At 29.3% G+C, this 115,343-nt stretch carries 122 protein-coding genes and 2 tRNA genes (2 of these 124 running past the window's edge); 58 read left to right on the top strand and 66 right to left on the bottom strand.

Going from position 1 to position 115,343, the window contains the following annotated elements; genetic code table 11:
* The 3 genes in view from topA to METVI_RS0106860 are tightly spaced (at most 44 nt apart) and all read right to left on the bottom strand, a layout consistent with a single transcriptional unit that may run on beyond the window.
* Window positions 1-1,426: the 5' portion of a DNA topoisomerase I gene (gene topA / locus METVI_RS0106870; RefSeq protein WP_017981150.1), read on the bottom strand. It extends 1,094 nt beyond the left edge of the window; the window shows 1,426 of its 2,520 coding nt (coding positions 1-1,426); it begins with the start codon at window positions 1,424-1,426; its stop codon lies beyond the left edge, outside the window.
* Window positions 1,426-1,983: a pyridoxal 5'-phosphate synthase glutaminase subunit PdxT gene (pdxT, locus tag METVI_RS0106865; protein ID WP_004591278.1), complete on the bottom strand. Its 558-nt coding sequence runs from the start codon at window positions 1,981-1,983 to the stop codon at window positions 1,426-1,428. The genes topA and pdxT overlap by 1 nt, the downstream gene beginning before the upstream one ends.
* 44 nt (window positions 1,984-2,027) lie before the next feature.
* On the bottom strand, window positions 2,028-2,945 hold the full coding sequence (locus METVI_RS0106860; RefSeq protein WP_004591280.1) for a nucleoside recognition domain-containing protein: 918 nt from the start codon (window positions 2,943-2,945) through the stop codon (window positions 2,028-2,030).
* Between the two features lie 19 nt (window positions 2,946-2,964).
* On the opposite strand from METVI_RS0106860, the gene METVI_RS0106855 reads away from it, so the two are divergent.
* On the top strand, window positions 2,965-3,666 hold the full coding sequence (locus tag METVI_RS0106855) for an HDIG domain-containing metalloprotein (RefSeq protein WP_004591282.1): 702 nt from the start codon (window positions 2,965-2,967) through the stop codon (window positions 3,664-3,666).
* Between the two features lies 1 nt (window position 3,667).
* Here METVI_RS0106855 and lonB read toward each other — a convergent pair whose 3' ends face one another.
* Window positions 3,668-5,575, bottom strand: coding sequence for an ATP-dependent protease LonB (gene lonB, locus METVI_RS0106850; RefSeq protein WP_004591283.1), 1,908 nt, complete (start codon window positions 5,573-5,575; stop codon window positions 3,668-3,670).
* Between the two features lie 109 nt (window positions 5,576-5,684).
* Here lonB and METVI_RS0106845 point away from each other — a divergent pair, with 109 nt between their 5' ends.
* Window positions 5,685-7,091: an aspartate kinase gene (locus METVI_RS0106845; RefSeq protein WP_004591285.1), complete on the top strand. Its 1,407-nt coding sequence runs from the start codon at window positions 5,685-5,687 to the stop codon at window positions 7,089-7,091.
* Here the strand turns inward: METVI_RS0106845 and hisH are convergent.
* The 4 genes from hisH to METVI_RS0106825 are packed head-to-tail and all read right to left on the bottom strand — an operon-like array spanning window position 7,075 to window position 10,471.
* Window positions 7,075-7,662, bottom strand: a complete 588-nt coding sequence (hisH, locus tag METVI_RS0106840; RefSeq protein ID WP_004591287.1) for an imidazole glycerol phosphate synthase subunit HisH — start codon at window positions 7,660-7,662, stop codon at window positions 7,075-7,077. The two genes, METVI_RS0106845 and hisH, sit on opposite strands and share 17 nt — an antisense overlap.
* Window positions 7,659-8,201, bottom strand: a complete 543-nt coding sequence (locus METVI_RS0106835; RefSeq protein WP_004591289.1) for a TATA-box-binding protein — start codon at window positions 8,199-8,201, stop codon at window positions 7,659-7,661. The genes hisH and METVI_RS0106835 overlap by 4 nt, the downstream gene beginning before the upstream one ends.
* A gap of 46 nt (window positions 8,202-8,247) precedes the next feature.
* Complete coding sequence (locus METVI_RS0106830; RefSeq protein ID WP_017981149.1) at window positions 8,248-9,399, bottom strand: class I SAM-dependent rRNA methyltransferase; 1,152 nt, start codon at window positions 9,397-9,399, stop codon at window positions 8,248-8,250.
* A complete protein-coding gene (locus METVI_RS0106825) occupies window positions 9,386-10,471 on the bottom strand; it encodes a 60S ribosomal export protein NMD3 (RefSeq protein WP_004593985.1) in 1,086 nt (361 codons plus the stop codon). The genes METVI_RS0106830 and METVI_RS0106825 overlap by 14 nt, the downstream gene beginning before the upstream one ends.
* Window positions 10,472-10,528: 57 nt before the next feature.
* Between METVI_RS0106825 and METVI_RS0106820 the strand changes: the two genes are divergently transcribed.
* Window positions 10,529-11,329 carry a DUF4013 domain-containing protein gene (locus METVI_RS0106820; RefSeq protein WP_004593987.1) on the top strand — a complete coding sequence of 267 codons (801 nt, stop codon included), beginning with the start codon at window positions 10,529-10,531 and terminating at the stop codon, window positions 11,327-11,329.
* Window positions 11,329-12,513 carry an NAD(P)-binding protein gene (locus METVI_RS0106815; RefSeq protein WP_004593989.1) on the top strand — a complete coding sequence of 395 codons (1,185 nt, stop codon included), beginning with the start codon at window positions 11,329-11,331 and terminating at the stop codon, window positions 12,511-12,513. The genes METVI_RS0106820 and METVI_RS0106815 overlap by 1 nt, the downstream gene beginning before the upstream one ends.
* Here the strand turns inward: METVI_RS0106815 and pyrF are convergent.
* The 4 genes from pyrF to METVI_RS0106795 form a co-directional block, all read right to left on the bottom strand.
* On the bottom strand, window positions 12,494-13,126 hold the full coding sequence (gene pyrF, locus METVI_RS0106810) for an orotidine-5'-phosphate decarboxylase (protein ID WP_004593991.1): 633 nt from the start codon (window positions 13,124-13,126) through the stop codon (window positions 12,494-12,496). The genes METVI_RS0106815 and pyrF overlap by 20 nt on opposite strands.
* 27 nt (window positions 13,127-13,153) lie before the next feature.
* Window positions 13,154-14,983 carry a methyl-accepting chemotaxis protein gene (locus METVI_RS0106805; RefSeq protein WP_017981148.1) on the bottom strand — a complete coding sequence of 610 codons (1,830 nt, stop codon included), beginning with the start codon at window positions 14,981-14,983 and terminating at the stop codon, window positions 13,154-13,156.
* 97 nt (window positions 14,984-15,080) lie between these two features.
* A complete protein-coding gene (locus tag METVI_RS0106800; RefSeq protein WP_004591612.1) occupies window positions 15,081-15,935 on the bottom strand; it encodes a topoisomerase DNA-binding C4 zinc finger domain-containing protein in 855 nt (284 codons plus the stop codon).
* A 4-nt stretch (window positions 15,936-15,939) separates the two neighbouring features.
* Complete coding sequence (locus METVI_RS0106795; RefSeq protein WP_004591614.1) at window positions 15,940-17,376, bottom strand: thiamine pyrophosphate-binding protein; 1,437 nt, start codon at window positions 17,374-17,376, stop codon at window positions 15,940-15,942.
* 22 nt (window positions 17,377-17,398) lie between these two features.
* Here METVI_RS0106795 and METVI_RS0106790 point away from each other — a divergent pair, with 22 nt between their 5' ends.
* On the top strand, window positions 17,399-18,412 hold the full coding sequence (locus tag METVI_RS0106790; RefSeq protein ID WP_004591616.1) for an NOG1 family protein: 1,014 nt from the start codon (window positions 17,399-17,401) through the stop codon (window positions 18,410-18,412).
* Here the strand turns inward: METVI_RS0106790 and aspS are convergent.
* The 5 genes from aspS to METVI_RS0106765 are packed head-to-tail and all read right to left on the bottom strand — an operon-like array spanning window position 18,401 to window position 22,591.
* Window positions 18,401-19,687, bottom strand: a complete 1,287-nt coding sequence (gene aspS / locus METVI_RS0106785) for an aspartate--tRNA(Asn) ligase (RefSeq protein WP_004591618.1) — start codon at window positions 19,685-19,687, stop codon at window positions 18,401-18,403. The two genes, METVI_RS0106790 and aspS, sit on opposite strands and share 12 nt — an antisense overlap.
* Window positions 19,684-20,841 carry a hypothetical protein gene (locus METVI_RS0106780; protein WP_004591621.1) on the bottom strand — a complete coding sequence of 386 codons (1,158 nt, stop codon included), beginning with the start codon at window positions 20,839-20,841 and terminating at the stop codon, window positions 19,684-19,686. The genes aspS and METVI_RS0106780 overlap by 4 nt, the downstream gene beginning before the upstream one ends.
* A 10-nt stretch (window positions 20,842-20,851) precedes the next feature.
* On the bottom strand, window positions 20,852-21,244 hold the full coding sequence (locus tag METVI_RS0106775; RefSeq protein WP_004591623.1) for a Zn-ribbon domain-containing OB-fold protein: 393 nt from the start codon (window positions 21,242-21,244) through the stop codon (window positions 20,852-20,854).
* 5 nt (window positions 21,245-21,249) lie between these two features.
* Complete coding sequence (locus tag METVI_RS07300) at window positions 21,250-21,420, bottom strand: CooT family nickel-binding protein (RefSeq protein WP_004591626.1); 171 nt, start codon at window positions 21,418-21,420, stop codon at window positions 21,250-21,252.
* Window positions 21,421-21,424: 4 nt separating this feature from the next.
* The gene (locus METVI_RS0106765) at window positions 21,425-22,591 is read right to left on the bottom strand and encodes a thiolase domain-containing protein (protein ID WP_004591628.1); all 1,167 of its coding nucleotides are present in this window, start codon (window positions 22,589-22,591) and stop codon (window positions 21,425-21,427) included.
* A 76-nt stretch (window positions 22,592-22,667) separates the two neighbouring features.
* Here METVI_RS0106765 and METVI_RS0106760 point away from each other — a divergent pair, with 76 nt between their 5' ends.
* From METVI_RS0106760 to METVI_RS0106745, 3 genes are all read left to right on the top strand, one after another.
* A complete protein-coding gene (locus tag METVI_RS0106760) occupies window positions 22,668-23,057 on the top strand; it encodes a DUF61 family protein (protein ID WP_017981147.1) in 390 nt (129 codons plus the stop codon).
* Between the two features lie 168 nt (window positions 23,058-23,225).
* The gene (locus METVI_RS0106750; protein WP_004591635.1) at window positions 23,226-23,489 is read left to right on the top strand and encodes a hypothetical protein; all 264 of its coding nucleotides are present in this window, start codon (window positions 23,226-23,228) and stop codon (window positions 23,487-23,489) included.
* Window positions 23,479-24,162: a glycosyltransferase family 2 protein gene (locus METVI_RS0106745; protein WP_004591637.1), complete on the top strand. Its 684-nt coding sequence runs from the start codon at window positions 23,479-23,481 to the stop codon at window positions 24,160-24,162. The genes METVI_RS0106750 and METVI_RS0106745 overlap by 11 nt, the downstream gene beginning before the upstream one ends.
* An 8-nt stretch (window positions 24,163-24,170) precedes the next feature.
* Here METVI_RS0106745 and METVI_RS0106740 read toward each other — a convergent pair whose 3' ends face one another.
* The 17 genes from METVI_RS0106740 to METVI_RS0106655 all read right to left on the bottom strand — a co-directional run bounded on the left by METVI_RS0106740 (window position 24,171) and on the right by METVI_RS0106655 (window position 43,976).
* Window positions 24,171-25,562 carry a PGF-pre-PGF domain-containing protein gene (locus METVI_RS0106740; RefSeq protein WP_004591639.1) on the bottom strand — a complete coding sequence of 464 codons (1,392 nt, stop codon included), beginning with the start codon at window positions 25,560-25,562 and terminating at the stop codon, window positions 24,171-24,173.
* A gap of 49 nt (window positions 25,563-25,611) precedes the next feature.
* Window positions 25,612-26,187, bottom strand: a complete 576-nt coding sequence (locus tag METVI_RS0106735) for a hypothetical protein (protein WP_017981146.1) — start codon at window positions 26,185-26,187, stop codon at window positions 25,612-25,614.
* Window positions 26,177-28,150, bottom strand: coding sequence for a hypothetical protein (locus tag METVI_RS0106730; RefSeq protein ID WP_236610562.1), 1,974 nt, complete (start codon window positions 28,148-28,150; stop codon window positions 26,177-26,179). The genes METVI_RS0106735 and METVI_RS0106730 overlap by 11 nt, the downstream gene beginning before the upstream one ends.
* Complete coding sequence (locus METVI_RS0106720) at window positions 28,147-29,358, bottom strand: oligosaccharide flippase family protein (protein WP_004591138.1); 1,212 nt, start codon at window positions 29,356-29,358, stop codon at window positions 28,147-28,149. Before METVI_RS0106720 ends, METVI_RS0106730 begins: the two co-directional genes overlap by 4 nt.
* Before the next feature lie 3 nt (window positions 29,359-29,361).
* A complete protein-coding gene (locus tag METVI_RS0106715; protein WP_004591141.1) occupies window positions 29,362-32,589 on the bottom strand; it encodes a hypothetical protein in 3,228 nt (1,075 codons plus the stop codon).
* The gene (locus METVI_RS0106710; RefSeq protein WP_004591144.1) at window positions 32,573-33,697 is read right to left on the bottom strand and encodes a polysaccharide pyruvyl transferase family protein; all 1,125 of its coding nucleotides are present in this window, start codon (window positions 33,695-33,697) and stop codon (window positions 32,573-32,575) included. Before METVI_RS0106710 ends, METVI_RS0106715 begins: the two co-directional genes overlap by 17 nt.
* Window positions 33,697-34,425 carry a class I SAM-dependent methyltransferase gene (locus METVI_RS0106705; RefSeq protein ID WP_004591146.1) on the bottom strand — a complete coding sequence of 243 codons (729 nt, stop codon included), beginning with the start codon at window positions 34,423-34,425 and terminating at the stop codon, window positions 33,697-33,699. The genes METVI_RS0106710 and METVI_RS0106705 overlap by 1 nt, the downstream gene beginning before the upstream one ends.
* A 5-nt stretch (window positions 34,426-34,430) precedes the next feature.
* Window positions 34,431-35,246 (bottom strand): polysaccharide deacetylase family protein, encoded by an 816-nt coding sequence (locus METVI_RS0106700; protein WP_004591148.1) that lies wholly within the window; start codon window positions 35,244-35,246, stop codon window positions 34,431-34,433.
* Between the two features lie 12 nt (window positions 35,247-35,258).
* On the bottom strand, window positions 35,259-36,122 hold the full coding sequence (locus METVI_RS0106695; protein WP_004591150.1) for a glycosyltransferase: 864 nt from the start codon (window positions 36,120-36,122) through the stop codon (window positions 35,259-35,261).
* On the bottom strand, window positions 36,109-37,212 hold the full coding sequence (locus METVI_RS0106690) for a glycosyltransferase family 4 protein (RefSeq protein ID WP_004591151.1): 1,104 nt from the start codon (window positions 37,210-37,212) through the stop codon (window positions 36,109-36,111). The genes METVI_RS0106695 and METVI_RS0106690 overlap by 14 nt, the downstream gene beginning before the upstream one ends.
* 1 nt (window position 37,213) lies before the next feature.
* Window positions 37,214-37,939 carry a glycosyltransferase gene (locus METVI_RS0106685; RefSeq protein ID WP_004591153.1) on the bottom strand — a complete coding sequence of 242 codons (726 nt, stop codon included), beginning with the start codon at window positions 37,937-37,939 and terminating at the stop codon, window positions 37,214-37,216.
* 157 nt (window positions 37,940-38,096) lie between these two features.
* Window positions 38,097-39,446, bottom strand: a complete 1,350-nt coding sequence (locus METVI_RS0106680; protein WP_004591154.1) for a mannose-1-phosphate guanylyltransferase/mannose-6-phosphate isomerase — start codon at window positions 39,444-39,446, stop codon at window positions 38,097-38,099.
* Between the two features lie 13 nt (window positions 39,447-39,459).
* Window positions 39,460-40,842 carry an anthranilate synthase component I gene (gene trpE / locus METVI_RS0106675; protein ID WP_017981144.1) on the bottom strand — a complete coding sequence of 461 codons (1,383 nt, stop codon included), beginning with the start codon at window positions 40,840-40,842 and terminating at the stop codon, window positions 39,460-39,462.
* 9 nt (window positions 40,843-40,851) lie between these two features.
* Window positions 40,852-41,385, bottom strand: a complete 534-nt coding sequence (locus METVI_RS0106670; protein ID WP_017981143.1) for a tRNA (cytidine(56)-2'-O)-methyltransferase — start codon at window positions 41,383-41,385, stop codon at window positions 40,852-40,854.
* A gap of 1 nt (window position 41,386) precedes the next feature.
* Window positions 41,387-41,824 carry a DUF2124 family protein gene (locus tag METVI_RS0106665; RefSeq protein ID WP_017981142.1) on the bottom strand — a complete coding sequence of 146 codons (438 nt, stop codon included), beginning with the start codon at window positions 41,822-41,824 and terminating at the stop codon, window positions 41,387-41,389.
* A complete protein-coding gene (locus tag METVI_RS0106660; protein ID WP_004592372.1) occupies window positions 41,821-43,170 on the bottom strand; it encodes a radical SAM/SPASM domain-containing protein in 1,350 nt (449 codons plus the stop codon). The genes METVI_RS0106665 and METVI_RS0106660 overlap by 4 nt, the downstream gene beginning before the upstream one ends.
* An 8-nt stretch (window positions 43,171-43,178) precedes the next feature.
* Window positions 43,179-43,976: a sugar phosphate isomerase/epimerase family protein gene (locus tag METVI_RS0106655; protein ID WP_004592373.1), complete on the bottom strand. Its 798-nt coding sequence runs from the start codon at window positions 43,974-43,976 to the stop codon at window positions 43,179-43,181.
* Between the two features lie 185 nt (window positions 43,977-44,161).
* Here METVI_RS0106655 and METVI_RS0106650 point away from each other — a divergent pair, with 185 nt between their 5' ends.
* Both METVI_RS0106650 and METVI_RS0106645 read left to right on the top strand, forming a co-directional pair.
* A complete protein-coding gene (locus METVI_RS0106650) occupies window positions 44,162-44,908 on the top strand; it encodes a sugar phosphate isomerase/epimerase family protein (protein ID WP_004592374.1) in 747 nt (248 codons plus the stop codon).
* 11 nt (window positions 44,909-44,919) lie between these two features.
* Window positions 44,920-45,672 (top strand): TatD family hydrolase, encoded by a 753-nt coding sequence (locus tag METVI_RS0106645; RefSeq protein WP_004592375.1) that lies wholly within the window; start codon window positions 44,920-44,922, stop codon window positions 45,670-45,672.
* On the opposite strand, the gene METVI_RS0106640 is transcribed toward METVI_RS0106645, so the two are convergent.
* The 4 genes from METVI_RS0106640 to METVI_RS0106625 form a co-directional block, all read right to left on the bottom strand.
* Window positions 45,664-46,581, bottom strand: a complete 918-nt coding sequence (locus METVI_RS0106640) for a tyrosine--tRNA ligase (protein ID WP_004592376.1) — start codon at window positions 46,579-46,581, stop codon at window positions 45,664-45,666. The two genes, METVI_RS0106645 and METVI_RS0106640, sit on opposite strands and share 9 nt — an antisense overlap.
* Entirely contained in the window at window positions 46,566-47,288 is a 723-nt protein-coding gene (locus tag METVI_RS0106635; RefSeq protein WP_004592377.1) for a DUF166 domain-containing protein, read from the bottom strand. Before METVI_RS0106635 ends, METVI_RS0106640 begins: the two co-directional genes overlap by 16 nt.
* Window positions 47,289-47,300: 12 nt before the next feature.
* Window positions 47,301-48,326, bottom strand: coding sequence for a Clp1/GlmU family protein (locus METVI_RS0106630; protein ID WP_004592378.1), 1,026 nt, complete (start codon window positions 48,324-48,326; stop codon window positions 47,301-47,303).
* Between the two features lie 118 nt (window positions 48,327-48,444).
* On the bottom strand, window positions 48,445-49,017 hold the full coding sequence (locus tag METVI_RS0106625) for a pyruvate kinase alpha/beta domain-containing protein (RefSeq protein WP_004592379.1): 573 nt from the start codon (window positions 49,015-49,017) through the stop codon (window positions 48,445-48,447).
* 53 nt (window positions 49,018-49,070) lie between these two features.
* Between METVI_RS0106625 and METVI_RS0106620 the strand changes: the two genes are divergently transcribed.
* From METVI_RS0106620 to METVI_RS0106600, 5 genes are read left to right on the top strand one after another with little or no spacing between them, the layout of a single operon-like run.
* Complete coding sequence (locus tag METVI_RS0106620; protein WP_004592380.1) at window positions 49,071-50,258, top strand: redox-regulated ATPase YchF; 1,188 nt, start codon at window positions 49,071-49,073, stop codon at window positions 50,256-50,258.
* 4 nt (window positions 50,259-50,262) lie between these two features.
* Window positions 50,263-51,201: a malate dehydrogenase gene (locus tag METVI_RS0106615; RefSeq protein ID WP_004592381.1), complete on the top strand. Its 939-nt coding sequence runs from the start codon at window positions 50,263-50,265 to the stop codon at window positions 51,199-51,201.
* A gap of 9 nt (window positions 51,202-51,210) precedes the next feature.
* Complete coding sequence (locus METVI_RS0106610) at window positions 51,211-51,633, top strand: DUF2120 family protein (protein ID WP_004592382.1); 423 nt, start codon at window positions 51,211-51,213, stop codon at window positions 51,631-51,633.
* On the top strand, window positions 51,624-52,586 hold the full coding sequence (gene hemB, locus METVI_RS0106605; RefSeq protein WP_004592384.1) for a porphobilinogen synthase: 963 nt from the start codon (window positions 51,624-51,626) through the stop codon (window positions 52,584-52,586). Before METVI_RS0106610 ends, hemB begins: the two co-directional genes overlap by 10 nt.
* 2 nt (window positions 52,587-52,588) lie before the next feature.
* Window positions 52,589-53,356, top strand: a complete 768-nt coding sequence (locus METVI_RS0106600; RefSeq protein WP_004592386.1) for an HD domain-containing protein — start codon at window positions 52,589-52,591, stop codon at window positions 53,354-53,356.
* Here METVI_RS0106600 and METVI_RS0106595 read toward each other — a convergent pair.
* The 5 genes from METVI_RS0106595 to METVI_RS0106575 form a co-directional block, all read right to left on the bottom strand.
* Window positions 53,337-53,720, bottom strand: coding sequence for a coiled-coil domain-containing protein (locus METVI_RS0106595; protein WP_004592388.1), 384 nt, complete (start codon window positions 53,718-53,720; stop codon window positions 53,337-53,339). The genes METVI_RS0106600 and METVI_RS0106595 overlap by 20 nt on opposite strands.
* On the bottom strand, window positions 53,720-55,270 hold the full coding sequence (locus METVI_RS0106590; protein ID WP_004592390.1) for a DUF5591 domain-containing protein: 1,551 nt from the start codon (window positions 55,268-55,270) through the stop codon (window positions 53,720-53,722). The genes METVI_RS0106595 and METVI_RS0106590 overlap by 1 nt, the downstream gene beginning before the upstream one ends.
* A 7-nt stretch (window positions 55,271-55,277) precedes the next feature.
* Window positions 55,278-55,526 (bottom strand): DUF2097 family protein, encoded by a 249-nt coding sequence (locus METVI_RS0106585; RefSeq protein WP_004592392.1) that lies wholly within the window; start codon window positions 55,524-55,526, stop codon window positions 55,278-55,280.
* Window positions 55,510-56,031, bottom strand: a complete 522-nt coding sequence (locus METVI_RS0106580) for a nicotinamide-nucleotide adenylyltransferase (RefSeq protein WP_004592394.1) — start codon at window positions 56,029-56,031, stop codon at window positions 55,510-55,512. Before METVI_RS0106580 ends, METVI_RS0106585 begins: the two co-directional genes overlap by 17 nt.
* Before the next feature lie 69 nt (window positions 56,032-56,100).
* Window positions 56,101-56,178, bottom strand: a tRNA-Thr gene (locus METVI_RS0106575).
* A 102-nt stretch (window positions 56,179-56,280) separates the two neighbouring features.
* Between METVI_RS0106575 and METVI_RS0106570 the strand changes: the two genes are divergently transcribed.
* Window positions 56,281-56,356 (top strand) — tRNA-Gln (locus tag METVI_RS0106570).
* Between the two features lie 39 nt (window positions 56,357-56,395).
* The gene (locus tag METVI_RS0106565; RefSeq protein ID WP_004593500.1) at window positions 56,396-57,022 is read left to right on the top strand and encodes a DUF166 family protein; all 627 of its coding nucleotides are present in this window, start codon (window positions 56,396-56,398) and stop codon (window positions 57,020-57,022) included.
* Here METVI_RS0106565 and priS read toward each other — a convergent pair.
* Window positions 57,003-57,992, bottom strand: a complete 990-nt coding sequence (gene priS, locus METVI_RS0106560) for a DNA primase catalytic subunit PriS (RefSeq protein ID WP_004593502.1) — start codon at window positions 57,990-57,992, stop codon at window positions 57,003-57,005. The two genes, METVI_RS0106565 and priS, sit on opposite strands and share 20 nt — an antisense overlap.
* Before the next feature lie 80 nt (window positions 57,993-58,072).
* Between priS and comA the strand changes: the two genes are divergently transcribed.
* Window positions 58,073-58,834 carry a phosphosulfolactate synthase gene (comA, locus tag METVI_RS0106555; protein ID WP_004593504.1) on the top strand — a complete coding sequence of 254 codons (762 nt, stop codon included), beginning with the start codon at window positions 58,073-58,075 and terminating at the stop codon, window positions 58,832-58,834.
* On the opposite strand, the gene aroA is transcribed toward comA, so the two are convergent.
* From aroA to METVI_RS0106530, 5 genes are read right to left on the bottom strand one after another with little or no spacing between them, the layout of a single operon-like run.
* Entirely contained in the window at window positions 58,815-60,092 is a 1,278-nt protein-coding gene (gene aroA, locus METVI_RS0106550) for a 3-phosphoshikimate 1-carboxyvinyltransferase (RefSeq protein ID WP_004593506.1), read from the bottom strand. The genes comA and aroA overlap by 20 nt on opposite strands.
* 9 nt (window positions 60,093-60,101) lie before the next feature.
* Window positions 60,102-61,607 carry an AMP phosphorylase gene (locus METVI_RS0106545; RefSeq protein WP_004593508.1) on the bottom strand — a complete coding sequence of 502 codons (1,506 nt, stop codon included), beginning with the start codon at window positions 61,605-61,607 and terminating at the stop codon, window positions 60,102-60,104.
* A 14-nt stretch (window positions 61,608-61,621) separates the two neighbouring features.
* Window positions 61,622-62,554 carry a 2-phosphoglycerate kinase gene (locus METVI_RS0106540; protein ID WP_004593510.1) on the bottom strand — a complete coding sequence of 311 codons (933 nt, stop codon included), beginning with the start codon at window positions 62,552-62,554 and terminating at the stop codon, window positions 61,622-61,624.
* 12 nt (window positions 62,555-62,566) lie between these two features.
* The gene (locus tag METVI_RS0106535; protein WP_017981140.1) at window positions 62,567-63,172 is read right to left on the bottom strand and encodes a DUF2100 domain-containing protein; all 606 of its coding nucleotides are present in this window, start codon (window positions 63,170-63,172) and stop codon (window positions 62,567-62,569) included.
* Window positions 63,111-64,412 carry an ornithine cyclodeaminase gene (locus METVI_RS0106530; RefSeq protein WP_004593514.1) on the bottom strand — a complete coding sequence of 434 codons (1,302 nt, stop codon included), beginning with the start codon at window positions 64,410-64,412 and terminating at the stop codon, window positions 63,111-63,113. The genes METVI_RS0106535 and METVI_RS0106530 overlap by 62 nt, the downstream gene beginning before the upstream one ends.
* Window positions 64,413-64,487: 75 nt before the next feature.
* On the opposite strand from METVI_RS0106530, the gene METVI_RS0106525 reads away from it, so the two are divergent.
* Genes METVI_RS0106525 through cgi121 form a run of 6 tightly spaced genes read left to right on the top strand, consistent with a single transcriptional unit; the run spans window position 64,488 to window position 69,191 of the window.
* Complete coding sequence (locus METVI_RS0106525) at window positions 64,488-65,564, top strand: tryptophan--tRNA ligase (RefSeq protein ID WP_004593516.1); 1,077 nt, start codon at window positions 64,488-64,490, stop codon at window positions 65,562-65,564.
* Window positions 65,552-66,337 carry an RlmF-related methyltransferase gene (locus tag METVI_RS0106520; protein ID WP_004593518.1) on the top strand — a complete coding sequence of 262 codons (786 nt, stop codon included), beginning with the start codon at window positions 65,552-65,554 and terminating at the stop codon, window positions 66,335-66,337. Before METVI_RS0106525 ends, METVI_RS0106520 begins: the two co-directional genes overlap by 13 nt.
* On the top strand, window positions 66,330-67,046 hold the full coding sequence (locus METVI_RS0106515) for a dihydroorotate dehydrogenase electron transfer subunit (protein WP_004593520.1): 717 nt from the start codon (window positions 66,330-66,332) through the stop codon (window positions 67,044-67,046). Before METVI_RS0106520 ends, METVI_RS0106515 begins: the two co-directional genes overlap by 8 nt.
* Before the next feature lie 44 nt (window positions 67,047-67,090).
* On the top strand, window positions 67,091-68,185 hold the full coding sequence (gene ftsZ / locus METVI_RS0106510) for a cell division protein FtsZ (protein WP_017981139.1): 1,095 nt from the start codon (window positions 67,091-67,093) through the stop codon (window positions 68,183-68,185).
* Between the two features lie 46 nt (window positions 68,186-68,231).
* Window positions 68,232-68,744, top strand: coding sequence for a helix-turn-helix domain-containing protein (locus METVI_RS0106505; RefSeq protein ID WP_004593522.1), 513 nt, complete (start codon window positions 68,232-68,234; stop codon window positions 68,742-68,744).
* A 9-nt stretch (window positions 68,745-68,753) separates the two neighbouring features.
* Window positions 68,754-69,191 carry a KEOPS complex subunit Cgi121 gene (gene cgi121 / locus METVI_RS0106500; protein ID WP_004593524.1) on the top strand — a complete coding sequence of 146 codons (438 nt, stop codon included), beginning with the start codon at window positions 68,754-68,756 and terminating at the stop codon, window positions 69,189-69,191.
* Here cgi121 and METVI_RS0106495 read toward each other — a convergent pair.
* Window positions 69,184-69,510, bottom strand: coding sequence for a YraN family protein (locus tag METVI_RS0106495; RefSeq protein ID WP_004593525.1), 327 nt, complete (start codon window positions 69,508-69,510; stop codon window positions 69,184-69,186). The two genes, cgi121 and METVI_RS0106495, sit on opposite strands and share 8 nt — an antisense overlap.
* 73 nt (window positions 69,511-69,583) lie before the next feature.
* On the opposite strand from METVI_RS0106495, the gene argJ reads away from it, so the two are divergent.
* The 13 genes from argJ to METVI_RS0106430 all read left to right on the top strand — a co-directional run bounded on the left by argJ (window position 69,584) and on the right by METVI_RS0106430 (window position 81,778).
* On the top strand, window positions 69,584-70,750 hold the full coding sequence (argJ, locus tag METVI_RS0106490; RefSeq protein WP_004593527.1) for a bifunctional ornithine acetyltransferase/N-acetylglutamate synthase: 1,167 nt from the start codon (window positions 69,584-69,586) through the stop codon (window positions 70,748-70,750).
* A 56-nt stretch (window positions 70,751-70,806) separates the two neighbouring features.
* Window positions 70,807-71,895 carry a class II glutamine amidotransferase gene (locus METVI_RS0106485; RefSeq protein WP_004593529.1) on the top strand — a complete coding sequence of 363 codons (1,089 nt, stop codon included), beginning with the start codon at window positions 70,807-70,809 and terminating at the stop codon, window positions 71,893-71,895.
* 10 nt (window positions 71,896-71,905) lie between these two features.
* Window positions 71,906-73,417 carry a glutamate synthase-related protein gene (locus METVI_RS0106480; RefSeq protein ID WP_004593531.1) on the top strand — a complete coding sequence of 504 codons (1,512 nt, stop codon included), beginning with the start codon at window positions 71,906-71,908 and terminating at the stop codon, window positions 73,415-73,417.
* A gap of 2 nt (window positions 73,418-73,419) precedes the next feature.
* Window positions 73,420-74,193 carry a GltB/FmdC/FwdC-like GXGXG domain-containing protein gene (locus METVI_RS0106475; RefSeq protein WP_004593533.1) on the top strand — a complete coding sequence of 258 codons (774 nt, stop codon included), beginning with the start codon at window positions 73,420-73,422 and terminating at the stop codon, window positions 74,191-74,193.
* A gap of 13 nt (window positions 74,194-74,206) precedes the next feature.
* A complete protein-coding gene (locus METVI_RS0106470) occupies window positions 74,207-75,271 on the top strand; it encodes a Coenzyme F420 hydrogenase/dehydrogenase, beta subunit C-terminal domain (protein ID WP_004593535.1) in 1,065 nt (354 codons plus the stop codon).
* 65 nt (window positions 75,272-75,336) lie between these two features.
* A complete protein-coding gene (locus tag METVI_RS0106465) occupies window positions 75,337-76,206 on the top strand; it encodes a CBS domain-containing protein (RefSeq protein ID WP_017981138.1) in 870 nt (289 codons plus the stop codon).
* Window positions 76,203-76,982: a 50S ribosomal protein L11 methyltransferase gene (locus tag METVI_RS0106460; protein ID WP_004593537.1), complete on the top strand. Its 780-nt coding sequence runs from the start codon at window positions 76,203-76,205 to the stop codon at window positions 76,980-76,982. The genes METVI_RS0106465 and METVI_RS0106460 overlap by 4 nt, the downstream gene beginning before the upstream one ends.
* On the top strand, window positions 76,972-77,523 hold the full coding sequence (locus METVI_RS0106455) for a DUF447 domain-containing protein (RefSeq protein ID WP_004593539.1): 552 nt from the start codon (window positions 76,972-76,974) through the stop codon (window positions 77,521-77,523). The genes METVI_RS0106460 and METVI_RS0106455 overlap by 11 nt, the downstream gene beginning before the upstream one ends.
* Window positions 77,524-77,550: 27 nt before the next feature.
* A complete protein-coding gene (locus tag METVI_RS0106450) occupies window positions 77,551-78,585 on the top strand; it encodes a potassium channel family protein (protein WP_004593541.1) in 1,035 nt (344 codons plus the stop codon).
* Window positions 78,566-79,315 carry an NAD+ synthase gene (locus METVI_RS0106445; protein ID WP_004593544.1) on the top strand — a complete coding sequence of 250 codons (750 nt, stop codon included), beginning with the start codon at window positions 78,566-78,568 and terminating at the stop codon, window positions 79,313-79,315. The genes METVI_RS0106450 and METVI_RS0106445 overlap by 20 nt, the downstream gene beginning before the upstream one ends.
* Window positions 79,312-80,313 carry an anthranilate phosphoribosyltransferase gene (gene trpD, locus METVI_RS0106440; protein ID WP_004593546.1) on the top strand — a complete coding sequence of 334 codons (1,002 nt, stop codon included), beginning with the start codon at window positions 79,312-79,314 and terminating at the stop codon, window positions 80,311-80,313. The genes METVI_RS0106445 and trpD overlap by 4 nt, the downstream gene beginning before the upstream one ends.
* 3 nt (window positions 80,314-80,316) lie before the next feature.
* Window positions 80,317-80,562, top strand: a complete 246-nt coding sequence (locus METVI_RS0106435) for a hypothetical protein (RefSeq protein WP_004593548.1) — start codon at window positions 80,317-80,319, stop codon at window positions 80,560-80,562.
* 4 nt (window positions 80,563-80,566) lie between these two features.
* Window positions 80,567-81,778: a thiamine-phosphate synthase family protein gene (locus tag METVI_RS0106430; protein WP_004593550.1), complete on the top strand. Its 1,212-nt coding sequence runs from the start codon at window positions 80,567-80,569 to the stop codon at window positions 81,776-81,778.
* Here the strand turns inward: METVI_RS0106430 and METVI_RS0106425 are convergent.
* A complete protein-coding gene (locus tag METVI_RS0106425; protein ID WP_004593552.1) occupies window positions 81,775-82,170 on the bottom strand; it encodes a 4Fe-4S binding protein in 396 nt (131 codons plus the stop codon). The two genes, METVI_RS0106430 and METVI_RS0106425, sit on opposite strands and share 4 nt — an antisense overlap.
* Complete coding sequence (locus METVI_RS0106420; protein ID WP_004593554.1) at window positions 82,167-83,690, bottom strand: homocysteine biosynthesis protein; 1,524 nt, start codon at window positions 83,688-83,690, stop codon at window positions 82,167-82,169. Before METVI_RS0106420 ends, METVI_RS0106425 begins: the two co-directional genes overlap by 4 nt.
* Before the next feature lie 179 nt (window positions 83,691-83,869).
* Between METVI_RS0106420 and METVI_RS0106415 the strand changes: the two genes are divergently transcribed.
* The 5 genes from METVI_RS0106415 to METVI_RS0106395 are packed head-to-tail and all read left to right on the top strand — an operon-like array spanning window position 83,870 to window position 88,513.
* Complete coding sequence (locus METVI_RS0106415; RefSeq protein ID WP_004593555.1) at window positions 83,870-84,076, top strand: Gar1/Naf1 family protein; 207 nt, start codon at window positions 83,870-83,872, stop codon at window positions 84,074-84,076.
* A 10-nt stretch (window positions 84,077-84,086) separates the two neighbouring features.
* The gene (locus METVI_RS0106410; protein WP_004593556.1) at window positions 84,087-85,043 is read left to right on the top strand and encodes a transcription initiation factor IIB; all 957 of its coding nucleotides are present in this window, start codon (window positions 84,087-84,089) and stop codon (window positions 85,041-85,043) included.
* A 24-nt stretch (window positions 85,044-85,067) separates the two neighbouring features.
* Entirely contained in the window at window positions 85,068-86,606 is a 1,539-nt protein-coding gene (locus METVI_RS0106405; RefSeq protein WP_004593557.1) for a type II/IV secretion system ATPase subunit, read from the top strand.
* Window position 86,607: 1 nt separating this feature from the next.
* Window positions 86,608-87,609, top strand: a complete 1,002-nt coding sequence (locus METVI_RS0106400; RefSeq protein WP_004593559.1) for a type II secretion system F family protein — start codon at window positions 86,608-86,610, stop codon at window positions 87,607-87,609.
* A gap of 4 nt (window positions 87,610-87,613) precedes the next feature.
* Window positions 87,614-88,513, top strand: coding sequence for a type II secretion system F family protein (locus tag METVI_RS0106395; RefSeq protein ID WP_004593561.1), 900 nt, complete (start codon window positions 87,614-87,616; stop codon window positions 88,511-88,513).
* On the opposite strand, the gene METVI_RS0106390 is transcribed toward METVI_RS0106395, so the two are convergent.
* From METVI_RS0106390 to METVI_RS0106370, 5 genes are read right to left on the bottom strand one after another with little or no spacing between them, the layout of a single operon-like run.
* Window positions 88,502-89,005 (bottom strand): TIGR00295 family protein, encoded by a 504-nt coding sequence (locus METVI_RS0106390; RefSeq protein WP_017981137.1) that lies wholly within the window; start codon window positions 89,003-89,005, stop codon window positions 88,502-88,504. The two genes, METVI_RS0106395 and METVI_RS0106390, sit on opposite strands and share 12 nt — an antisense overlap.
* Window positions 89,006-89,009: 4 nt before the next feature.
* Window positions 89,010-89,549: a transcription factor E gene (gene tfe / locus METVI_RS0106385; RefSeq protein ID WP_004593434.1), complete on the bottom strand. Its 540-nt coding sequence runs from the start codon at window positions 89,547-89,549 to the stop codon at window positions 89,010-89,012.
* Entirely contained in the window at window positions 89,536-90,585 is a 1,050-nt protein-coding gene (locus METVI_RS0106380) for an ATP-grasp domain-containing protein (protein ID WP_004593435.1), read from the bottom strand. The genes tfe and METVI_RS0106380 overlap by 14 nt, the downstream gene beginning before the upstream one ends.
* Complete coding sequence (locus tag METVI_RS0106375; protein ID WP_004593437.1) at window positions 90,551-92,533, bottom strand: ATP-binding protein; 1,983 nt, start codon at window positions 92,531-92,533, stop codon at window positions 90,551-90,553. The genes METVI_RS0106380 and METVI_RS0106375 overlap by 35 nt, the downstream gene beginning before the upstream one ends.
* Complete coding sequence (locus tag METVI_RS0106370; protein WP_017981135.1) at window positions 92,530-93,687, bottom strand: class I SAM-dependent rRNA methyltransferase; 1,158 nt, start codon at window positions 93,685-93,687, stop codon at window positions 92,530-92,532. The genes METVI_RS0106375 and METVI_RS0106370 overlap by 4 nt, the downstream gene beginning before the upstream one ends.
* 22 nt (window positions 93,688-93,709) lie before the next feature.
* Here METVI_RS0106370 and METVI_RS0106365 point away from each other — a divergent pair, with 22 nt between their 5' ends.
* Window positions 93,710-94,345, top strand: a complete 636-nt coding sequence (locus METVI_RS0106365; RefSeq protein WP_004592782.1) for a 2-phosphosulfolactate phosphatase — start codon at window positions 93,710-93,712, stop codon at window positions 94,343-94,345.
* Window positions 94,335-95,018 (top strand): ribonuclease P protein component 3, encoded by a 684-nt coding sequence (gene rnp3 / locus METVI_RS0106360; RefSeq protein ID WP_004592784.1) that lies wholly within the window; start codon window positions 94,335-94,337, stop codon window positions 95,016-95,018. The genes METVI_RS0106365 and rnp3 overlap by 11 nt, the downstream gene beginning before the upstream one ends.
* A 4-nt stretch (window positions 95,019-95,022) precedes the next feature.
* Here the strand turns inward: rnp3 and METVI_RS0106355 are convergent, their stop codons facing one another.
* Complete coding sequence (locus METVI_RS0106355) at window positions 95,023-96,942, bottom strand: IGHMBP2 family helicase (protein WP_004592786.1); 1,920 nt, start codon at window positions 96,940-96,942, stop codon at window positions 95,023-95,025.
* Window positions 96,943-96,960: 18 nt separating this feature from the next.
* On the opposite strand from METVI_RS0106355, the gene METVI_RS0106350 reads away from it, so the two are divergent.
* Together METVI_RS0106350 and METVI_RS0106345 are read left to right on the top strand one after the other, a co-directional pair.
* Entirely contained in the window at window positions 96,961-97,521 is a 561-nt protein-coding gene (locus METVI_RS0106350) for an RraA family protein (protein ID WP_004592788.1), read from the top strand.
* Window positions 97,522-97,560: 39 nt separating this feature from the next.
* Window positions 97,561-98,079 carry a TIGR00267 family protein gene (locus METVI_RS0106345; RefSeq protein ID WP_394296183.1) on the top strand — a complete coding sequence of 173 codons (519 nt, stop codon included), beginning with the start codon at window positions 97,561-97,563 and terminating at the stop codon, window positions 98,077-98,079.
* Here METVI_RS0106345 and eif5A read toward each other — a convergent pair.
* Window positions 98,072-98,461: a translation initiation factor IF-5A gene (gene eif5A, locus METVI_RS0106340; RefSeq protein WP_004592791.1), complete on the bottom strand. Its 390-nt coding sequence runs from the start codon at window positions 98,459-98,461 to the stop codon at window positions 98,072-98,074. The two genes, METVI_RS0106345 and eif5A, sit on opposite strands and share 8 nt — an antisense overlap.
* A gap of 69 nt (window positions 98,462-98,530) precedes the next feature.
* Between eif5A and aroE the strand changes: the two genes are divergently transcribed.
* Window positions 98,531-99,370, top strand: coding sequence for a shikimate dehydrogenase (gene aroE, locus METVI_RS0106335; RefSeq protein WP_004592793.1), 840 nt, complete (start codon window positions 98,531-98,533; stop codon window positions 99,368-99,370).
* On the opposite strand, the gene METVI_RS0106330 is transcribed toward aroE, so the two are convergent.
* The 6 genes from METVI_RS0106330 to tes form a co-directional block, all read right to left on the bottom strand.
* Window positions 99,353-100,441: a 2-oxoacid:acceptor oxidoreductase subunit alpha gene (locus METVI_RS0106330; protein ID WP_004592795.1), complete on the bottom strand. Its 1,089-nt coding sequence runs from the start codon at window positions 100,439-100,441 to the stop codon at window positions 99,353-99,355. The genes aroE and METVI_RS0106330 overlap by 18 nt on opposite strands.
* A complete protein-coding gene (locus tag METVI_RS0106325) occupies window positions 100,438-102,201 on the bottom strand; it encodes an acetolactate synthase large subunit (RefSeq protein ID WP_017981134.1) in 1,764 nt (587 codons plus the stop codon). The genes METVI_RS0106330 and METVI_RS0106325 overlap by 4 nt, the downstream gene beginning before the upstream one ends.
* Window positions 102,202-102,205: 4 nt before the next feature.
* Entirely contained in the window at window positions 102,206-102,973 is a 768-nt protein-coding gene (locus tag METVI_RS0106320) for an ABC transporter ATP-binding protein (protein WP_004592796.1), read from the bottom strand.
* A 6-nt stretch (window positions 102,974-102,979) separates the two neighbouring features.
* Complete coding sequence (locus METVI_RS0106315) at window positions 102,980-103,732, bottom strand: ABC transporter permease (RefSeq protein ID WP_004592798.1); 753 nt, start codon at window positions 103,730-103,732, stop codon at window positions 102,980-102,982.
* A gap of 128 nt (window positions 103,733-103,860) precedes the next feature.
* Entirely contained in the window at window positions 103,861-105,009 is a 1,149-nt protein-coding gene (locus METVI_RS0106310; protein ID WP_004592800.1) for an inositol-3-phosphate synthase, read from the bottom strand.
* Between the two features lie 41 nt (window positions 105,010-105,050).
* On the bottom strand, window positions 105,051-106,514 hold the full coding sequence (gene tes / locus METVI_RS0106305) for a tetraether lipid synthase Tes (protein ID WP_236610571.1): 1,464 nt from the start codon (window positions 106,512-106,514) through the stop codon (window positions 105,051-105,053).
* Between the two features lie 95 nt (window positions 106,515-106,609).
* Between tes and mptN the strand changes: the two genes are divergently transcribed.
* The 11 genes from mptN to METVI_RS0106250 all read left to right on the top strand — a co-directional run bounded on the left by mptN (window position 106,610) and on the right by METVI_RS0106250 (window position 114,338).
* Window positions 106,610-107,479, top strand: coding sequence for a tetrahydromethanopterin:alpha-L-glutamate ligase (gene mptN / locus METVI_RS0106300; protein ID WP_004592804.1), 870 nt, complete (start codon window positions 106,610-106,612; stop codon window positions 107,477-107,479).
* Window positions 107,473-108,618: a coenzyme F430 synthase gene (cfbE, locus tag METVI_RS0106295; RefSeq protein WP_004592806.1), complete on the top strand. Its 1,146-nt coding sequence runs from the start codon at window positions 107,473-107,475 to the stop codon at window positions 108,616-108,618. The genes mptN and cfbE overlap by 7 nt, the downstream gene beginning before the upstream one ends.
* A gap of 101 nt (window positions 108,619-108,719) precedes the next feature.
* A complete protein-coding gene (locus tag METVI_RS0106290) occupies window positions 108,720-109,517 on the top strand; it encodes a DUF2400 family protein (protein WP_004592808.1) in 798 nt (265 codons plus the stop codon).
* Between the two features lie 4 nt (window positions 109,518-109,521).
* Window positions 109,522-109,758, top strand: a complete 237-nt coding sequence (locus METVI_RS0106285) for a hypothetical protein (protein ID WP_004592809.1) — start codon at window positions 109,522-109,524, stop codon at window positions 109,756-109,758.
* A 10-nt stretch (window positions 109,759-109,768) separates the two neighbouring features.
* Entirely contained in the window at window positions 109,769-110,074 is a 306-nt protein-coding gene (locus METVI_RS0106280; RefSeq protein WP_004592812.1) for an energy-converting hydrogenase subunit EhaL family protein, read from the top strand.
* Window positions 110,050-110,466, top strand: a complete 417-nt coding sequence (locus METVI_RS0106275) for a DUF1959 family protein (RefSeq protein WP_004592813.1) — start codon at window positions 110,050-110,052, stop codon at window positions 110,464-110,466. Before METVI_RS0106280 ends, METVI_RS0106275 begins: the two co-directional genes overlap by 25 nt.
* The gene (locus METVI_RS0106270) at window positions 110,450-110,878 is read left to right on the top strand and encodes an NADH-quinone oxidoreductase subunit B family protein (RefSeq protein ID WP_004592815.1); all 429 of its coding nucleotides are present in this window, start codon (window positions 110,450-110,452) and stop codon (window positions 110,876-110,878) included. Before METVI_RS0106275 ends, METVI_RS0106270 begins: the two co-directional genes overlap by 17 nt.
* A gap of 2 nt (window positions 110,879-110,880) precedes the next feature.
* On the top strand, window positions 110,881-111,981 hold the full coding sequence (locus METVI_RS0106265) for an NADH-quinone oxidoreductase subunit D-related protein (protein WP_026152919.1): 1,101 nt from the start codon (window positions 110,881-110,883) through the stop codon (window positions 111,979-111,981).
* Window positions 111,981-113,174 (top strand): 4Fe-4S binding protein, encoded by a 1,194-nt coding sequence (locus METVI_RS0106260; RefSeq protein ID WP_004592819.1) that lies wholly within the window; start codon window positions 111,981-111,983, stop codon window positions 113,172-113,174. Before METVI_RS0106265 ends, METVI_RS0106260 begins: the two co-directional genes overlap by 1 nt.
* Window positions 113,161-113,604: a 4Fe-4S binding protein gene (locus tag METVI_RS0106255; RefSeq protein ID WP_017981132.1), complete on the top strand. Its 444-nt coding sequence runs from the start codon at window positions 113,161-113,163 to the stop codon at window positions 113,602-113,604. Before METVI_RS0106260 ends, METVI_RS0106255 begins: the two co-directional genes overlap by 14 nt.
* Window positions 113,574-114,338, top strand: a complete 765-nt coding sequence (locus METVI_RS0106250) for a 4Fe-4S binding protein (RefSeq protein WP_004592823.1) — start codon at window positions 113,574-113,576, stop codon at window positions 114,336-114,338. Before METVI_RS0106255 ends, METVI_RS0106250 begins: the two co-directional genes overlap by 31 nt.
* On the opposite strand, the gene METVI_RS0106245 is transcribed toward METVI_RS0106250, so the two are convergent.
* Window positions 114,319-115,343: the 3' portion of a class I SAM-dependent DNA methyltransferase gene (locus tag METVI_RS0106245; RefSeq protein WP_004592825.1), read on the bottom strand. Its footprint extends 67 nt past the window's final position; 1,025 of the gene's 1,092 nt are visible here — the last part of the coding sequence; the start codon falls outside the window, past its right edge; it ends in the stop codon at window positions 114,319-114,321. The two genes, METVI_RS0106250 and METVI_RS0106245, sit on opposite strands and share 20 nt — an antisense overlap.

Here is a 115,343-nt window from a genome sequence, read left to right as displayed (position 1 = left end):
CTAGCTTTCTTTTTTCCAACTCTTTAATTAAACTTGCTAATGTATATCTTTTTGGAGGTTCTGTTTTTTTCTCCTCAATTAAAATTTTATCTAATTTAACCTTATCTTTTATCTCCATATAGTTCTCTTCATAATTTGAAAAATTATAAATGGAGTGCCAACCTTCTTTAATAGTTCTCGCTAAAGATAATTTAAATTTCTCTCCTTTTATGTCAAGAACTACTTTTAAATACTCCCTTTCCATTTCTGGCCAAAAAGCTGCTAATGTTCTTCTAGCAATTAAATCATAGATCTTATATTCTTTATCTGATAAAGGTTCCTTTGGAATATCAACTATATGTATAGCAGGATGTGCTGAATCTTCCTTTTTTCCTTCAACAGGTCTTAAATTTCTTTTTAAAATTTCTATAGCAAACTTATTATATGTTGGATGTTGGCTAATGGTATTAAGTATGTTTCTTAAATAACCCTCATCTCTAGGTAATTTTTGGCTAGAAGTTCTTGGGTATGAGCATAATCCTTTCTCATAAAGAGACTGAGCTATATCTTGTGTCTCCTTAGGTGATAATTTAAAATAGCTATAAGCTTCTCTTTGAAGCTCAGTTAAATCAAATGGAGGAGGAGGGGGAATTTTTCTTATAACTCTCTCCACATTAATTACTTTAGCAAATTTTTCATCTTTTATTTTATTATAAATATTCTCTGCCTCTTCTTTATCCCAAAATTTCTCTTTTTCATGAATAGCCTTTAAATTTTTTATTACTGCAGATATGACCCAATACGGTTTTGGTTTAAATAAACTTATCTCTTTTTCTCTATTACACAATATAGCTAAAGTTGGAGCTTGAACCCTCCCAACACTTAAAACTTTCCATCTGTTTAAGGATTTTATAGCATGCATTAGTGCTCTTGATAAATTTATACCAAAATACCAATCTACTATATGCCTTGACTCTCCAGCATCAACAAGACCATAGTCAATACTATCAGGATTTTCAAAAGCTTTTATAATTTCACTTTTTGTTAATGCAGAAAATCTCATTCTCTTAGCTTTATCTCTACCACAACAAAATTTTAAAGCATGATATCCTATCAACTCTCCTTCTATATCCCAATCTGTAGCTATATAAATATCTTCAGCTTCCTTAGAGAGTTTTTTTAGAAGTTTAATATAATTATTAACATAACTCTTGCCTTTCTCTACACTTGCAGGAACCCATTTTACATCAAAAACAGGATAGGTGTAGGTTTTAACTTTTTCATCTAAGGTAAATAAGTGCCCTACAGCAGAGGCAACAACAATCTTTTTTCCATTCCTTTCAAGTTCATAATATGGAACATTATATAACATCTTCTTTCTAGCTTTTCCTAATGCATTAGCTATCTTCTTAGCTACACTAGGCTTTTCAGCTATTATTAGAATCATTATTTCACACAGTGCTTAACAAAATATTTATAAACTTTATATCCATCCTCTGATAACTCAGGATGGAATGAAAGTGCCATATATCTATCTTGCATAACTCCCACTATTTTATCATCATCCTTAGCTATAACTTCAACATCATCTGAGAGTATTTTATCAACTACAGGGGCTCTAATAAATACACCATAGATTTTTCCTATATCCTTGAAATATATCTCTTTTTCAAAACTTTCTCTCTGTCTTCCATAAGCATTTCTTTTAACAGTTATATCCATCAATCCTAAAAGATCTTGCTTATAACCAGAGTCTTTAGATAACAGCACCATTCCTGCACAAGTTCCTAATATTGGTAGAGAAGAGTTTTTTATACTTTCAAATAAACCATATTTTTTCATAAGTTTTCCAATTGTAGTGCTCTCTCCTCCAGGGATTATGAGAGCATCTATATCTTTTAAATCTTCTTTATTTCTAACCTTTTTAGCTTCATAACCAGCCTTTTTTAAAGCTTCTTCATGCTCTTCTATAGCTCCTTGGATAGCTAAGACTCCAAATATCATATATAACCACCTAAAGATTAAAAGTCAGAAGTTTTATATAAATTTTATATGGTTAATAAGATGATAATGATAAATATATCTAATATTAAGGTTATTACAGCATTAATCAACACTATCTTTGATCCTAACTTCACTCCAAATAATGAGATGTGTAATGGAAGAGAGTGTTTAACATATCTTGTAGAAAATGTTACAACATTTCCAATAATTAAACCAATTAAAATCTCTTTCTGAGTTAGAATATTATTTTTTAAAAACTCTCCAGCTAAAATTATAGCTGATTGTGCATTTATAAATTCTGACAGGGCCAAGACAATAACATTAGGATTTAAATTTAAAAATTTAGTTATTGGATAAAGAAGATTTTTAATTATGTCAAAAAATTTTATCTCATTAAGATAAAGCACTATTGTTAATGTTATAAACATAATAGGAACAAACCTTTTAGTAAATTTTAATGTTCTATTTATAGCCAAATTAAAACATTCACCTCTATTTAATTTTTTATATTCTACATTTTCATTAAAATCAATTTTTACTTTAGTTAAATATATAAATCCTATTATACTTTTTACCAAAGATACAAATATCCTAATTAAAATAAATATTAACCCAGTAAATCCCAATATTGGAATCACAATTGGTATAAAGAAGGTTAATGTATGAGATAAAATTGATGGAAATGAGTTAGCTAAGGAAGTGGCTATAATAACATTTTCATCAATCTTTCTTTCTCTATAAGCCTCAGCTAATATAGAGTATCCAACAGTTGGGCTAAAAAAGCATGATAATATGGAAGATATGGATATAGGGTTTACATTTAAATATCTTAATATGGGATGTAGTATTTTTGAAAGCTTATCTAACATGCCTGCATTAATTAGATAGCTAAATATAAAAACTGTTGGTATTGATACGGAAGAAATTTTTATAGTATATAGTAAAGATTCTACAATTACCATACTATCACGGTGATTAATTATGGTAGAGAGATTAATTGAATTAGCCAATCTAATAAAAGATGAGGAGTTAAGAAAGAAGGTAATAGATTTTATAATGAATCCTAAAGCTACACATCCTGAAATTAAAGATACAGGAGTTAGTTTAGAAGAATCTCCAGCAAGTATAAATTGGCATCATAAGTATGAGGGAGGGCTGATTGAACATACAGTTTCTGTCACAAAGTTGGCAATAAAGATTGCAGAAGTTTTAGAAGAAGTATATAAAGTTGAAATTAATAAAGATTATGTTATTGCTGGGGCTTTATTACATGATATTATGAAACCATATAATTATATTAAAACTGATGAAGGTTTTGATCATTATGACTTATTTAATTTAGATCACTTAACCTTAGCAGTAGCTGAGCTTTATAAAAGAAATTTTCCTCTGAAGGTTATAAAAATTGTAGCTTCTCATCATGGAGAATTCTCTCCTACAAAACCAAGTTCAATAGAGGAATATATTGTTCATTATGCTGATGAGTTAGATGCTAAAATAAATGATGCTGCTATAAGGGTTTGTTCTGCAAGAAGTAGAGATTTAGGAATTGATGAGAGTGAAATTTATAAGGTTATAACTCCTTTAAAAGTCTATGAAATCAGAAGTAAAGAAGGTAGGGAAAAATGTATAAAGTTTATAAAAGAGCTATTAAGTTTAGATTTTAACTTTGATGATGAGTAATTCACATTTCAAAAACTAATGGAATTATTTCATCTAAAGTTTTTACAGGTATTATTTCAATTCCTTCACCTTCAATAACATCTATCATGTTACTCTCTGGAATAATAACTCTCTTAAATCCATATCTCTTAGCAGCTTCTATTTTCTCATTGATTCCTCCAACTGCTAGAACATTTCCACTAAGATCCAAACTTCCTGTAATAGCAAAATCCTGTTTTAGAGGAATTTCTAATAATGCTGATAATATAGCCAAACACACTGCCGCTGTAGCGCTGTCTCCATCTATCTTACTGTATGATTGACTAAATTGGATATATATCTCTTTGTTAGTAAGATCTATATCTTTTTTGGGTAGAGGTAATTTATGATTAGCTATTAGTTTCTTAGAAAGTGCTGAAGCTAATGTTATTGAATGTTTAGCTATATCTCCAGAGATGTTTAATAGGTGTGTTGCAGGATTTTTTGAATCTAATATTTGCACAATAATTTTTGTTACATCTCCAATTCCTCCTTCCCCTAAAACAGCTAATCCATAAATTACCCCTATCTTTGGACTGTCATTTGGGGTTATTAGCTTATATCTCTTGAAGTTTTTAATATAGTTAATAGCCACCTGTTTCTCCATACTATATATACCCCTTTCAAAAACTTCCCTTATATGTTTAGCTTCAATTAAGACTTTTCCTTTTCCTGTTAATGGCTTGTAGTCTTTACCATCAAAGTTTCCTAAAATCTCTTCAATTTCTTTACCCATTGCCAAATCATTAGCCATTTTTAATATATTTGCTAATAACCTTAACCTCAAAGTAAGTTTATCTTTTGAACCTGCTAAGTGTTGTGCTACTCTAACAACTTCACAACAAGCTTCATATGTTAAATGATTTAAATTATTGTTTTTAATCTCTTGAACTATAAATTGTAAGAGCTTATTTCTATTTTCTAATGTATTGTCCATTTTATTTCTCAACACTATTTTATAGTCTATCCTATCTAAGAGTGGAGCTCTTAAGTTATAAACATCATCCATATTTCCTGACATAATTAAAATAAAGTCACATGGAATAGGATTTGTTTCAACTGTAGCTCCACTAGAATTTGGATTTCTACCACTTATTGGTAATTTTTTATCTTGTAAAGCAGTTAATATATAATCTTGAACTTCTAATGGCATTGTCTTTATTTCATCAACATACAAAATTCCCCTATGAGCTTCATGTATTGCACCAAGTATTATTCTCTTATGTGGTGGAGTTCCCAAAGGAGGTCGTCCTCCTAAAGGACAGTGTTTTACATCACCCAACAATCTTGTCACATTATAAGCTGAAGCTCTTACAAGAGGCATTTTTTTACATTCATATAAAACTACAGGTTTTAAATCAGCAGGACTGTATGTATTTCCCATTCCTGATCTTGATGATCCAATAATTGCTGATAAGATAATAACAAATCCAAAAATTAAAACTATTAGAGAAGTTATGGATATTGCTGCTAATAAATATTTTTCAGGAACAAATCTTAAAAGGTATTCTGATAATAAAATAGCAGCAATCATTACCAATATTAAATAGAAAGTATTTGGAGATTTAAAATCTACTTTTGGTATTTCTATTTTCTCCTCTTTGTATTCTCCATCTATAACTTCAACTATTGGCCTCTCCATATTCTTTAAATTTGGTTTTGCAATTACATAGTATGGTTTAAAATCAACTATATCTTGTAAGATTTCCCCAACAGCTTTGACAATCATTGATTTTCCTACACCGGGATCGCCTAATAGAATTACATTTCTTTTATTTTTTACAGCTGATAAAACTATCCTTACAGCCTCATCTTGTCCAATAACTTGATCAATTAATCTTGGAGATGGTTCAGGAAGTTCTTCTGTAGTTTTAAATTTTACTGAAAACATATAAATACACCTTAAATATTTATTAACTCCAAAAGAGTATTTACTATAAAAATTATTATACTTTAAAAAATTTTCTAAAATTTTATATTTTTATATTTTGGTGGTTATAATGGTTGTAGTGATGAAGTTTGGTGGAACATCTGTTGGAGATGGAAAGAAAATAAGAAAAGTGGCTGAGATTGTAAGAGATAGAAAAAAAGATGATAAGGTTGTTGTGGTAGTTTCAGCTATGAGTGAAGTTACAAATGCTTTAATTGATATCTCACAGCAAGCATTGGATGTTAGAGATTTAGAAAAAATTAGTGATTTTATTAGTTTTATTAAAGATAAACACTATTCTGCTATTGAAGATGCTATAAAAGATGAAAATATAAAAAAACATGTGAAAAAGATTATAGAAAGTAGAATAGAAGAGTTAGAAAAAGTTTTAATTGGTGTGGCATATTTAGGAGAATTAACAAAGAGGTCTAAAGATTATATACTTTCATTTGGGGAAAGATTATCAGCTCCTATATTAGCAGGGGCTTTAAATGATTTAGGAGAAAAGAGTATTGCATTAGAGGGAGGAGAGGCTGGAATAATAACAGATAATAACTTTGGTAATGCAAGAGTAGTAAAATTAAAAGTAAAAGAAATGCTTACACCTTTAATAGAAAGAGATATAATTCCTGTAGTTACAGGATTTATAGGATTGTCAGAGGATGGGTATATAACAACTCTTGGTAGAGGAGGTAGTGATTACTCAGCTGCATTAATTGGTTATGGCTTAGATGCTAGCATAATTGAGATATGGACAGATGTTTCAGGAGTTTATACTGCTGATCCAAAATTGGTTCCAAATGCTAGAAGAATACCTAAGTTAAGTTATATAGAAGCCATGGAATTAGCTTATTTTGGAGCAAAAGTTTTACATCCAAGAACTATAGAACCTGCCATGGAAAAGCATATCCCTATATTGGTTAAAAACACTTTCAAACCAGAAGATGAAGGAACATTAATAACAAATAATATAGAATATTCTGATAGAGTTGTTAAGGCTATAACTACTATAAAAGATGTAGCTTTAATAAATATCTTTGGAGCAGGGATGGTAGGAGTTAGTGGAACAGCAGCAAGAATATTTAAAGCTTTAGAAGATGTTAATGTTATCCTAATAAGTCAAGGATCTTCTGAAACAAATATATCAATAGTGGTTAGTAAAGAAGATGCTGATAGAGCAGTTAAATCTTTAAAGAATGAATTTGGAGTTTTCTATAAAAAGAGCTTTTTAAATAATAGTGTTATAAGAGGGGTTGATGTTGATAAAGATGTTTCAGTAGTGTCTGTCGTAGGAGCAGGAATGAGAGGTGCTAAAGGAATAGCAGGGAAGATCTTCACAACAGTAGCTGAGAGTGGAGCAAATATAAAGATGATAGCTCAAGGTTCTTCAGAAGTAAATATCTCTTTTGTTATTGATAAAAAAGATCTTATAAACTGTGTTAGGAAGCTACATGAAAAGTTTATAGAAGCTCAATAAAGTTCTCAATAACCTTTAATCCTAATTTTCCACTTTTTTCAGGATGAAATTGTGTAGCAAAAATATTATTTTTGTTAATAACACTTGGAAAAACTACTCCATATTCTGTTTCTCCAACTACCACATCTTCATAAGGTTTGACGTAGTAAGAATGAACAAAGTAGAAATAACTATTATCCTTAATATTTTCAAATAATATGCAATCTTTAACAATCTTAACTGTGTTCCACCCCATATGTGGAATTTTAACATTTCTAAATTTTACTACATCTCCCTTTATTATCCCAAAACCTTTAGCATCTTTTTTTTCTTCGCTTCTTTCAAACAGAATTTGCATACCCAAACATATGCCTAAAAATGGAATTCCATCATCAATAATTTTATATATTGCATCTTTTAATGGTTCTAAATGATTAACAGCACTACCAAAGTTGCCCACACCTGGTAAGATAACTTTATCAGCTGATAAAATATCTTCTTTTTTATTTGTAATTATAGCTTTATCAAACATTTCAACAGCTTTTTGTATGCTTCTTAAATTTCCTGCATTGTAATCAATAATTGCAATCATCTGTATCCCTGAACCTCTTTAATAGTTTCTAAAATCTTATCTAAAGCTCTTTTAGCATCTTCCTCTTTTTTTAAACCTGTAATAACTACTTTTCCACTACCAAATATTAATACTACAACTTTAGGATCATCTAACCTATAAACAAGACCTGGGAATTGTTCTGGTTCATATTCAGTATCATCAACATACATTGCTATTTCATCCAAATTAGGTTCCACTCCTAAATCAGCTGTTGCTACCATGTTTTGTATCTTAACTTCAGGGTTTTCATAAACATCAAACCCTGCATCTTTTAATTCATTGATAATTTTATTTATAGCAATTTCAGCTTCTTTCTTACTTTTTGCTCCAGTACAATTAACTTTTCCACTTCTGAATAATAAAAGTGCTACTTTTGGAACAGATAATCTACAAACAAGACCTGGGAATTGTTCTGGTTCATATTCAGCATTTTCTAAAACTAAAGCAGCTTCTTCTAAGTCAATACTATCAGCAATTTTTGTTGAGACCACAACATTGACTATCTTTATATCAGGCATTCTTTCACCAAATTAGTGCCAATTATTTATATTATTGTTTAAATACTTAATTAAATATTTTATTAATATATGCAAACAAACATTTTAGATATTCCAAGTGTTTATTACCAACAGTTACAGGATGGTCAGGAGCTTGCCCTCTATAATCAATAATAAACAGCTCCTTTCCAGCTCTATATGCTGAAGAAAATACTGTTTTTTTAAATAGCTCTCTATCTATATGATGTGAGCATGAACATGTTACAAACAGTTTTTCAGCTAATTTCATCCCTAAATAGTTTAATGCAGAATAGCCTTTTAATGCTCTTTTAACATCTTCCTCTTTCTGTGCAAAAGCAGGAGGATCAAGGATAACAACATCAAATTTTTCTCCATCTTCTATTAGCTCTTCCATAACTTTAAATGCGTTTCCTTCTATAAACTCATATCTATCTTTTGGAATATTATTAATTTCCATATTCTCTTCAGCGACCTCTAAGGCCTTTTTAGATAAATCTACGCCCACAACATAAGCTCCTTTTAAAGCTGCATGAACCGAGAAACCTCCAGTGTAGCAGCATATGTCTAAAACCCTATAACCTTCTTTAATAAACCTCTCTAACAACAGCCTATTCTCCCTCTGATCTAAGAAAAATCCTGTTTTATGACCTTTGGCATTAACAATAAATTTTGCCTCTCCTTCATATATTATAGTCTCAAACTTCTCTCTGTTCCCAAAAACTTTATGTTTAATTCTTTCTCCTTTTTTTCCCCTTTTAACATATATAGTTTTTAAATCAGAGAGATTAAAGAAAATATCAATAATATCTTTTAAATATTCCCTCTCAATAAGTTTAGATGTAAGTTGCATTACACCAATATCATTATATTTATCAAATATAATTCCTGCTATATCAGCTTCAGCATAAATCCACCTGTATGTGTTTTTATAATTTAAAATATCTTCTCTGTAAATTTTTGCTTTTTTTATTCTCTTATAAAAAAAGTCATAGTCAATATCCTCATTCTCAGTAGTTAGTATTCTAATTATAGCTGATTTTGGGTTATATAGGGCTTTAGCAACAAATTTATTTTTGTAGGTTAAAGTTATTATTTCTTCCTTATTTGGAAGATCTTTCTTATTTACAATAGCTTTTTTATAAATTATTTTTGAAAATTTCTCTTTTATTGACTTATAAGCTCTTTTATCTATCTCCATTTTCTCCCTCTTTTTCAACAAAATAGACTATATCCTTCTTCAATAACCTTACCTTATCTCCCTCTTTTATTCCTTCTTTTTTATCAAACTCATATATTTCATAATTTTCATCATCCATAACCATTAAATTTGGTGTTGTAGCTATAACTGTTCCTCTACTAAGCTCTTCCCATTTTTTCTCCAATTTTGTTTCTTTCTCAGCTACATGCCAAGATAATCCTAATTTATCATCTTTATCTAAAGATTTTAAATAAACTTTATGTTCTGTAATTGAAGAAACTTTATAATACTTATCTCTATATTTAACAACATCTCCCACTCTATATTCAGGAATTCTAACAGATATAGTTAATCTATGCAATTCTTTTCCTGTGCTATCAACACCTACAAGTGTTGAACTTTCAGTTATTTTACCTCCATATTTCTCTTTTATTCTATGTGCTAAATATCTTGCAGCTCCTATTGAACCTAGCTGATAATCTAATCCCTCCTTCTGTGGTATAAACTTTGATATGAATGCCATCCTATCCTTTTTTAATCTTTTATAAACTTCCTCCCTAACAAATTTATCAAGCTCTTCCTTTTCCTTTTCTGTTAAATATCTATTCATAGCCCTAACTTGCAGTGTTGCTTCATAATAGTTTGACATGTATCTTGAACATCTTGGACACTGAACCATATTTAAATGAACTTCAACTTCTTTTCTATATTCTCTCTTTTCCTTTTCCTTTGGTAACTTTCCATAAGCAATAATTTCTACTGGAATGATCAACTTACTTCTTTTACCTCCTGGAAGTTGAGAAATTTTTGGAATTATCTCTAACTCTATCTCCCCCTTCTTCTTTATATTATCTTTAATTGCATAATAAACTATCTCTTCTACTATTTCATAAGGATCCTCACTTTTTGGAGTTTGCCAAACCTTTCTTTTGTAAGAACCACACATGTGGCAGACTTCTATCTGTATAATATTATCTATTTCAAATAGAGGATGCTCTTGAGCATAACATAATGGGCATAAACCTTCAATTAATTCATCCTCAGCCCCACATCTATAACATATTCCTCTCATAATCCCACCATAAAATAAATATTCTACAAAAGATAAAATAACATTATAGGTGAAAAAATGATTGGAGATTATATAAAAGATAGCTATAATTATATAAAAAATAATTTTAGCAAATTTTTAATTGGAGGTATCCTATCTTTAATTTCTGGAATTTTTTTAGGAGTTATGACATTTTTTATTAGTTATTTGGGAAATTTATATGATATAAGCAGAGTAGTTTTTTTAATACCAATATTTATTATAATGTTTATCATTTTATTAACAATCATCTTTATTATATCAGGTTATTATGTTAGAGTTATGAAAAACACTGTTGAGAATAAAGAAGCTCCTGATTGGGATAACATTTGGGAATTGTTTGTTAGTGGGTTGTTATACACTGTTGGAATGCTGATATTGTCAATAATTTTCTTAATAATTCCATTTATAATTATATTAATGGCAATATTATTTATAAATATTAATACAAAATTATCAGTATTAACAATTATTTTAGGGCTTTTATTATTTATTCCATTTATTTTATGCCTAACCCTATATCAACCTTTAGCATCTGTAAATTTCTCTGTTAATGGGTTCTTTGGATTTTTTGAGTTTAGAAAAATATTTAAACTAATGTCTTTAAAGTATGTATTGCTATTAATAGTAGTATTTATTATATCTTTTATAGTTAATCTTATTATAAGCATACCATTTATAATCCTGAAAATTGTTTTTCTCATTGCCAATAGCGATATTTCTTTTATGATAGCAGATATTTTAGAATCAACAGTTTCATTATTTGTAAGCTTTTTCTTAGGGATATTCTCATATAGATGTTATAGCCTTTATTATAAAGATAAAATTGGTGAAAGATGATGGAGATAGGTATTGTAGGAGCTGGGTTGGGGGGATTGTTAGCTGGAGCTATATTATCTTATAATCATAAAATAACCATTTTTGAAAAACTACCTTTTTTGGGAGGTAGGTTTACAAATTTAAATTATGATGGATTTCAACTAACTACTGGAGCTTTGCATATGATACCACATGGTAGTAGGGGATATTTAGCAAAAGCTTTAAAGATGGCAAAAGCTGATGTTAAGATAGTTAATTCTAAACCTGATGGAACATTTTTAATCAATGGAAGAGAATATTTATACAAAGATTTGTTTGATTTACTAGGGGTTAAGGATAAAATAAAAGCCTTAAAAAAAGCTACAAATCTAAAATTAGGTATAGTTGATTATAACCAACCTTTTGGAGAATTTTTGGAAGATGTTGATTTGGCATTAATGATAGGAAAGGCATTTACTGGATGGGCTTTAAGCTTAGATGTTTATGAAGTTACAATGAAAGAAATTATAAACATTGCTAATAACTATTATAAATTTAAAGGTCCTGGAGTTCCCATAGGTGGGTGTAAAGCTGTTATAGATGAGCTGGTTAAAATAATTGAAAGAAATGGGGGGAATATTATAAAAGAGTATGAAGTTAAAAAAATAGAGGTGGAAGATAAGGCATATATTGATGATAGGGAGTTTGACATAGTTATTAGTAATATATCTCCAAAAGAAACTCAGAAGATGTGTAATATAAAATTTTTAGATAAAAAAATAGAGCCATCTAAGGGGATAAAGATAAGTATTGCTTCAAAAAAAGGGATAATTAAACATAATGGTGTCCTATTTACACCAGAATGTGAAAGAATAAATGGGTTAAATCAGGTTACTAATGTAGATAAAAGCTTAGCTCCTGAAGGATATCATTTAATAATGACTCATCAAGCTCAGATTTCAAACAATGTTAAAAAAGAGATTGATTTAGGTTTAGAGGATATAGATAAATTGTTTAAAAATATAGATTATAAGATATTACATATACAGAGTTATAGGGATGATTTTCCAGTAAATCATGCTAAAAATGGACATGATGTGGGGAATATTATAAATGATAGATTATATCTAGTTGGTGATGGAGCAAAAGGAGGAGATATGGAAGTTGAGGGAATAGCTATTGGGGTTTTGAAGGTTGTTAATCATATTAACCAATTAAATCTTTAATCTGTTTTGCAGATTCTTTTGGATTGTTAGCTTGATATATAGCTCTTCCAACAATAATATAATCTTTCTCATCTAATATATCTTTTATTTCTTCTATTTTTCCCCCTTGGGTTATAATGCCAGGAGTCATAACAGGAAGAGATGAGATCTCTTTCAACTTCTTTAATCTTTTTGGTCTTGTAGATGGGGCTACTATATAATCAGCTTTAAGATTTTTAGCCAATAATGCCAAATCTTCAGCAATTGGTTGCATGTATCTAACAGCTCCAGGATGACTCATTTCAACTACAACAGCAGTCTTTTTTCCCATATTTTTAGCTATTTCAATAACAGCTTTTAAGCTATCTTCTCCAACAAATCCATGAGCTATTATTCCATCAGCATATTTAAGGGAAATTTTTGCTATTTTTTCATTTGTAGCTGGAATATCAGCCAGTTTAAAATCACATATAATCTCTTTATTGTACCTCTTTATTTCCTTCAATATCTTTATCCCATATGGTAAAACTAAAGGATATCCCACTTTAATAGCATCTATGTAATCAATAACATTATCTAAAATTCTTATAGCTGTCTCCTTATCTTCTACATCCAATGCTAGCATTAGCTTCATTTTATCACAAATAGAAAAATTAAAGTTTTAAATAATAAACTTTTCAGCTTCTTTAGAAACTCTTGATGATATCTCTGATATCTCTTCAGTAGCTTTTGAAATTTCTTCAACAATTCTGCTCATCTCTTCTGCTGAAGCTGTTAACTCTTCAGCAGTTGCAGCAAACTCTTCTGATATGGAAGCGATGTCTTGAATATGCCTTAAAGCTGTTTCAACGTTCTCTTTTGAATTCTTAGCACTCTCTTGAATTCTAACTATAGTTTCATTAGCTTTATCGATAGCCTCTTTTATCTTTAAGAATGCATTATTAACTTCATCTATAACAATAACTCCTCTATCAACAGCCTCTTTTCCAGTTAAACCAAGATCAATAGTTTTCTCGATAGCTGATCTTATCTCTTCTACAGTTTTATTTATATCATCAACAGACTTTCCTATCTCTTCAGCTAATCCTTTTATCTCACTAGCGACAACTGCGAAACCTCTTCCTGCCTCTCCAGCCCTTGCAGCTTCAATAGATGCGTTTAATGCTAATAATCCTGTTTGTTCAGCGATATCTTTAATTAAAGCTGTTATTTCATTTATCTTCTCACTCTTCTTACCAAGCTCCTCTAAAGCCTTTCCAAGCTCATCAATAATATTCGCTATTCTCTGCATAGCCTCAATAGCATTTTCAACGTTCTTAACCCCTTCATTAGCTTTCTCATCAACTACAGCCATCGCTTCTACTCCTTCCTCAGCAGCTTTAAGTGTATCTTCAGCCATCTTAGCTGTTTCTTCAACCTCCTGTGTTAAATCTTGCAACTTATTAGATTGATCTGTCGCTGCAACAGCTACTTGGTTAGCTGCATCTGCAACCTGTTCAGCAGTTTCTTTAGCTCTCTGAGTCTCTTCTCTTAATGCGTTTATCTCTTTATTTAGATTAATTATTTCCTGTCTTAATGATTTAATAAGATTTTGCATGCTTTCAACAGCCCTATTAAATGCCTCCTGAGCTTTACTTCTTTTATCTTTTACCTCTAATCTAACAGTTAAATCTCCTTTTGCTAACCTATCCATAGCTTCTCTAAGCTCCTTAAATGTCTTTCTAATAGCTTTTCTATCACTGTCTATAGTTTCTATTAACTCTTTAATCTTATTAATCATATGTAAAAAGCATTTTTCTAAATCTCCTAACTCATCATTACCAAACTTTATCTTTGGTTTAACATCATAATTTCCATTAACAACCTCCATCAACATTCTTTTTAAATCCATTATTGGGGCTATTATTGCTACTTTCACTACATAGTAAGATAGTGCTCCAATAATTATAGCTATTACCATCATAATAATAACTATAGTTTTAACAAGTTCTATTTTCTCTTCACTATTCTTTTGATATATCATAACAGCTTTATTTTGCTCATTAAACAAAACTTTGGAATTATTGCGAATGTAATTAACTGCTTCTAAGAAATTTGGATCTCCAGGAGAGCTTTCTAATACAACATTAATATTCTCCTTATATTCTTTCCATAACTTTTTAACCTTTAAAAGCTGATCTTTAAATTCACCAGAAGCTTCTGGAATTCCTCTCTCTTTATCACCATATAATAAAGTATTGAGATTTTTTTCAAACATGTCAGATTTTTCTTTTAAAACATTCTTAACATCTTCACCATAACTTATCATGGTTGTGTATTTACTCATATCTTTAATTAAACTTCTTTCCATACTGGCAATATTCATTATCTCAGCATCTTTTTTCATACAATCAATTACACATAGTACTAAACCTCCTGTAATGAGATTAATTATAACCAATGCTAAAACAATGCCTAAAAGCTTATACTTTATGGGAATATTTTTTAGCAAAATACCACCCATTTAAAATTATATACCCCCATTAGAAATATTTACTTTAAAAAAATATATTAAGTTTTTGGAATTTATTAAAATGAATAAAAAAGAATTATTCATCTTTATTAGGAAATCTTCTATATAAACACTTTGGATAATTGCTACATCCCAAAAATTCCCCTTTTTTTGTTTTAACTACTCTTAATTTAGCTCCACACCATGGACATGTATTTTCATCAATTTTACTCATTATCTCTTCTAATATAGGTTTTTTATTACACAATCTATTTCTATTAAAGAATATCTTATTATTAACAGTATCTACATATATTATATAGTGTTTAAACAAATTAGCATTTTCAAGATCAATGATAAGCTTATTATCATTTACATTTAATCCTTCAGTTATTTGCATGTTTGTTTTTACTGGCAATAAATAATACCCCTGCCCAGAGCTTTTCAATAATCCCATATTATATTTTATTCTACCTATAAGCCAATTATAATCTCTATTAGCCACAAACCTAATTGTTTCATCTAAATCATCAAATAGGTTTATGCTATCTAAGGTATCTTTAACAAACTCATCTTTCTTATAAACATGTTTTAATAATTTTGTGGCATTTTCAATAAATTCTTCTTTATCTATCTTTATCAACAATAACAATCCAGTAAAGGCATTAGCTACAACATATTTTTCTTTTTCAATAATATCTCTTCTATCAAACTGATAATACAATCTAACAAAAATCTGCTTTCCTTTAGGAGTTTCTACTTTTTTTATATCATAATATTTTTCATAATTATTTGTAATCCCATAATAATAAACAGGTAACTTTGCATTTTCAAGTCCAATTATTGATATAAATCCTTCAGGAACTTTCCAATTTTGATTAAATGTTTCATCACTTAATTTAGTTATATTAATATGTATATCTTTTGATAAAATGTTAAATAACTCTATCATCCTCTCACCTATTTGGTGTTGGTAAATCCTCATCTTCTGTTTTTATTGATAGTAATAAGGGTTTATTTCCTCTCAAATATCCTTTTACAACATCTTCTATTTCTTCATAATTTTCAGTTTTATAAGCATCAATATTAAAGCTTTCAGCAATTTTAACAAAGTTTGGATTATTTATTGTTTTAAATCTTCCCAATTTATGATTTTCAAAGATAACAATAAGAATTTTTAAATTATTTTCAGAAATAACTTTTAACTCCTGTAGATTCATTATAAAGCTACCATCACCATTTATAGATACAACCTCTCTATCTATTCCATAATCAAGACAGGCTAACTTAACCCCAATAGCTGTTGGTAGTGAAAATCCCATACATCCAAATGAATGAGAGGCTATTAAGCTCTTTGGAAGATAACATTTTTTTAATAAACATGTGAAAACAGTGTGCTTTCCTGCATCATTAACAATAATTGCATCATCAGGTAGTGAAGATATTAGAGTATAAATTTTCTTAGAGTAATCTCCTTTTGGAGTAAAGTATAATTCTTTTTCAAACCATAAATTATCTAAGCTGATGTTATTAAATAGCTCTTTTACTTCTTTAATATCATTTGGATAAAAATTTATATTTATAGTCTTTTTTAAAAGTTCATTTCTTACACTCTCTACATATGTGTTATAAGACAGTGAAGATCCAATATTTATAATTTTATCAGCTTCTAATAAAGATTTTATATCTCCTCTCCTCCCTACTAAGCCTATACAATTATCAGAATTCTCAGATATCACCCCTCTAGCAGGAAAAGTTGTAGATATAGGAATTTGAACAGATTTTAAGATTTTATTTATTTTTATAATATCTTTATATGGCATTAAACCATATATTCCTTGACCAATTAATAATAGAGGTTTCCTACTCTCTATATCTATATTAAAATTATAATTATATTTATATTTTATATAATCTCTAACTTCCACTTCTTTATCATAACAGTCCAGGGATATATTTATATGTATAGGTCTTCTACTATATAAACATTCATAAAATGCTTTCACAAAATCTTCATATTTTGGATCAAAATAACCTTTATAAATATTTAAAAAATTCATATCTATTTCTTGAAAATAATTTTCCCCTCTGTATTTCTTATAATTTCTACCTGTTATTAATAAGATTGAGGAATTATCTTTATAAGCATTCAATGCAGGGGTTACTAAATTTCCTGCGCCAGGTGTTGAAGATATTGCAACTCCAATATAATTTGTTATCCTTGCATATCCCTCAGCCATAAACCCTGCTCCCCTCTCATCTCCAGCTAAAATATTGTTTATCTTACTATTTTCTACTTCTTCACATAGTGGTAAAACTTGCTCTCCTGGGTAGTAGAAAAGGGTTTTTATATTCCTTTCTAAGAAATCTACAATAGCTTCTAAAAATTTCATAAACTCACCTCAAAGTGATACTATGGAAAACCCTTTTAAAAAAATTCCTACTATACTTATGCCTGATGAGCTTATGGAAAAAGCTCTAAGAAGAGGAGAAAAAGTTGCTAATGAAATGAGACAAAAACCATTACCATCTTTAATAAAAAGTAAAATGGTAGAAGAGCATAAAGTTAGGACTATTGGTTCTGTTGTAGCTGACAATTTACAGAAAGTTATTGATAAAGCCCCTGCAGTTAGAAAACTACCAAAATTTTATCAAGAGATGGTGGAAATTCTTGTGGGGATAGATGAGTTTAAAAAATCTCTTGGAGCATTTAAATGGGCTTCAGATTTGGTTAAGAAGCTTACAAATGAATATGCAAAAAAGATTAGAAGATCAAGGACTCCACAACAGGCTGCTAAATTTAGAAAAGAATTTGTTGGTAGAGTAAAATCTATACTAAAACAGATCCACCCTGAAATGGCATTTATTGCTGTTGCAAGGGAGAAATTAAAGGATTTACCAACTTTTAAAGATTTACCAACTATAGCTATAGCAGGTTATCCAAATGTTGGAAAGTCTACAATATTAAAGGCTTTAACTGGAGCAGATGTTGAGATTAATAATTATCCATTTACTACAAAGGGAATAAATGTAGGTTATATGGACAATATTCAAATGCTTGATACCCCAGGTCTTTTAGATAGACCACTATATGAGAGAAATGATATTGAGCTTCAGGCAATATTGGCATTAAACTATTTAGCTGATATAATACTCTTTGTTATAGATGCTTCAGAGTATTGTGGGTATAGCTTAGATGAGCAAATCAGTTTATTAAAAGAGATTTCTGAATTATTTAAATTACCTATAATTTTAGCTATTAATAAGATAGATCTTATTGATAAAGAGAGATTAAATAAAATTAGGGATATGTTAAAAAATTATGAAGTGATAGAGATATCAGCTGATAAAGGAATTAACTTAGATAAACTTAAAGAGATTTTAAAGAAGAGAGCTATTGAAAGTTATAAATCAAAATTAAGGTGTTAGTCTATGCCTATCTCTTGGAAAGAGGGCACACTCTCTTATGTTCTCTCTCCCTGTCAGAACCATAGTAAATCTCTCCGCCCCTAACCCCCAACCTGCATGTGGGGGCATCCCATATTTAAATGCCTCTAAATAATAAGTAAATGCATCAGGGTTTAAACCTTTTTTCTTAATATTCTCTACTAAGAGATCATAAAGATGTATTCTTTGAGCTCCTGAAGCTAATTCAAGATCTTTATACATCAAATCAAAAGCTTTACAATATCTATCATCTTTAGGCATTGTATAAAATGGCCTAATATCTGATGGCCAATCAACTATAAAATAAAATCCACCCATTTCTTCTCCAATGGCCTTTTCAGCTTCTCTACTTAGATCCTCTCCCCAATCTATTTCTACTCCTTTTTTCTTAGCAATTTCTATAGCTTCATCATAGGTTATCTTATCAAATTTCTTTGGTAATTCTAACTCCACTCCAAGCAACTCTAACTCCTTTTCTCTATTTTTTAAAACATCTTTTATAGCATTATGTACCACTTTCTCTAACATTTTAATAGCTTCTACATCATCTGCAAATGCCATTTCAACATCTATAGAAATTGCCTCATTTAAATGTCTTCTTGTATTATGCTCTTCTGCTCTAAATATAGGAGCTATTTCAAAAACCCTATCTAATCCTGTAGCCATTAACATCTGTTTATACAACTGAGGACTTTGGCTTAGAAAAGCTTCTTTTTCAAAATAAGATATTGGAAAAAGTTCAGTACCTCCTTCTGTACATGAAGCTACAAGTTTTGGTGTATGAACTTCTATAAAACCCTCTTCATAGAATGTATTTCTTACAGATTTTAACATTTCATGCCTAATTTTAAATATAGCTTGAATTTTAGGCTTTCTCAAATCTAAAAACCTATTTTCTAATCTTGTATCTAACTCTGCAGGAACTTTTTCTGCAGGATCTAATGGAAGAGGTCGTTTAGCTGTGTTTAACACATCCACTTCTAAAGGTAGGATTTCGAAACCGTTAGGAGCTTTTTCATTTGCAACAACTTTACCCTTAACAGATATAACATCCTCTACTCCCAAACTCTTTATCTTCTTAAACAAATCTTCTCCAACTTTCTGTTTTGGCACAACAATCTGAATAAACCCTTCTCTATCTCTAAGGATAACAAATATCAATTTTCCTAAAGCTCTTATAGAATGAACCCATCCTGCCACTTTAACAATTTCCCCATCCATATTAGCTGACAATTCAGAAGAATAATGAGTTCTCATTGTTTCCCACCTATAATAGCTATATCTCTTAAAGCTTTAGCTTTCCAAAATGTATCTTCTATTTTTTCAACTATTTCTAAAGCTTTTTTCTCATCACCAATTTTAGCAATTTTGCAACTTATGTTATATAACACTATAGACTTATGGACAGGATTATCAATCATATCAGCAATCTTTAAAACTTTATTTAATACTTCATCATAAGATTTCCCTAACATCCCTAAATCTCTAACAATACAAGAAAGTGCTAATGCTTTCCAAAAGTTTGATTTTATTTCTTTAGCTAATTCTAATGCATTATTAAACATCTCATTTTTTGACATACCACAAACTACACTTTTTAATGCTTTATCACTTTTTATAGCTTTTGATATTTCTATTGCTTGATCATAATCCCCTGTTTTTACTAAACATATAGCTATTTTTGTCAATGCAGTGTCTCTCCAAAACTCATCTTTTATATTCATTGCTGATTCAACAGCCATATTTATATAGTTTTTATATTGTTTTTTTGATTTATAAAGATAATATGCAATATAAATATAAGCCTCTGTTTTCCAAAAATGATCCTTTATTCTCTTGGAAAGTTCAATAGCTTTCTCTATATTCCCAATTTTTAAAAGATCCAATATTACTGTAGATAAAACTCCATCTCTTTCCTTTTCATCTAACTTTTCAACTATTTTTAAAACTTCTTTAACAACCTCTCTACTTTCATCTAAATCTTTTATAATTCCTAAAATATCAGATAAAACTTTAGCTTTTTCATCTATCTTTAATAATGAAGTATTTTTTAGTGCTTCACTTATCACATTTTTATATGACTCATGAACTTCTGCTAAGGTATTAGCTATTTTAGCTAAAGTTATAATATATTCTTCCATCTTACCATACTTCTTAGCCAATTTAAAAGATCTTTTTAATAATTCTTTACAAGCTTCCCTATCCTTAGCTAATTTTATTGCTAAGCTGTTCAAAGCTTCTAATCTTATTGACTCCTCATCAATTTCATTAACTATTTCTAAAGCTTTTTTAAATTCATTTAATTCACAGTAACCTTCAGCTATATCTTTTAGTAAATTACCTCTAACATAAGGATCTCTAATATTTTTTGCCAATTCATAAGACTTCTCTAAAAGTTCAAAATTCTGCATATTTATCACTTTATTCTATGGGTCTAAATTTATATCCATAAACTATAACCCCATCTTCACCTTCTTCTTTTATTTTTCTAAAAACAGTTTCTACTGGTAAGCCAATTTTAATTTTATCTAAAGGACAGTCAACAATTTGCCCAGTTACCTTTACCCCCTCTTCTAATTCAACTATAGCAATTATATAAGGAGCCTCCTTTTCAAACTCTTTTGGAGCTGTGTGTATAATAGAATAGCTATAAACCTTTCCTCTTCCACTAAGCTTTATTTCTTCAAACTTTGTTTTCCTTCTACATTTTGGACATAACTCTCTTGTTGGGAAATATACTGTGTTACAATTTAAACATTTAACTCCTATTAAATTATATCTCTCCTTTATATGTCTCCAACTTCTAACAACCATAGTTATCACTCTATGTATATTTTATTATTATTTAAATCAACAATCTTTATGTCCCCTTCAAACTCTTTTTTTTCACCAAATAAGTCATAGGCTATAATTTTATTATTCTCTTTCTTTACAAAAATCACATCCTCCATAACTAACTCATTTTTAAAATATAAATTACAGCTACACATATTTTCACCTTTTATCTGAAAGGATATGAACACAAACTGTCCCACCTGTACCTCCAACATTAACAGCTAAACCATAACCATTCTTTATTTCAACCTGTCTATCTTTAACCTCTTTATCTCTCTTTAACTGCCAATAAATCTCTCCTACTTGCCTAATTCCTGTAGCTCCTAATGCATGTCCTGCTGCTTTTAAACCACCACTGGGGTTTACTGGCTTTTTTCCATCTATCCTTATATCATCCAATAAATATTTAGCTTCCCCTTTCTTACAGAATCCAATATCTTCAAGTAATATTAAACCATTTATAGCAAAACAGTCATGAACTTCAGAAACATCAATATCCTTAGCCTCAATTTTAGCCATCTTATAAGCTTTCTCTGAAGCTATCTTAGCAGCTTTTAGTTCAGTTATTTTTTCTCTACTGTGTAAAGCTATTGTATCACTAGCTTGAGCTGAAGCTTTAATATATATGATATCATCACTATTTACAAACTCTTTAGCCTTTTCAGCTTCGCATATAACTAAAGCTGCTGCTCCATCTGAAATTGGTGAGCAATGTAATAATCTTAATGGATCAGCTATAATTGGAGAATTCATAACTTGTTCTAAAGTAACTTTATTTCTGAACTGTGCATACTTATTCTTAGATCCATGTTCATGCATTATTACACTCCACATTGATAACTCTTCTAATGTTAAACCATACTCATACATATATCTTCTAGCCATCATAGCATATAAAGATGGAAAGGTAGCTCCAAAAATAGCTTCCCATTCTTGATCTGCTGCTGATGATATGGCTTTTGTAGGATCAACAACATCAGTCATCTTTTCTACTCCACCTACTAAAATAATATCACTTGCTCCACTAGCAACATTTAATATAGCCTGCCTCAAAGCTAAACTTCCTGATGCACATGCTGCTTCAACTCTGGTGGCAGCTATAGGATTAAGTCCAGCGTGATCAGCTATTAAGCTTGCAACATGCTCTTGCCCAACAAATAAACCAGAACTCATATTTCCAATATATATTTCATCAATGTCCTTTCCATCTATACCAGCAGCTTCTACAGCTTTTACTCCTGCCTCTACTATTAAACTTCTAAAACTTCTTTCCCATAATTCTCCAAATGCTGTTTGCCCATAACCTATAATAGCAACATCTCTCATATAATCACCATAATAATATTATGATGATAAAACCTATATATAATTGTCGAAATTTTATAAGTTAATTGGTGAATATATGGAAGTGGAGAAGATTATAAAATCAGTTATTAAAGACTTAAATCCTAGATTTAAGAAAAAAAGTTTAAAAGAGTTATTAAATGAAGATAGGCCATATATATTAGTTAATGGGAAAAGGCATAGAATAAAAAGGAGAGAGTTAGAGTTATTAAAAGAGATAGCTAGTGAAGATTTAAAGCTGCCTATAGTTTTAGAAGTAGATCCATCAATAAATGCTATTGTTGTGAAAGGTAAAGAGGAGGTTAAAGTTGTAGCAAAGATCTTAGGAAAAGAGATAAATATATTCTCTGAAGAAAATATTCTTTATATCTATAAGCCAGAATTAAGAATTGTTAGGAGAGAATTACCTACAGCAACTCAGCTAATATTTAAATTACCTTTGGATTGAGAGGATGAAAAAATATTATGGTAAAGACCCAATAAAGAAAATATTTTATAATAAGAAAAATAGGGAGAAGATATTTAAAATATTTTTTATTGTAAATATATGGGTATGGTTTTCCATCTTTTTAGGAGCTTTAATATTTATTTTTTTAGTTGTTAAGAGGGTGATACTATGAACTACTTTATTTGGCTATTTGCTATTATATCATTAACCTTCTCTGCTTTAGCTGGATTAAGATTAGCATTTAAAAAAGGTACAGCAAATGTTTTAATTGGGGAATCTATTATAACTGTTGTTATAGGAACAATGATAGTAGTTATCTCTGAACAGTACAATATAGCTTTTGCTGATACTATAGCTTTATCTCTTTTTATTTCTGGGATTGTTGGGGCATTAGCTTTTGCTAAAATCATAGGTGGAGATAATGGAAAATAATGTTTTTATTGTAGTCCCAGCATACAATGAGGAAAAGATGATAACTAAAACATTAAAAGCTTTAAAAAATGAAGGATACAAAAATATTATTGTTGTTGATGATGGTTCTGAAGACAACACTTATGAGCTTGCAAAGAGAGAAGGTGTTATTGTTTGTAGGCATTTGATTAATAGAGGTTTAGGAGGGGCATTAGGGACAGGAATAAAGTGTGCTTTATTATATAAACCAAAGTATATAATAACCTTTGATGCTGATGGACAGCATGATGTTAAAGATATTAAAAAAATAATTGAAGCTTTAAAAGAGAATGATTTTGTCATTGGTAGTAGGTTATTAGATAAGAATGAAATAAAAAATATGCCAATTATTAAGAGAATTGGAAATTTTATTTTAAATCTATTAACTTTTTTGATGGGAGGATATTATGTCTCAGATAGTCAGTCTGGATTGAGGGGTTTTACATATGATGCAGCTAAAAAGATTATAAAAGAGTTAAAAAGTGATAGATATGAAGTTTCTTCAGAGTTTATAATTATAGCTAAACAGTTAAAATTAAAGGTAAAAGAAGTGCCAATAAAAACAATATATACTGATTATTCAATAAAAAAAGGGACAAATGTTTTAACTGGAATAAAAATATTAATTAAGTTGATTTGTCAAAAAATATTATAAAAAATTTTTTACTGTTTTTTCATGAATATTAGATAGGCAGCTACTAATATTATAATTGCTAATATTACTGCTATTATTAACATATTATTAGCTCCTTTAGCTGGTTTTTCTGTGGAAGGTTGTTTTTCAACACTTGTAGTTTTATTCTCCTCTTTTATTTCTGTTTTATTTTCTGTTTCTTCTTTTATTTCTTTTGTTGTTGTAGTTTTATTCTCCTCTTTTATTTCTTTTTCTGTTGTTGTAGCAGCTTTAGCAACTACTGATAAGATACAGAATCTCTCTAATTTAGCTTTATATTTGTAACCATCTCCAGTCTCACTTACTAGTTCAGTTGGTAAGTCTTCCCATTTGTCTTCAATATCATCCCATCTCTCTAATACAACTTCATCTTTTCCAAATCCTTTCTCTTTTAACCATGATTTTGGAACTTTAAACTCAACTTCTCCTTTTGGTTCTACAAGTTCTCCAGTGTCTTTGTCAACAAATACAATTTCAAATATTGAGTAAGGAGTTCCTGATGGAGGAGCTGTAACTTTTGAAGGTAATGATTTGACAATAGCTACTATAACTTGTAAGTTCATTTCTTTATTTAGCTCAATAATCAGTTTTTCTAATCCTGCTAAACTTGATATCTCTTTATCTATACTTATTTCAACTTTTTTACCAGGTTCAACTTTTATTTCTTTAACAATGTATTTTTCTGGTTTTGATTCTAATAAGCTTTTTACTCTCTCTTCACTAGTTTCTTCACCAGTTGTTGTTCTTTTTCCTCCACCACCAGTGGTTGTTTCTTCTATACCTTTAACTGTAACTTCACAACTTGAGGCAAACATTTCCCCACTTTTCAAAGAAACAATTAATGTAAACTTGTAAGTCCCAGCTTCATTAGGTTTCCATTTTATATTATATTTTATTATAGCATTTGATGGAGAGTTTAAAACATTATAACCATATCCACTATAGCCATAACCATATCCATAACCATAATGCCAATTTAGATATCCATAACTACTATCATTTACATAACTATAACCATACCCATAACCATAAACTGCAGTGGTGTTTAGTAATTTAACTTCAATTACTTCACTATTTGTATTTGATAGGGATTTATTGGATAATACAGTTTTTCCAGGTTCTAATGTTAATGGAATTGGAACAGTGTCAACTTTTCCATCCTTTTCAACTTTGAGGGTTATATTTTTTATATTTGCCCATTCCCCTTTACTACTGAGTATTGTTACAGTAGCATCTATATTAACTACATCTCCAACATCACATTCTTGTGTTGAAGGAACTAAGCTAACTGAAACTGCAGCAGTTTGGGTAAGAACTAACATTGATGCTAGGATTGCTGTTATAAAAAAACTTACTATAGTTTTATTCTTAATTTTTATCATAACTTACACCCATTAATTTCAATATTTTATGTATATTTTAATTTCATTGTTATATATAAAATTTTCTTAAAAACTGATAGACTAAAAATAGGATAAGAATAATAATGGGAAGATAATAAGCTTTAGGGTATATTTTGGTAACTTCTGGAGTGTAATATATTAATACACTTAGCAAAATTAAACTAACAATTATTCTTAATTTTTGAAAAGATTCATTCCAATACTCAAAAAGTAAATTTAAAACTCCTATAACTAAAAAATAGTATGCTATTATGGCATCTACATTTGCTATATGTTCTCCTCTTAATATAAGATCAATTGCAGAGATTATTAAAAAAATTATAGCCAATAAAACAAATTTTTGCCCCACAGATAGTGAAATTATGGGTTTAAAGATTTTGTTTAATGTATTTATTATGAAGTTCAATAATTTGTTTAATTTTTGGATATAGGATATAATCACTATAACCCCCAATATTATCAAAAGATACAAAAATCTCTTTTCTACCCCTGGTAGGGCGTAGGGGTTGTAATGTTTATATATAAGAATAAAGACATAAATAATAAATAGCATTAAAAAAGTTTGTAAAACTATTTCCCTATATTCTGAGATTTTATCTTCCATGATTTAACACCTTATCTTTAACTAAATAGCCCATACACAAAATAAAGGCAAGTAATGAAATTATATAAGATGGTAAGCATATTTTATAAAATCTTTCATAAACTATTTTCATTTCTTTTTCATCATCATATTTATAGGCATTAACAACACCATAAGCCTTTAAAGGTTCTTTCCCATTAAATTTCCAATCTTTTGAATACTCTTCTGTAAATATTATATATCTTAGTGGTTTGTCTTTAATTATATACTCAACTGGGCTAACTTTTGTATAATTTAGTTTTTTATAATCCCTCTCATCTATTTTTTCATTTGTTAAATTCCAATTTGATGAGTTTACAGAATAAATTAAACCTTTAAATGCCTCATTTTTGAATACATAGAAGTTTTTGGTTTCCATTATTAATTTTAAATCACTTTGGTTGAAGAGGAAGAAGTAATTTTTATAATCTGCCTCTTTAGTTAATAATATATATTTAATTCCTAATGGAGTCACCAAATGTCCAAAGTTTTTTATTTTATCTTTTTTAGATAATAGATTATCAATATACACTTGGTAAGGTGTATATACTTGCCTATATATCCCAGGAACTTCGATGTTTTTAGCGGAGATAACTTCCTTATCGAAAAAATATGGAGCTGGGTTGGCTATACGCTTATCTTTATTAGGAACCCAATGAAAGTCCATGTAGAGATGCCAAGGGAAGAACAATACTCTAAAGTCATCTTTATCCTTGTTTAAAAATTCATTAACTTCATACCAATCTTTTGGAAAATCTGTTGGCTTTATTTGATGAGCAAATCCGTTGAAGAATGTAAAAGAATAGATTAGAGGAATAAGTAAAATTGCTAAAATTAAAGCATTTTTTATTATTGGTTTTTTATTTTTTAAGCTTTTTTCTATTTCTGCTAAACCTAAAGCACCTAGAAATGAATAAGATAGGCATAACATTGTCACGAACTTGTGTGTATCTCTCATTCCTTTAAATAGAAGTATGTGGTTAAATAAAAATTCAAATATTTCTGAAAATGGGCTTAATATTCCAGAGGCCAATATTAAACCTATAAACCAAATTAATGTAAAAGCTTTAACATAAATTCCAAGTTTTTTATTGTTACAATATGAGGTAAATCCATGCACTGCTAAGAATAGGATGAAGATAAATAATATTGGCCAAAATGGTAAGAAATCTTTTGCATAAATATATGCAGGTCTCCAAAATCCATGCATGCTTGCTAAGGTGAATAGGGCTGAGAAGGATTCTATGTGAGGAGCAAAAACATAGAGATCAGCTTTTGATATGTTGACAACAATACTTTGTTTTTCAGCAGTTATTGTAGGGATTAGCCAATAAGTATTTAGTATTAAAAATATTATTGATGAAAGGATAATTGGTTTTAGAATTTCTAAAGATTTGTTTTTATATATATAAAATGCTAAAACTATTAAAAAGATTAGAAATGCTATAAAAAGTGTATGGGCATTGAAAGCTACTAAAGTTGTTATTAATGAAAACTTTATAATGCTTTTTAACTTTTTTTTGTTTAATAGTTCTATAAAGTATTTTATTGCCAATGGTAAGATGGCATAAGCAAATAGTATTAGCCAGTGACCAACAACTATTCTTATGTAGGTGTAGGGATTTATCATATATAATAAACCAGCATATAACTGAGCTATTTTTGAGTCTGTGAAAGTTTCCATTAATTTGTTCATGGAACAACCACTAAGGAAAAGAATTAAGAATATTAGAAGTTTTTGGAAAATATCTGTTGGGATAAAAAGTTTGAGAATTTTTATTGGTAGTGAACCTCCATAAACTGGGACTGAAAAGCCATAAAATAAGGCTGTGAAATCTTCATTGTTTGGAGTGGGAATGCTGTCTAAGGTAAATATGTATTTACCAAAAAGAAATGGAGAGACTATTATTATTGACAAAATTAGATAAATTATTGTATTTCTCATTTAATTTTCCCTCCTTTTATTATATAAGGAACTTGCACTACAATTGAAAGTAACGAAGTTAAAATTAGAATATTTATAAAATTATCAATTGTTTTTGGAAATATAATAAAGGCTAAGATCTCAAAGATCAATACAAGAATTAATGGATAAGCAATTCTATTTACATTTAGAGAGATTAGATAATTCATAATTAAACCTGAGATTGAGAATAAAAGCATAGCCAAACCATACTTCCCTATGTACAGTTTAGCCAATAAGTATTTTTTTGAGAATAAAACTTTAATTACCAACTCTGGAAAGAAGATGTATGAAGTTAAGATAGGCAAGGTTAATAGGATTAGAAATATTATTGATTTTTTTAATAAATTTAAATGATTTAGGTTTTTTTCTTTGTACTCTATTGCCTTAGATAGGATTATGGCTTGTATTCCTCCTGGGAGAAAGAAGATGATCTTTCCTAATGTAGACACTGAGGAGTAGATCCCTGCTAAGTACTTTGATAAATAATGTTTGGCTAAGATAACATCTACTGTGGTTATTGTTGTGTAGGAAAATATTATGAGGAATATTAACTTAGATGTTTTGTAGAAGTTTTTTATGAAGTACTCTTTTGGTTTTAATTTAAGGATGTCCCTTATGAAGTAGAGAGATACTAAGTAGGAAATAATGCTTGAGAGTAAAATAGCTATTAAAGCCCCAAAAACTCCAAAAGTTAGGTAAACCAATAAAATTCCAAATAAGAACTTTGCTAAGGATGTTAAAGTATTTGTAAATCCCAATTTGGTAAATCTTTGCAAGCCTTGTAAGATTGCCAAATTTATTGGGTTGATAAAGATAAATGGGAGGTTTAGAAGGATTATTATGGTGTAAATATTTTTAATGTGTAGGAAGTTTGAGATTAGTGGAGATAGTATTAGAAAAATGATGGTTATTATTACTCCTAATATTAGGAATCTTTTGGTATAGTGGAGGAAGATATAATTTATTTCATTTAATCTATTCTTTGCCTTTAATTTTGAAATTTGAGGAGTTAGGGATGAGTTTATTACTCTTGGAAATATTCCTAAGATGAGAAATATAGAAAGTAGAGAAGCAACTACTCCATACTCTTCTGGAGTTAAGAGTTTCCCCATGAACAGTTGGTAGAGGTAATTAAAAAATCCTGAGGAAAAGTTGAAAAATGTTAGTATTAAAGATTCTAAGAGCATAACTTACCTCCTAAATTTTATGAGATTTTTAATTTTACCCTCTAAGTTCTTAGCCCATTTATCTTCTCTTCTCCAGTCATAGAAGAGGTAAGCTAAGCAACAGAAGAATGTTATTCCTGAAATTGCTAAACCAATATCAAACCAATCTTGAGGGGTATACCTTATTACTATATCTAAGTTTCCAGTTTCATTTATCCAGAATCCATTTATAACTGAATATAATGGGATAGATTTAACTTTTTCCACTAATTTACCATCTTTGTAAACTCTTGCTTCCCATAGTGGATCGTATGCCTCAGCAAATGAGAGCATAAACGGTTTTGTAGCGTTTACTTTAACTTTCCAGAGAGTTGGGTTGATTTTTTCGTATGAGATTATTTTAGCTGGTTTTTCTTTGACTTCGAAGAGATCTTTTAGTGTTTTATTGCTTGAATATAACCAAATAACATCTAACTTTGATTTTTCTTTTAGTGGAATTATTTCTAACTTGTATTTTCCTTCTGTAAGGTTAAATGGTGGTGTGTATATGAAATTGTTATTTGGTTTTGATATAAATTCTTTAGTTCCTATTTTTACTTTAAATATTCCTTCCCCCCTTAAAGCTATTCTATAAGTTCCATTCTTCACTATTTCTACATCTTGCCAGGCTTTTCCATTTTTGTTAAATAATAACTCTTCTCCGTTGCTTGTATTATAGTCTTTGATTATTTTGGCATTAGAATAATAAAGATCACTCTCTCCTTCAAATACATAGATAATAGTTTTGTTTTGAAGTAATTTTTCTACTTCCTTTTTAGCTTTGTAGTATTCTTTCTCTGGAATCAAAGCAAATAGATTTACGGCATTGAAACCTTCAATGTTTTCAAGAACTATTTTATGCTCTCCTTTTTCAAGATAAAGCGTTCCAAGATCTTCCCAAACGAACTTGTTTAATTGATCTTTTGTTTTAATTGTAATTGGTTTTCCATCCAAATAAACTGCTATTTTACCACCTTTTTGGTTTTTAAAATATCTTATGAAGAGTTTATACTTATCTGGTTTATCGGCTTTGAACGATATAGTCAATTTTGTATTTTTAGCCCATGTAAACACTAAGCCATAGCCGTAATCAGATTGCCAACTCCACTCATATATACTACTCTTTTTAATATATGTTTGAAACTTATAACGTGGATTTGGACTAAATATCCAATTTTTAGAGGGATCTTCTAATCTCTTATCAGTTTGAATTTTTATTATACTAGGAGTATAATATGAAAATATTGCTTTTAGAAGATTACTATTAACTACTATAGAATTAACTTTAGAAATATTTAAGGTACTGTGAAAGGGATTATAAAAGACCATTGAAGATATATTTAATGTTTTAAAATCTAATACATTGACAATTGATCCATAAATCTTGAGGCTATCATCTAACAAAATAGGGGTTGTAATCCTTACTTTAGAAACCTTCTCGTCGAATACCTTATATACTGCTAAATAGTTTCCTTCATAGATCTTGTTAAGCTCTTGATTTATCTTCAGTAATTTATTTTTGATAATATGGTTAATATTGCTAACGTAAGGATTATCTAAATCATAGTGGACAACTATAAATCTTATATTAAGAGGATAAAAAATTTTATCCCAATCTAATCCCTTGTATCCATCTAAAGCGCGTACAAAAGGAAAAGAATGTAAGGGATTATAATAGTCAAAGAAATACATCTCTCTATATGAGTATACAGGTAATTCTGAATTTCTCCAGTCAAAAATCCCTGCAGGGGTGTCAGAAACATTAGACCATATAGGTTTACTACAAGAAAAAGGAGGCATCCATAGGGCATAATTTTCGTCTTCTGAAAAATTACTTAGGATTTTATTTGCAATGTAATAATCTTTTGGTATTTTTGCAGGTTCCCAATAGTTATTCATATTTCCCGTGAAAATAGGCCATGCAGATATCGAAGAGAAGATTATTATCATTAATGTAAGAGAATACAAAAGTACTTTTTGTAATTTTTTATTTCTTATTAACAATAATGTTTTACTGAAAGAGAATAATGTAAGTAGCGTAGATATAGATAATGCCAGCAATATTGGCATAGCATTTATCCTACCAGATCTTAAAAGACGTAGAATATCGTCAGAAAAAGGTATTTTCCATATAAAATCTAGTGAGAATAAACTAATTTCTTTTACACACAATGGAATATAAGTTATAAAGATTATTATTGGTAAAAAATATATCCAATTTTGTTTGGTTATTTTTTTTCTCCATATAAGCAGATATAAAAATGATACGATAGTTACTGGTAAAAAAAGATATATGTAATTGTCACAATAAACTAAAAAAATTGAAAGATACGTTTCCATTTTTAGTGAGAAAACATTAATTAATGGAAATAAGTGTAAATAAGAAGCAGTGAATTCTTCCGCCCATTTAACCTTTTGAGTATACAAGGCATGTAATACAGGCGTAATAACCTTTCCTAACATCGTCATATATGCAAAAAATGTATAGGCTGAAATTTTAATAAATAGCTTTTTTATTGACTTTTTATTTAGAATTAGATAAACACAAATTGTTAGAATAAACAAAGGTAATATTACTATTGTATATCTATAACTTGCTACCAAACTAAGTAGAAATGCTCCAATTATAGAATTTTTAATTGTATTTTTCTCTTCTTGGATAGTTTTAAGAAAATATAAAAATATTAATGGTAGTAGCGCATGTTGAAATTTTAAACTTATGTTGTGTTGATACGATGCTACCCAAGGGTTTATTACATATATAAGAGACGCTACAATAAGCATTAAAATTTCTAACGAGTTTATCTGAATGTTTAATATTTTTCTAACGATATATCTATTTAATATATATGCTGAAATAAATCCAAGAGGAAACTGTAGGCCTAGCAAAAGAATTTCAAAGTATTTAAAGTTTAAATGAATAGATTTTCCAATAAATACTAACAAACTATATAGATAATACTTTGGAAATTCCGCAAATGGAAAAATTCCTATTTGATAATCCCAACTATATTTAAAGATTGACTCAAATTTTTCGTAGGATATAGCCTCTAAATGTTCCGACAAAATTATGTAACCATCTTTAATGAAAAGTTTAAAAGTAGGCACCAAAAATAGTATCATGAAAACTAAAAAAACTACTAAAAACTCCTTTAACTCCTTTTTTTTAAAAAGAGTAACGCACATCCTTAAAATATTATTTAGTCCTTTCATATTTTAATCCCCCGAGTATTCTACTAATTTCACCTTTTAAAGTTTTAGCGTCTAAACTTTCGATATTTATGAGTGGTTTTCTAATCTCTGATAAAAAAGCTGAACACTTCTCTTCATAGCTTATCCCAACAAAAGGAGTTCCTACTTTGTACGCAAATACCATAGAATGAAATCTACTACCGATTACTAAATCCAAATTCATAAATATCGACATAACCTCTTCAGGTAAATAGTAACTCAAGATATGACACTTCTTTTTATATTTATTACCTAATTCCCCATATATTTTTTTAAATAAGAATGTGTCAGAAATCTTACTAACAAATGCTGGACAAAAAGTAAAAAATAGAATTTCTGCATTATATTTGTCTATCAACCAAGGTATGATTTCTTTAAAAATAGCTATTATTTTCTCATCTTTTTCTTTTTTACCTGAAAAATTTAGTGCTAACCCTACTAGTCTTTTTCCTTTATCAATCTTTATACCTTCTTTCTCCAATATTTTTTTTCCTAACTTTTTATCAAAAGGTTGAATAAAAGATGAAAAAACTAAATCCTTAGAAACAATTATTTTCTTTTTGATTCCTAAATTTCTTATATTTTTAAACGATATACTATCCCTTACATAAATGAAGTTACAAATTTTAAACAAGTATTTACATATAAACTTCAATAATAAAGGAGTAGAACTAGAAAATCCTATGCCAAGTATCAATATTTTTTTGTTGAGAAGTAACCTTATAAATATTGATAGTAAACTTGCTATATAAACACCCAACCCACTGTATCTAGAATATATAGATCCCCCTCCTATTATTATTGTATCACAAACTAAAAAAGCTTTTAAGACAGCTAATAGATTAGTAGCTAATACTGGTTGAAACCTCGAATTTTTTATATATCTCTGATAAAAAGCTGGATTTTTTGTTATTACATATATTAAATTTACTCCATTACTAATTAAATAATTGTACAAAACTTTAAGCATTGCTTCATCTCCTAAATTTCCATCTCCATAATTACCAATTATAAGGATCTTTTTACCATAAATAAAATCTTTTGGCACAAGCGATAAGGCTTTATCTACATCACTGTAAAACTTATACATTATTTCTTCACCTCAGCAACAACCTCAATACTTTTATAGCCAATCACTTTCAACTTTAATTTTTTCAATTTTGAAATTAGTTTATACTTTTGATAGAAGGCAGGATCTGGTTTAATAATATTGAGTTTTATTAAACCTCTTAAAATTAAGTCCATGATAGGATATCTTATTGGACTCGTTTTAAATTCCTTCACCATAAAACCGTTATTCTCTAAAAGGTTTAAAAATTCTTCTTCAGACATATACTCTCTTACGTGAGTTGGATCTAACTTAAACCCATTTTTCCAATAAATCCAAAAACCATACCATTTCTTAATTACAGTTGAAATATATAACAATCCATTTGGCTTAAGGATTTTTCTAATTTCTTTGAGCATTTTGGAATCATCGGGAACGTGTTCTATCACTTGATTAGATATTGCTACATCGAACGAGTTATCTGGTATTTGACTTAGATCGGTTACATCTGCAACAATACCTTCAGCGAATGGACAAAGTTTCTTTAATCTTCTTATCCTTTCTTCAGAAATATCAACCCCAACAACTCGGGTAGCATTCTTCAATAATCCTTGCTTATACAAGGCATAAAGAAATCTTCCATCTCCACATCCCAAATCGATTAGAGAATATGTTCTTCTCTTATTTAACTCCTTTAGTAGATTTTTCAGCATATCTGGAATCGACAAGTCGAGAAAATATGGAACCTTCTTTGCGTAACATTCCCACATAATCCTCACTTCTTTAAGGTTCTAAATGTTGTTAGTTCACCTATATTTCTGAGCTTATTATAGTGTTGCTTAAAAACATTGAAATTGATTTGATACAATCTTCTCGGCATCTTATACGTAAAATCATGATAAGTTTCAATAACAATTATTTCCTCCGCTCGTTCTTCATTTTTCATCTTTTCATATCTTTTTTCGAGTTTAAGAAAGTTGGTATATCGACTTATGGAAATACTTTTAAGTAGAAATTTATTTGGTTCTTTGTACAGATCACCTATAACATTCCATCCTTCGTCAGTTGTTCTTGCGAAATTATAGTACTTACTGACGAGAGAGATAAGTTCCTCTGTGTAGTTTCCACCGGGATAAATATAGGTTATAATTCGTGTACCAAATAATTCCTCAAGCAACTTTTTGGATGTAACTATTTCATCTATAGGATTAAACTTTTGTAAGTATTCTGTAGTACTACCTTCATTAGTGTTTTTGCCTATTTCACTTCTAGCGAAACAAAGAGATCTAATTAGATACTCTTTCTTGTCTAAAGATAAAATCATGTTTTTTAGAAACTTTTTGAGTAGAAATAGCTTTGTGCGACAGCTCGGCGGTGGAATATGATAATATCCGTGAGATGCCAGCTCAATTGTTGAGTTATTCATAATCAAATCCCTAATTAAATCGATCGAAGCAATGTTTCTATCTCCTAAGCTCTTTCCTAGTAATCCTACAGGTACACCGATGACTACTGGAATATCTATATTTTCTCTTAGCAAAATATTCATAGTTTCCTTTTCGGCATCATCGATGGTTATAATGAACTTCATAATTTTCTTCACCTAATCAACATTATTTGCTCTGTTGAAAAATATAAATTTCATCTTTCCAACAATATATCCAATCCCTGCTGCACCATACCTAGAGATCTGATAAATTATAAACCCTAAAGTTAAAACAGGATGCTTAACAAATTTTTTCCAATGCTTTAAATATGCTGGTCTTATCGGACTCAGTTGCTTTATACCTCTACCCTTATTTTTCTCCACAAACTTTGGTAATGTTTTACCGTAATAATAATGTTTCTTTATAATTTCCCACAGACTTTTTGGTTCTCCTATATGTATTTCTTTTGATTTAATTCTACCTATTTTATATCCAGCCCTCAGTAGTCTATTATGTAAGTCATAATCTTCTGCTGCAACTAAATTTTCATCAAACCCTCCAACATTTTCAAATGCATCTTTTCTAATAAATCTAGCCGCCACATTCAATTTATCATCTTCATAGCAGTCCCTCTCAAGTTTTCTAACTTTAGCCCAAAAGCTTATAGTAGGATCAGAAGTATTATGAATACAAACGGCATCATATCCCTCTTCTTCACACTTTTTTACAGCCTCCTCAATAACTGTTGGTTCTAAGACGAAATCCGAGTCAACTCTGTAAATGTACTTACCTTTAGCCATCTTTACCCCAAAATTTAATTGTTCACTTCTTTCTTTTGCATTAATAACAAAGACTTTATCAGTATATTTTTTAGCAATTTTAACAGTATTATCGTCAGAAAATTTATCAACAACAATTATTTCAATATTTTTATAAGTTTGATTTTTTATAGATTCTAAACATATGCCAATAGTTTTTTCTGAATTGTAAGTAGGGATTACCACTGAAACCAAAGGACATTCTTCCTTACTCAACGACATTCTTAATCACTCCTTCAAACTCCTCAGCACTCTTATCCCAACTAAACTGCTTAGCCCACTCTATAGAGTTTTTACTTAACTTCTTTAATAAATTTTTATCATCTAATATATTAATAACTTTCTCAGCCATTTCCTTTACATTTCCATCTTTAACTAAAAACCCATTATAGCCATCTTTAATAGAATCTACCAAGCCATTAACTCTATAACCTACAGCAGGAACCCCTAATGCATTACCTTCAATAACATTTAACCCCCATCCTTCTTTAACAGAAGTTACAATCTGTATCAAACTTTTCCTTAGAATTTCATTTCTTTCTTTAAAAGGAAGATACCCTAAAAATATTACATTATTTTTTAAATCCAACATATTAGCTAAATTTTTTAACTTACATAAATATTTTTCTTTTTTAGCCCTGCCTACAACATAAAACTTTACATCATTAATTTCCTCTTTAACTAAGCTAACAACTTTTATAGCATGTTCTAACCTCTTCATAGCAGTAACTCTCCCAACAAAGCATAAACTATTTTCTTCTTTAATACTAAAATCTAATTTATCCAAGGGCTTAACATTACATCCATTATAAACAACATTAATATTCTTAAACCCTAAATCTTCCAAATCTTTTTTAGTAGATGGAGAGACACAAACTGTAGGGATATTTTTGTATAATCTTAAAACCATCTTTTCAGAATATTTGCCAATTTTACTCAATGGAAAAGGCATTTCATAGTCCCAACAAACATCACCAACATGGTGTATATACATAATGACGGGCTCCTTAACATAAAGAGGGGTAAAAAAAGGAATTCCATTAACTTGGTCTATTACAACATCAAATTTTCCTTTAAATTCCTCTACATATTTTCTCCAAGCATTAAAATATATTGTATAAATATTAAAATCTCTTATAATTTTAATTCCTTCAATTTCTTCCTCTTTCAAACAACCTTTAAATTTTGGAGCAAACCAAACACACTCATAACCCTTCTCAGACAATCTTTTTAGAATTTCATAGGTAGCAAATTCAGCCCCTCCTTTCCAAGGATGTTTTATGCATTTCCAAGACATCATTAATATTTTCATATTACCCCAAAATTCTCTTTAATTGAATAACATCTTTACCCATTTTATAAATTACTTTTAATAAATTAACTCCACTGATGTTTTGAGCATCTTCTTTTTTAACTATGCATGGCATCTCTTTAATTTTATACCCTTTTTTTCTGGCTAATACTAAAATAGCTATGTCAAAGGTATATCCATCAATACTATTAAAATTTGGTAAATTTGAAAATATATCTTTTATCACTTCCCTTTTAAACATTTTAATTCCTGTTTGTGTATCATTAAGCCTCAATTCAGGAAATATAATGTTAACATAAATATTAAAGCAATAACTTAAAAATTTCCTTAGTTTTGGATATTCCCATACACTATTCTTATCCCTCCTATTTCCAATAACCATATCCACATTTTCTTTTTTCATGGTTTCAAAATAATATTTCAAAGAACTGGGGCATATATCTAAATCACTGTCTAAGAAAGCTATATACTCCCCCTCTGCAAACTTCAACCCATATCTTATAGCAAAACCCTTTCCTCTATTCTTTTCATAACCAACAACCTTTAAATTTTTAAACTCCTTTTCTAAGTTTTTGGCTATTCTATAACTGTTATCTACAAATCCATCCACAACTACAATAATTTCAAAATCTTTACAAAATTCAGAAACTATTTTTTCAGTAGTTCTAATAGAATTCTCTATGAACTTCTCTCCTTTATAACAAGGCATTATTATAGATAGCTCCATACTATCCCAAATTTAAAGAATAAAAAACCCAAAAATGAATTTTAATCCAAATATCCTAATACTCTTAATCTTTCTTTTACTTTTTCTTCTAACTAGATATAAGTTCTCAAAATATAAAAAACTTGCTATTATATTATTCTAAAAAACTAGTTTATTATTATAATCTATTATAATCATCATCAAATCTAACAATATCATCTTCCTCTAAATATTCTCCCACTTGTATCTCTATAACCTCCAATGGTATCTTTCCTGGATTCTCTAATCTATGCTTTAAACCACTTTTTACAAATATACTCTCTCCTGCCCTAATTAGATATTCTTTTCCTTCTATAACAACTTTGGCTGTTCCTTTAACAACAATCCAATGCTCACTTCTATGGTAGTGCATTTGGTAACTTAACCTTTTACCAGGAAGGACTGTAATTCTTTTAATTTTAAATCTTTCACCCTCTTCTAAAACCTTATAATACCCCCATGGCCTAAATACCTTCTTATGAATTATAGCTCTTTCATCATTAATCTCTTTGAGTTTTTTAACAACTTCTTTAACTTTTTGTGAAGAACCTTTTTTACAAATTAATAAAGCATCTCTTGTATCTACAACAATTAAGTCATTTATGTCAATTAAAGCTATTAATTTTTTATTTATAGATAGATTATTTTTACTGTCTAAAATAATATTATCCCCTAAAATTACATTTCCATTCTTGTCTTTAGAAAACTCATCATATAAGGCATCAAAACTACCAAGATCATTCCATTTAATTTCTAATGGTATGACAGCAACCTTTTTTGATTTTTCAATAACCCCATAATCTATTGATATATCAGGGACAGTTTTGTATGCCTCTTTTATATCATCTAATAAAAAAGCTTCATAAACTTCTTTACAGTGGTTTTTAACTTCTTCAACAAATACATCTTTTTTAAATAAAAACATACCACTATTCCATAAATATCCTTTTTTTAAATATTCTTTAGCTTTTTCTATATTGGGTTTTTCCTTAAATTCATCAACTTTATAACCCACTTCTAATTTTTCTCCAGGTTTTATATAACCATATCCTGTATGTGGTTTGTTTGGTTTAACTCCAAAAATAACAATATAGTTATTAGCTATTTTTTTAGCTTTCTCTATATACTCTTTCAGATCACCTTTGATAATATGATCAGATGGGAATACACCAACTATTTCATCATTATTTAAATCTTTTATAGCATAGTATATAGCAGGTAGGGTATTTTTACTCTCTGGTTCTAAAAGAATATTTTCTTCTTTGAAATTGTATCCAAGCTCTTCTAATTGGTTCAATACAATGAATTTATATTTTTCATTAGTAACTACAAAAATATCATTTAATCCACTAAATTCTAAACATCTTTCAACTGTCATTTGAAAAAGACTTTTTCCAAAACCAAAATCCAAAAATTGCTTAGAGAAATACTCCCTACTTAAAGGCCATAATCTTGTCCCTTTACCACCAGCTAAAATAATTGATATCATTACATCACCAAAATTACATTTTTAAGGAAAAACTCTCTAATGCCTTAATATTAGCCATACCCTTTCTCTCTGTCTCTTCCCATTCTTTTTCTGGAATTGAATCAGCCACTATACCTGCTCCCACTTGAATATAGGCATTATCTTTTTTTACAACATATGTCCTTATTGTTATAGCCATATCCATTACATCATCCCAACTGAAATAACCCACACCTCCACCATATGGCCCTCTGTAAGACTTTTCAAGCTCATCTATAATTTCCATAGCTCTAACCTTAGGAGCTCCACTTAAAGTTCCTGCAGGAAATGTAGCCTTAACGGCTAAAAATGAATCATACTTATCTTTAAGCTTCCCTATAACATTACTAACTATATGCTGAACATGAGAGTATTTTTCAATTTTCATGAACTCTGTTACTTTAACTGACCCATATTTGGAGATTTTCCCAATATCATTTCTTGCTAAATCTACAAGCATAACATGTTCAGCTCTTTCCTTTTCATCATTTAACAATATTCTCTCTAACTCTTTATCTTCTTTCTCATCTTTTCCCCTTCTAATAGTTCCTGCTATAGGTCTTGTAATAACCTCCCTATTCTCATTAGTCTTAACCAATATCTCTGGAGATGAGCCTATAATTTTTCTCTCTCCAAAATCAAGATAGTACATATAAGGAGAAGGGTTTATTTCCCTAACTTTTTTATAAATTAAGAAGGTATCTAAACCATCAATATTTACCTTAATTCTCCTAGATAGCACCACTTGAAATATGTCCCCTGCAAATATGTATTCCTTAGCCCTTTCAACAGCTGAAATAAATTCATCTTTACTCATATTTGATTCAATGTTTAACTTAATATTTGGAGTATTTTCTTTAACCTCTCTTTCTTCTTCTAAAATTTTTTTAAGCTCATTAAGTTTCTCTAAGTCTTCAGCTATTAAATAAATTTTCTCCTCTTTTAAGTCAAATGCTATAAAATTTTTTACAATAAAAAATTCAACATCTGGGAATTTTAAATCATTTACAGTATTTCCTTTTAAATCTATCCAATATCTAACAATATCATATCCCAAATATCCCACTAAACCTCCTTTAAACTTTAAAACTTTTGGCAACTCAATGTGTTCTCTTAACTCATTTCTAACCTCTCTTAAAGCTTCTAGAGGACAATTATATTTCCCTTCTAAATCTTTGGCATAATCAGATAATTCAGAAAAGCTTTCAACTTTTAAACGTCCTTTTTCAAATGTTATCTTTCCTTCAGCTGTTCCTAATATTGTATATCTATTTTCTTTATTAACTTCAGCAGATTCTAATAAAAAACTGTTTTCTCCTTTAATGTTGTTATAAACTTCTAATGGAGTTTTTTTCATTTTTAATACTTCTACCAACATAATTTCCCTTTAATGTTTATTTTCTTTTAAAACAATTTTTTCTTTTAAGGAAGGAATTATTTTCATTTTAGCATTGTCAAATTCCCTATAAAGAGTTTTTCCTTCAAATAATCTATCTAAAAAAATAGCTAAAGCTGCTACTTCTGAATGTGGCTGGTTACCGATAGATATGTTATAATCAGCTAGCTCATAAACATCTCTTGGAACTTTTTCAGCTCCTACAATTATTAAAATATCTCTATTTAGCTTTTTTATTTCAGGCATAATTTCATTAACATTTGCTCCATACATTGTCAAATGCACAACAATACCTCCTTTCTTTTTAAATTCTTTTATATAGTTTCTCCAATTTTTAATAACTGTAAATTTAAAATTACCTCCCCATGTTTTTACAACCTTCTCTACACTCTCTCTAACATGATCATCTTCAACAGTAAAAACTATCTTTTCAGCCCCTAACGCCCTTGCTGTTAAAGCAACATGTGTAGAAATCCTCTTATCCCTCTCTCCTCTATGTCCCAATCTCAATACTTCAACATGCATATTAATCCAACTCATATGTTATATGTATATTAAATAGATAATCAAACTTTATTTTCCAATTTACCTTTTTAAATATGTCCATAAACCCTACCCCAATTGTAATCTTTGGAGATAATTTTAATATTAATTCTCTCACCTCTTCTTCAGAAACATTAAATTTTGGCATAGCCAATCCTCCAAATATTACCAATGCATCAACATAATCAATCTTTCCAAAATCTTCCATTTGCATACCTATATTTTCTTTTAAAGTCAAAATTTTAACATTATTTAAATCAGTATAAGGTATAAAGTAATTTTCCTTATTTTTAATAACATAAGCAAATAATTCAGCAAAAGGCTGACAAAATCCTGGAATTCCAGCATATGCAATTGACATTATATTATTTTCCTCAACAACTCTTCTAAAATCTCTTAATAATTGGGAAATACCTTTCATTTTTTCACCAAGATACAGCCTATATCTGGTTTCATATAATCTTTATAATATGCATAAGCTCTAGCCCTACAGCCTCCACACACATATCTATATTTACATTTACCACAAATTTCAATATTGTCTCTATTTCTTAAATCATTTAAAACCTTATTTTCCCTCCAAAATTTTAAAAAGTCTTCACAACTTCTAAAATCTTTAATATTTGCAAGTTTTAAAGGAAAGAAAACACATGGTTCTATATCACCATTAGCTTTAATTGCTAAGTAAAATCTACCACACCCACACCCTCCTATAAAATCAGCAAGAGTTTTTAATTTACCTTCAAGTTTTGGGTTATAAAAGTGAGTAGGGATTATATTACTATTATTTTGGATTGCTATTCTTGCATAATATGGGGCTGTTGACATAAAATTTACATTACTACTTTTTAATCTATTCCACAATTCTTTTAAAAGCTCCTCCTTTTCCTCAGCAGATAAATCAATTTCAAAACTTCCTCTACCAACAGGAATAAAATTATAAAGCATAAACCATTCTACTCCCAGTTCCTCAGCAATATCCATAATTGCAGGAATATCATGCACATTCAATTTTGTTGCTGTTGTAGATATACAAGTTATTAAACCAGCCTCTTTTGCATTCAATATCCCTTCAATAACTTTTTCATAAATTCCATTAATTCCTCTAAACTTTTCATGTGTTTCTTTCCTACCATCAAGACTTATTTGCACATACCCCACACCGCACTCTTTCATTTTTCTTGCCACATCTTTTGTTATCATTGTTCCATTTGTAGCTACTGCAACAAATAATCCTTTTTCTGCTGCATATTTAGTTAGAGTGAAGAAATCTTTTCTAATTAATGGTTCCCCTCCACTAAATGCTAATGCTGTGACCCCAGCATCAGCTAATATGTCAATAACTCTAATAGCTTCTTCTGTGTTTAACTCATCTTTCCATGGTTTTCCTGCAGTAGAATAGCAGTGTTTGCATCTTAAATTACAAGCATATGTTAAATCCCAAACAACAAGAAAAGGAGCTCCAGGGACAAAAGGTTTTCTAATACCAAAATCTACCAAACCCCTTAAAACACTAACAAAACCTCTACGCCAATAAGCATCTTTTAACCTTTCTTTTAATTCTTCTTCATTTTCTCCAAATGCTTTTAAACCAGTTTTAATTATTTTATAAATAATATTAAATTCATCATCAACCTCATAACCATATGCATAAGCCTCTAATAACTTCTCTATTTTTGTAACATTTCCATCTTTTTCAATCAATTTTTTAATAACTTTTTTGGATATAGGGTTTGATACTAATAAACTAAGTAATGTAATAGCCATAGAAATCCCTATTGAATCTTATTAACCATTGAAATATATTCTTCCAATATCTCCTTACTTTTCATGGCATCTCTCAAATTTTTATTTTCTATTGTTATATATCCATCATATCTCATCTCATGCAACTTCTTTATCACTGAGAAATAATCAATATTTCCTTCACCAATCTTTAGATGATCATCACTGTATCCATTATTGTCATGAGCATGAATATGGATAATATTTAGTTTAGCAAAATCCTCTAAGAGTTTTATAGGATCAGAAACTGTATTAGCATGGCCTACATCAAAAGTAATTCCTAAAACTTTAGAATCTATATCTTTTATTATCCCTAACATTTCTCCTGGAGTTTTTCCCAAAACTCCTGTAAAATTGGGCATATTTTCTAAACCAATTTTTATATTATAATCTTCAGCAATTTCAACAATTTTTAATAGTGTTGAGAAATTGTTATCTAATATCTCATCTTTATACTCCTTCCAAAGTTCAGGAACATATCCGGGATGAACAACAACTAATTCTGCATCAAGTTCAAAAGCTCCTTCTATAGCATCTCTTACACATTCAACAGTTAGCTCTCTAACCTTTGCATTCATAGATGCAGGATTTAGGTCAGAGAATGGAGCATGAACTAGTAGAGAGATGTCATAACTATCTTTAATTTCTAACAGATATTTTATGTTCTTAGAATTTAAATAATGGGTTCCTTCACAGACTATTTCCCATGCTTCAAAACTTTCTATTTTTTCTAATACTGATTCTAAACTTTCTGGCAAAAAAACTAATGATGACACTGCTATCTTCATAATCCCACCTATAAAAATTATTTAGTCTCTCTTCTTATTTTAAATATTTGCTATATGAAAGATTTAAATTTATAAATAGAAAGGTTTTTATACTTAAATTTTTACTAAATAATGATTGATGATTTCATGAAATGTGATATTTATTATACTAATATTTAAATAAAATTCATAAAAGGTGAATAATATTGAAAATTGGTATATCTAACAGCCTGTTTATAGACAATGGAGCAGATCTACAAAAGACATTGGAATTCATAGAGAAAAAGACAAAAATTGCTGAACTTGTTTGTGATGGAAAAATTAATGCTTTAGAAAATAAAGATGTTTTAGATAATTATAAATTAAAATACACACTTCATGCACCAATGGAAGATTTAAATATATCATGCCATAGAGAAAAAATAAGAAAGGCGAGTATTGAATATATAGAGGAGATATTAAAAATTATAGCAGATAAAATAGGTGTAATTGTTATCCATCCTGGAGAAGTGTTCTGTAAAGATGATTATGAAAAGAGTTTAAAAGCTATAATAAAAAGTATAGGTGAGTTAAATAAGTTACAAAATGAATATGGAGTTAAAATAGCTATTGAAAATATGCCAAACTTAGATAGAAAAATGTTCAAAAGGCCTGAAAAAGAGATAATAAATAATTTAAATGAGGTAGGTATTTGCTTAGATATGGGTCATGCTCATTTAAATAATGCTATAGAAGAGTTTTTAAATTATAAAGAGAAAATAGTTCATGTTCATATTCATGACAATCTTGGGATTAATGATGATCACCTACCTATAGGATTTGGAAAGATAGATTTTGAAAAATATAAAAAAGATTTAAAAAAGTTAAAAGCAATATTTATATTAGAGCATAAATATAGAGATATTGAATATATTGATTCCTCTTTAAACTCTGTTAAAAGTATCCTATCATAAATGGGATGAGTATGATCATTGACACCCATACCCATCTTGACACTAGAGGTTATGAAGATCTTGAACTTCTAGCTATGACATTAGATAAAGCTATAACCTTAGCCCATGACCCATTTCCAATGAGAACTGTTGAGGTCTTTATAACCCATATAGAAAAGGTAATTAATGAAATTGAAAGAGCTAAAAAGGCAGGATTGATGGTTTATTGTGCCCTTGGAATGCATCCCAGAGCTTTAACTAAAAATATTGATGAAGCTTTAGAGAGATTAAAAAGTTATCTTGACAAAGCAATAGCTATAGGAGAAATTGGATTAGAAAAAGCTACAAAAGAAGAAAAAGAAGCTTTTGAAAAACAGTTATTGTTAGCTAATGATATAGAAAAACCTGCTATTATCCATACTCCAAGAAGAGATAAGAGGGAAGTGACTAAAGAGATTATAGATATCTTATCCTCTATTGATTTAAAAGTCCCTGTTATAGTAGATCATTGTAATAAAGATATTATAAATATAGTATTAGATAACAATTATTATGCAGGCTTGACAGTTCAGCCAGGTAAGCTTACTCCAATGGAGGCAGTTGAGATAATAAAAGAGTATAAAGATTTTTCAGATAGAATTGTACTAAATAGTGATCTATCTTCAAATCCTTCTGATGTTTTAGCAGTCCCAAGAACTGTATTAAAGTTAAAAATAAATAATATAGAAAAAGAGATAATAGAGAAAGTTTCATATAAAAATGCTCAGTCAATATTTTCATTTTAATCTTTTTCTTATTGGTTCTAATAATGATATAAGCTCATTAGCAACAGTATTTTTTAAATCTAATGGATGGATCTCTTTATTTTTAAACTTTTCTTCTAACTCAACATAACTTCCTACCTCAATATCTCCACCAAACTTTTCTGGCCTTTTAATTATCAATGGATAATTTAAGAAATATTTTGCTATTTCCAATATTGGGTTATTTTCTACAACACCAATTGGACAGTAGGCTTTCTTTACCTTCTCTTTTATGACCTCTGGTTCATCATCAACAGCTATATAATTACCCTTAGAAGAACTCATTTTTCCTATTCCATCTAAACCTGTTAGAACAGGATTATGAATACATATTGGCTTTTTTTCTAATAACTCTCTTGCTAACATATGTATTTTTCTCTGCTCTAAACCTCCAACAGCTACATCTACATCTAAATATTTAATATCATTAACTTGCATTATTGGATATATTACTTCAGCAACTTTAGGATTTTCTTCTTCTCTTGCAATCATTTCCATACTTCTTCTTGCCCTTTTTAATGTAGTCTTTAAAGCTAATTTATAGACATCTAATGTGTAATCTTTCTCTAACTGGAACTCACTACCATATATATACTCAGCATCTAAACCCATTGCTTTAAAAACCTTTTTATTGTATTCTCCAATCTTTCTTATGTCTTCTAAATCTCCTTTTTCATTTAGATATGCATGAAGATCAGCTAAAAGAATAATAATATCGAAACCTGCCTCTTTTAAATCCTGCATCTTTCTTATTTGTAAATAGTGCCCCAAATGAATTTTCCCACTAGGTTCAAAACCAATATATGCTTTTTTCTCATCTTTCTCTAATACTTTCTTCAACTCCTCTTCAGTAATAATTTCAACTGTGTTTCTTTTTATTCTTTCAAACATTTTATCTCCTTCATAATACTCTCTAATGCAATATATCCAGCTTTATGTAGTATAGTATCATTTAACTCTTTATCTATTTCCATACTAGCCAAGCATGGGTAGTTATGATGTGCATTAGCAATCTCTTCTTTAATCTCATTTATATCCTTACCTAATAATCTCTTAGCAATATAATAACTTTCCCCACATGGGGAAGATATTAACACCTTTATATCCTTTATCTTATTTCCATCGATAGTAATCTTAAATTTTGGATAACCAATCCTGAAATATTCTATAAATTCTTTTGGTTCTTTTAAAGAACAGAAAGGTTTTGGATTATAAAAAGAAATATTAAATTTAGAGCATATTTCTTTTAACTTTTTCCTCATAGCTAAAGATAAATCATTAGGCCTTTCAGATGGAATTATGAAATATCTATAACCAAGATCTTTTAAAATGTAAGGTAACTCATATAATAGATCTTCATGTAACTGGACTATACATACATCAGCTTTTGGTAATTGAGGAATATAATCTTCAGGATCTTCTATAAACTCTTCTTCTGGCTGTCTTATTACAATTGCCTCTACATCATCCTTATAACTCCAATCTCCCCTACAGTTATCACATTCTTCACAAACATTACAGAAATTCTCATTTATCAGATTCTTATAAAATCTCTCCATTATCACATTTCCCTCATGATATAAAAAAAGAGCTTTCATAATAAACCCTCTCTATATATAATCTTTATCTATTAATCTCTCTCCATTTTCTAATTTAACTCTCCCCAATCTTATCTCTCTAACATTTTTTAATGAAGATGGAGTTATCAACTTTAGGCTCTCATTTTTAAAATCAATTTCTTTTATAATAGCAAGGCCTGAACAAAATCCTTCATTGTCTATTAAACCTACTACCAGATTATTAAATCTCTCAGGTTCCATATAAAATATTAAGTTTTTATCAACACTTCTTTTAACTACTTTAACATCCTTTTTAACAATAAAAAATTTGCCTTCACATTTTGAACCATATAAAATTTCCCATTTATAAATATTCTCTAATAATAGTTTCTCATCATCAGTTATCCTCTCCCCTTGAAAAGCTTTTGAACCAGAAATAATATAATCTTCAAAGTTAATCTCAATCTCTTTAGCATTATTAAAATATGTTTTCCATTTATTTTCCCTTATATCTTTCCTTTCTTCCCTGCTATATTTTTTACCTATGTAGGGTTTTATATAAAAAATATCTACCTTGTCTATAAATGGTTTTAATATGTGACTAAGCTCATTACTTTTCTGTAGTGCTACTATAAGATCTGGCTCAACAAGCTCAATCTTCATCTTTTTTAAATATTCCCCTGCACCATTTATTAATCCTGTGGTATCAATAATAAAATATTCTTTTGCATAATCTGCTAATTTCTTAACTCCTGTAAGCATTTCACCAATAAATTGTGTAGGATTTGTAGAGCCAATAAAATAACTTTTTTCCTCTTTTATTTCAGATAAGCATAAGAAACCTTCTTTATAATTTCCTAAACTTACAGTTGCTGGTGGCAATATAGATTTTTGCCCAACATCTGCATCTATTAAGTTATATTTCAAATTCTTGATTAAAAAGGTAGCTAAGGTAGTTTTTCCTGTATCTACACCACCAACTAATATGATCTTCCTTTTATCATGTTCTTTAATATAATCTAACAATTCAAACCTATCTTCCAATACACTCTCAGGATAAGAGGCTTTATTTATCATAACCATCAATATTTTATAAAAGTTTTATAAAATATATAACATACCCCAGGTGGGTTAGCCCCTTTGACTTAGCTCTGCTATAGGATGATAAGGGGTGTTAAACCTGGGGGACACTTTTTTATAATTTCTTTACTCTTGGCATACATAGAATTTCTCTTGCTTCTATATCAAAGAAATTGTTCATATTTGCTGGCTTTATTACCATTGCAGTATCAGCTCCCCTACTTGTTCCCCCAATTGCAATAACTTCTTCCTTAGATTTTATTAACCCCGCATCACAGGCCATAACTGTTATCTCATAACAAACTTTCACTCCCTGACCAAATGTTCTTAATGTTTCAGCTATCACTTGAACAGGCCCGTAACCTCCAAGCTTATTTGATATTCCCCTTTCAACACCACTTAGAGCATGAGTCCCTCTAAAAACTTTTGCCCCTCTCTTTATCAATTCTTCTTCAACATCTTTTGGCATAGAAATTATATCTTCCCCATGAAAACCTTGATGGTAGGTTACAACAACAACATTCAATTTTAAACCTTCTTTCTCTAAAAGATCTAAAAGTTTTTTAGCAGTGTCTCCCCTAGATGAAGCTACAACTATACTTTTTATATCTCCTCTCTTTGCTCTTTCTACAGATATCTTCAGAGTTTCATCTGTATTTTCTTTTCCTGGTTTTTCAAAGAGTTTCATAATCTCACCATTTAAGATTTTATATAAAAAGTGATTAATAATCTTTAAGGTGAATGAGCATGATAGGTTTAGTGGGAAAACCAAATGTAGGAAAATCTACAATGTTCACAGCTTTAACTGAAAAAGATGCAGAAATTGGAAATTATCCCTTTACCACTATTGAACCAAATAAGGGAGTAGCTTATCTAACTAAAGAATGTCCTTGTAAAGAACTTGGAGTAAAGTGTAATCCTAGGAACTCTAAGTGTATTGATGGGATAAGATATATCCCTGTTGAGGTTATTGATGTTGCTGGTTTAGTTCCAAAAGCTTATGAAGGTAGAGGTATGGGAAATAAGTTTTTAGATGATCTTAGGAAGGCTGATGCATTAATTCTAGTTGTTGATGCATCAGGAAGAACTGATAAAGAAGGAAATATAGGAGAAGGAGACCCTATTGAAGATGTTAAATTTTTGTTAAATGAAATTGACATGTGGATATATAAAATATTAACAAGAAATTGGGATAGATTATCAAGAAGGGCTCAACAGGAGAAGAATATTGTTAAAGTCTTAAAAGAGCAATTGAGTGGGTTAAATATAAAAGAAGAGGATATAAAAGAGGCTATAAGAGATTTTGATGAAAGTCCTATAAAGTGGAAAGATGAAGATCTATTATTATTAGCAAAAAGACTAAGATTGATCTCAAAACCAATTATAATAGCTGCAAATAAGGCAGATCTTCCCGAAGCTAAGAAAAATATAGAAAGAATGAAAAAGGAGTTTAAAGAATATATAATTGTTCCAACATCAGCTGAAATAGAATTAGCTTTAAAGAGGGCTGAAAAAGCAGGATTGATAAAGAGAATATTTAGAGAGGGAAAAGAGGATTTTATTATATTAGATGAAAGTAAATTAACAAATGAAATGAGAAAGGCTTTTGAATATATAAAAAATTTTTTAGAGAAATATGGCTCTACAGGAGTTAGAGAAGTATTAAATAGAGCTTATTTTGATTTATTAAATATGATAGTTGTCTATCCTGTTGAAGATGAAAATAGATTCTCTGATAAGCAAGGTAATGTATTACCTGATGCTTATCTAATGAAAAAAGGTTCAACAGCTAGAGATCTAGCTTATAAAATACATACTGATTTAGGAGAAGGGTTTATTTATGCTATAGATGCTAGGAGGAAGATTAGAGTTGGTGCTGATTATGAGCTGAAAGATAATGATATTATTAAAATAGTTTCTGCAAGGTGAGATCTTGAAAATATCTATTATTGGAGCTTCTGGGAGAGTTGGTGGAACTACAGCTATGCTATTAGCTAAAGAACCATATATGAAAGATCTTGTATTGATTGGTAGAGAAAAATCATTAAATAAATTGAATGGATTAAAAGCTGATATATACGATGCCTTAGCAGGGGCGAGGAGTGATGCTAATATCTATGTTTCTGATGATAACAATCTATCAATCTTAGATGGTTCAGATATTGTAATAATAACTGCAGGAGCTCCAAGAGAGGATGGAATGAGTAGATTAGATTTAGCTAAAATAAATGCTAAAATTGTAGGAAAATATGCTAGGAAGATATCTGAAATATGTGACACAATGCTCTTTATCATTACAAATCCTGTAGATGTTATGACATATAAGGCATATGTATCATCTAACTTTATAAGAGAACATGTATTTGGATTAGGAACCCATTTAGATTCATTGAGATTTAAAGTAGCTATTGCTAAGTTCTTTAAAGTCCATATAGATGAGGTTAGAACAAGAATTATTGGAGAGCATGGAGAAACAATGGTTCCTCTAATTAGTGCTACTTCAATAGGAGGAATACCAATAGATAAATTTAAAGAATTTAAAAATTTACCATTAGAGAAAATAATAGAGGATGTCAAAACTAAAGGGGATAAGATTATTAGATTAAAAGGAGGTTCTGAGTTTGGTCCTGCTTCAGCTATTGTTAATGTTGTTAGGTGTATAGCAAATAATGAGAAGAGGTTGTTAACACTTTCAACATATTTAGATGGTGAATTTGGATTAAAAGATTTATGTATTGGAGTTCCTGTTAAAATAGGAAAAAATGGAATAGAAGAAATTGTAGATATAGAGATGAGTAAAGAAGAGTATGAAGCTTTTAAAAGATCTGCTGAAATTATTAAAAAATACTGTGAAGAAGTAAAAGATTTGTAAGGTGATGATTTGATTTGGAAGGCAAATATTGGAAAGCTTATGCATGCATTCAAAGCTTTTAGAGGATCTAAACCAATATTTGAAAATGACAAGTTGTTGATAGTAAAAAGTGTTTGTAAAGATGAGGAAATAGACAATTATGAAAACTTGAAGGATTATATAATTAAAAAATTAAAAAATGAAGGTTATGATATTATAGAAAATCCTGAGGAGATTGATGAATTTGTAGACAAAATTAATGAAAATTTTATGAAGGAGAAAGATATCACTCCTTTTGGATTTGAAAAAATGAAAGAGAGTTTTAAGATTATTGGTTGTGAATGTGATTATGCTATTGGAAAGAAAAATAATATTATGGTTGGTGTAACTATTTACTATGATAAAAATATGAAAAAACCAAAATTTATTGAGGTTGTTGGATTATGCTTATAAGACCAAGAAGATTAAGAAAAAATAAAAAAATAAGGGATCTTGTTAGGGAGAGTAAATTAAGTAAAGATGATTTAATAATGCCAATTTTTGTTGATGAGAATATAAAAGATAAAAAAGAAATTACTTCCATGCCAAACCAGTATAGGTTTAGTATAGAAAAAGCTATTGAAGAAGCTATAGAAATAGCTGATTTAAAAATTCCAGCTGTAATACTCTTTGGCATACCAAAATATAAAGATCCTATAGGAAGTTCAGCATTCAAAAAAGATGGGGTGATTCAGAGGACAATTAGGGGGATAAAAAAAGAGTTAGGAGATGAGTTATTAGTTATTGCAGACTGCTGTTTGTGTGAATATACATCACATGGACACTGTGGAATAGTTAAGGATGGTAAGGTTTTAAATGATGAAACATTGGATATATTGACAAGAATAGCTCTTTCATACGCTGAAGCAGGAGCAGATATTATAGCTCCTTCAGATATGATGGATGGTAGAGTTAGGGCTATAAGAGAAGCATTAGAGAGAGAAGGTTTTGAAGATACATTAATAATGAGTTATTCAGCTAAATATGCATCTTCTTTTTATGGACCTTTTAGAGATGCAGCAGATAGCAAACCAAAGTTTGGAGATAGGAAGAGTTATCAAATGGATATTGGAAATGCTAAAGAAGCTATGAAAGAAATTGAGTTAGATATTAAAGAAGGTGCAGATCTTATATTAATTAAACCAGCTTTAGCTTATTTAGATATAATAAAAATGGCTTCTGAGAAATTTTATGTACCTATTGGAGGATATTCTGTTAGTGGAGAGTATGCTATGGTAGAAGCTGCAGCAAAGTTAGGATATATAAATAGAGAAGAAGTTATTTATGAGATACTTTTAAGTATTAAAAGGGCTGGAGCAGATTTTATTATAACCTATTGGGCTAAAGAAATGGCAGAAAGGTTATGAATATGGTATATAATGAGTTAGAGAATTTAAATGGGGTTGCTAAGAAAGTTTATAATGATTTATTATCTAATAAGAAAGTTAATACTTTCTTAAAAATGTCAAATATTATGGCTGTTGGTAGACTAGGGTATAATGATCATGGAAAAACACATGCTAAAATTGTAGCAAATAATGCCATAAAGATGCTAAAAATATTATACAAGAGAGGAATAAAACCCAGTTTTATGGAGGATTGTAAAGGAAGTTTTGAGGATTCTGTGGTTATAACCCTTTTAGGGGCTTATTTACATGATATAGGTAATGCTATACATAGAGATGTGCATCACCTACATTCATCATATTTAGCTAAGGACATTATTGAAGAGATTTTAATGAAATATTACAGTGAAGAGAAAGTTTATCAAATGTTAACTGAGATTTTACATATAATCTACTCCCACAGTGAGACTATAATGAGTTTAACTTTAGAGGCAGGAGTAGTAGCTGTAGCTGATGGAACGGATATGACAAAGGGTAGATCAAGAGTGCCTATTAATAAGGGATGTTATGATATCCACTCTATTTCCTCAGCCTCTGTTGAGAAAGTTATTATAAAAGAAGGAAAAGAAAAACCAATAAAAATAGAAGTTATCTTATCAAATGAAGCAGGAATTTTCCAAATACAAGAAGTTCTTGGGGAAAAAATAAAATGGAGTGGTATTAAACAATATATATCTGTGTATGCAAAAGTTATGAAAGAAAAACCAGTTTTCAGAGAAATTTCTCTCTAAGTCTTATATTAATTTCTTTTTCTAACATACTTAATTTCTCTTCTAACTCCTCTATATCTTTATTTATTTTCCATCTTAATGCTTCTATCTCAGAAGTTTCAACACTATCAACATAATCTATCATTTTAATTAAATCATTAAACATTGGAATATTTGTATATTTACTTAACTTTGGAATTATGGCTTTTATAGCTGTTGTATCTCTCTTAATATGCTCTATACTCTCTATAAGCATTTCAACATCTTCCAAAACATCATTTAAATAACTTATTTCATCTTTTATTTTTATATATTCCTTTAGAAGATCTTTCAATTCATCATCTTTTATTTCATTAAGCTTCTCTATAACATTAGCTATCTCCATTAAACCACCTTTCTTATATTAACCAAAGCACCATGCTTAGCCTTTTTCATTTCAGCTCCACTCATTAAAGCTCTACCTACACCTACAAACTCATCATCTTTTATTAAAACCACCTCATCCCTATATCCAATATTTTCATTACAATCTACAAATCCTGGAGGGAAAAGAGATCCAGGTTTTATGTTATAAGAAACTTCAACATAATTACTCCTCCTTCCCAAAATCTCCCATAACCTCTTTCCACCATGTAATGTTAAAACTAAAAGGCTATTTCTACCTATAGAACATAGTTGTATATTTTTATAAAATATTTGCCCCCTATTATTTACTCTTATTTCATCAGGTAAAAAGTTATATCCAAATTGGAATTTACAGAGTTCTTTTAAATAATGTATTTTTCTTCCCTTATATGATAAATCTTTTGTCATATCTTTATATTTTTTAAGAGTTTCAGTAAGTTCATTTAATTTATTACTCTCTATTTTTATACAATCTATATCTAATATCTCTAAATAATGCTCTGGAAGAAAAGCTATAATGATATATTCATTAAATTTTTCTTCAACAGTATTTATAAAATTTTTTAAGTATTTATTTATCCCCTCTATTTCCTCATAACTCCACTTCCCTGTAACAGGGATGTCATAATTAACTAAATTCTCTAAGGCTCTTGGAACAAGAAAGAATGGGGAGGTTATTATTATCTCATCAACTACAGCTTTAGATCTTTTAATAGCTTCTATAAACCTTCTATGTGATTTAGATTTTGAATAAGGTTTTTTAGCAGAGCAAGGTAATAAAACAATAACATTTGAATATGGTTCATAATTTAATCTTTCCAAATATTTTTCAACCTCAGGAACTTTTATATTTGCTGTTATGATTATTTTATTGTCTTTAACTAATGGGATATTCCTATTATCAGGTTTATATCTCAAATAATTAGCCCAAAGGTATGGATGGGAAATTGAAGTTTCTTCAACTAAATTCCTTAAATATCCATTCTTTATAGCTAATCTAACTTCAGATAAGATTTCTTTATAGACTTCTTTATTTTTTTCTAACAAATTATTACTATCTTCCTTTATAGCCCTATTTTTTGTTAATCTATAACCCATTGAAGCATAAAACTGAGCTAAGCTGTCATCAAAAAAATCAACTCCCATATAAGCTAATAGAGGAATTTCCCAAGGTAATGTAGCAGGCACATAAATTCCTGAATTTGGAGATATCTTACCCCTAATATCTTTTATTATTTGCAATTCTTTTCTCTCTATTATTCTTCTATCAGCTATTATATATAAATCAACATCCATTAATTCAATTTCATCAACATATTTTCCATAATTTAAAACTTGATAAGTTATTCTTTCCCCATTGTAATCAATCTCTCCAAAAAAAGATTTTTTAAACTTATCTTTTAATTCTAATGGGCAATCAAATGGCATTTTTGGATCATCTATTTTTATATCTATATCAATAAGATTTGGGGTAAAAGAATCTTTAAACTTACATAGCCTACCTATATCATATGCTATAGGCTCTAACATGGTTTCACTAATAGAACTCTATTACCTTCCTACCATCTTTATTAGTGTGTGCTAACTCCAATATATCTTCTAATATCTCTTCAACATCAAGTTCAATAATTCCAAAACTCTTATTTAAAACTTTTAAAATGCCTTCATAATATTCTATAAATTCTCCCTCTATATGTACTCTCCCATAGTATAGCTCTATGTAATCTCCTTCTTCAATATTATTTAAATAATTAAATATTTCATTTGGTTTAAGTTTTATTCTCATATTTATCACTTTTTGCTAACTTTTTCAACCTTTCAACACCTTTAATCTCTTTAATAACCTTAACAACTTCATCAGGTACTAGGTGTTCCCATGGTTCATCATTTAACATTCTCCTTCTAATTTCTGTTCCAGAATATTCTTTTCTATTATAAAACTTTGGGGTTTTTACTTTATAACCCTCTTCTTCAAATAAAACTCTAACTAAAGGATTTCCAGTATAAACAATGTCAAATTTTGGTGTGAGAGATTTAACATAAGCTACCCATATAGAGTTGAATTCAATATCTCTTATTGGGATAGGGTAATAGATAATATCATATTTTGAGAGGGTTTTTGTTATCATCAATATTCTCTCTCCTGCTGTAAATGGATCTTCCAAAGTATGACTTTTTTGGGCACTCCCTATACCAATAATAATTTCATCTACATCTTTAGAAAGTTCTTTTATAACTTCTAAATGACCTTTATGAAAAGGTTGGAATCTACCTATAATAAAACCTCTCAATATCTCACCATTTATATATAAAAATTAACTAATATATCAATCAAAAATAAAAAGGAGAAAAATAAACAGTGGAGCCTCGGGCGGGGTTTGAACCCGCGACCTCCTGCTTACCAAGCAGGCGCTCTGACCAGGCTGAGCTACCGAGGCACGCACTATAAAAATTTTATTTTTTGATATTTAAATTTTACTCCGAAAAGTTTATATATTAGTTTTATAACTTTATTAATTGCTTTTGCTTATTGCTTTTGTAGCCCGGTGGTGTAGCGGCCTATCATCCGGGGCTTTGGACCCCGGGACCGCGGTTCGAATCCGCGCCGGGCTGCCATTTATTTGGCTATTATTATTTTACTACTTAAGTGGCAATATGAAAGTAGCTATTTTATCTGAAGGAAAATATGGATATAGAGCTTATAAAAACATAAATAGAATTTTTAATTGCGATTTTTTAAAAATTTCATATGTAGGAGATTTAGATAATATAATAATAGATGAAAATTTATTAAACTCTTTAAAACATGATATCTACATCATCTATGCTAATCAAGATGTAACTTATGAGCTAATAAGGAATATAAAAGATGGGTTTGTATTTGTAGGGATATGGAGAGGAGATGGATTTAAAAAACAAGTAGAAAAGTTTGATAATGTCTATTCTCCAAGATTTTTATGTGAAATAGATGAAGAAGTTTTGAAAGATAAGTTAAATAAATATCCTCAACTAAAAGAATTTTTAAAATACTTTGGAAAACCAAAAGTCAATTTATATGTGAAAGATAATAAGATTGTTGATATAAAAATTTTCAGAAGATCTATATGTGGATCTACAGAAGCCATATATGAGTTTTTAAATAAAGAGCCAAATTTAAAGAATATTGGGCTAAGGGTGCAGCATTTCTGTGTAGCAGGAAAACCAAATGTTTTTAAAAACTTCTGTCCAAAGTCTGAGATTGCTAAGATCTTAATAGATAATATTAGAGTAATTCAAATTTAATATTATGTCCAAATAGGAATAGAAGAGCAGTGCCTGAAACTTTTTTAGATCTATTTGTATATCTCCTATTATTTATAGTTATAGAAAATTCCCTATCACTATTTATCTCAACTTTATACCATTTTTCTTCAAATTTTCCAAATATAGCATCTTTTAGAGGATTAAATTTTTTCAAATCTTTATATGCTACTGGCTTTACAATAAAACCTGTATACCCATGTAGAGAATAGATTACCCTTAATAATCTAATATCATCCTCCATAACTTTTTCATCAAGCTCTAATCTATTCTTTAAAATAACATCTTTATTAAAAAACCCTTTCCAATTTTTCCTATATAATAATTTTTTATCTTTTGGTTTTAATAACTTAAATAATCTTCTTCTCCAACCATAACCAATATATGAAGGATTTAAATGCTCACCTAATACATAGCTTAATAAAAATCTTCTCTCTTCTTTTGAGTATTGCTCAATAATATCTCTTAATTTCAAATCTTTTGGTTTTATATAAATATGAAATCCCCTATTACCACTAAAAACTATCAAAATATCATCTTCCTTTAAACCAAAATCTGTTAGTAAAAATTCATCTATTAAATATAAAGCCTGTTTTTTTGCCTTTTCTAAACAGTATTTACATATAAAGTCATTATCGTGTTTGCACTTTTCTGTCTTATGAACATCAATATCAAAAGCTAACTCCCTTCTAAAAACCTCTTTCTGTTTAGCACCACCTTGTCTATTTGGATAGTAGCAGTATGCTAATGATTTATATAAATGAAAAGGTGTGTTTGACAAAACCCACATTTTGTATTCTTTCTCATTTTTAAATGAAAGATTCCTATTATCTACTTTTTTTAGATATCCATAACCAAACTCTCTATATTCTATCTTTTCTGGAACTTCTAAGAGGTTGTTGTTAATGACATAATTATAATACTCTTTATAAAGTCTCTTTACAACTTCCATAATTATCACAACCTATATATATTTTACCAAATAATATAAACTCATGACATTAATTTATCTTAAAGTATAAAGGTGATATATTGAAAGCATTTAATTTTTTATTAGATGAAATAGAAAGAGGTCTAACAGTTATGTTAGATAAAGGTTTACCTCCAAAGTTTATTGAAAGCTATTTAAAAGTTTGTGGGGATTATATTGACTTTGTAAAATTTGGTTGGGGAACATCTGCTATAATGAATAAAGATGTAGTTAAAGAGAAGATATCTTATTATAATGACTACAACATAGATGTCTATCCTGGAGGCACACTGTTTGAGTGTGCAGTATTGAAAAATAAATTAGATCAGTTTTTTGAAGAAGCTTTAAATTTAGGATTCTCAGCTATAGAAATATCAGATGGATCATTAGATATAAGCTTAGATCTTAGGAAAGAAGCTATAAAAAAGGCTAGAAGTTATGGATTAAAAGTTTTAACTGAAGTAGGAAAAAAATTACCAGAAAAAGATAAAGAATTAAATATTAATAAAAGAGTAGAGATGATAAAATTTGATTTATCTGCTGGGGCTGATTATGTTATTATAGAAGGAAGAGAAAGTGGAAGAGGGATAGGGATTTATGATGAAAAAGGAAATGTTAAAGAAGATTTATTAAAGGCTATAGAAGAAAATGTTGATATAAATAAATTAATATTTGAGGCTCCAAATAAAAATCAGCAAGTTTATTTTATATTAAGATATGGCCCATCTGTCAATTTAGCTAATATATCTTATGAAGATGTTGTTAGTTTAGAAACATTAAGAAGGGGGTTAAGGGGAGATACATTTAACAAACTTCAATATTAGCTCCTAAACTTTTCATCACTTCTATAAAGTTAGGGAAAGACACTTTCACAGCCTCTTCTCCTTCAATTATACTTTCTCCTTCAGCTTTTAAACCAGCTACTGTAAAAGCCATAACCAATCTATGATCATTGTATGTGTTAAGCCTAGCTCCTTTTAATTTTTTAACTCCCTCAATAATTAACCCATCTTCTTTCTCTTTTATATTAGCTCCCATCTTTTTTAACTCTGTATAACATGCTTTTATTCTATCTGTTTCTTTATATCTCACATGTTCTCCATTGTATATCTCTGTTTTTCCTTCTGCAAAACATGCAAGAACAGCTATTGTAGGTAGAAGATCAGGAATATCTTTTATATCAACATCTATACCCCTTAAATTATATTCTCCTTCTACTATCACACAGTCTTTTTTTACTTTAATATCTGCCCCCATATCTTTAACAATCTCTATTATTGCCTTATCCCCCTGTTTAGAATCTTTAAAAAGATTATATATCTCAATATGTGAATTTATTAATATCCCTGCAGCTATTATATATGAAGAAGATGAATAATCACCCTCTATAATGTAATCAATAGGCCTATATCTCTGATTACCATATACTAAAAATCCTTTTTCTGTCTCATCAACTTTTATTCCAAATTTATCTAATATGTCAATAGTTACATCAATATATGGTTTTGATTTTAGTGGAGTTGTTAATATTATCTCACTGTCTTCTTTATTAAAAGGCAGTAACATTAGAAGAGAGGTTATAAACTGTGAGCTAATATCCCCTCTTATCTTTACAACATTTCCATTTATTTTTCCACTTTCAACAATTATTGGAGCAGTACCATTAAGTTTGGAAGAAAAAGCATTAATATTTATTTGCTTTAGTGCATCTAAAAGAGGCTGCATAGGTCTTTTTCTTATAGAACTATCTCCTGTTAAAATAGCATAACCTTTTGGTATTAATGAAGATATTGAGGTTAATATTCTTAATGTAGTTCCACTATTTCCTACATTAATAACATCATCTGGAGTCTTAAAATTTCCTCCTTCTATAAACCAAACATCTTTATCTAATTTTACCTTGGCTCCTAAACTTTCACATCCTCTAACTGAAGCCAAACAGTCTTCTCCCCAAAGAGGATATTTTATTTTGCTAACTCCTTCAGCTAAAGAAGCTCCTATAACTGCTCTGTGTGTATAAGATTTGGATGGAGGGGCATTAACTTTCCCTTCTAAGTGCTCAGTTTTTTTAACTATTAACATATTTATCCCTCAGAACCTTGTAATTCTTTTTAGTAACATTCCTTCAACTTTAACAGGCATGAGCAATCTTGACAGTTTAACAGCTTTTTCTAACCTCTCTTTAGAATCTGAATAAATTGTAAATAAAACATCATTTTTTTCAACTTTATTACCAACTTTTACATTTAAATAAACTCCTGCTTTTTTATCATTTGGGGCTCCTGCAGTTTTGGCAATTTTTGTTATTTTTTCATTAGATATTTTAGTCACATATCCATCTATTGGTGATAATATGTCAGTATAATATTTTCCCACTTCTATTTCATCCGATGTTTTTTCTTCTCCTCCCTGGGCAACAATAATTTCCATGAATTTATCATGAGCTTTTCCTGTGGCTAATATATCTTCAGCTAAATCTTTTCCTTCTCCTTTAGGAGCAATCCCTCCCATTTCTAACAGTATTCCTGATAGAGATATTGCCTTCTCTACTAAACTATTTGGAGCTTTTTTATAATCTTCTAATGCTAATAAAGCTTCTTTAGCCTCTAAAGCAGGTCCTATAGCTCTACCAATAGGCTGTTCTCCATAGGTTATTGCACAATCTACATATATATTAAGCCTATCTCCTAACTCTATAAAGTTTCTTGCTAAGCTAGATGCTTCATCCATATTTTTTACTTTAGCACCTAAAGGAATGTCTATTAACAGTTTATTAATCCCCATAGCTAATTTTTTTGATAAAACACTTGATAGAAGCAAAGGTTTTGGATCAATATTGAGTGCCCTTTCAACTGTTATTGTTATATCATCAGCAGGAGCTAGTTCTAAAGCTCCTCCCCATACCAAACATCCATTAGTTTCTTTTACAACCCTCTTTATTTCTTCAACTTTTAAATTTACTCTTGTTAAAACTTCAACTATATCTGCTGTTCCTGCTGCAGAAGTTATAGCTCTTGATGAAGTTTTTGGTATTTTTAATCCAGTATAAGCAATTATTGGAACTGTTATTAATGCATACTTATTCCCAGGCACTCCTCCTATAGAATGAACATCATAAACTTGCCCTTCCCACTTTATCATCTCTCCAGTTTCAGCCATTCTAATGGTCATTGATGTAATCTCTTCAATATCCATTCCATTAATATATAATGCTGTTATAAATGCAGATATTTCTATATTTGAGAGATTATTATCAACAATTTCATCAATTATTGTATATATCTCCTCTTTCTTTAATTTATTTCCATCCATTTTCTTTTTTATATATTGAATAGATATAGGTTTATCAGCATGAGAAACATTAACTATATCCCCTTCCTTAACTTTTAATTCATCAGCTATCTTCTTTGGTAAACCAATTTCTCCACTATTTATTAAATCTTTTGAAGAGTAGAGAAAAGCTATTATTTCCTTATTTTTGTATTCAATAACAACCCTATCTTGTGAAAAGTATTGAGAATTTTTTAAATCATCATAGTTTATTAAAACAATATTTTCAAGATCAATATCTAATATCTTTGCCTTTAAAAATAGCAATTTATCACCTTAGCTTAAAACACTTCATCTATAAGCTCATCTTCATTTAACCCTTCAAATTTAATAACTTCCCTAAGCCTATCAGTTATAATATTAAGGCAAGATTCAACAGTTTTGCTTATGCTAACATTATTAATAACAGGAATACCCATTTTTTTAGCATTATCAACTAAATAATCATTTATTAATCTAATTATTTTAAAGTGTTTTAAATATCTCTCTTTTGGTCTTTCTGATATCTTACTTCTTGCATAAAATCTCATTTTATGCATATCTTCATCTTCAACTGTAAGCATAATAAAAATAATATATGGATTATCTAAATATTTTGGCTTTAAAAGTGAAGGTACTAAATGAACTCCCTCTATTATTAAGTTTAATCCTTCAACCATGGCTCTATCTATAACCCCCTCAACTCCTACAAGGACGGACTCAGCATGTCTTTCAAATCCTCTAATATACAATTTTTTTGTATCGCCTTCATTAAAATCTCTTAAAACCTTCCATGCAGTGTAACTTGATTCATAAAGTGTAGGTACTAAATCTTTTGAAATAATCTTTCTCATAACTTCTCTTATTGAATCTGTTCCAATAACACTAGATATTCCCAATCTTGATGCAATTTCAAATGCTATTGTTGATGTTCCAACACCACTAGCTCCACCAATTAAAATAGTTAATGGTTTTTTTTCTAAAAAAACTCTCCATAATAAATATCTTTCAGCTATTTCATCATAGTTATGTGAAATTAAATAATAATAAACCCTTCTTCTCAATTCTGATTTCTCAATCTCTTTAATATTCTCTTTTTTTAAATTCTCATATATATCCCAGGATATTTTATATGCTATACTGGGTTTTAAACCAGCAGCAGTTAAAGATCTTGCTAATATTCCTTTAGAGAAAGGCATTTTATAGTTTTTTCCTTTAACAATAATATCTTCCATTATTCCACCAAGTTATAAGAGATCATCAACATCTATCCTCTCAGCATTATAAAGGTCTTTAGCTTTCAAATATAATTTTTCATCTTTTTCATCTTCAATAACTACATATATCTTCTTAGGTTTAAGATTCTTTATTTGTTTTTCTATATTCTTCTTAGCTAATTCAACCTTCTTTTTTAATCCATTTAAAGCATTTTCTGGAACAAGACCTTTAAAGTCATTAATATCTAAAAAGCTTTCAGTACAAACAACTGCCAAATTAGGGTATTTATTTTTTAACTTTTTGAAGAGTTTTCTACTATAAACAATATATAATGCATTCTCATTTACCTCCTTCTCCTCTATTTCAAATCCAAAGTTTTTTAATACTCTATCTAAACTTTCTTTACATTTTATTAACAATTTACAAAATAATTTTGCCTCATTTTCATTTAAATAATGTTTTGGAGCTTTTTTATAAAGAAATTCATCAGCTTCCAAAAGATAATATATAGCTTTTTTAAAATTTTCTACATCAATATGCCCAGAAGTGATAATAACTTCTTTTCTTTCTACACTACCTTTCCTTAACTTTGATATTGTCTCTATTCCTTTCCTTAACAACTCCTTCTCCCTCATATTCCCCCTCTAATTTTTCAAGCTCTTCAACTAACTTTATCAAAAATATCCCTACATCTGTCACTACTCCTAAAGCCTGAGAAGAACCTCTATCCATTAATTTTGTTACAACTGCTGGAGAGATATCAACACAAACAGTTTTTACCCATGATGGTAAAAGGTTTCCTGTAGCTATGGAATGTAACATAGTTGAAAGCATTAAAACCATTTCTTTCCCTTTTAACATCTCCCTCATTTTATTTTGGGCTTCAACAACATCTGTTATAACATCTGGTAGAGGTCCATCATCCCTGATAGAGCCTGCTAAAACATATGGAACATTGTTTTTAACACACTCATACATTATCCCACTTTTTACAACACCTTTTTCAACAGCTTCTTTAATAGAACCAGCCTTCATTATCTCATTTATAGCCCTTAAATGATGACTATGTCCTCCTGGAACAGATTTTCCTGTCCTTATATCAACTCCTAATGATGTTCCAAATAAATCAAACTCTATATCATGTGTAGCTAATGCATTTCCAGAGAAAAGTACTTGAACATAACCCATTTTTATTAACTTAGCTAAAGCATCTCTTGCCCCTGTGTGGATAACAGCAGGTCCAGCAACAACCACTATTCCTCCTTTTCCACTTTTTCTATATCTCTCTCTAATTTCATACATTTCTTTGGCTATCTTCTTTATTATAGTTATTTTTGGTTTTTCTGATGAAGCTTCAGATTTCATAAATTCAAATAAACTCTCTTCTCTAGGTTTTTCTGGGGGGATTACTCTTATCCCCTTATGCCCAACAACAATCAAATCTCCTTTTTTAACCTGTCTAATTGTTTTTACTTCTGCCCTCATTTCTTCAGGATATACAACAATAACCCCATCCATCTTTTGATTTTCTACTTCAATCCACTTTCCTTTAAATCTAATAAAAGTTTTATGATTTGTTGTTGAATAAAAATTGTCAGGTAAAACCATATCCCTTTCAGCAGGTTTTAATTCTACTTCTTCTATTTCAGATATTTCAGCACCAAGATCTTTTAGCTCACATAAAATTTTATCTAAATGATTTTCATCTTTAGCAATAACTAATATCTTAGCATAACTAGGATCTGTTTTTCTCTTACCAATTTCAAACCTCAATATCTTATAATCTCCACCCATATCTAATATCTTATCTAAAACTTTTGGTAAAATGAGGCTATCAATAATATGCCCCCTAAGTTCTATTTCTCTCATGAACATATCAATCACCAAAAATTAAATATCAAACTTCTAAACTTTTAATAATAAACCTTTAAATTATAAAAAGGTGATACTTTGCTAACTCCCTGGGATGTGCCAGAGATTATTGATTATAAAAAGACTATGGAGCAGTTTGGTATAAAGGAGATAACAGATGAGATGAAAGATTTACATCATTTTTTTAGGAGAAATATAATTTTAGGACATAGGGATTTTGATAAGGTGTTAGAGGCTATAAAGAATAAAAATGACTTTGCAGTGGTTTCTGGTATGATGCCTTCTGGAAAGATGCATTTTGGACATAAAATGGTTGTTGATATGTTAAAATTTTATCAAAAATACACTGATGAAATTTACATTCCAATAGCTGATTTAGAGGCATATTGGGCAAGGAACATAAGTTTTGAAAAAGCTAAAGATATTGCTATTGATTATATTGCTAACTATATAGCCTTAGGGTTAGATGTTGAGAGAGTTAATATCTATTTACAATCAAAAAATTGGAAAGTTAAAGATTTAGCATTAATATTAGCTAAAAAAACTAATTGGAATGAGTTAAAATCTATCTATGGATTTGGAGGAGATACAAATATTGGTCATCTCTTTGCACCAATAGTTCAAGTGGCTGATATTTTACAAGCTCAGTTTGATAACAATTTTGAAAAAATACCTAAAATCACTCTTGTTCCTGTTGGTTTAGATCAGGATCCTCATATAAGATTAACAAGAGATATAGCAAATAGATTCAAAATAACTCCTCCTTCAGCTACATATCATAGATTTATGAGAGGATTGTTAGGAGGAAAAATGAGTTCTTCAAAACCTGAAACAGCTATATTTTTATCTGATGATAATGAAACTGTAAAAAAGAAAATATTTTCTGCTAAGACCGGAGGTAGAGAAAGTTTAGAAGAGCAAAGAAAATTTGGAGGGAGACCTGAAGAATGTATTGTTTATGAGCTCTTTTTATACCACTTAATATTAGATGATGAGGAGTTAAAAAATATATATGAGAAATGTAAATCAGGAGAACTAATGTGTAAAGAATGTAAAAAAATGGCTTATAACTTAATAACTGAGTTTTTAAATGATTTAAAAGAAAAGAGGGATATTGAGTTAGCTAAAAAGATAGTGGAAAAATGTTGGGGTTAAAAATAGAGGAGGCATTAAAGTATAATGAGAATTTAAAAAAATATGTTTTTGAAGATAAAGGAAAATTGAAAATTAATTTTAAAGATAAAAAAGCATTAATGGAATATAACAGAACAGTAATTAAAGTCCTTTTTGGTTTAGATATTGAGTTCCATGAGAAAGGATTAATACCTCCAGTAATGAGCAGATACTTATTTGTTAAAAAATCATTTGAAACTTTAGAGAGATTAGGAATTAAAGAGGCAGAGGTATTAGAGATAGGAACTGGACATTCTGCTATAATTGCTATGCTAATAAAAAAATTATATAATGCTAATGTTTATGCTACTGAAGTTGATAAAGAGTTTTTAGAATATGCTAGAAAAAATATCTTAAAAAATAACTTAAAAATAGAGTTAATAGATTCTAAAGGTAAAATTTTAAAAGGAATAGATGAAATTAAAAATAAGAGATTTGATCTAATTATAAGTTATCCTCCATACTACTCTTCAAATTCAAAACCAAGTGGAAGAAAATTTGGGGGAGCTTTGGCAAAGGAAGTTGAATTAATAGGTGGAGGAAGGTTTGGAGAAAAATTTTCATTTAGATTAATAGAAGAAAGTTATAATTTTTTGAAAGATAAAGGGGTATTGTCAATAATGCTTCCAAAAAAACCAGATAAGAGAAGGGAGATAATAATAGAGAAGATGAATGAATATTATGAAGTTGAAGTTGATAAAATAAAGTTGGGTAATAGGGAGAGATATGTAATAAAGGGGATAAAAGATGTATGAGGTATGTAAAATTATAAATATAATAGATGAAACTCCTACAGTAAAAACTTTTGTATTAGATAAGAGCTTCAAATTTAAACCAGGACAGTTTGCTATGATTTGGTTACCTGAAGTTAATGAAAAGCCTTTTTCTTTTGCTTCAGAAAATAGCTTCACAATAGCTAAAGTAGGGCCTTTTACAGATAAAATGCATAAGTTAAAAATAGGAGATAAAATAGCTGTTAGGGGTCCATATGGAAGTTATTTTAAACAGTATGGGGAGAAAATTTTGGCAGTTGCTGGAGGAGTAGGTGCAGTTCCAATAGTAACAGCAGTTGAGGCTTTTAATGCTGAAATAACAACTATTTTAGGAGCAAGAAATAAAGATGAGTTATTATTTATAGATAGATTTAAAAAGCATAGTAAATTATTAATTTGCACAGATGATGGTTCTTTAGGATTTAAAGGATATACAACAGATCTTATGGAAAAGGTTTTAAAAGAAGAAAGTTTTGACTCCATAATAGCTTGTGGACCTGAAGTAATGTTAAAAAAAGTTGTTAAAATAGCTTATGAACATAACATACCAGTTCAAGTTTCAATGGAAAGATATATGAAGTGTGGGATAGGAGTTTGTGGACACTGTTGTTTAGATAATGGATTATGTGTATGTAAAGATGGACCTGTGTTTACTGGAGAACAGTTAAGGAAAATTATTATATATAAGTAAAAAATAAATTAAACATTTATAATAATGATTATTCAGTGATAATTATGAGATTAGTAAAAGATGCATTATCAAGAAGTGATCCCAAAGTATTGAGAGATGATTTTGGAGAAGCTAGAATTATTGTTGTTGGATGTGGAGGAGCAGGAAATAACACAATAAATAGATTAATGGAAATAGGTATCCAAGGAGCTGAAACTATAGCTATAAATACAGATAAGCAGCATTTAGAAGTAATAAATGCTCATAAGAAGATATTGATTGGTTCTGCATTAACAAGAGGTTTAGGTGCTGGGGGTTATCCAGAAGTTGGAAGAAAAGCAGCTGAAATGGCAAAAAATCATATAGAGGAGCTTTTAAAAGGAGCAGATTTGGTTTTTGTAACAGCAGGGATGGGTGGAGGAACAGGGACTGGATCAGCTCCAGTTGTTGCAGAAATTGCTAAAGAGCAGGGGGCTATAGTTGTTGGGGTTGTAACATATCCATTTAGGATAGAGAGAGCTAGATTAAGAAAGGCTGATGAAGGTATAGAAAGGTTATCAGAAGTTTGTGACACAGTTATAATAATAGATAATAATAAACTTTTAGAGCTTGTCCCAAATCTACCAATAAATGATGCTTTTAAAGTTGCTGATGAAATAATAGCACAAGCTGTTAAAGGAATAACAGAAACTATTGCAGTTCCATCATTAATAAATATAGATTTTGCTGATGTAAAGGCTGTTATGTCTGGCGGAGGAGTAGCAATGATTGGTGTGGGAGAAGTGGATAATTCAGAGAGAGGAGATAGAGTACAAAATGTAGTTAGAGAGACATTAAGTTGTCCACTTTTAGATGTTGATTATAAAGGTGCTAAAGGAGCTTTAATTCATATAACAGGAGGGCCTGATCTAACTATTAAAGAAGCAAATGATATTGGAGAAGGTTTAACAAGAGAGTTAGACCCTGATGCAAATGTCATTTGGGGAGCAAGAATAGAGCCTGATATGGAGGGTTGTATAAGGGTTATGGCTATTATTACAGGTGTTAAATCTCCAAATATAAAAGGTAGTAGAGAAAAAAGTAAAAGAATAATTCCAAAAACTGTTAGTAGTAACAGCAATAAAGAAATTAGAAGATGCAATATTGATTTTATAGTTTAAATAAAATTTTAAAATTTTGAAATTTAACTTCTTTTTTGTGATGTTTATGAAAGCTTCTGAAAGATTATTATTAAAGATTGAAGATAGTGAAAAGTTTGTTAAAGAATTTAAAAGAATATTATTAGAATTAGGATTAACTCTAAAGGAATTTGCAGAAATCTCAGAAATTCCTTATAGTACTCTTTATAAAATTATTAAAGGGAAAGATTTCAGGGTTTCTACATTAGTTAAAATAATAAAAACAATAAGACAATTTGAAGATAAAGAAGATATTGATGTCATAGCTGTAGTAGCGGCAAGACCAGCATTAAATAAGATAACTACAAAAGAGATTGAACTTGATGGAAAGAAATATTTAATAAAGGAGTATCCTGCTAACTCATTAGAAGAGTGTATAATTTCTGCAATTAGAGCAGAAAAGGATGGAGTTAAAGGAATAATCTGTGCCCCAATTGTGAGTTCAACAATAGAAAAAGTTGTTGATATTCCTGTTGCTGTTGTTATTCCTGATAAAAATGCATTCATAGAGGCATTAAAAATAATTACTAAAAAAATTTAAAGTGATTCTATGATAATTAGAGGGATTAGGGGAGCTAAAATAAAAGAGGATATTTTTAATATAAAAGGGTTTCAAATATTAGATGCTGATAAAATAGCTACTAAAAAACATATTTTACATGCTATAAATCAAGCTAAAACAAAAAAAATGATAACAAAAGATTTTTGGATGGAAATTCTTGTTAGGGCTTCTGGGCAGAGACAAATAAGTGAAGCAATAAAAATCATGGGGGCTAAGGATGGAAATGTCTGTTTAGTTTGTGAAGATGAAGAAATATTTAATAAAATTTATAATATTATTGGTGGAGAAATTGATGATAGTGTCTTAGATTTGAATGAAAAGAAAGAAAAGATTATTAGAAATATTTTCAAAATTAGAGGGTTTGGAAATTTAGTTGAAAGAGTTTTGGAAAAAATAGCATTAATAGAATTGAAAGGATCTAAATAATTATCCACCTTATTTTTCTCTTTTTTAACTCTTTTTTAGCTTTATCTGTTAATTTAACATATCTACCTGTTATCAGTAATCCTTTTGCTTTTATTTTATTGGCTTTTTTATGAAGTTTTTCAATGTCAGATGATGTTAAAACCTGTTTTCCACTTTTAACCTCAACAGCATAACAATATCTACCCCTTTTTGCTATAATATCATATTCAGCTTTCTTATGCTGATTTAATCTTTTAATAACATTCCTACCTAATATCTCATACCCTTTATTTTTCAAATAATTTACTGCCATACCTTCTTTTTTCTTGCCTCTTCTCATATTATCCCAAAACGATTAAAGTTTTAATATAACAAATTTTATAATCTCTTTTATAAATACAGGATGTGATAAAATGGAAGTTATTAAAGAACTACCAAAAGGGTTTAAAGCTAATGGGTATAAAGATGGATATGGTTTCTCTATAATTATATCAGAGAAAAAAGCTATAGCTTCAGGAGTTTTTACAAGAAATAAAGTAAAAGCCTACCCAGTTATATATTCAAAAGATCTATTAGAAAAAAAGAAAGAATTTAAAGCTATAATAGCTAATAGTGGTAATGCAATATGTTTAATAAAAGATGGTTTTGAAACTGTCAATAGGATTATAGAAAAAGCTTCTGAACTATTTAATTTGAATAAAGAAGATATTTTAATAGCTTCAACAGGAGTTATTGGAAGAAAATTAGATTTTGGCATGTTAGAGGAGAGAATGATTAAAGTTAAAGAACTTTTAGAGAATGGAAATTCTATTGTAAATGCAGCTAAGGGTATAATGACTACTGATAAATTTCCCAAATATGTAGCTGTTAAGATTGGTGATGTTAGAGTATGTGGTATAGCTAAAGGGGCAGGAATGATTAATCCAAACATGGCTACTATGTTGTGCTTTATACTAACTGATATAAAAATTGATAAAGAAGATTTAGACAAATTATTGAAAGATATTGTAGATAAAACTTTTAACAACATTTCTGTGGATGGAGATACCTCAACAAATGATACTGTCTTTATTTTAGCTAATGGTGAAAGTGGAGTAGATTATAAAAATTGTAAAGAAGATTTTTATAAAGCTTTATTATTTGTTTGTAGGGAATTAGCTAAGATGATTGTAAAAGATGGTGAAGGAGCTACAAAGTTCTTAGAATTAACAATAAAAAATGCTAAAAGTAGAGAAGATGCAAAAAAAGCTGGAAAAGCAATAATAAATTCTTTATTGGTAAAAACTGCTCTTTTTGGAGGAGATCCAAACTGGGGTAGGATAATAGCAGCATTAGGTTATAGTGGAGCTGAATTTAAGGATGTTGATCTAATTTTAAGTAATGGTAATGAAGAGATATATTTAATGAGAAATGGGATTGGTGAAGATAGTGGAGATATATTAAAAAAAGCTGAAAATATAATGAAAGGGAAGGAAATAAAAATTATTGTAGATCTAAAGGTTGGAGATGTTGATGAAACATTTTATGGATGTGACTTAAGCTATGAGTATGTTAAGATAAATGCTGAATATACAACTTAAAATTTTAAATATAACCTAATTCTATAAATTATAAAACTCTTTTTCATGGGATAGTTATGTGTGGAATTATCGGTTTTATGAGTAGAAAAAAAAGAATGATTAATGGAGAAAAGATAGCATTAGCATTAAACAGTTTAAGAGAAAGAGGGAATGGTAGAGGTTCAGGATATGTTGGGTATGGTATTTACCCTAATAAGTATAAAGATTGCTATGCCTTACATGTATTAATTGACAACACTCCAAAATTTGAAAAAATAAAGATAGCTGTTGAAAATGTCTTAAATGAATGTGGTACAATTGTTAAAGATGAAGAAATCCCTACAGAAGATGGGGTTATAGAGAAAGTTCATATTCCTTGGAGATATTTCTATGAAGTAGATGAGAAATATCAACATATGGAAGAAGATATTATTGTAAATATAGTTATGGAGATAAATGATAAAATTGATGGAGCTTATGTTATTTCCAGTGGGAAAGATCTTGGAGTATTTAAAGCTGTAGGATGGCCAGATGAAGTAGCAGAGTTTTATAAAATTGATAAATATGATGGTTATCTATGGTTAGCCCATGCAAGATATCCAACAAACACAAAAGCATGGTGGGGAGGAGCTCATCCATTTAACCTATTAAATTGGAGTGTAGTTCATAATGGAGAGATAACTAGCTATGGAACAAATAGAAGATTTGTTGAAATGTATGGCTATAAATGTAGATTACTAACAGATACAGAAGTTGTTACATATATTCTGGATCTTTTATTAAGAAAACACAAAATTCCTGTAGAATATGGTTTGTTTGCATTAGCTCCAAAGTTTTGGAATGAAATTGATAAGCTTCCAGAAGAGGAAAGGGAGGTTTATAAAGCTATAAGAATGACATATGGTGGAGCATTGTTAAATGGGCCATTTGCAATAGCTGTTGGAACTCCTGAAGGTCTATTTTTTATGAATGGAGAGATAGAGAAAAGCACTACTATGATTGGTTTAACAGATAGAATTAAATTAAGACCTTTAGTAGCTGCTGAAAAGGATGACATTGTATTTGTTTCATCAGAAGAATCTGCTATTAGAAGAATTTGCCCAGATTTAGATAGAGTGTGGATGCCTGATGCAGGAGAGCCAATAATTGTAAGACCATATAAGTAGAGGGATAATTATGATTCCTTCATATGTACCACCTAGATATAAGGTAGAAGTTGATCATAATAGATGTATGTTGTGTGAGAGATGTACCATAGAATGCTCATGGGGAGTTTTTAGAAGGGAAGGAGATAGGATAATTACATATTCTAATAGATGTGGAGCTTGCCATAGATGCATTACTATGTGTCCAAGAGATGCAATTAGGATAACAAAAGCTACAGAGTGGAGAAATCATCCAGTTTGGGATATTGAGGCAAGGACTGATATTTATAATCAAGCTAAAACTGGATGTATATTACTCAGTGGGATGGGTAATGCATTAGAACATCCAAGATACTTTGATCATCTAGTTTTAGATGCCTGTCAAGTTACAAATCCTTCCATAGATCCTTTAAGAGAACCTATGGAATTAAGAACATATATTGGAAAAAAACCAAAACAGTTAGAGTTTGAATTTGATGAAAAGATAAAGAAAGTTAAATTAAAAACAAAAATTGCCCCTAATCTTAAATTAGATACTCCAATAATGATTGCTCACATGTCTTATGGAGCTTTATCTTTAAATGCCCATTTAGCCTTTGCTAAAGCTGTTAAAGAATGTGGAACATACATGGGTTCTGGAGAAGGAGGACTCCCAAAAGAACTTTACCCATATGCTGATCATGTTATTGTCCAAGTAGCTAGTGGAAGATTTGGAGTTAACCCAGATTATCTTGAAAGAGGAGCAGCTATAGAAATAAAAATTGGTCAAGGAGCTAAGCCTGGGATTGGTGGACATCTGCCAGGGGAAAAGGTTACAGAAAATATATCAAAAACAAGGATGATTCCTGAAGGAACTGATGCTATTTCTCCTGCACCACACCATGATATCTACTCCATAGAAGATTTAGCTCAACTAGTTAGATCACTAAAAGAGGCTACTGAATGGAAAAAACCTGTTTTTGTTAAAATAGCTGCTGTTCATAATGCCCCTGCCATAGCTGTTGGAATTGCTACAAGTGATGCGGATGCAGTTGTTATAGATGGCTATAGAGGAGGGACAGGAGCGGCTCCAAAAGTATTTAGAGATCATGTTGGAATTCCTCTGGAGATGGCAATTGCTAAGGTTGATGAAAGATTGAGAGAAGAGGGTTTAAGAAATGAGATAAGTATAATAGCTAGTGGAGGAATAAGAAACTCTGCAGATGTTTTTAAAGCTATAGCTTTGGGAGCAGATGCTGTCTATATAGGAACTGCTGCTATGGTTGCTCTTGGTTGTAGAGTTTGTGGAAGGTGTTACACAGGTCTTTGTGCATGGGGTATAGCTACACAAAGACCAGAGCTTGTTAAAAGACTAGATCCTGAGGTAGGGGCTAGGAGAGTAGCTAATTTAATAAAAGCATGGACACATGAATTAAAAGAGCTATTAGGGGCTAATGGAATTAATTCAATTGAAAGTTTAAGAGGAAATAGAGATAGATTGAGAGGAGTTGGATTAAATGAAGTGGAGCTTAGAGTACTAGGAGTAAAACCTGCTGGTGAATAAACATGGAGATTGAAATTGATGCTAAAGGAATGCATTATAGGGAGTTAAATGAAAAAATAAGAAAGATAATAAAAGAGAATCCCGATATTAAAAAGATCATTCTAAAAAATGTTTTAGGACAGAGATTTATAGGAAATTCTCTAAGAAAAAAAGATTTAACTATTGAAATATATGGAACTCCTGGTGGAGATTTAGGTATGTTTATGAGTGGGCCTACAATTATTGTTCATGGAAACTGTGAATTTGCTCCAGGAAATACTATGGATGATGGTTTAATAGTAATACATGGAGATAGTGGAGATGTTACTGCCCATTCAATGAGAGGAGGGAAAGTATTTGTTAAAGGAGATGTGGGATATAGAAGTGGAATACACATGAAGGCATATAAAGATAAAGTTCCCATTCTTGTTATTGGGGGTAGAGCTAAAGATTTTTTAGGAGAATATATGGCTGGAGGAAAGATTATAGTTTTGAATATTGATAAGGAAGGTAATGATTTAGGAAAGGTAAAGGGAAGGATGATAGGAACAGGAATTCATGGGGGAGCTATATATATAAGAGGAGATGTTGAAAAAGATCAGTTAGGTGTAGCAGCAGATATAAAAGAATTTACTGAAGAAGATCTAAAAGAAATAGAACCATACATAGAAGAATTTTGTAAACACTTCAATTTTTCTGAAGATGTGAAAGAGATGCTTATAAATTCAAAATGGACAAAAATTGCTCCAATATCAAAAAGACCTTTTGGAAAATTATACACTCCTGATTTAATGTAAAAAGAGGGAGAAAATGAAGAGTTATAAAGATTTAAAAGCTGAAGTTTGGGATAAAAATAGATGTTCTGGATGTGGTGCCTGTGTTGCAGTGTGTCCAGTAAATAATTTATATTTTAAAGAAGAAAGCCCTGTTAAATTTATTTGTGATGAATGTTCTTGTATGATAGTCCCTGCAAAAACAGAAGAACATCCTTTATCAGCAGAGTTTTGTAAAACTGTTAATTATGATGTGCCATGTGGTGCCTGTTATGACGCATGTCCAAGAATTAGAGAATTAGCCATAAATGATCCTTTAGGGAAATATCTAAAAATTCTAAAAGCTAAGGCATCAACAGAAATAAAATATGCTCAAAATGGGGGAGTAGTTACTGCTATTCTTGCTAATGCTTTTGAAGAAGAGTTGATAGATGGAGCTATAGTGATGAAAGAAGATAGATGGACTTTAGAACCACAATCTTTTTTAGCTATGAGTAAAGAAGATGTGTTAAAATCTGCAGGAAGTAAATATTTAAGAAAAGGAAATGTTTTACAAGCTTTTAAAAAAGCTGTTATGGAAGAGAAATTAAAAAAATTAGCTATAGTAGGAACACCATGTGTTATATCTGCAATATGTAATATATTATCTTCTGATAATGATTTATTAGGACCATTTAGAAGAGCTATAAGGCTTAAAATTTCATTATTCTGTTTTGAAATATTTGATTATAATAAAATGATAGATCTATTAGAAAAAGAAGGTATTAACCCATGGGACATTAAAAAAATGGATATTCTTACTGGAAAGTTAAGGATAACCTTTGTTAGTGGAGAATATAAAGATTATAATCTAAAAGAACTTGAGTTTGCAGTTAGAGAAGGATGTAAGTGTTGTGGAGATTTTACAGGAGTTTGTTCAGATATATCTGTAGGTAACATAGGTAGTGGAGAAGGTTATTCAACAGTTATAATTAGAAATAATTGGGGAGAAGGATTTTTTTTAAGAGCTGCTCATAATGGTTATTTAAGTTATGATGATAAAGTGAATGTTGAAGAGATAGTTAAATTAGCAAGATTAAAAATGAAGAGAATTAAAAAATAAAAAATATATATTTAAAATTAATATAATTTTATATAATTTATTATCATTGTTGTTACTGTGAGATTATGGAATTAACTGTTGTTCAAAAAGAGATATTGCAAGAATTAATAAATCTTTATAAAGAAAAAAATCGGCCTATAAAAGGAACAGAAATAGCCTTGAGGTTAAATAGAAATCCTGGAACTATAAGAAATCAAATGCAAGCCCTGAGAGCTTTAGATTTAGTTGATGGAGTACCTGGACCAAGAGGAGGGTATGTCCCTACAAGTAAAGCTTATAGAGTTTTAGGTGTAGAAGAGGAAGGAAAAATAATTGTTCCTATATATAAAAATGGAGAAAGAATTAAGAATGTTAAAGTTATCAAAATAGAGTTTGACACTGTTTCACATGAAAAGTGCTGTTCTTCAAAAATTTATATTGAAGGAGATACAAAATTATTTAATATTGGAGATTATATAAAAGTTGGCCCTACATATCATAATAAAATTATAATATATGGAAAAATTATTGGAAGAGATGATATACACAGAATTTTGTTAATAGATGTCATGAGAGTTTTAAGTATTCCAAAAATAAATGTAGGAGATATAGGAATAAAAGAAGTTTTTTGCTTATCTCCAAATCTCACTTTAAAAGAAGCTGCAAAATTTTTTATAGAAAAAAATATAAGTGGAGCTCCTGTTGTTGATAATGGGAAATTAGTAGGGATATTGAGTTTGTATGATATAGCAAAACATATTGATAATACAAATAAAAAAGTAGAGGAAGCTATGAGTAAGAGTGTTATAACAATAAGTAAGGATGAGCATATATATAAAGCTTTGGAGATTATGAATAAGAATAATATAGGAAGATTAATCATAACTGAGAATGATAAAATAATTGGAATAATAACTAGGACTGATATATTAAAAATAATTAGTGGGCAAATATGATACTTGAATTAGATGCTCCACAGTGGCATTTATCACTTCTACATGACTATGAGAGAATAGCTATTTATAAAAAAGCTATAGAGGAGAATGTAAAAGAAAGTGACATTGTTTTTGATTTGGGAACTGGAAGTGGAATACTAGCAATGATAGCAGCTTTAAAAGCTAAGAGGGTATATGCTATTGAGTTAGATTCATTCACATATGAGTATGCTAAAGAGAATATAAAAAGAAATGGATTTGATAATATTATTTTAATAGAAGGAGATGCTGAGTTATATAATTTTAAAGAAAATCCTGATGTGATAGTTGCTGAACTTTTAGATACTGCCTTAATAGCAGAATCTCATGTTAGAGTTATGAATGCAATGATAAAAAAAGGATATATAAATGATAACACCAAACTTATTCCAAAAGGTGTTATAAATACAGTTCAACTTGTTGAAGCTAAATTTAATCATATTTATTATGATGAAAAATCAGAAGCCAAGCCACTCTCAGAAGAGATGATTTATGAAGAAGTTTCATTCTATAAAATAAATCCATTGAAGATGAAGTATAAATTTAAATTTCACTTAGATGAGGATTATAATAATGTTGGATTAAGGCTGAAAACATATACTATATTAGATGATAAACACGTAGCAGGTCCCACACCTATGTTAAATCCTCCATTAGTTATTCCTGTTGGAAGAGCTAAGAGAGGTGATTTGTTAATAAAGCTATTCTATGAAAGAGGAGTTTTTGAAAGTATAAAAGTGAGGGCTTATGATTTATGAAGCTGTTGTATGTACAAAAAATAATAAAGCCCCAATTGGTGTTAGTTTTAAAGATAACTATGCTATTCTGAGACTATTTTATGGATCTCATACATACAATAATTTATTAAAAGAGAATTACTTTTCTGTTAATATAGTTGATCCTATAGAATTAGTTAAAGCTTTAATAACTGATGAGGATGATTATAAATATTATAAAGATATCCCATATATTGATAGGGCTTACCTCTCTATTTTTTATAAAGTTACTGAAAGAAAGTTTTTAGTAAAGAGAGATATTTATGGAGAGTCCAAATTAATGATTATAAAAGGAAAAGAAATTGGGAGAATTTGTTTAAATAAAAAAATAAAACCTTATTGTAGGGCTGATGGCCTTTTAGTAGAAATGGCTATAATATATTCAAGGCTAAATCATATTAAAGATGATAAAAAAGAAGAATTTAAAAAAGATATGGAAAAATATTATGGGGTAATAAAAAAAGTTGGTAGTGAAGAACATAAGAAATTAGCTAAGATTTTAATAGAAAACTTTAAACATTAAATACTAGCATTTATAAATTTTTAGTTTATGAAAGCTAGGAATAAGATAATAATTGTAGCTATTTTGTCAATGTTATTAATTTTAACCTATGCTTATTTAATAAGTGTAATTGAAAATGTAGATTATTTTACAGCCTTATATTTTAGTGTTATAACAATAACTACTACAGGTTATGGTGATTTTGTTCCTAAGACTACTTTAGGAAAAGCTATAACGGTTATATATCTCTGTTTGGGAGTAGGAATAGTAATGTATCTTTTTAGTTTAATAGCTGAATATATTGCTGAAGGAAAATTTGGAGAATATATGAGGATGAAAATAATGGAAAATAAAATAAAAAAGCTTAAGGATCATTATATTGTTTGTGGTTATGGAAGGTTGGGAAGAGTTGTGGGAAGTTACTTAATAAAAGAAAATATCCCATTTGTTGCTATAGATGTTAGGGAAGATGTGCTTAAAGAAGAGGCAGAGAAGTATGATAATTTTTTATATATTGTGGGGGATGCTAAAAAAAATGAAACTTTAAAAAAGGCAAATATTGAAAATGCTAAATGTTTAATAGCTTGCCTACCTACTGATGCTGATAATGTTTTTCTAACTTTAACAGCTAAAGAGCTGAAGAGTGATATATTAATCACAGCCAAGGCTAATGAGTTTGAAAGTATAAAGAAGCTAAAGATTGCTGGAGCAAATAAAGTAGTCTCTCCATATCTAATTGGTGGTTTAAGAATGGCTGTTTTATCCACTAAAAGGGGAGTTTTGGATTTCTTAGAAACCTTTATAGAAGTAGCTAAGGGAGAATATGGAGAAGATATAAATTTAAAAAAGTTTTTAATTAAGAAAGATAGTGAATTATCTTATAAAACATTAAGAGATGCTGATATAAGAAAAAAGACTGGAGCTACAATACTAGGAATAAAGAGAAAAGATCAATTTTTTATAAACCCATTTCCAGATTTTATTTTAAAACCTGGAGATGTTATATATGCTTTTGGAACTGAAGAGAGTATTAAGAATTTAGAAAGATTGTTAGAGGGAAAATATGATAGAAAAGATAACTAAATTTATAAGAGATGAAGTTGAGAAGGCTAAAGCTAATGGAGTGGTTATTGGTTTAAGTGGGGGAATTGACTCAACTGTAACTGCCTTTTTATGTGTTAAAGCATTAGGAAAGGATAAAGTTTTGGGACTAATAATGCCTGAAAAGATGAGTAAAATAGAAGATATTGAAGATGCAAAAATGGTTGCTGAATTGTTAGGAATTAAATATAAAATAATTGACATTACTGATATTTTAAAAGCTTTTGGTGTATATTCTCCAGTAAAAGAATTTGAATTTGCTGATGCTAATTTAAAACCTAGAGTAAGAATGTGTTTATTATACTACTATGCCAACAAATATAATCTGTTAGTTGTTGGAACAGGAAATAAGTCAGAGTGGTTAACAGGCTACTTTACAAAGTATGGAGATGGAGCTGCTGATATATATCCAATATTGGATTTATATAAAACAGATGTTAGAAATCTTGCTAAAGAACTTAAAGTTCCTGAAAAGATTATAATGAAAACTCCATCAGCAGGATTATGGGAAGGACAGACAGATGAAGAAGAATTGGGGATTAGTTATGATCTATTAGATAAAATATTAATACTATATGAAAAAGGAAAAAATGCTGAAGAAATATCAAGAGAGTTGAATATAGATATTAAAAAAGTGGAACATGTATTTAATTTAATTAAAAAAAGTGAGCATAAAAGAGCAGGAGTAAAATATCCAAAAGTGAGAGAATGATTGATGCTATAAAAAAGGTTGTAGAATTTAAAGATTTAAGTAAAGATGAAGCTAAGAAAGTTATGCAAGAAATAATGAGTGGTAAAGCTAAAGAGACACAAATTGCTGCTTTGCTGACAGCTCTAAGGATGAAAGGAGAAACAGTTGATGAAATTACTGCATTTGCAGAAGTTATGAGAGAATATGCTATAAAAATAAAACCTAATGTAGAAAAACTTATAGATGTCTGTGGTACTGGTGGAGATAATTTAAATACTTTTAATATAAGCACTACTGTTGCTTTTGTAGTTTCAGTGTATGTTCCTGTAGCCAAGCATGGAAATAGGGCAGTGTCTAGTAAGAGTGGATCAGCAGATGTTCTTGAAGCTTTAGGAATAAATTTAAATGTTCCAATAGAAAGAGTTAAAGAGAGTATAGAAAAAATAAACATAGGATTTTTGTTTGCTCCAAATTATCATCCAGCTATGAAGTATGCTCTCCCAGTTAGGAGAGATATCAAAATAAGAACTGTATTTAACATCCTAGGACCACTAACAAATCCTGCAAATGCTAATTATCAACTAATGGGAGTTTATGATGAAAAGTTAGTTGATAAGCTTATATATGTATTAAAGAATTTAAACCTTAAGGGGGCAATAGTAGCCCATGGTTCGGGAATGGATGAAATAACAACTGTAGGAAAAACAAAGATAGCTGAATTTAAAGATAATGAGATAAAGTTTTATGAAATTGAGCCAGAACAATTTGGGTTCAAAAAAGCAAAATTAGAAGATTTAATGGGAGGTTCTGCAGAGGAAAATGCTAAAATAATCAAAAATATATTAGAAGGTGAGGAAGGAGCTAAAAGAGATATTGTTGTATTAAATTCAGCATTTGCCCTTTACATCTGTGGAGAGGCTAAAAATGTTTTTGAGGGAATTGAAAAAGCTAATAAAGCTATAGACTCTGGTAAAGCTTTAAAACAGTTAGAAAAATTAATAGATTTTTATATGGGATGAAAAATGGAGAAGATAATAATAAAATCTATGAAAAAAGTCTTTAATGAAGAGTTAAAAAATTTAGAGGAGGAATTAAATAATATTTTAAAGAAATATGAGGTAAGAAGTGTTAGAGAATTAAAAGAAAAATTGGCTAATAGTAAAATAAAAGTTGAAGAGACTGACTTAAAGAGAGCTGAAGAGTTAGAAAAATATATAGAAAGAGTTATGAAGTGTTTAAGGGAAATTAATATAAAAGCTATTAAGTGAAATTATGTTATTAATAGTTGGAGGTTTTGATCCAATTTCTGGAGCAGGAATTAGTGTTGATATAAAAACAGCTAACACCTTAAATATCTACACTCCTTCTATTATAACTTGCACAGTACCTCAAACTAATAAAGAAGTTTATGAAAAATTTGAAATTCCAGAAGATAATATAAAAAAACAGTTTAAAGCTGTTTTTGAAGAGTTTGATATAAAAATTGTAAAAACAGGAGTTTTAAGTAAGGATGCAATTGATATTTTAGTGAAATATATTAAAAAATATAATTTAAAAGTTATCTGTGATCCTGTGTTATCTTCAACAACAGGTTACAATTTTATTGATGTTAAAGACTACAAAAAACTTTTTGAACTCTCTTACTTAATAACACCTAATAAAGAAGAGTATGAGAAAATAAAAGATTTTAATCTTGAAAATTACATTTTAATTACTGGGATAGATGATACTTTAATAAAAGGTAATAAAAAAATATATGAATTTAAGGGTTATAAAATAGATAAAGAAGTTCATGGAACAGGTTGTTGTTATGCAACAGCTATAGCCTGTTTTTTATATAAAGGATATGATTTAATAGAAGCCATAAAAGAAGCAAAAAAATTAGTTTTAGCTTCAGTAATTTATGCTAATAAATCAAGATATGGTTATAATGTTAATCCAACTTATATAAATAAAGAGAAAGTATTAAAAAATCTTTATTATGCCTTAAAATTACTAAAAAAATTTAATTTTTCATTAATTCCTGAAGTTGGTTCAAATATTGCTGAATCTCTTATTTTACCTAAGGATATAAATGATATAGCCTCACTAACCGGAAGAATAGTTAAAAATAAGGAGAATAGTTTTTATATTGCTGGAGATTTTAAATTTGGAGTAAATGGACATATAGCTAGAGTTGTTCTTTCTGCATCAAAAATTAATCCTAAAGTTAGAGCTTGTATGAATATAAGATATGATGAAGATCTAATTGATAGACTAAAAGATAATTTTAAAATAACTTCTTTTAATAGAAAAGATGAGCCAAAAAATGTATCCACTATGGAATGGGGGGTTAGTGTGGCTTTAAAAAAAGATAAAGAAGCAGATATTATTTATGACACTGGAGATGTTGGAAAAGAGCCTATGATTAGAGTTTTAGGAAAAGATGCTATAGATGTTGTAAATAAGGTTAAAGAAATAGAGAAGATTTATAAAAAATGCTAATCAATTATTTCTATAGCTTTAAATGGACATGCTTTTAAACAGTTTTTGCATCCCACACACTCTTCTTCTTTAAAAACTACATTATACTCATCATCCATATAAATAATGTTTAATGGACACTGAGTAATGCAGCAGCCACAATGGACACATTTTTCATAATCCCTCTTAATAACTTTTTTAATTTCTTCAACATCTCCAAATTTGGATAAATAAGATAGAGCTTTTTTTATTTTTTCCTCATCTCCAATAAGCTCTAATATCAAAAAAGCCTCTTGAGGCTCAACTTTAGCTTTTAATATATTAATATTAACCCCTGTTTTCAATATTGTTTCTGATATTACAGGCTTATTTATATGTTCTGAGTGTGTCCAATAATAAACTCTCTTTCTCATTTTTTTTCACCTAATAGTCCAGATATGTCTTCTGAAGTTATTACCCCAATTACTCTTTTATTCTCATCAATAACTGGCATTCCTGAAATTTTATTTAAACTCATTCTCCTAGCAACAACATCTATAGGTTCATCTTTATATGCTACAACAACATTCTTTGTCATTATTTCATCTATCTTTTTCTTATTTAGAGCTAAGGCTTTTGCTATATCCCATGAAGTGACAATTCCTATTAATCTTCCTTCACTATCAACTATAGGAAGGTGATTGATATCATATTTTATTAATACATTGGCTGCCTCATTTATTGTTATATTTGGATTAGCCACTATTGGAGGAGAGCTCATAATATCTTTAACCAATGTTATTGGGGATTTCATTGGTTTAAATTCAGGTTTTCCTAGTGGGGCTACCCTTTCAGTTAATAAAAATTCTCCATTTAATATCCAATTTTTTAATTCTTTAGCAACTTCTCTAGCCATCTTATAACTTGAAACAGGTCCAGTTTTAACAGCTTTTTCTACTCTCTTATTATCAATTTCCACTTCTAAAACAATCTTTCCAGATCTTAATTCTTTATAATTAGTTTTACCAACTAATGGCCTATCTCTCCTTGGAACCCCATAATCATAGATTGGCACTTCTATATCTTCATCCCTTATAGCACATCTTTTAGCTATCTTCTCATTTAAAACAGGAATAGGAATACCTATCCCAATATAAAGTGTTGAACCATATCTTGGCATAGTTGCAGCTCTAACATATTTAGCATTCATCTGTTTTAAATCCCCTTTTACCATTAAAGTACCAAATGGTGGATTGTGTTGTGTACCCTCTCCAATAACATATCCCACTCCTCCACCTAAAAATATCTTAGTTCCTATTCCTATTGTATTAAACTCACCAGTTTTTGGATCATAATCATTTTGTAATGGATTTAACTGTCCTGCCCCAGAATAATGAACATTATTATACTCTGGTAATAAGATACCCATGTATGTATATATTTTCTCCTCTCTACTGTTTGTTGCTGCTGTATAAGTTTGATAACAGTTTCTTGGATTAACCATAATAGCTTGATTGACATCATCTAATGTTATTTTAACATTAATCTCTTTTCTTGGATAACAGTCAGTTGTATAACCTTCAGCATACAATTCAACCTCTTTTCCTCTAATTAAATCTTCAATAACATGAGCTCCACCATACTCTATATCAATATCAGGATCTTCATTAGGCTGAGCTGCTCCAAGATAAGTATCAACAGCTGCTAAACCTCCATAACATTCAACATTATTTAAATAAATTTTTAGCATTTTTATTGGAGGGTCTGAATGACCAAAATTAATAAAAACTCCTGAAGAGCACATAGCCCCAAATGTTCCTGTTGTAACCACATCAACATATTCAGCAGCTTTTTTAGCCCCTTCTTCTTCTACAATCTTTATCATCTCTTCTGCAGTAACTACAACAGCTTCTCCCTTTTTTATTTTTTCATTAATTTCAGCTATGCTTTTCATGTTATCACATTAATTTTTAAAATTTTAAATTTATATTTTAAATTTTATATCCATAAAATTATATATTCAAATTAAATATATAATATGGTAAAATATATATATGACAAATATCTACTTATATATATAATTTTCGAAAATTTTATATATTGGTTTTTCTCAAATATCCATAAGGGGGTAGTGTGAAAATTAAGATACTCCATAAAACTCCTAAAGGATTTCTTATCGGTAGAGGTAAAAATGTAAAGATAAATTCTCCTGTCTATTTTAAGAAAAAGAAAATAGGTGTTATTGTAGACATCTTTGGCCCTGTATCCAATCCATACATAAAGATAAAGCCAATTAAAAAAGATATTAATGTAGATTTTGTTTTTACAAATAAAAATTAAGTGATCTCATATGGAAGTTAAAGAAAAATTAGAAAAGAAAGAGAAAAAAGATGAACAAGAAGAAGAAATAGTATGCCCAATATGTGGTAGTAAAGAGGTTATAAAAGATTATGTTAAAGCTGAAATCGTCTGTTCAAAGTGTGGATGTGTTATTAAAGATAACCTATTTGATGTAGGTCCAGAGTGGAGAGCATTTGATCATGAGCAAAAGATAAAAAGATGTAGAGTTGGAGCTCCAATAACACTAACCATTCATGATAAAGGATTATCTACAGTAATTGATTGGAGAAATAAAGATAGTTATGGAAAAGATATATCTGCAAATAAGAGAGCTCAATTATATAGATTAAGAAAATGGCAAAGAAGAATAAGAGTTAGTGATGCATCTGAAAGAAATTTAACATTTGCTTTATCTGAATTAGATAGAATAGCATCAAAATTAGGATTACCAAGGCATGTTAGGGAACATGCTGCTAAAATATATAGAAATGCTGTTGAAAAAGGATTAATAAGAGGAAGAAGTATAGAAGGTGTAGTTGCTGCTGCTGTTTATGCAGCCTGTAGAAAATGTAAAATCCCAAGAACATTAGATGAAATTGCAGAGGTTTCAAGAGTTGATAGAAAAGAAATTGGAAGGACATATAGATTTTTGGCAAGGGAGTTGGGGATAAAATTAACTCCTACAAATCCAATAGACTATGTTCCAAGATTTGCTTCTGAGTTAGGTTTGCCTGGAGAAGTTGAAAGTAAAGCTATACAAATATTAAAGAAGGCAGCAGAAAAAGGGTTAACTAGTGGAAGAGGCCCAACTGGAGTAGCAGCTGCAGCTATATATATAGCCAGTGTTCTTTTAGGATGTAGAAAAACACAGAGAGAAGTGGCAGAAGTAGCAGGAGTTACTGAAGTAACTATAAGAAATAGATATAAAGAGCTAACAGAACATTTAGATATTGATGTGACATTATAACTTAATTCCTATTTTGGGATAATTATGGGGCTAATTGATAAGATAAAAAAAGATAAAAAAATAATAGTTGAAGATAAACCATCATCAATCTTAAAAAAACCTATAAAAAAAGAAGAGGATATATTAGATGTTTATGATGTTAATGTAGATGAAATCACATTTAATGTTATTATTAAAAAGGAAGAGGGTTATACATACTATCTTATCCCTGAAATAGAAAAAATAAATGAATCTTTATCAAAATTATCTAAAGAACATTTTGATCTTATTAGAATGCAAATAGGTGATTTGGGTTTAGTTACATATGAACAAATAAAACACTTTATTAATGATTTTTCTATAAAATATAATTTAAAATTACCTTATATAGAATCATTAGCTAAATTTTTTTATTTGATATCAGGTAGATTTGGACTATTAGAGATTCCTATAAATGATGAGAGATTAGAAGAAATAATGATTAATGGTTATAACTATCCTGTTTATGTTTTCCATAGAAAACATCAAATGTGTGAAACAAATATTATACTAGATAGAAATGAAGTAGATAGAATTATTGAAAGTATAGCCAACTTAGTTAATAGACCTATAGATTCAAGAACCCCTATGTTAGATGCATTTTTGCCAGATGGTAGTAGGGTTAATGCTACAACATCAGATATATGTATGAATGGAGCTACTCTAACAATAAGAAAGTTCTCAAAAGATCCATTAACTGTTATAGATTTAATAAACTTTGGTACTTTAGATATAGATACTGCAGCATTTTTATGGCAAGCTGTAGAAGGATATTTTGGTGCTAAGCCTGCAAATACCTTAATAGTTGGAGGTACAGGTTCTGGTAAGACTACTCTTTTAAATGTTTTGTCAATGTTTTCTATGTACAATGAGAGAATAATTACTATAGAAGATACTCCTGAATTACAAATTCCACATAAACATGTTATAAAACTTGTTACTCGACCGGCAAGACCAGGAATGCCTGAGTATGAAGTTACTATGGATGATCTAATAAAAAATGCTCTTAGAATGAGACCAGATAGGATATTTGTTGGAGAGGTTAGAGGAGAAGAAGCTCACTCCCTATTAGTAGCTATGAACACAGGACATGATGGATGTTCTGGAACATTACATGCCAACAGTGCTGATGAGGCGATATTGAGATTAACAAGCCCTCCTATGAATGTTCCAAAGATTATGTTAACAGCTTTAAATTTTATTATAAATATACAAAGAATCAGAAGAGCTGGAAAAACAATAAGAAGAATTTTGGGAATAGTTGAAGTAGTTAAAGGTGTTGGAGAAGGGCAAGAGATTGCTAAAACTACATTGTATGAATATAATGGATTAAAAGATATATTAGAAAAAAGAGGAATTTGTTTATGGGAAGAAGAAGTTTGTGAAATAGCAGGAATATCAAGAGATGAATTATTAAGAGATAGAGAGTTTAGAAAGAGAGTTTTAAACTATTTATATAGAAATAATATTAGAGATTTGGAAAGTGTGGGGAAATATATTATGAAATATCAAGAAAATCCAGAAAAGCTTATGAAGATGATATAATATGATTAATCTTAAAAATATATATATAAAAATTCGATTATTTCTCCACAATATAGGATTAATTACTCTAGATACAGCCACTCTTAAGGAATTAAAAAAAATAGAAGTTAGTAAACCTAAATTTCAAGAAGCTTATACAGAACCTGTGGAAATAGAACCTGAAAATATAGAAGAGTATGAACGAATATTATTTGAAGAAGAACTTATTGCTAAATCTGCAGAATCTCTGTCACAAGCTTTAAGAAATGTAAGAATATTTTCAAGGAATTTGATAAGGTATTTAGGATATGAAAATGAAGTAGAGTATTTTAAAAGAGTTGTTTTATATATGTTTTTATCAATTTTTGGTTTTATAATACTTGGTATTCTTTCTAAAAATATTATAGGAGGTTTTATAAAAGGTATAGTTGGAGCTGTTATAATACTTGTTGGTTCTATTTTCTACCCAAGATTAAAGTTGATGTTATTTAAAGGAGAGATCAAACTTCAAATACTTTTTACTCTTGTTTTTATGATATCATTATTAAGAGCGGGAGCTTCTCTACCAGAAGTGTTAAATCATATATCAAAAAGTAGAGAGTTTGGAATAGTGGCTTATGAAATTAGACAGGTTCTAAGAGATGTAAATTCAGGATATAGTATGCTTGAAGCTTTAGAAAGAGCAAAAATAAGAACTGAAATTCCACTAATGATTGTTTTCTTTGATCAAATAATTGCTGGATATAATAAAGGGAATCTTTCCCTGCTATTAGAAAAACTATATGAAGAAATTGTCAGATCATCATTGGCAAAGTTAGATTCATCTAAGTTTATGATACAAAACTTAGGGAATTTAACATTTGGTATTGGGCTAATAATTCCCTTTAGTGGGATGATATTATCAGGAATGATATCAAATCAGGGATTTCCAGGGATATTAAATACCTTAGATTTACTTATGACAAAGATTGGCCCAATGTTAGCACTGTTTTTTGGAATATTTGTTAAGATGAAAATTGAGTGATAATATGAACAAATATATTAGAGGGTTTTACTATTTATTTATAAAGAGAAATGTGTTAATTCTAAGAAAATTAGGTAAAAGAATTAATGAAATTCAATTTATTTTTCTACTATTTATATTAATAATAATTTTTATATTATTAGGTAGTTTGCTTCACTTAACTTCAAGGAGCATATTATTATTAATAATAGTATATTTTGGAGCTATATTACACTTACCAAAAATTCTATATGAAAATAGAATAGAATTATTAGAAAAGAATATTCCTAAAGCACTTTATATTATGGTAATATCATTAGAATCTGGTAGGTCTATACCAGAGGCTTTACAAGAAGTTGTTAAAAATAATATAAAAGAAGTTAGTGATGTTTTTAGAAAAGTTCTTTATCTTATGGAGAACCAAAAGCTGACTTTTGAGGAATCAATATCTATAGTGGCAACAATATATGACTCAAAAGTTCTTAGTATGTTATCAAGAATTATGATTGAAAATAAAAAATATGGAGGAGATTTGGCAGAATCTTTAAAAAACCTTGCTAAGACCTTAGAAGATCTCCAACTATATAAAAGACAGCTTTTAAGTGTTACTGCCCAGGGGCTTGCTATAGGTTTTATTATTTTATGTGGGGTTATGCCAGCTGTAGGGGGATTGTTAGGAGCTTATTTACTATTTATAACAAAAAGTATGGGTGGAATGGCAAGAACCCCTCCAGTATCAGCAGAAGATATTGCAAGAGGTTTTGAAATAATACAGTTAGGAACACTCATGGTAGGATCATTGTTTTCAATTCCAATATATGGGTTTAATATTGCAAGAATGTTTCTTATAGCGGCTATAACAATGACTGCTGGTATGGGGGCTTATTATATTATATTAAAATTAGCTCCATCCTTATTCTCTTAAAAGTCTATTTATCTCCATATCCAAAAAGATAATTCTTTTAACAGATGGATGATCTTTTCCAAGCTTATTTCTAAATTTCTCTACAACCCTATCTATTTCAACTCTCTCTGTTTCAAAGATTAAATTATCTGCATGAGCTACTATTTTCTCTTCTAAAGATATAGGTACATAATCTTTAGCAGGTAATCCTAAAGCTATTGCCTCTTCCTTTGTTATCCCTGCCCCAATATGTCTTTCAGCTATTAAAGCTATTCTTTCATCAAAACCATAAGATCTTAAAATATTTGCTCCCACTACTCCATGATCAATACCATGTGTTTTAGATCTACCTATATCATGTAACAATCCACCAATTTTTACTAAATTTAAATCCACATTATAATCATTATTTTTTATTTGTAATGCTATCTCATAAGCATACTTTGAAACTGCTATGCAATGCTCTACAACATTTTTTGGACATAGTTTTTTTAGGAGTTCCAAAGCATCCATAATTTCACTGATTTAATATAGGATTATGTTTGAGTTCATGTTCTAAAAATTTTATCTGTTCTTCAAGATCTTTTATTATTTTACTATTGTCAAATTCCTCTAACATATTTCCACAACCAGGACATAAGAAGTTCAAATCTGTAGCTTCTTCAAATGTAAATCTTATATTGCATTTTGGACAGTAGAAAAACATATTATTTTTTTCATATTTTAATTTATTTTCTAAGTCAGTAATAAGTTCTTTAACTCTCTTTTTTACAACATATGGAATTTTTTCAAATGTTGGGCGCCATGTATAATAAAACCAATTTGAATCTTCATTTTTCCATTTTTTATAGTCAACTAATCTAGCATCATATAACTTATACAACAACTTTCTAACATAATTTAACTTAATCCCTAGCTCTTTAGCTAACTCTTCTTCAGTAGTCTCTCCCTTTTTTAATAGCACCTCTATAAGTTCAAAACCTTTTTCATCTCCTTCAAATATGTTAAATAACACCTCTTGAACTAATGGATCGTTCAACATTTTACGTATCTTCATACTTTACACTCTCCCTAATTATGTTTTTTATATTACTATCTGATATTACTGTAAAGATAGGTTCATCTTTCTCTATAATAGCCCCATTTTTTGGAATGTCATATAGGCATCTATAATTCTTAATTCTAACTTTTAATCTCCTATTAGCAAAAATAATTCTTTTTTCATATACCCTATTTGGTTTAACAGTTTTAGCATATTCTTTATTTAATAAAGCTTTAACAAGATTTTTTCTTGAGGAGATTTCAATTGTGTCAAAAGTTCCAAGAATTCTGGGATTTAGATCTATTATGTATAACAAATTGTTATTAATTAAAAAATCTAAACCATTCATTCCTTCAAGTTCAAAAACTTCAATAATATCTCTAAGTTCATTAACATAAGTTTTAGAAAGTTTGTATGGAGTGATGTTTCCAGCATATTGTCCATTAATAATAATTTGTTTGTTAAAGGTTATAAATGTGTTGTCTATAAAATTTATGCTAAAACTTTCACTTTTTATAAACTCTTGGGCTAAAATAGGGAACTCCAAATTTTTTGCCAATCCTCCACAACCTGATATTGGCTTTAGAACAATCTTTTTAAACTCTTCCCTGAATTTCTCTAACTGATGCCTATTATAAATTATTTTATATGTTGGTATATTATACCCTAAATTTTCCAATTTTTTATAAACTTTATACTTATTACTTAATTTTACAATCTTTTTTGGTTCATTACCTACAACATTTTCCCATTTTGGAGCCTTTTTTATATATTCAAAAACTCCAGAGGTAATAAATATATAATCTACACTATCAGCAATTTCTTTAGCTTTCTCTAACAGTTTTTTTGGATCATAATTATCTTTCAACTTCCCATGTTTATATGGATTTACAAAAAAGAATTTTTCATCAGCTTTTAAATCTTCAGGAGCATAATATGAAACTGAATACACATAAAAGCCTAAAGATTTTAGAGAGTTTGCTACAGCTCTTGTATTTACTCCTAAAACTAAAGCTTTATAACACCCTAAATCTCCCAGGCTTTGGCTCATCAATATCTCCATACTTTATAAGTTTTTTAATAATATTTTCCAATTCCTCTTCATTAATTCCTCTTTTTTTAGCCTCTTCTAATATAAAATCATAATCAACTAACTTATCATCATCAGAAAGTTCTTTAATTATTTCATAAACCATCATTAATTTATCTCTTTCTTTTTTAGCTACACCTATTATTTTATCTACATCTAACATTCCAGTTTCAGGATCATAGGCTATCTCTTTTAAACATTCAGTTATTATTTCTATGGCCACTTTAGCATCTTCTTCATCTACCTCTTCTTTTAATTTAGCTTTTGCATGAGCTTCAGCTATTCTTATAGCAGCTTCTAACTGTCTTGCAGTAATTTGATGTTTTTTTCTCATTTCTACATAATAGTTTATTAACATCTTCTTAGCTCTCTCCCCAATTATTGGCTTATGTTTTCTTACATAGTGTATATATTTAATAATAAATTCCCTATCTACTTTAACCCCATCTATCTCTATATAATCTAACCCTATTTTTCTATTAATATCCTTATTCAAATAAGCTCTATGTAGATCTATAATATAATTGGCTATTTCTTCATCTTTCTTATTATCAGACACATCCCTTATAGGAAATATAAGATCAAACCTGCTTAATAATGGAGCAGGAATATTTATTTGCTCAGCTATAGATTTCTCTGGATCAAACCTTCCCCATCTTGGGTTACAGGCAGCTAATACGGCACATTCAGCAGGAAGTTTTGCATTAATTCCTCCTTTACTAACATGAATAGTTTGACTTTCCATAGCTTCAAGGACATAACTTAATATCTCTTTATTCACTGTTAGCTCATCTATACAGGCTGTTCCTTTATTGGCTTTAACTAATAAACCTGGTTTAATTACCCAATTGTCTTCTCCAATCTCAGTTTTCTCTTTAACTACTGCTGCTGTTAATCCTACACCAGTAGCTGTTGTTACAGAACCATAAACATTTCCTGGAATCTCTGCAATGTTTCTTAAAATAACAGTTTTTCCTATCCCAGGATCAGTTATTAATAAAATGTGGATATCTGCCCTTTTATTTGGTTTTTTAACTCCTTTTATTTGTTGTAAAAAAACAGCTTTTTTTATTGTTGAATACCCTTTAATCTCAGGAATTAATCTATCTGAAAGAATATCTACTATATCTTTCCTTTTAGATAGTTTTTTTATATTTTTAATATCTTCTTCTGATATAGATATCTTAGCTCCCTCATCTAATACATTACAACTTATAGCTTTAACATATAAATCATAAATTGGTAATTTTTTACTTTTTCTTACTTTTATAGGTACACCAAGTACTTTTACCCTTCCTGCATAAATTCCTGGAGAGTTTTCTAGGAATACTGTTATATATTTTGGTGGTTCTTCAGGGTTACTCATCAAATCTAAGGGCTGCTGAACCTTTATTTCCTGAAAATCTACATATGTTGATCTATCATCAATAAGCTCCATAACTTCCCCACATTTACATATAACTTCCTCACAGTCTTTCAAAAAATCTATCTCTTTAACACTCTTTCTCCCGCATTTGGGGCATATGTAAAAGCCTTTTTTTAACATAGGTTTTATCTTAGAAGCCATAACAATAATACCCTCAAATTCTACAAGTTTCCCAATATCCTTACTTTTTATTTTTTCTATTGTATAATTTCTTTTAAACACTTCAGGAATATTGTTTAGCTCTATTATTATATCTTCTAATTCCTCCCCTTTTAAAGTGAAATAAATTTCTTTGTAACATTCTTTTATAATATTTATAGCCTCATAAGGGTGATTTACAGTAAATTCTACAAATTCCATTAATCCAAAATAATAAAGCTTTTTTAAATCAATATTTACTCTATCTTTTTCCATTATTATATCATCTTGATGAAAATTTCTTAAATATGCAATTAAAAGATCTTTAAATTTTTCCAAGTTCATATTTCATCAACTCTCAAGAAAAGACATTTCAAATATTCTGTACCTTTTGATGTTATAGGGTGATCTGGGGCTTGTGAACCTTGTATAATAATTTTTCCCCATTTCTTTGCCTTTAAACATGCATCAATAACAAGAGCTTTAAAAGCATCAGGTTCAACTGGCTGGGAACAGGAGCATGTTATTAAATATCTATTTGATAGAGTAGCTCCAAACCTATTTAACATATGATATCCTCTTAAAGCACTCTTTAAATCTTTTTTTGATTGTGCAAAAGCAGGAGGATCAAGGATAACAACATCAAATTTTTCTCCATCTTCTATTAGCTCTTCCATAACTTTAAATGCGTTTCCTTCTATAAACTCATATCTATCTTTTGGAATATTATTAATTTCCATATTCTCTTCAGCGACCTCTAAGGCCTTTTTAGATAAATCTACGCCCACAACATAAGCTCCTTTTAAAGCTGCATGAACCGAGAAACCTCCAGTGTAGCAGCATATGTCTAAAACCCTATAACCCTCTTTAATAAACCTCTCTAGCAACAGCCTATTCTCCCTCTGATCTAAGAAAAATCCTGTTTTTTGTTGTTTAACATATACTTTAAATTTTGCTTCTCCTTCAGTAATTACTGTTTCCTCTTTTTTTCCTTTTAAAAATCCTTCAATATCTTTTAATCCTGCCCTCCTTCTATTTCTTCCAGTACTCTTCTCATATATATGCTCAATTCCCAATTCAGACAGTGTTTCAGCAATAACATCTCTATATTTTTCAATACCAAAATTAAATATTTGAAGAGTTGCTATATCATTAAATCTATCTATAACCAATCCATTTAACCAATCAGATTGTGTGTAAACCATTCTATAACTGTTTTTATAACCCAACTCATAAACTCTATAATTATTAGCTTTAATTATCTTTTCCCTAATATAATTTTCATTTAATTCTTCTCTCTTTAATGTCATTATCCTTACTTCATTTGGATTTTTAAAACCTCTACCAAGAAATTTTCCTCTCTTTGAATATATATCTACAACTTCTCCAAGTTCTGCACTATCAAAATCCTCTTTGTTAATAATATTATTTCTATTAATTATAAGATTACCCTTCTCTATAGCTGAATATCCACCAAAATCTACATATAGCTTTATCATTAAATCACCTATTGGTGATGTTATGTTTGATCATATATATAATGGATTTTTAAACCAAAAAATAAAAGATAAAGTTATAGTTGTAGATGTGTTAAGAGCTTCTACAACAATAACCACACTTTTAAGCATAGTGGATGAGGTTTATATAACTGACTCTATAGAGAGGAGGGAGAAAGGAATATATATAGGCGAGAGAGGAGGGGTAAAAGTAAAAGGATTTGACTTTAATAACTCACCTATTGAGATATTAAAAAATAGAGATATTATAGAAGAGAGATATAACAATGGAGAAAAAATTTATTTATCCACAACAAATGGAACTAGAGTTTTAAGAAGTTTAAAAGCTAAAGAAATTTTTATTGGGGCTATAGTTAATGCTAAGGCTGTTTCTGAAGTAGGAGATGCTACTTTAATACCTTGCCATAGAATGGGAGAATTTGCTATTGAGGATATAGTGGGATGTGCTTATATAGCTAAATATTGGGGTAATGATTTTGGATTAGCTAACCCTGAACTTGTAATAAATTCTGAAGCTGCTAAGCATTTAAAGGCTATTGGTTATGAAGGAGATGTGTATTTTTCAATAATGGAAAATACTTATGATATTGTAGGTTATTACATAAAAGAGGATGGAAAGGTTGTAAGATATGAGGATTGATTTAAATAGAATTGATAGTGAAGAGGGTATTAAGTTATTAAAGGAACTGAAGTGGCAAGGATTTGTGTATTATCAATATAACAATTTTGATAAAGAAAAATTTTTAGAAGTAAAAGAGATAGCTGAAAGATACAATTTAAAAGTTTATAGTGGAATAAAATTAAGAGATAATAATATAAAGAGTTTAAAAAATAGTATAAAGAAATACAGGAGAAAATGTCATATAATCTTAATAGAAGGTGGGGATATAAAAATAAATAGATTTAGCTGTGAACAACATAATGTTGATATCCTCTCAACACCTGAACTCAATAGAAAGGATTCTGGAATGGATCATGTACTGATGAGGTTAGCATCAGAACATAGAGTTGCTATTGAGATAAACTTTAGAGAACTACTTTTAAAAGATGGTTATGAAAGAGCTAGATTAATGTTATTCTTTAGAAGAAATTTAATGTTAGCCAAAAAATATAAAACACCTGTTGTAGTTTCAACAGATGCTACAAATATTTATGAAATAAAAAGTCCATATGATATTAGAGCTTTTTTAAATACTTTGGTAGAACCAGAATTTGCTAAAAAGATTATGGAAACACTTTATAAAATTTGTGAATACAGAGATTATTTGATGAGAGATAATGTTATAAGGTATGGCTTAGAGATTATAAAATAATTTTTTATGATTCAGCCCAACTTAACATTTCATTATACACAGGATGTTGTTTTAATAAGTTTTTGTTACCTATTAAAATTAATTTTCTCTTAGCTCTTGTTATTGCTACATTAAGCCTTCTCAAATCTTTTAAAAATCCAAATTTTCTTGTCCTTACAAATGATATAACTATAGCTTCATTTTCTCTTCCTTGGAAACCATCTACAGTATTCACCTCAACATCTAAATTATTCTCTTCAAATAGTCTTCTTAAATATCTAACTTGAGCGTCATATGGTGTTATTACACTCAGAGGAATGTTATATTTAACTAGTTTTTTCACAACCCAAAGCACTTTATTAGCTTCTTCTATATTATAATATGAGGGTGATTCTTTATCCCTCTTCTCTTCTCCATCAACATGTATAAATTGAACAGGCTTCTCATTTATAATATCCCTATCTTCCTCATCAACATCTTTAATCAAATCCAATAGGGTGATATTTTTAACACTCTCATGTGCCTTTAACCTATTATTATAAAACATTCTATTTGGAAATTCCATAATCTTTTCATTCATTCTATATTGTATCTCAAGTATTGTTGAGAACTCTGGATATTTATTTATTAGTTTTTCAAATAGTGTCTTTTTTAACTCTTCATTATCACTTAACACTGTTGGAGGTAGTTGTTTATGATCCCCAGCCATTATTAACTTGTTAGCCTTAGTTATTGGTATCAAACAGGAAGGTTCCATAGCTTGAGAAGCTTCATCTATTACAGCTACATCAAAATAATAGTCTTTTAATATTTCAGAACCTGCCATTGAGTTTGTAGCCACAACAACATCTGCCTTTTTTAATATATCATCTACAATATCTTTTTCTATCTTATCTAATTTATCAACAAACCTCTTTATAACCCTATTTCTTACTATCCATTCAGCCATACTCTTTATTTTCTGTTTAGGAATTCCTCTATAATCTTTATTCTTTTTAGCTATTTTAACTATTTTATCATCTGATAATCCTCTCCTCCATTTTGGAGATGGTTTTAGAAATTTATCTCTTTCTTCTTTTAATTTCTTTATTTTCTCTTTTATTCTTTTAATTTCTTGATATTTTTCATGAGTTTCTATTAGGTAGGGTAAAGAGTGCTCTATTAACTCTTTATTGATCCTTGTTGGATGTCCTACCCTAACAACATTTAAGTCAGGATATTTCTTTAATAGATATTCTAAAATATTATCAGCAGCTATATTTGAATCTGCAGTAGCCAATACCTTATGCTTATTAAATCTAACCTCTTGAACTATAACTTCTGTTAAAGTTCTAGTCTTTCCTGTCCCAGGAGGGCCATGGATAAGGTAGAGATCTTTATTTAACACAGCCATTTTAACAGCATACCTCTGAGATTCATTTAAAGATTTATCATAAAACTCTATATTAATATCCTCTCTAAATGGTTTTTCAGGTTTTTCAATACCTAAAATAATATAAAGTAACTTTGGTTTTTCTTTAGCTATTTTTAATAAGGCTTCTTTCATTCTTTTAAATGTAATGTCATTTATAAATAAGTCAATCCTTACTCTTTCCTTAAAAACCCATTTAGGCACATCTATGTCAAATGCTACATCAATAAAGTTTTTTCCTACATAGATAACATTTGCATATAAATCACTCTTTAAAGGATCATCCTTACTAACTAACACAACATCTCCTGGTGATATCTCTGTTTTAAATTCTTTCTTTCTACCAAATCTAACAAGAGTACATCCTAAAGCTTCTCCTAAAAAAGTTCCTTTTAGATTCAATATTGCTCTACCTACTTCCTCTCTTTTTCTCCCTAACCTCTTTATTTCTTCTTTATGAAACTCCATTTCATACTTTCTTTCTAACTCAATAAGATTTAAATATTTTCTTACATAATGGTCTATTAAATTCATAATATCACTGTGAGTTCTATGTTCTCTGTACCAAACTTATGTGATGCAGGAGCTTTATATATAAAAAATTTAAAACCAGTTTTAAATAACCAGAAGGTTATAATTGGAGAGGTAGTTACAGTAAGAACTAATGATGATTGGGGTTGTGTAGTTAAAGCTATAAGTTATGCTAAAGGAAAGATAATATTTGTCAAAAATGAAGGGGAAAAAGCAGTTTGGGGGGGTTTAGCATCTTTAAATGCTAAGATTAAAGGGGTTAAAGCAGTTGTTATATATGGAGCAATAAGAGATATTGAAGACATTATATCATTAAAATTTCCTGTTTTTTATAAAGAGGTAAATGCTGAAGCTGGAAAACCTCTAAATGTTGGAGAGATTAATATACCTATTGATATATATAATATTACCGTATCTCCAGGGGATTACATAGCATGTGATATGAATGGTGTCTGTTTAATAAAAAGGAGATGTTACAATGAGATAATGGAGAGAGTTAAAAAAGTTAAAAGTAAAGAGAATAAAATTAAAGAAAGAATAATGAAAGGGCAAGATTTAAGTGAAATTCTAAACTTGAGGTGAAAATCTTTGCGAATATTGGAAAAAATTGCTGATAAGCCAATGGTTAGATATATAATAAGAGGGTTAATAGATGGGACTCTATCTACTTTAGGAGTAGTTATAGGAGCTAGTGGAGCAGATTCACATATAATTATTTCTGCAGGTTTAGGTGGGGGTTTAGCTAATGGATTATCAAATATACTAGGGGCTTTTACTGCAGAAAAAGCTTCATTGGAGAGAGAAAGAATAAATATGGAAAGAAAGCTAGTAAAAAATCATGGATATCTGAAAAAATCACTCATATATAAAAATGCTTTAAAAGACACAATGATTTGTGGGGTTATAGATGGGATATCTACAACTTTAGGTTCTGCTCTACCTGTTTTACCATTCTTCTTTTTAAAGCCAAATGTGGCTTTGTATGTAGCAATAGGGATTACAGTGGGATTGTTATTTTTATTAGGTATTTTTATAGGAAAAATCTCTAAAGAGAATTTGTTAATATCTGGAACAAAAATGGTTGTTGGAGCATTATTAGTGTCATTTCTATGTTTTATTATTGAAAATATATTTAGCTAAAAACTCTTGTTATTTTATACTGTCCAACAGCTTCTATATATTCAACTTCTTTTCCAGGCTCTAACTCTAAACCTTCTGGTATTGGCAATTCTAAAGTTTCATATGTTTGTAAATCCATTATCTGAACAGTATCTCCAACAACAGCAAGAACTTGTCCTTTTCTTCTATCAATTATTGGAACCTCTACTTTAGCTGATGTTGGAGCAACAAATTCCTTTTTAACTTTATCAAATATCCCAATCCCTACAACTCTAGCCTTAGCTCCTCCATGTTTTCCAGACTTTGATATACTTATATCAACTATCTCACATGGTACTCCATCAATCATAACATACTGCCCAACTTTTAATGATCCTACATTAACTTGTTTTGTTCCTGGCATGAATATCACCTTAAAAAAGTTTTTAATAACTTTAAAAAAATTTATTATATAAAGATTATGGTGGTAAAAATGATTGATAGTAAGACAAAGCTTGTAGCATTAATAGGACATCCTGTTGAACATTCACTCTCACCTATAATGCAAAATGCTGCTTTTAGAGATAAGAATTTAAATTATGTTTATTTAGCTTTTGATGTTTTGCCAGAGAAATTAAAATATGTTATTGATGGGGCAAAAGCTTTAGGAATAGTGGGATTTAATGTAACAATTCCTCATAAAATTGAAATAATAAAATATTTAGATAAATTAGATAAAAGTGCTGAATTAATAGGGGCAGTAAATACCATAAAGGTTGATAAAGAAGCAATTGGGTATAATACTGATGGTATTGGAGCTAGAAAAGCATTAGAAGAAAAAATTGGAAAAGTTGAAAACAAAAATATATTAATATTTGGTGCTGGTGGTGCAGCAAGAGCTGTAGCTTTTGAATTAGCTAAAAATAATAATATAATAATTGCAAATAGAACATTAGATAAGGCTAAAAAATTAGCTGAAGAGATTATAGAAAAATTAGGAAAAAATTCTGATGAGGTTAAATATGTCCCATTAAATACTGATTTAAAAGATGTTGATATTGTGATTAATGCTACATCTGTAGGGATGAAAAAGGATGATAAACCATTAGCTACAGCTGAACAGTTAAGAGGTAAAGTTGTCATGGATCTTGTCTATAACCCCTTAGAAACTCCATTATTAAAAGAGGCTAAAAAGGTTAATGCTATAGCAATAGATGGTTTAGGAATGCTAATACATCAAGGAGCTGAAGCTTTTAAAATTTGGACAGGAGTTGAGCCAAATATTAATGTTATGAGAGAAGCTATTATGAAATATCTAAACTACTCTCATTAACTCATCTGGTTTATGTATTTCTCCACCTATTTTATCTACTAAAATAACATCTGAATTTTTGCAACATCTTTCAACTTCATAATATATTTGCCCTAAATTCATCTCGGGTATAATAACTTTTTCTGCTTTAACTTTTTTTAAAATATCATCCGGGAAAGGATAAACAGTAATTAATCTTATATATCCCACATCTTTACCTTCTTTATTTAACATGTTTGTAACATATTTAACAGTTCTTGAAGGTGATCCATAACAAATAAATAGTGTTTTAGCTTCTATATTATGCATTTCTAATTTTATTATTTTATTTCTATTTTTTCTTATTTTATTTACCAACCTTCTCACAAGCTTATCATGTGTTTCAGGAGATACATCTGGATAACCTCTTTCATCATGAGTTAAACCTGTTACATGAACATTATAACCCTCACCAAAAATAGGCATTGGTGGTACATCAACATCAAATGGATATGGCTTTTTACATGGTTTTTCTTTTGGTAATTCTCTATTCACTATATCAAAATTATCATGTAAATGAACCTTCTCTCTCATGTGACCAACAATTTCATCTGCCATAACAAATACTGGAACTCTATATTTTTCAGAAAGGTTAAATGCTTCAATAGTAAAATCATACATCTCTTGAACAGAGGATGGGGCAAGGGCTATAATTTCATAATCCCCATGACTTCCCCATCTACACTGCATCATGTCTCCTTGACTAGCATGTGTAGGCTGCCCTGTTGATGGACCCCCTCTTTGAACATTGACTATAACACAAGGGGCTTCTGTCATACATGCAAAACCTATATTTTCCTGCATCAAACTAAATCCAGGCCCTGAAGTAGCAGTCATGGCTTTTAAGCCTCCCCAACTAGCACCAATAACAGCCGCTATTGAACCAATTTCATCTTCCATTTGAATATAATAACCATTAACCTTTGGTAACTCCCTAGCCATAGTTTCAGCTATCTCTGTTGAGGGAGTTATTGGATATCCTGCAAAAAATCTACATCCTGCTTTTATAGCCCCTTTAGCACAGGCTTCATTACCTTGTAAAAATGCTATCATTCTTCCACCTTAACTCCTTCTAATATGTTTTTCAATTTAATCTTTTTATTATCCTTTATTTTTGGCTCCACTCTTGGAGGTTGAATTATATTTGTTATCTTATCTCCAGGTGGCACCATTGGTAAAGCTTCAGCAGGATCTATAACAATATCCAATAGATAAGGTTCTCTACTTAAAATAGCTTCTTTTAATTTTTCTTTTATTTCATTTGGGTCTGTAATTTTCTCAGCTTTTATGCCATAGCTTTCAGCAAGCTTAACAAAATCAGGACTTTCTCCAAGATGAACTTCACTCTGTCTTTGACCATAATATAGATTCTGCCATTGATACACCATTCCTAATGTTCTATTATCAAATATACAAATAACTATTGGAATATCATACTCTCTCACTGTTGCAAGTTCTTGAGAATTCATTAAAAATCCTCCATCCCCTGTAATACAAATAACATTTGCATATGGTTTTGCTACTTTAGCTCCAATAGCTGCTGGAAATCCAAAACCCATTGTACCTAATCCTCCAGAGGATATAAATGTTCTTGGCATTTTAACTTTGAAATAGTGGGCCATCCACATTTGATTTTGTCCAACATCAGTAGTTATTACAGTATTTCTTAAGCTTGGATCTATCTCTTTTAAAGTATCCATTAAATCTTTAACAAATCTTTGTGGTTTTATTGGTTTATCATCAAAATCCATTTTTATTGGGAAAGATTTTAATTTTCTTATTCTCTCTAACCAATCTTCTTTACTTTTTATCTCTAATGTCAATAAAACATTAATTATATCCCTCAAAACATTTTTAGCATCTCCAACTATTGGAATATCTACCCTTACATTCTTACCTATCTCTGCAGGGTCAATATCAATGTGGATAATTTTAGCATTTGGAGCAAAGTATCTAACATCTCCAGTAACTCTATCAGAAAACCTACATCCAATGGCTATAAGAACATCACACTCATCTATAGCATAATTTGCTGCTCTTGTTCCATGCATTCCAGCCATTCCTAATGACAAAAAGTGATCTTCAGGAAAAGCTCCTTTACCCATTAATGTTGTTGTCACTGGGATTTTAAAAAGATCAGCTAACCTATATAACTCTTCATGGGCATTAGCTAATATAACTCCTCCTCCAGCCAATATTAATGGCTTTTCTGATTCAGCTATTAATTTAGCTGCTTTTTTTATTTGTAATGGATGTCCAACAGTTTTTGGTTTATAACCAGGAAGATCTACCTTTGCAGGAATATCAACATGCTCTATTTCTTCACTCTGAACATCTTTAGGGATGTCAATATGAACTGGCCCTTTTCTACCAGTTGTTGCAATTTCAAAACTAGCTCTTATTATTTCTGGAATTTCTTCAACTTTCTTTATTTGGAAGTTATGTTTTGTTATAGGCATAAATAAGCCAAGAGCATCTATTTCCTGAAATGCATCATTCCCTATAAGATTTCTTGGAACCTGGCCAGTCAATGCTATAACTGGTGAGGAATCTGCATAAGCTGTTGCTATACCTGTAACTAAATTTGTTGCTCCAGGACCTGATGTAGAGACACAAACTCCAGCTTCTCCAGATACCCTAGCATAACCATCAGCCATATGAGCTGCCGCCTGCTCATGTCTAACTAGAATGTGTTGAAGATCACTGTCATATAGAGCGTCATAAAATGGGAGTATTGCTCCACCAGGATATCCAAAAATTATCTTAACTCCCTCAGCTTCTAAAGCTTTAATTATAACTTCAGCTCCTTTCATTTAATCACCTTTTTAGTGTTTTTAAAACCTCTTCTTTTAATATTTCAAATATTTTCTTTTTATATTCTAAAAATTCAACACTTGTTTTATCTCTAGGTCTTTCTAATGGTATTTCTATTATATCTTTTATCTTCCCAGGTCGTGCTGTTAATACAACAACTCTATCAGAAAGATATACTGCCTCATCTATACTGTGTGTTATAAAAAATATTGTTTTCTTATCCTTTTGCCAGATCTTTAATAATTCATTTTGTAATATAGCTCTTGTTTGGGCATCTAAAGCCGCAAATGGTTCATCCATTAAAACAATTTCAGGATCATTTGCTAATGTCCTTGCTATAGCAACTCTCTGTTGCATCCCTCCACTCAGCTGATATGGATAAGCTTTTTCAAAACCTTCTAAACCCATAAGTTTTATAAACTTTCTTGCTATTTCATACCTCTCCTTTTTAGGAACTCCTCTCAATTCTAAACCAAAGGCAATATTGTCTATAACATTCCTCCAAGGTAATAATGTATATTGCTGAAAGACAACACCTCTATCAGCTCCAGGACCCTTAATTTCTTTCCCATCCAATAAAATCCTGCCTTTTGTAGGTTTATCTAAACCTGCTATAATTCTAAGTAGTGTGGTTTTTCCACACCCTGAAGGCCCAACAACTGTTAAAAATTCATTTTTATATACCTCCAAATTTATATCATCTAATGCTGTGATCTTTTTTCCATCTACGTCAAACACTTTTGTTAATCCTTCTATTTTTAATTTTATCATATAAAATCACTTCATCATCTTTCTCCAAATAAAGTATTTATTTTCTATATATCTTAAACCATTATCTAATACAATTCCTATTAACCCTATTATTATCATACAGGCTATAACTACATCCATTCTGCTTAAAGAGTAGGCATACATAATTAAATAACCTAAGCCAGAATTACTTGAAGGTAGCATTTCTGCAGCTACAACACACATCCATGCTATTCCTGCTCCAACTCTTAAACCTGTTAATATTGAAGGAGATGAAGCTGGGATAATAATTTTTAATAAGATGTCTCTCTTTTTTGCTCCTAAAGTTAGTGCCATCTCTACCAATGCATTAGGAACTCCTCTAACACCTGCAATAGTGTTTATCAATATTGGGAAGAAAGCTCCAATAAATATAATAAATATCATTGAACTTTCAGATAAACCAAACCATACTAATGATAAAGGGACCCAAGCTAATGGAGGAATAGGCCTTAAAAGCTCGATAACTGTATCAAATAGATCATAAATAATTTTAGAATATCCCATAAAAATTCCCAAAGGAACTGCAACAGTAGAAGCTAATATAAAACCAGATAACACTCTTTTTATACTAACAACAGTGTTATCAATTAAACTTCCAGTACCAAGGATATTAGTTAGAGGGTGAGAGAGGACATAGATTACATCTTCAACTTTTGGTAATAAAATAGGATTATTTATATAAATAGCTAAAACTTCCCACATAATAATTAAAGAGAAAGGCATAATCATTTTTATCATTATATTATTAATTTTCACCTTCTCCCCTTGTTAGCTTTTAACTCATAATTTTAAAATAAGCTATATAATTTTATTGATTATATTAAAGTAAATTTAAATATATAAATGTTAATTATATAAAAAAAGATTTATAACCAAATAGATTTCAACCCTGCCCACATTCTCATTTTCTCATAGGCAATAATCCTTGGAATGTTCTTAGCTTCTTTTGGTCCAGGATTTTTCATGTAGAAGGCATTAACTTCATATACAGTTCCATATTCTTTCCTATCCAAAGCTATTTTTCCAAGTCTTGATAAATCAACCAACAACCCAGCTAAGGCAGGGCTGTCATTAATTCTCCCATTAACAATCAACTCATCCCTTGCTCCATTAAATGAGATATACTCAATATGCAAAGAGATAAATTTCTTGTCTCCTAATGGCTCTAAATAACCTGTTGGTTTTATGAAGTGAGGAGCATTATATCCAAGAATATCTTCAACAATTGAACTTTTTGTAGATTCTTTACTTTTATTTCTATCAACATCTGTCAGTGCTAAAAAATCAGTGTTTCCTCCTATGTTAAATTGAGCTATGCTCAAAACATATCTATTTCTTTGGAATAGATGAGCTAAGAGGTCAGCTGTTAGTGGAGTAGCCCCTGTAGCTCCATCATCACCAAATATAACCATCTTGCTCTCCTTTGCAAGCTCAACATAAGTAGGGTCATTGGCTATCAATGTGGGAATTGCATTTATAAAACAAGCTCCTCCAACTTCTTTAGCATATCTTGATATTGCATAGGCATAGAATTGAGTTGCTGTCAATCTCTCTTTATTGTTCTCTTTTATGGCTTTTTCCAATTCTTCTCTACTATTAAATGTTTTAAATGCTTCTGTTGTGCATACATTTATGAAAACTTCAGCTTTAGCCTCTTTCCATTCATCTATTAGGTGGTTTATAGCATCTTCTAAACTCATTTTATCTTCTAAACCTTCAGCCTTTATTGGGAGATTTTTTAAGCTGTTTAAATGAACTCCTTTCTTTACCTCAATATCTTTTAAACTTTCAGGAACATTGTTATCATAATGTTTTGCAACATCATATACACTCTTTCCCACTTTATTAACATCTACATCATAAGAACCAACTATATTGATATCTTTTATTTTTATTTGTAGCTCATCCCTTAATGGCACTCCATAAGGCTCAATCTCCCCAGCTTTTATCTTCTCTAAACCTGAAGCAAAAATTGACCCTACAAACCCTTGCCCTAAGATAATGACATTCACCAATTTTTCTCACCTCCTTCAAATTTTTGTAATAGTTTTTTAAGTTATTTCTTAGGTTTAGAAAATTTCTCCTCCACTTCTTTTCTATGTATTGTGTTATAAGAACAGAAAGGTATTATTCTTCCATCTGGTATTGCATAATGTATGCAACATCTCTTAACCCTATCAACATCAAAATTGTAAGCATCCATAAAGTGCATACAACTTATCATTAAAGTGTTGTAGTGGAATTTAGCTAAAGCATCATAATCTCCTTTCAATATATTAACTATTAAAGATATTATTTTTTTAATATTTATATATTTTGGTGCATTTTTTAGATCTATTAATGATGGTAATTTACTTCCAATTTCTAATACTACTTTGATGTCTTTCAATTTATTATTATAATCTAACTCTTCAATATATTCTTTTATTAGCTCTAAGAAACCTTCTACATCAATAAATCTTGTTATAGGGATCATTTTTCCATCATCTACAAAGACATATGTTGCTACTCCACAGTGTTGATGTGCTGATAAAGTAGGTTTCTTTTTATTAAACAGTTTTTCAACAAAAATAGAAATTGGTGCTACTGAAGGTACTGGATAAAAGTCTTCTTCTGTTAAAGATGTTTGTTCTTCAACTAATCTTATAAAATCTGGAATTGTTATTCTTCCATTTAACAATACATCTTCATCAACCCTACCAGAAAATGAAACTGGCTGAAAGTTTACCCCTCTAACAACATCAACATTTTTTACAGCATAATCAATTATCCCTCCTACTTCACAGTCATTAACATCTTTTACTAAAGTAGGGACAAGAACAACACTATTAAACTCTAATTCTCTACAATTCTTAATAACCTTATCTTTTATTGGGAACAAATTTTTTCCTCTTGCTATTAAATATGGTTTTTCAGATATACCATCAAATTGTAAATATATTGTTGATAATCCAGCTTCTTTAATTTTTTTAAGGTAATTAATGTTTTTAAGTTTTATACCATTTGTAGCTAATTGTATATGTACAAAACCTATGTCTCTAGCTAACTTTATAAGCTCTGGGAGATCTTGTCTTACTGTTGGTTCTCCTCCTGCAAATTGAATAGCAGGAGTAGGAGGTATTTCATTTCTTAAATTAATCATCATATTCTTTATTTCTTCAAATGATGGTTCATAGATTTTTCCTGTTTTATTAGCATTAGCAAAACATATTGGGCAATTTAGATTGCATCTATTTGTTACATCAATATTTGCCAATATGGTTGATGATTTATGAGCTGGACATAAACCACAATCATATGGACAGCCCTTGTCTATCTCTGTTTGATGGAAATCTATTTTATTTACAAATTCATATTTATTATACTTCTTATAAAGTCTTGCATCACTCCAATAAAGGTCTTTAAACTCTCCATGTTCAGGGCAGGATTTTTTAATAAAAATTTTATTATTCTCTTCATAAACAATAGCAGGAATTCTTTTTAAACATACTGGACAAAGTGATAGAGTCTCTTTAATAATTTCCATAATTTCCACCTAAAAATAAAAACACTTATTTATGTTTTATGTTAATGTTTTTAATGATATATAAAATTAATTTGAAATAGAGGGAAAGGATGAAAATAGGAATTATAAGCATTGAAAGAGATAATGTTGTGAATGATATAATAGAGAGTTGTAAAAAGTTAAATGTAGATTATAAATTAGTAAACCCAGAAAATATTGCTATTGGTATTAATATGGACTTTAATATTAAATATTTTAAATCCTCATTATTAAATATCCCTATCTATTTTGTTAGAAATTTAGGCTATGATAATATTTTTAACTTTGATATTCTAAGATATTTGGAGAACTTTTCTGATATAGTTAATCCTCCAAAAGGTATAGAATTTGCAGGAAATAAATTTTTAACATCTATGATGTTAGAGAAATATAATCTTCCTCAACCAAAAACAGTGGTAACTAGTAGTATAAGTGAAGCCATATATTGGATAGACTGTTTTGAAGATGTGGTTATAAAACCACTAATTGGATGTAGAGGGGAGGGGATAATTAGAATAAAAAAAGATATGACTATAACTAATAAATTAGAAAAACTAAATAAATTTAAAGAGAAGTATAAAACATTTTATATACAAGAATTTATTCAACCAATATCTAATGAGTATAAGGATATAAGAGCTTTTGTCATAGATGATGAAGTCTTTGCATATTATAGAATAGGCGGGGATAATTGGAAAAATAATGTATCTTGTGGAGCTAAAATAGAGATGTGTAGAATAAATGATGAGTTAGAAGATCTTGCTATAAAAGCTAAAGAAGCTCTTAATCTTTTCTATGCAGGAGTAGATGTTATTGAAAGTAAAGATGGATATAAAGTGCTGGAAGTTAATGCTACTCCCTCATGGGAAGGATTAAAAAAGTTAAATATCAATATTTCAGACATATTGGTAAAAAAGATGATTAGGTTTTCAAAATGCTAATAGTTGATGTTAATCATGGAGCTTTAATTTTAGCTAGGGAATATAAAGAGATGGGATATGATGTAGAGGTTTGGGATATATATAATAAATTAAAAGATAGTAATAATTTAGATGTAAAGATAGTGAAAAATCCAAATTTAAATGATTATGAAAAAATAGTTGCTCCAATACATTGCCCCATTGATAAAAAATTCATATCTTTTCATGAGGCAGTTTCAGAAATTATTTTAAAAAAATATAAGAACTTATATAAAAAATTCATTTGTATAACTGGAGTTAAAGGGAAAACTACAACAACAGAATTAATTTTTCATATTTTAAAGGAAGATTATAAAGTTTTTATTAATAATTCAAATTATGGTTCTATTGCTCCTCCAGCTATTTTAGAGAAGTTAAGTAACATAAATATTGATGACTATGATATTTTTATTTTTGAAACTTCTTTAGGTTTAATTAGATGTAAATATGGTGCAATAACTAATGTTTTAGAAAATTATAAAATAGCTAAGGGGAAAAGGGATGCTCTATTTGCAAAGTTTTCTACTTTAAAATTGGCTGATGTAGGTTATATTAATATTAAAGACATTAAAAGATATAATTTAGCCATTGAAAAAAATAATATCAATGTTATAAATGAACCAACAATATTAAAGAAATATCCATTAGAATTTGAATACTGTGGAGAAATTTTTAATTTCAACAATAAAGTTTTTGGATCTCATTTAGCAGAAAATGCAAGTTTTGCTATAGAGATTTGTAAAAATTTTCTTTCTTTAGAAGATATAAAGGAAAAATTAAAAAATTTTAAAATAAAAAATAGGATGGAAATTGAAAATGTAGGAAAACATGTTGTTATAAAAAATATAAATCCTGGTTTAGATGTTAAAGCAATAAAATATGCCATAAATGATTTCTTAGAAGTCTTTGGTGGGGATATATACATTGGTGGAGATTTTGGAGTGGTTTGTGAAGAGATAGATATAAAGAAGTTATGTAATATCCTAAAATCCTTTAAAGTTAAATATTTCTTTATTGGGGATATTGGGAAGGAATTAAATAAATATTTAGAAGGAGAATTTAAAGATAAAATTGAGATTAAAGATGACACCCTTATTATTTTAAGGACAAGAATAAAATAACAATTAAGAATTCTTATTGCTATATTAAAAATTTTTATTTAAGAAAGATTTAAATATTTCCTGTAGGAATAAAATTATTCCATAAGAATATTTGTGAGAGGATGCTTATTAAAGATTATATAGAAAGATATTCAAAAGAAATTGATTTACTACTAAACCCTAATGGCAATCCTCCACTACCCTTTAACCCATATAAAGATGAAAAGAATTTTGTAGCAATGTATTATCTTCAACTTGCTTCTATAGACCAAGCTCAAATTGTTGGAACTGCTGAAAATGTTAGAAAGTTAATGGTTAATTTATATAACATCTTTGGAGAGAAGCTCTTTAACATTAAAGAAGAATCTATTTTTCTTAAAACTTTAAAATCAATAAAAGAAAAAGAGAAGATTAGATTAGGTAAATTATGGGGAAGAATTCCAAAAATATTGGTAGATGTGAATAATTATCTTAGTGATATTGATTATGACTTATTAACTCATACAAAAAACTTTGAAAAACCTATAAACTTTGTTAATGATTTAGCTAACAAGATATATATGATGGGCAAATCAAAAGAATCAGCTAAAAAGAAGGCATGGATGTATATGAGGTGGATGGTTAGGGAATACCCTGATTTAAAAATTTTTCATTTTGATCCGGCAGATTTATACATTCCTGTTGATAGGCATGTAGCTAAAGTAGGATATTGTTTATCAGTGTTAGATAACTATAATTCAAACTGGAAAAATGTTGTAAAAATGACAAGATTTGCAAAATCATTATATAAAAAAGATCCTGCTAAAATAGACTACCCATTCTTTTTATTGGGTAGAGAGATTGGTAAGGATATACTATTAAAAGAGAAAAAAGAGAGAAGAAAGATGTTAGAGAATATAATTCTCTCAAAATTGAGGTGAGAAGGTGTATATCTACTATCTATTAATAGCCTCTTCAATAACTGTATTATACTGTATATTAGTAAGCATGCTTCAAAATAATTTTGTAACTCCAACAATATTAATATTTTTTATTATCCTTGTGTTAACTTTAAATATAAAAAGAATTTATTCACTACTGAAAAAATTAGAAATATTTTTTATGGTTTTAGTAATTTTAGGCTTTGGTTTGGCATTATATAAACTCTATTTACCATATTAAAGGTGATTTTATGAATTTATTTGAAATTAATATAGCTATTGTTTGTTTTATTGTTGGAAATTTTTTAGGGTTGAATTATAGCTATAATAAATATCCTTTTCCCTATGTTGAAAATAAAATAGATATGTTAGCTTTAATACTATCCATTTTAGGTGGAATTTTGTTAAATACTCCTCTCTATGATTTGGGAATATTATTATTAAGTTTTCCTTTTGGCATGAGACCAGGTTATGGAAGAATAGAATTTATCTTAGGGTTATCTTTAGCTATTATCTTATATTTGGTGAAAAAATGGATGTTGATAGGAAATATTTAGAAGATTCTATCAAGCAAAAGATTAACATTATTAAAGACAATAGGTTTTTGATGGATAACTTATTTCTCCCTTTGGCTAAAAAACTTGATATGGATGTAGATGAGATCATAGAAATTTTCTTAAAAAAGGTAGATTTTGCTTCAGTTTATGAATTATCTGCATATGTTGAACAAGCAAAAATGGGATGTTTAGGTAGAAAAGTTGATATTGATTTAGGATTGTGTTATCTAGCTGATTTCTTTAAACTAATAGATAGAAAAAAAGCTGATTTAATAAGAAAAAAAGTTGTTGAACTACATCTATTATATAATAAGCCATATAAAGATGCCTTAAATGTAGGAAAAAAACTTATTATTAAACTGCTGAGGGAGAAAAATGAAAAATCTTGTTAGGAAGAGATCAGTTCATCTCTGTGTTATAAATACTGGTGGATGTAATGGATGTGATGTTGAGATACTTTCCTGTATCTGTCAGAGGTATGATATTGAGCAATATGGTATATATTTTCACAACAACCCTAGAGAGGCTGATATATTAGTTATTACTGGACCTGTTACTTTACCATGGAAAGAAAGATTAAAAGAAATATATGAAAAAACTCCTGAACCAAAAATTGTTGTTGCTGTTGGAGCATGTGCTCTTACTGGTGGGATATTTAAAGAAGGTCATGTTGTTGGAGGCGTAGATAAGGTTATTCCTGTAGATGCCAAAGTTCCTGGATGTCCTCCTAGACCTTCTGAGATAGTTGAAGCTCTATTAAAAGTTATTCCTTTAATAGCTTTAAAAGAAAAGAGGTTGAAGTGATTATTATGTCTCTTCCTATTGGTCCTATACATCCTGCATTAAAAGAACCCATTAGAATTAAGTTAATCTTAGAAGGAGAAAAGCCTGTTGATGCAGAAATTGAGATGGGTTATGTTCATAGAGGAATAGAGAATATTATGGAAGGTAAACATGTTAATAAAGCAGTGTTTTTAGCTGAAAGAGTTTGTGGAATATGTTCCTTTGTTCATACAGTAACATTCTCTGAATGTGTAGAAAAAATTTCAAATATTGAAATTCCTGATAAAGCAAGATATTTAAGGGTTATTTTAATTGAGTTAGAGAGAATACATAGTCATCTTATAGCAATAGCATCCTACTGTCTATCTATAGAGCATGAAACACTGGCTATTTGGTTGTTAAATGTTAGAGAGAAGATATTAGATTTAATTGAGATGATTACTGGAAATAGGATAAATATGGGTTATTGTATAGTTGGAGGGGTCAGAAGAGACATAAATAAAGAGATAATTAATAAGATTAATGAAAATTTAGATGATTTTGAAGAGAAGTTTAAAAATATTTTAGATGTGTTTGAAACAGCTCCATTGGTAGGTTTGAGAAGTAAAGGAATTGGAGTTTTAACATATAAAGAAATCATGAGAACCCGTGCAGTAGGGCCTGTTTGTAGAGCTTCTGGATTACCAGAAAGTGACTGGAGGCTTAGGCACACAACATATAAAGAGCTAAACTTCAAACCAGTATGGAAAAATGAGGGAGATAATTTTGCAAGAAATCTTGTTAGATTTTATGAAATATTTGAAAGTATTAAACTAATAAGAAAAGCTTTAGAACTTTATGAAGAATCTTCTGGAGATATAAGGGTTAAGCCAGAAATAAAAGCAGGAGTTGGAGAACATAGGTTTGAAGCTCCAAGAGGAGAATTACTGTATAGGATGGAATTAACTAATGGGGGGCTAATAAAAAGGGTGGAAATTAGAACTCCAACAGTCATGAATTTAGAGGCATATAAGTATATGCTAAAATCTTGCCCAACTGTTGCTGATGCAGTGTCATGTTACACATCAATAGATCCTTGTATATCTTGCACAGAGAGGGCTATTATTATTAAGAAGGTGATTTAATGTCATTTTTAGGATATATCTATGAGATAAAAGAAAATATTAAAGATCTTCTATTTGCAAAATCTAAAAAATCTTATTATATTCCTCCAAAGAGATATAGAAAAATTCCTCCAAGTGTGGTGTATCCTGAAAAATGTATATCTTGCTCAGCATGTAAAGAGAGTTGTCCAGCATTTGCTATTGAAATGAAATATAATAATGAGCATAAAAAAGAACTACCTTTGATTGATGAAGGTTCATGTATAGCATGTGCAAACTGTGTTGAAGTTTGCCCTACAGGAGTTTTGGAAATAGATAAACATAGAGTAGAAACTGAAGATGAACCATATATAAAACCAAAATATAATTATTTATTGATAGATGAAGAGATCTGTGTAAAATGTGGTAATTGTAAAAAAGTTTGCCCTGTAGAGGCCATATATAAGAAAGAGAAGAAATATTATATCAATATTCAAAATTGTATATCTTGTAAGAGATGTTTAGATGCCTGTCCTGTAAATGCTATTGTTATTTTAGATGAAAAAACTTTCAAAGAGAAAAATAGAATATTTTTTGATTTAAAAATAAAAAAAGAGATGAATAAGCTTAAATATGAAGAAAAAATAGAGAAAACTCCTCATATTGTCAATAGTCTATGTATATTATGTAGAAATTGTAAAGAAATATGCTTTGGAGAAATAGATTTAGAGAAAAAAGTGGTTATAAAATGTGTAAAATGTGGATATTGTTTAGAAGTTTGTCCTACATCAGCTATAAGAGTCTATAAAGAAAGAATTGCAAAGAATAAAGATTCTTGCTATATTATTAATGAAGATCAGTGTATAGGTTGTAGAATTTGTTATAAGGTCTGTGAAGTTAATGCTATTAAAATTAGTAAAGAGACAAAACTCCCTTACATTTTACCAGAGAAGTGTGTTGCTTGTGGGTTATGTGCTAGGGAATGTCCTGTAAATGCTATAAAGGAGGTTAAAAAAGACATGGCTATGAAAGAGGTAGAAAAGAGGATTATTGAAGATAAGATTATAGAGAAAATTGAAAATGAGTTATACAATTATATGGAAGAGTATAGCAAAATTTTACAAGAGGTGGAAATTACTGCAAAAAAATCTCTAGAAAATGAAGTAAAGAAAAGAATAAAAAATGAAATAAAAAGAATTAAAGATTTAAAAAGAGGATATAATGGTGACGGCTAAAAAATTTGGAGATATTAAGTTGAATATTATCTTTAATAAAAGGGAGATTATTGTTAGAGAAGATAAATGTTTAAAATGTTTAGAGTGTTTAATAGTCTGCCCTACAGGTGCTATAGAAGAAGGAAAATATATTGTGGAGATTAATAAAAATAAGTGTGTTTTTTGTGGGAGATGTGAAAAGACATGCAAGTTTAATGCTATATCTATAATAAAGTTAAGATTTGAAAACTTCAAGATAACAGAGGTCAAAAAATATGAAGATATTTATATTAATTATAATAGGTGTGTAGGCTGTTTAGTATGTTTGAAAAATTGCCCATTTAATGCAATCACTACCAAAAATGATAAGATAGATATTATTAAAGATAAATGTAATCTTTGTGGAAAATGTGAAGAAGTTTGTCCATCAGAAGCTATAAAGTTAAGGTGATCACTCTGTTAGAAGCAGAGAAATCTTTAGAAGAAATGGGAATTAAAGAAAAAGAGATTGCAAACAAAATAAAACCTATAAAGTATGAGATAATTTGTATAAATGGAAGTAAGTGTATTAGATGTAATCTATGTTATAAAGCTTGTCCTGTAAATGCTATAGAGATGGCTAAGATAAGAAAACCAGCAAGCATAATAAAAGAGAAATGTGTTAAGTGTGAAATATGTGTCCAAACGTGTCCTGTAAATGCAATATATGCAATAGAAGGAATAGCTAGGGTAGAAGATAATCATGTAAAATATAAGGTTTATCAACTAAATATCCCTCATAGAAAAATAAGGTTAAAAAATTATTCCCTTGATAAAGATAAATGTATAAAATGTGGATTGTGTGCAAAATACTGCCCTACTAATGCTATAAAAGTTGAAATAAGAAAAAGTATTGATGTTGATCTTTCCCTATGTATGGGATGTTCTGCATGTCAGGAAGTTTGCCCAAAAAAAGCTATAAAAGTTGAAAATGAAATAGGAGAAGTTATAAAAACTAAAGAAATAGAATTCAATAAAGATCTATGTGTAGGATGTTTTGTATGCTTAGAAAATTGTCCAGTTAATGCTATAGAACAGGATTTGGATAAAATTAAAATAAATAAAAATAAATGTATTTATTGTGGAAAATGTGAAGAAGTTTGTCCAATGGATGCAATAAAACTATTTAGGATACATTCTCAATAACAATTATTCCATCACTTAATCTTTTTATTCTATAATCACCCAATAGTTCAAGTTCTTTTTTAATTTCCTCTTCAGAGTAATATTTTACAAATTTTCTGTTTAGCCTATTATAGAACCCAAATATTTCACAATAATCTTTTTTATCATTGGCATATTTTGGAATGAATTCTTCAGAAATATACACTTTTCCTCCAGGAGCTAATGATTTTGCCAATTTTCTTATAAATATTTTTAGTGATGGGATATATTTAAGTACATGTGAGCAGATTATTTTATTATACTTCCTCTTTGGAATAACTTCTAGGAAATCAAGATTTTTTAGCTCATAACCACTTGGATATATATTCTTTACTCTAAATTCTGCCATTTCTAATAACCCTTTTGAAATATCAACTCCTGTGTAATATCCTTTTGGATAAACATTATCTATAAAGAACTGTGGAGATCTAGAACCACACCCAATATCCAATATATAATCATCTTCCTCAATATCTAAATAATTAGCTGCAATTTCTCTATGGAATTCATAGTATGGGCTACTTAATATCATATCCCATATATCAGGATCTTTTTTAAAACTTAAAGCAATTTTTGGATGGTTGTAACTTATTAATGCATATCTTGCTACATGTGTTACATAATTAAATTTCATTATATAATCACTAATTATATTATCCATTTTTGGTAACTTTATTTCTAACTTATAAAATTCATTAATATCTAACCTTTCATCATCCTTATATTCTAGTATATTCAACTTTATAGCAGTTTTTATAAAATCAATTATAAACTCTTTGTTAGGATACTTTATAACATTGGGAATCTCTTCAAATTTTGGTTTATATTTAGCAATATTTGGAAAAATTCCAAACTCTATACCTTGCTTTATGAATGTACCTAAAAGTTCATAATATAAATATTTAATAGTATCATTTAACATTTCAATCTTTTTTCTAACTTTTAGTTCAGAATTTACTACATCTCCAATAACTTCATTTATAATAT

The organism is Methanocaldococcus villosus KIN24-T80, from assembly GCF_000371805.1.
Taxonomy (GTDB): domain Archaea; phylum AGJL01; class Methanococci; order Methanococcales; family Methanocaldococcaceae; genus Methanocaldococcus; species Methanocaldococcus villosus.
The sequence above is the reverse complement of the archived record's forward strand: the minus strand, read 5'-3'. Positions and strand labels throughout refer to the sequence as shown.

Coding starts and splice junctions, on each gene's coding strand:
- pdxT (WP_004591278.1), bottom strand. CDS start 1,983: ATGATATTTGGAGTCTTAGCTATCCAAGGAGCTATAGAAGAGCATGAA.
- METVI_RS0106860 (WP_004591280.1), bottom strand. CDS start 2,945: ATGGTAATTGTAGAATCTTTACTATATACTATAAAAATTTCTTCCGTA.
- METVI_RS0106855 (WP_004591282.1), top strand. CDS start 2,965: ATGGTAGAGAGATTAATTGAATTAGCCAATCTAATAAAAGATGAGGAG.
- lonB (WP_004591283.1), bottom strand. CDS start 5,575: ATGTTTTCAGTAAAATTTAAAACTACAGAAGAACTTCCTGAACCATCT.
- METVI_RS0106845 (WP_004591285.1), top strand. CDS start 5,685: ATGGTTGTAGTGATGAAGTTTGGTGGAACATCTGTTGGAGATGGAAAG.
- hisH (WP_004591287.1), bottom strand. CDS start 7,662: ATGATTGCAATTATTGATTACAATGCAGGAAATTTAAGAAGCATACAA.
- METVI_RS0106835 (WP_004591289.1), bottom strand. CDS start 8,201: ATGCCTGATATAAAGATAGTCAATGTTGTGGTCTCAACAAAAATTGCT.
- METVI_RS0106830 (WP_017981149.1), bottom strand. CDS start 9,399: ATGGAGATAGATAAAAGAGCTTATAAGTCAATAAAAGAGAAATTTTCA.
- METVI_RS0106825 (WP_004593985.1), bottom strand. CDS start 10,471: ATGAGAGGAATATGTTATAGATGTGGGGCTGAGGATGAATTAATTGAA.
- METVI_RS0106820 (WP_004593987.1), top strand. CDS start 10,529: ATGATTGGAGATTATATAAAAGATAGCTATAATTATATAAAAAATAAT.
- METVI_RS0106815 (WP_004593989.1), top strand. CDS start 11,329: ATGGAGATAGGTATTGTAGGAGCTGGGTTGGGGGGATTGTTAGCTGGA.
- pyrF (WP_004593991.1), bottom strand. CDS start 13,126: ATGAAGCTAATGCTAGCATTGGATGTAGAAGATAAGGAGACAGCTATA.
- METVI_RS0106800 (WP_004591612.1), bottom strand. CDS start 15,935: ATGATAGAGTTATTTAACATTTTATCAAAAGATATACATATTAATATA.
- METVI_RS0106795 (WP_004591614.1), bottom strand. CDS start 17,376: ATGAAATTTTTAGAAGCTATTGTAGATTTCTTAGAAAGGAATATAAAA.
- METVI_RS0106790 (WP_004591616.1), top strand. CDS start 17,399: ATGGAAAACCCTTTTAAAAAAATTCCTACTATACTTATGCCTGATGAG.
- aspS (WP_004591618.1), bottom strand. CDS start 19,687: ATGAGAACTCATTATTCTTCTGAATTGTCAGCTAATATGGATGGGGAA.
- METVI_RS0106780 (WP_004591621.1), bottom strand. CDS start 20,841: ATGCAGAATTTTGAACTTTTAGAGAAGTCTTATGAATTGGCAAAAAAT.
- METVI_RS0106775 (WP_004591623.1), bottom strand. CDS start 21,244: ATGGTTGTTAGAAGTTGGAGACATATAAAGGAGAGATATAATTTAATA.
- METVI_RS07300 (WP_004591626.1), bottom strand. CDS start 21,420: ATGTGTAGCTGTAATTTATATTTTAAAAATGAGTTAGTTATGGAGGAT.
- METVI_RS0106765 (WP_004591628.1), bottom strand. CDS start 22,591: ATGAGAGATGTTGCTATTATAGGTTATGGGCAAACAGCATTTGGAGAA.
- METVI_RS0106760 (WP_017981147.1), top strand. CDS start 22,668: ATGGAAGTGGAGAAGATTATAAAATCAGTTATTAAAGACTTAAATCCT.
- METVI_RS0106750 (WP_004591635.1), top strand. CDS start 23,226: ATGAACTACTTTATTTGGCTATTTGCTATTATATCATTAACCTTCTCT.
- METVI_RS0106745 (WP_004591637.1), top strand. CDS start 23,479: ATGGAAAATAATGTTTTTATTGTAGTCCCAGCATACAATGAGGAAAAG.
- METVI_RS0106740 (WP_004591639.1), bottom strand. CDS start 25,562: ATGATAAAAATTAAGAATAAAACTATAGTAAGTTTTTTTATAACAGCA.
- METVI_RS0106735 (WP_017981146.1), bottom strand. CDS start 26,187: ATGGAAGATAAAATCTCAGAATATAGGGAAATAGTTTTACAAACTTTT.
- METVI_RS0106730 (WP_236610562.1), bottom strand. CDS start 28,150: ATGAGAAATACAATAATTTATCTAATTTTGTCAATAATAATAGTCTCT.
- METVI_RS0106720 (WP_004591138.1), bottom strand. CDS start 29,358: ATGCTCTTAGAATCTTTAATACTAACATTTTTCAACTTTTCCTCAGGA.
- METVI_RS0106715 (WP_004591141.1), bottom strand. CDS start 32,589: ATGAAAGGACTAAATAATATTTTAAGGATGTGCGTTACTCTTTTTAAA.
- METVI_RS0106710 (WP_004591144.1), bottom strand. CDS start 33,697: ATGTATAAGTTTTACAGTGATGTAGATAAAGCCTTATCGCTTGTGCCA.
- METVI_RS0106705 (WP_004591146.1), bottom strand. CDS start 34,425: ATGTGGGAATGTTACGCAAAGAAGGTTCCATATTTTCTCGACTTGTCG.
- METVI_RS0106700 (WP_004591148.1), bottom strand. CDS start 35,246: ATGAAGTTCATTATAACCATCGATGATGCCGAAAAGGAAACTATGAAT.
- METVI_RS0106695 (WP_004591150.1), bottom strand. CDS start 36,122: ATGTCGTTGAGTAAGGAAGAATGTCCTTTGGTTTCAGTGGTAATCCCT.
- METVI_RS0106690 (WP_004591151.1), bottom strand. CDS start 37,212: ATGAAAATATTAATGATGTCTTGGAAATGCATAAAACATCCTTGGAAA.
- METVI_RS0106685 (WP_004591153.1), bottom strand. CDS start 37,939: ATGGAGCTATCTATAATAATGCCTTGTTATAAAGGAGAGAAGTTCATA.
- METVI_RS0106680 (WP_004591154.1), bottom strand. CDS start 39,446: ATGATATCAATTATTTTAGCTGGTGGTAAAGGGACAAGATTATGGCCT.
- trpE (WP_017981144.1), bottom strand. CDS start 40,842: ATGTTGGTAGAAGTATTAAAAATGAAAAAAACTCCATTAGAAGTTTAT.
- METVI_RS0106670 (WP_017981143.1), bottom strand. CDS start 41,385: ATGCATGTTGAAGTATTGAGATTGGGACATAGAGGAGAGAGGGATAAG.
- METVI_RS0106665 (WP_017981142.1), bottom strand. CDS start 41,824: ATGAAAGGTATTTCCCAATTATTAAGAGATTTTAGAAGAGTTGTTGAG.
- METVI_RS0106660 (WP_004592372.1), bottom strand. CDS start 43,170: ATGGCTATTACATTACTTAGTTTATTAGTATCAAACCCTATATCCAAA.
- METVI_RS0106655 (WP_004592373.1), bottom strand. CDS start 43,976: ATGAAGATAGCAGTGTCATCATTAGTTTTTTTGCCAGAAAGTTTAGAA.
- METVI_RS0106645 (WP_004592375.1), top strand. CDS start 44,920: ATGATCATTGACACCCATACCCATCTTGACACTAGAGGTTATGAAGAT.
- METVI_RS0106640 (WP_004592376.1), bottom strand. CDS start 46,581: ATGTTTGAAAGAATAAAAAGAAACACAGTTGAAATTATTACTGAAGAG.
- METVI_RS0106635 (WP_004592377.1), bottom strand. CDS start 47,288: ATGAAAGCTCTTTTTTTATATCATGAGGGAAATGTGATAATGGAGAGA.
- METVI_RS0106630 (WP_004592378.1), bottom strand. CDS start 48,326: ATGATAAATAAAGCCTCTTATCCTGAGAGTGTATTGGAAGATAGGTTT.
- METVI_RS0106625 (WP_004592379.1), bottom strand. CDS start 49,017: ATGAAACTCTTTGAAAAACCAGGAAAAGAAAATACAGATGAAACTCTG.
- METVI_RS0106620 (WP_004592380.1), top strand. CDS start 49,071: ATGAGCATGATAGGTTTAGTGGGAAAACCAAATGTAGGAAAATCTACA.
- hemB (WP_004592384.1), top strand. CDS start 51,624: ATGCTTATAAGACCAAGAAGATTAAGAAAAAATAAAAAAATAAGGGAT.
- METVI_RS0106600 (WP_004592386.1), top strand. CDS start 52,589: ATGGTATATAATGAGTTAGAGAATTTAAATGGGGTTGCTAAGAAAGTT.
- METVI_RS0106595 (WP_004592388.1), bottom strand. CDS start 53,720: ATGGAGATAGCTAATGTTATAGAGAAGCTTAATGAAATAAAAGATGAT.
- METVI_RS0106590 (WP_004592390.1), bottom strand. CDS start 55,270: ATGTTAGAGCCTATAGCATATGATATAGGTAGGCTATGTAAGTTTAAA.
- METVI_RS0106585 (WP_004592392.1), bottom strand. CDS start 55,526: ATGAGAATAAAACTTAAACCAAATGAAATATTTAATTATTTAAATAAT.
- METVI_RS0106565 (WP_004593500.1), top strand. CDS start 56,396: ATGAAAGTAGCTATTTTATCTGAAGGAAAATATGGATATAGAGCTTAT.
- priS (WP_004593502.1), bottom strand. CDS start 57,992: ATGGAAGTTGTAAAGAGACTTTATAAAGAGTATTATAATTATGTCATT.
- aroA (WP_004593506.1), bottom strand. CDS start 60,092: ATGTTAATAGTTAAAAAAACTGAGCACTTAGAAGGGAAAGTTAATGCC.
- METVI_RS0106540 (WP_004593510.1), bottom strand. CDS start 62,554: ATGGAAGATATTATTGTTAAAGGAAAAAACTATAAAATGCCTTTCTCT.
- METVI_RS0106535 (WP_017981140.1), bottom strand. CDS start 63,172: ATGAGGGAGAAGGAGTTGTTAAGGAAAGGAATAGAGACAATATCAAAG.
- METVI_RS0106530 (WP_004593514.1), bottom strand. CDS start 64,412: ATGTTCATGAGAGAAATAGAACTTAGGGGGCATATTATTGATAGCCTC.
- METVI_RS0106520 (WP_004593518.1), top strand. CDS start 65,552: ATGTTGGGGTTAAAAATAGAGGAGGCATTAAAGTATAATGAGAATTTA.
- METVI_RS0106515 (WP_004593520.1), top strand. CDS start 66,330: ATGTATGAGGTATGTAAAATTATAAATATAATAGATGAAACTCCTACA.
- ftsZ (WP_017981139.1), top strand. CDS start 67,091: ATGAGATTAGTAAAAGATGCATTATCAAGAAGTGATCCCAAAGTATTG.
- METVI_RS0106505 (WP_004593522.1), top strand. CDS start 68,232: ATGAAAGCTTCTGAAAGATTATTATTAAAGATTGAAGATAGTGAAAAG.
- cgi121 (WP_004593524.1), top strand. CDS start 68,754: ATGATAATTAGAGGGATTAGGGGAGCTAAAATAAAAGAGGATATTTTT.
- METVI_RS0106495 (WP_004593525.1), bottom strand. CDS start 69,510: ATGAGAAGAGGCAAGAAAAAAGAAGGTATGGCAGTAAATTATTTGAAA.
- argJ (WP_004593527.1), top strand. CDS start 69,584: ATGGAAGTTATTAAAGAACTACCAAAAGGGTTTAAAGCTAATGGGTAT.
- METVI_RS0106485 (WP_004593529.1), top strand. CDS start 70,807: ATGTGTGGAATTATCGGTTTTATGAGTAGAAAAAAAAGAATGATTAAT.
- METVI_RS0106480 (WP_004593531.1), top strand. CDS start 71,906: ATGATTCCTTCATATGTACCACCTAGATATAAGGTAGAAGTTGATCAT.
- METVI_RS0106475 (WP_004593533.1), top strand. CDS start 73,420: ATGGAGATTGAAATTGATGCTAAAGGAATGCATTATAGGGAGTTAAAT.
- METVI_RS0106470 (WP_004593535.1), top strand. CDS start 74,207: ATGAAGAGTTATAAAGATTTAAAAGCTGAAGTTTGGGATAAAAATAGA.
- METVI_RS0106465 (WP_017981138.1), top strand. CDS start 75,337: ATGGAATTAACTGTTGTTCAAAAAGAGATATTGCAAGAATTAATAAAT.
- METVI_RS0106460 (WP_004593537.1), top strand. CDS start 76,203: ATGATACTTGAATTAGATGCTCCACAGTGGCATTTATCACTTCTACAT.
- METVI_RS0106455 (WP_004593539.1), top strand. CDS start 76,972: ATGATTTATGAAGCTGTTGTATGTACAAAAAATAATAAAGCCCCAATT.
- METVI_RS0106450 (WP_004593541.1), top strand. CDS start 77,551: ATGAAAGCTAGGAATAAGATAATAATTGTAGCTATTTTGTCAATGTTA.
- METVI_RS0106445 (WP_004593544.1), top strand. CDS start 78,566: ATGATAGAAAAGATAACTAAATTTATAAGAGATGAAGTTGAGAAGGCT.
- trpD (WP_004593546.1), top strand. CDS start 79,312: ATGATTGATGCTATAAAAAAGGTTGTAGAATTTAAAGATTTAAGTAAA.
- METVI_RS0106435 (WP_004593548.1), top strand. CDS start 80,317: ATGGAGAAGATAATAATAAAATCTATGAAAAAAGTCTTTAATGAAGAG.
- METVI_RS0106430 (WP_004593550.1), top strand. CDS start 80,567: ATGTTATTAATAGTTGGAGGTTTTGATCCAATTTCTGGAGCAGGAATT.
- METVI_RS0106425 (WP_004593552.1), bottom strand. CDS start 82,170: ATGAGAAAGAGAGTTTATTATTGGACACACTCAGAACATATAAATAAG.
- METVI_RS0106420 (WP_004593554.1), bottom strand. CDS start 83,690: ATGAAAAGCATAGCTGAAATTAATGAAAAAATAAAAAAGGGAGAAGCT.
- METVI_RS0106410 (WP_004593556.1), top strand. CDS start 84,087: ATGGAAGTTAAAGAAAAATTAGAAAAGAAAGAGAAAAAAGATGAACAA.
- METVI_RS0106405 (WP_004593557.1), top strand. CDS start 85,068: ATGGGGCTAATTGATAAGATAAAAAAAGATAAAAAAATAATAGTTGAA.
- METVI_RS0106400 (WP_004593559.1), top strand. CDS start 86,608: ATGATTAATCTTAAAAATATATATATAAAAATTCGATTATTTCTCCAC.
- METVI_RS0106395 (WP_004593561.1), top strand. CDS start 87,614: ATGAACAAATATATTAGAGGGTTTTACTATTTATTTATAAAGAGAAAT.
- METVI_RS0106390 (WP_017981137.1), bottom strand. CDS start 89,005: ATGGATGCTTTGGAACTCCTAAAAAAACTATGTCCAAAAAATGTTGTA.
- tfe (WP_004593434.1), bottom strand. CDS start 89,549: ATGAAGATACGTAAAATGTTGAACGATCCATTAGTTCAAGAGGTGTTA.
- METVI_RS0106380 (WP_004593435.1), bottom strand. CDS start 90,585: ATGAGCCAAAGCCTGGGAGATTTAGGGTGTTATAAAGCTTTAGTTTTA.
- METVI_RS0106375 (WP_004593437.1), bottom strand. CDS start 92,533: ATGAACTTGGAAAAATTTAAAGATCTTTTAATTGCATATTTAAGAAAT.
- METVI_RS0106370 (WP_017981135.1), bottom strand. CDS start 93,687: ATGATAAAGCTATATGTAGATTTTGGTGGATATTCAGCTATAGAGAAG.
- METVI_RS0106365 (WP_004592782.1), top strand. CDS start 93,710: ATGTTTGATCATATATATAATGGATTTTTAAACCAAAAAATAAAAGAT.
- rnp3 (WP_004592784.1), top strand. CDS start 94,335: ATGAGGATTGATTTAAATAGAATTGATAGTGAAGAGGGTATTAAGTTA.
- METVI_RS0106355 (WP_004592786.1), bottom strand. CDS start 96,942: ATGAATTTAATAGACCATTATGTAAGAAAATATTTAAATCTTATTGAG.
- METVI_RS0106350 (WP_004592788.1), top strand. CDS start 96,961: ATGTTCTCTGTACCAAACTTATGTGATGCAGGAGCTTTATATATAAAA.
- METVI_RS0106345 (WP_394296183.1), top strand. CDS start 97,561: ATGGTTAGATATATAATAAGAGGGTTAATAGATGGGACTCTATCTACT.
- eif5A (WP_004592791.1), bottom strand. CDS start 98,461: ATGCCAGGAACAAAACAAGTTAATGTAGGATCATTAAAAGTTGGGCAG.
- aroE (WP_004592793.1), top strand. CDS start 98,531: ATGATTGATAGTAAGACAAAGCTTGTAGCATTAATAGGACATCCTGTT.
- METVI_RS0106330 (WP_004592795.1), bottom strand. CDS start 100,441: ATGATAGCATTTTTACAAGGTAATGAAGCCTGTGCTAAAGGGGCTATA.
- METVI_RS0106325 (WP_017981134.1), bottom strand. CDS start 102,201: ATGAAAGGAGCTGAAGTTATAATTAAAGCTTTAGAAGCTGAGGGAGTT.
- METVI_RS0106320 (WP_004592796.1), bottom strand. CDS start 102,973: ATGATAAAATTAAAAATAGAAGGATTAACAAAAGTGTTTGACGTAGAT.
- METVI_RS0106315 (WP_004592798.1), bottom strand. CDS start 103,732: ATGATAAAAATGATTATGCCTTTCTCTTTAATTATTATGTGGGAAGTT.
- mptN (WP_004592804.1), top strand. CDS start 106,610: ATGAAAATAGGAATTATAAGCATTGAAAGAGATAATGTTGTGAATGAT.
- cfbE (WP_004592806.1), top strand. CDS start 107,473: ATGCTAATAGTTGATGTTAATCATGGAGCTTTAATTTTAGCTAGGGAA.
- METVI_RS0106290 (WP_004592808.1), top strand. CDS start 108,720: ATGCTTATTAAAGATTATATAGAAAGATATTCAAAAGAAATTGATTTA.
- METVI_RS0106280 (WP_004592812.1), top strand. CDS start 109,769: ATGAATTTATTTGAAATTAATATAGCTATTGTTTGTTTTATTGTTGGA.
- METVI_RS0106275 (WP_004592813.1), top strand. CDS start 110,050: ATGGATGTTGATAGGAAATATTTAGAAGATTCTATCAAGCAAAAGATT.
- METVI_RS0106270 (WP_004592815.1), top strand. CDS start 110,450: ATGAAAAATCTTGTTAGGAAGAGATCAGTTCATCTCTGTGTTATAAAT.
- METVI_RS0106260 (WP_004592819.1), top strand. CDS start 111,981: ATGTCATTTTTAGGATATATCTATGAGATAAAAGAAAATATTAAAGAT.
- METVI_RS0106255 (WP_017981132.1), top strand. CDS start 113,161: ATGGTGACGGCTAAAAAATTTGGAGATATTAAGTTGAATATTATCTTT.